This window comes from Burkholderia sp. Nafp2/4-1b (assembly GCF_003635165.1).
Taxonomy (GTDB): Bacteria; Pseudomonadota; Gammaproteobacteria; order Burkholderiales; family Burkholderiaceae; genus Burkholderia.
Genome location: NZ_ML058605.1, coordinates 295,894 through 407,368 on the forward strand (window position 1 = coordinate 295,894; position 111,475 = coordinate 407,368).

Annotated in this window: 102 protein-coding genes, 1 tRNA gene, 1 other RNA gene, 2 pseudogenes and 1 riboswitch (1 of these 107 cut by a window edge); of the genes and pseudogenes, 52 read left to right on the forward strand and 54 right to left on the reverse strand. The window is 67.9% G+C overall.

What is annotated here, in order from left to right; all coding sequences use genetic code 11:
- Nucleotides 1-99 precede the first annotated feature (99 nt).
- Nucleotides 100-1,002, reverse strand: a complete 903-nt coding sequence (locus C7H84_RS15410; protein WP_121859579.1) for a LysR substrate-binding domain-containing protein — start codon at nucleotides 1,000-1,002, stop codon at nucleotides 100-102.
- Nucleotides 1,003-1,107: 105 nt separating this feature from the next.
- Between C7H84_RS15410 and C7H84_RS15415 the strand changes: the two genes are divergently transcribed.
- The gene (locus C7H84_RS15415) at nucleotides 1,108-2,016 is read left to right on the forward strand and encodes an alpha/beta hydrolase (protein ID WP_121859580.1); all 909 of its coding nucleotides are present in this window, start codon (nucleotides 1,108-1,110) and stop codon (nucleotides 2,014-2,016) included.
- Nucleotides 2,017-2,056: 40 nt separating this feature from the next.
- Here C7H84_RS15415 and C7H84_RS36375 read toward each other — a convergent pair whose 3' ends face one another.
- The 4 genes from C7H84_RS36375 to C7H84_RS15430 form a co-directional block, all read right to left on the reverse strand.
- Complete coding sequence (locus C7H84_RS36375) at nucleotides 2,057-2,224, reverse strand: hypothetical protein (protein WP_162999287.1); 168 nt, start codon at nucleotides 2,222-2,224, stop codon at nucleotides 2,057-2,059.
- Between the two features lie 179 nt (nucleotides 2,225-2,403).
- Nucleotides 2,404-2,488: transfer RNA gene (locus tag C7H84_RS15420), tRNA-Leu, on the reverse strand.
- A 104-nt stretch (nucleotides 2,489-2,592) separates the two neighbouring features.
- On the reverse strand, nucleotides 2,593-3,750 hold the full coding sequence (locus C7H84_RS15425; protein ID WP_121859581.1) for an ABC transporter substrate-binding protein: 1,158 nt from the start codon (nucleotides 3,748-3,750) through the stop codon (nucleotides 2,593-2,595).
- A gap of 70 nt (nucleotides 3,751-3,820) precedes the next feature.
- Complete coding sequence (locus tag C7H84_RS15430) at nucleotides 3,821-4,762, reverse strand: CysB family HTH-type transcriptional regulator (protein ID WP_121859582.1); 942 nt, start codon at nucleotides 4,760-4,762, stop codon at nucleotides 3,821-3,823.
- A 217-nt stretch (nucleotides 4,763-4,979) separates the two neighbouring features.
- Between C7H84_RS15430 and C7H84_RS15435 the strand changes: the two genes are divergently transcribed.
- The 6 genes from C7H84_RS15435 (at nucleotide 4,980) to cobA (ending at nucleotide 11,176) form a co-directional block, all read left to right on the forward strand.
- Nucleotides 4,980-6,659 carry a nitrite/sulfite reductase gene (locus tag C7H84_RS15435; protein WP_121859583.1) on the forward strand — a complete coding sequence of 560 codons (1,680 nt, stop codon included), beginning with the start codon at nucleotides 4,980-4,982 and terminating at the stop codon, nucleotides 6,657-6,659.
- A gap of 25 nt (nucleotides 6,660-6,684) precedes the next feature.
- Nucleotides 6,685-7,227, forward strand: coding sequence for a DUF934 domain-containing protein (locus tag C7H84_RS15440; RefSeq protein WP_121859584.1), 543 nt, complete (start codon nucleotides 6,685-6,687; stop codon nucleotides 7,225-7,227).
- Nucleotides 7,224-7,976, forward strand: coding sequence for a phosphoadenylyl-sulfate reductase (locus C7H84_RS15445; RefSeq protein ID WP_121859585.1), 753 nt, complete (start codon nucleotides 7,224-7,226; stop codon nucleotides 7,974-7,976). The genes C7H84_RS15440 and C7H84_RS15445 overlap by 4 nt, the downstream gene beginning before the upstream one ends.
- Before the next feature lie 75 nt (nucleotides 7,977-8,051).
- Nucleotides 8,052-9,014 carry a sulfate adenylyltransferase subunit CysD gene (gene cysD, locus C7H84_RS15450; protein WP_121859586.1) on the forward strand — a complete coding sequence of 321 codons (963 nt, stop codon included), beginning with the start codon at nucleotides 8,052-8,054 and terminating at the stop codon, nucleotides 9,012-9,014.
- A gap of 22 nt (nucleotides 9,015-9,036) precedes the next feature.
- Nucleotides 9,037-10,353 carry a sulfate adenylyltransferase subunit 1 gene (locus C7H84_RS15455; RefSeq protein ID WP_121859587.1) on the forward strand — a complete coding sequence of 439 codons (1,317 nt, stop codon included), beginning with the start codon at nucleotides 9,037-9,039 and terminating at the stop codon, nucleotides 10,351-10,353.
- 73 nt (nucleotides 10,354-10,426) lie between these two features.
- Nucleotides 10,427-11,176 (forward strand): uroporphyrinogen-III C-methyltransferase, encoded by a 750-nt coding sequence (gene cobA / locus C7H84_RS15460; RefSeq protein ID WP_121859588.1) that lies wholly within the window; start codon nucleotides 10,427-10,429, stop codon nucleotides 11,174-11,176.
- Between the two features lie 146 nt (nucleotides 11,177-11,322).
- Here the strand turns inward: cobA and C7H84_RS15465 are convergent, their stop codons facing one another.
- From C7H84_RS15465 to lptF, 3 genes are read right to left on the reverse strand one after another with little or no spacing between them, the layout of a single operon-like run.
- Nucleotides 11,323-11,706 carry a CbiX/SirB N-terminal domain-containing protein gene (locus C7H84_RS15465; protein WP_121859589.1) on the reverse strand — a complete coding sequence of 128 codons (384 nt, stop codon included), beginning with the start codon at nucleotides 11,704-11,706 and terminating at the stop codon, nucleotides 11,323-11,325.
- Between the two features lie 25 nt (nucleotides 11,707-11,731).
- Nucleotides 11,732-12,880 (reverse strand): LPS export ABC transporter permease LptG, encoded by a 1,149-nt coding sequence (lptG, locus tag C7H84_RS15470; protein WP_121859590.1) that lies wholly within the window; start codon nucleotides 12,878-12,880, stop codon nucleotides 11,732-11,734.
- A gap of 3 nt (nucleotides 12,881-12,883) precedes the next feature.
- Nucleotides 12,884-13,975: an LPS export ABC transporter permease LptF gene (gene lptF, locus C7H84_RS15475; RefSeq protein WP_121859591.1), complete on the reverse strand. Its 1,092-nt coding sequence runs from the start codon at nucleotides 13,973-13,975 to the stop codon at nucleotides 12,884-12,886.
- Nucleotides 13,976-14,097: 122 nt separating this feature from the next.
- On the opposite strand from lptF, the gene C7H84_RS15480 reads away from it, so the two are divergent.
- From C7H84_RS15480 to C7H84_RS15490, 3 genes are read left to right on the forward strand one after another with little or no spacing between them, the layout of a single operon-like run.
- Nucleotides 14,098-15,609, forward strand: a complete 1,512-nt coding sequence (locus C7H84_RS15480; RefSeq protein ID WP_121859592.1) for a leucyl aminopeptidase — start codon at nucleotides 14,098-14,100, stop codon at nucleotides 15,607-15,609.
- Nucleotides 15,610-15,643: 34 nt separating this feature from the next.
- The gene (locus tag C7H84_RS15485; protein WP_059603821.1) at nucleotides 15,644-16,060 is read left to right on the forward strand and encodes a DNA polymerase III subunit chi; all 417 of its coding nucleotides are present in this window, start codon (nucleotides 15,644-15,646) and stop codon (nucleotides 16,058-16,060) included.
- 25 nt (nucleotides 16,061-16,085) lie between these two features.
- Nucleotides 16,086-16,829, forward strand: coding sequence for a DUF2486 family protein (locus tag C7H84_RS15490; protein ID WP_121859593.1), 744 nt, complete (start codon nucleotides 16,086-16,088; stop codon nucleotides 16,827-16,829).
- Nucleotides 16,830-16,925: 96 nt separating this feature from the next.
- Here the strand turns inward: C7H84_RS15490 and C7H84_RS15495 are convergent, their stop codons facing one another.
- Nucleotides 16,926-17,258, reverse strand: a complete 333-nt coding sequence (locus C7H84_RS15495; RefSeq protein WP_121859682.1) for a c-type cytochrome — start codon at nucleotides 17,256-17,258, stop codon at nucleotides 16,926-16,928.
- Between the two features lie 124 nt (nucleotides 17,259-17,382).
- Entirely contained in the window at nucleotides 17,383-19,056 is a 1,674-nt protein-coding gene (ilvD, locus tag C7H84_RS15500) for a dihydroxy-acid dehydratase (RefSeq protein WP_121859594.1), read from the reverse strand.
- 136 nt (nucleotides 19,057-19,192) lie between these two features.
- Here ilvD and C7H84_RS15505 point away from each other — a divergent pair, with 136 nt between their 5' ends.
- Nucleotides 19,193-20,110 (forward strand): LysR substrate-binding domain-containing protein, encoded by a 918-nt coding sequence (locus C7H84_RS15505; protein ID WP_121859595.1) that lies wholly within the window; start codon nucleotides 19,193-19,195, stop codon nucleotides 20,108-20,110.
- A 124-nt stretch (nucleotides 20,111-20,234) separates the two neighbouring features.
- Nucleotides 20,235-21,125 (forward strand): prolipoprotein diacylglyceryl transferase, encoded by an 891-nt coding sequence (lgt, locus tag C7H84_RS15510; protein ID WP_121859596.1) that lies wholly within the window; start codon nucleotides 20,235-20,237, stop codon nucleotides 21,123-21,125.
- 133 nt (nucleotides 21,126-21,258) lie between these two features.
- Here lgt and C7H84_RS15515 read toward each other — a convergent pair whose 3' ends face one another.
- The 5 genes from C7H84_RS15515 to C7H84_RS15535 all read right to left on the reverse strand — a co-directional run bounded on the left by C7H84_RS15515 (nucleotide 21,259) and on the right by C7H84_RS15535 (nucleotide 23,698).
- On the reverse strand, nucleotides 21,259-21,999 hold the full coding sequence (locus C7H84_RS15515; protein ID WP_121859597.1) for an SIMPL domain-containing protein: 741 nt from the start codon (nucleotides 21,997-21,999) through the stop codon (nucleotides 21,259-21,261).
- A gap of 244 nt (nucleotides 22,000-22,243) precedes the next feature.
- Nucleotides 22,244-22,705, reverse strand: a complete 462-nt coding sequence (locus C7H84_RS15520; protein WP_121859598.1) for an EVE domain-containing protein — start codon at nucleotides 22,703-22,705, stop codon at nucleotides 22,244-22,246.
- A gap of 69 nt (nucleotides 22,706-22,774) precedes the next feature.
- Nucleotides 22,775-22,956, reverse strand: a non-coding RNA gene (gene ssrS, locus C7H84_RS15525) — 6S RNA.
- 80 nt (nucleotides 22,957-23,036) lie between these two features.
- Entirely contained in the window at nucleotides 23,037-23,351 is a 315-nt protein-coding gene (locus C7H84_RS15530; RefSeq protein WP_011885730.1) for a cell division protein ZapA, read from the reverse strand.
- The gene (locus tag C7H84_RS15535; RefSeq protein ID WP_121859599.1) at nucleotides 23,348-23,698 is read right to left on the reverse strand and encodes an ATPase; all 351 of its coding nucleotides are present in this window, start codon (nucleotides 23,696-23,698) and stop codon (nucleotides 23,348-23,350) included. Before C7H84_RS15535 ends, C7H84_RS15530 begins: the two co-directional genes overlap by 4 nt.
- Before the next feature lie 165 nt (nucleotides 23,699-23,863).
- Nucleotides 23,864-24,116: riboswitch (cobalamin riboswitch) on the forward strand.
- 533 nt (nucleotides 24,117-24,649) lie between these two features.
- Here C7H84_RS15535 and C7H84_RS15540 point away from each other — a divergent pair.
- The 5 genes from C7H84_RS15540 to cobC are packed head-to-tail and all read left to right on the forward strand — an operon-like array spanning nucleotide 24,650 to nucleotide 28,912.
- Nucleotides 24,650-25,651, forward strand: a complete 1,002-nt coding sequence (locus tag C7H84_RS15540; RefSeq protein ID WP_121859683.1) for an iron ABC transporter permease — start codon at nucleotides 24,650-24,652, stop codon at nucleotides 25,649-25,651.
- Complete coding sequence (locus C7H84_RS15545) at nucleotides 25,648-26,460, forward strand: ABC transporter ATP-binding protein (RefSeq protein WP_121859600.1); 813 nt, start codon at nucleotides 25,648-25,650, stop codon at nucleotides 26,458-26,460. Before C7H84_RS15540 ends, C7H84_RS15545 begins: the two co-directional genes overlap by 4 nt.
- 52 nt (nucleotides 26,461-26,512) lie before the next feature.
- Nucleotides 26,513-27,577: a nicotinate-nucleotide--dimethylbenzimidazole phosphoribosyltransferase gene (gene cobT / locus C7H84_RS15550; protein ID WP_121859601.1), complete on the forward strand. Its 1,065-nt coding sequence runs from the start codon at nucleotides 26,513-26,515 to the stop codon at nucleotides 27,575-27,577.
- Complete coding sequence (locus C7H84_RS15555; protein ID WP_121859602.1) at nucleotides 27,567-28,343, forward strand: adenosylcobinamide-GDP ribazoletransferase; 777 nt, start codon at nucleotides 27,567-27,569, stop codon at nucleotides 28,341-28,343. The genes cobT and C7H84_RS15555 overlap by 11 nt, the downstream gene beginning before the upstream one ends.
- The gene (cobC, locus tag C7H84_RS15560; protein WP_121859603.1) at nucleotides 28,328-28,912 is read left to right on the forward strand and encodes an alpha-ribazole phosphatase; all 585 of its coding nucleotides are present in this window, start codon (nucleotides 28,328-28,330) and stop codon (nucleotides 28,910-28,912) included. The genes C7H84_RS15555 and cobC overlap by 16 nt, the downstream gene beginning before the upstream one ends.
- A gap of 225 nt (nucleotides 28,913-29,137) precedes the next feature.
- Here cobC and C7H84_RS15565 read toward each other — a convergent pair whose 3' ends face one another.
- The 4 genes from C7H84_RS15565 to cobU are packed head-to-tail and all read right to left on the reverse strand — an operon-like array spanning nucleotide 29,138 to nucleotide 32,571.
- Nucleotides 29,138-30,055 carry a cobalamin-binding protein gene (locus tag C7H84_RS15565; RefSeq protein ID WP_121859604.1) on the reverse strand — a complete coding sequence of 306 codons (918 nt, stop codon included), beginning with the start codon at nucleotides 30,053-30,055 and terminating at the stop codon, nucleotides 29,138-29,140.
- On the reverse strand, nucleotides 30,052-31,071 hold the full coding sequence (gene cobD, locus C7H84_RS15570; protein WP_121859605.1) for a threonine-phosphate decarboxylase CobD: 1,020 nt from the start codon (nucleotides 31,069-31,071) through the stop codon (nucleotides 30,052-30,054). Before cobD ends, C7H84_RS15565 begins: the two co-directional genes overlap by 4 nt.
- 1 nt (nucleotide 31,072) lies before the next feature.
- Nucleotides 31,073-32,017, reverse strand: a complete 945-nt coding sequence (gene cbiB, locus C7H84_RS15575; protein ID WP_121859606.1) for an adenosylcobinamide-phosphate synthase CbiB — start codon at nucleotides 32,015-32,017, stop codon at nucleotides 31,073-31,075.
- Nucleotides 32,011-32,571 (reverse strand): bifunctional adenosylcobinamide kinase/adenosylcobinamide-phosphate guanylyltransferase, encoded by a 561-nt coding sequence (gene cobU, locus C7H84_RS15580; RefSeq protein ID WP_121859607.1) that lies wholly within the window; start codon nucleotides 32,569-32,571, stop codon nucleotides 32,011-32,013. Before cobU ends, cbiB begins: the two co-directional genes overlap by 7 nt.
- 73 nt (nucleotides 32,572-32,644) lie before the next feature.
- On the opposite strand from cobU, the gene C7H84_RS15585 reads away from it, so the two are divergent.
- The 4 genes from C7H84_RS15585 to C7H84_RS15595 all read left to right on the forward strand — a co-directional run bounded on the left by C7H84_RS15585 (nucleotide 32,645) and on the right by C7H84_RS15595 (nucleotide 35,743).
- Nucleotides 32,645-34,147: a cobyric acid synthase gene (locus C7H84_RS15585; RefSeq protein WP_121859608.1), complete on the forward strand. Its 1,503-nt coding sequence runs from the start codon at nucleotides 32,645-32,647 to the stop codon at nucleotides 34,145-34,147.
- 90 nt (nucleotides 34,148-34,237) lie between these two features.
- Nucleotides 34,238-34,378 (forward strand): hypothetical protein, encoded by a 141-nt coding sequence (locus C7H84_RS36380; RefSeq protein ID WP_162999288.1) that lies wholly within the window; start codon nucleotides 34,238-34,240, stop codon nucleotides 34,376-34,378.
- 164 nt (nucleotides 34,379-34,542) lie between these two features.
- Nucleotides 34,543-34,956, forward strand: coding sequence for a DoxX family protein (locus tag C7H84_RS15590; RefSeq protein ID WP_121859609.1), 414 nt, complete (start codon nucleotides 34,543-34,545; stop codon nucleotides 34,954-34,956).
- A gap of 127 nt (nucleotides 34,957-35,083) precedes the next feature.
- Nucleotides 35,084-35,743 carry a ParA family protein gene (locus C7H84_RS15595; protein WP_121859684.1) on the forward strand — a complete coding sequence of 220 codons (660 nt, stop codon included), beginning with the start codon at nucleotides 35,084-35,086 and terminating at the stop codon, nucleotides 35,741-35,743.
- A 203-nt stretch (nucleotides 35,744-35,946) separates the two neighbouring features.
- Here C7H84_RS15595 and panD read toward each other — a convergent pair whose 3' ends face one another.
- The 4 genes from panD to C7H84_RS15615 all read right to left on the reverse strand — a co-directional run bounded on the left by panD (nucleotide 35,947) and on the right by C7H84_RS15615 (nucleotide 38,554).
- Nucleotides 35,947-36,336, reverse strand: coding sequence for an aspartate 1-decarboxylase (panD, locus tag C7H84_RS15600; protein WP_121859610.1), 390 nt, complete (start codon nucleotides 36,334-36,336; stop codon nucleotides 35,947-35,949).
- A gap of 42 nt (nucleotides 36,337-36,378) precedes the next feature.
- A complete protein-coding gene (panC, locus tag C7H84_RS15605) occupies nucleotides 36,379-37,218 on the reverse strand; it encodes a pantoate--beta-alanine ligase (RefSeq protein ID WP_121859611.1) in 840 nt (279 codons plus the stop codon).
- A gap of 270 nt (nucleotides 37,219-37,488) precedes the next feature.
- Entirely contained in the window at nucleotides 37,489-38,361 is an 873-nt protein-coding gene (locus C7H84_RS15610; protein ID WP_096502211.1) for a ScpA family protein, read from the reverse strand.
- 4 nt (nucleotides 38,362-38,365) lie between these two features.
- Nucleotides 38,366-38,554, reverse strand: coding sequence for a DUF3460 family protein (locus C7H84_RS15615; protein ID WP_044849219.1), 189 nt, complete (start codon nucleotides 38,552-38,554; stop codon nucleotides 38,366-38,368).
- Between the two features lie 263 nt (nucleotides 38,555-38,817).
- On the opposite strand from C7H84_RS15615, the gene C7H84_RS15620 reads away from it, so the two are divergent.
- Nucleotides 38,818-40,635 (forward strand): autotransporter assembly complex family protein, encoded by a 1,818-nt coding sequence (locus tag C7H84_RS15620; RefSeq protein WP_121859612.1) that lies wholly within the window; start codon nucleotides 38,818-38,820, stop codon nucleotides 40,633-40,635.
- Nucleotides 40,636-40,663: 28 nt separating this feature from the next.
- The gene (locus C7H84_RS15625) at nucleotides 40,664-44,758 is read left to right on the forward strand and encodes a translocation/assembly module TamB domain-containing protein (RefSeq protein ID WP_121859613.1); all 4,095 of its coding nucleotides are present in this window, start codon (nucleotides 40,664-40,666) and stop codon (nucleotides 44,756-44,758) included.
- 80 nt (nucleotides 44,759-44,838) lie between these two features.
- On the opposite strand, the gene metG is transcribed toward C7H84_RS15625, so the two are convergent.
- A complete protein-coding gene (gene metG, locus C7H84_RS15630; RefSeq protein ID WP_121859614.1) occupies nucleotides 44,839-47,001 on the reverse strand; it encodes a methionine--tRNA ligase in 2,163 nt (720 codons plus the stop codon).
- Nucleotides 47,002-47,375: 374 nt separating this feature from the next.
- Nucleotides 47,376-48,017: an OmpA family protein gene (locus tag C7H84_RS15640; protein WP_121859615.1), complete on the reverse strand. Its 642-nt coding sequence runs from the start codon at nucleotides 48,015-48,017 to the stop codon at nucleotides 47,376-47,378.
- A gap of 354 nt (nucleotides 48,018-48,371) precedes the next feature.
- On the opposite strand from C7H84_RS15640, the gene apbC reads away from it, so the two are divergent.
- From apbC to C7H84_RS15665, 5 genes are all read left to right on the forward strand, one after another.
- A complete protein-coding gene (gene apbC, locus C7H84_RS15645) occupies nucleotides 48,372-49,463 on the forward strand; it encodes an iron-sulfur cluster carrier protein ApbC (protein WP_121859616.1) in 1,092 nt (363 codons plus the stop codon).
- Nucleotides 49,464-49,596: 133 nt separating this feature from the next.
- Entirely contained in the window at nucleotides 49,597-50,133 is a 537-nt protein-coding gene (sodC, locus tag C7H84_RS15650) for a superoxide dismutase [Cu-Zn] (protein WP_121859617.1), read from the forward strand.
- A gap of 196 nt (nucleotides 50,134-50,329) precedes the next feature.
- Nucleotides 50,330-50,899 carry a dCTP deaminase gene (gene dcd, locus C7H84_RS15655; protein ID WP_006398615.1) on the forward strand — a complete coding sequence of 190 codons (570 nt, stop codon included), beginning with the start codon at nucleotides 50,330-50,332 and terminating at the stop codon, nucleotides 50,897-50,899.
- An 81-nt stretch (nucleotides 50,900-50,980) separates the two neighbouring features.
- Nucleotides 50,981-53,260, forward strand: coding sequence for an arginine/lysine/ornithine decarboxylase (locus tag C7H84_RS15660; protein ID WP_121859618.1), 2,280 nt, complete (start codon nucleotides 50,981-50,983; stop codon nucleotides 53,258-53,260).
- On the forward strand, nucleotides 53,260-54,105 hold the full coding sequence (locus tag C7H84_RS15665) for a lysozyme inhibitor LprI family protein (RefSeq protein ID WP_121859619.1): 846 nt from the start codon (nucleotides 53,260-53,262) through the stop codon (nucleotides 54,103-54,105). The genes C7H84_RS15660 and C7H84_RS15665 overlap by 1 nt, the downstream gene beginning before the upstream one ends.
- 88 nt (nucleotides 54,106-54,193) lie before the next feature.
- Here C7H84_RS15665 and C7H84_RS15670 read toward each other — a convergent pair whose 3' ends face one another.
- The 5 genes from C7H84_RS15670 to C7H84_RS15690 form a co-directional block, all read right to left on the reverse strand.
- On the reverse strand, nucleotides 54,194-54,877 hold the full coding sequence (locus C7H84_RS15670) for an HAD family phosphatase (protein ID WP_121859620.1): 684 nt from the start codon (nucleotides 54,875-54,877) through the stop codon (nucleotides 54,194-54,196).
- 103 nt (nucleotides 54,878-54,980) lie between these two features.
- Nucleotides 54,981-56,390, reverse strand: a complete 1,410-nt coding sequence (argH, locus tag C7H84_RS15675) for an argininosuccinate lyase (protein WP_121859621.1) — start codon at nucleotides 56,388-56,390, stop codon at nucleotides 54,981-54,983.
- Nucleotides 56,391-56,503: 113 nt separating this feature from the next.
- Nucleotides 56,504-58,732, reverse strand: a complete 2,229-nt coding sequence (locus C7H84_RS15680; protein ID WP_240462032.1) for a fimbria/pilus outer membrane usher protein — start codon at nucleotides 58,730-58,732, stop codon at nucleotides 56,504-56,506.
- Nucleotides 58,733-58,951: 219 nt separating this feature from the next.
- The gene (locus tag C7H84_RS15685; RefSeq protein WP_121859623.1) at nucleotides 58,952-59,665 is read right to left on the reverse strand and encodes a fimbria/pilus periplasmic chaperone; all 714 of its coding nucleotides are present in this window, start codon (nucleotides 59,663-59,665) and stop codon (nucleotides 58,952-58,954) included.
- 6 nt (nucleotides 59,666-59,671) lie between these two features.
- On the reverse strand, nucleotides 59,672-60,208 hold the full coding sequence (locus C7H84_RS15690; RefSeq protein WP_121859624.1) for a spore coat U domain-containing protein: 537 nt from the start codon (nucleotides 60,206-60,208) through the stop codon (nucleotides 59,672-59,674).
- Between the two features lie 298 nt (nucleotides 60,209-60,506).
- Between C7H84_RS15690 and C7H84_RS15695 the strand changes: the two genes are divergently transcribed.
- The gene (locus C7H84_RS15695) at nucleotides 60,507-61,502 is read left to right on the forward strand and encodes a spore coat protein U domain-containing protein (RefSeq protein ID WP_121859625.1); all 996 of its coding nucleotides are present in this window, start codon (nucleotides 60,507-60,509) and stop codon (nucleotides 61,500-61,502) included.
- A gap of 18 nt (nucleotides 61,503-61,520) precedes the next feature.
- On the opposite strand, the gene C7H84_RS15700 is transcribed toward C7H84_RS15695, so the two are convergent.
- Nucleotides 61,521-62,330, reverse strand: coding sequence for a helix-turn-helix transcriptional regulator (locus tag C7H84_RS15700; RefSeq protein ID WP_121859626.1), 810 nt, complete (start codon nucleotides 62,328-62,330; stop codon nucleotides 61,521-61,523).
- A gap of 224 nt (nucleotides 62,331-62,554) precedes the next feature.
- Here C7H84_RS15700 and C7H84_RS15705 point away from each other — a divergent pair, with 224 nt between their 5' ends.
- Nucleotides 62,555-63,307 carry a class I SAM-dependent methyltransferase gene (locus tag C7H84_RS15705; protein WP_121859627.1) on the forward strand — a complete coding sequence of 251 codons (753 nt, stop codon included), beginning with the start codon at nucleotides 62,555-62,557 and terminating at the stop codon, nucleotides 63,305-63,307.
- A 157-nt stretch (nucleotides 63,308-63,464) separates the two neighbouring features.
- Here C7H84_RS15705 and ppc read toward each other — a convergent pair whose 3' ends face one another.
- A complete protein-coding gene (gene ppc, locus C7H84_RS15710; protein ID WP_121859628.1) occupies nucleotides 63,465-66,518 on the reverse strand; it encodes a phosphoenolpyruvate carboxylase in 3,054 nt (1,017 codons plus the stop codon).
- A gap of 217 nt (nucleotides 66,519-66,735) precedes the next feature.
- Between ppc and hemC the strand changes: the two genes are divergently transcribed.
- Genes hemC through C7H84_RS15725 form a run of 3 tightly spaced genes read left to right on the forward strand, consistent with a single transcriptional unit; the run spans nucleotide 66,736 to nucleotide 70,903 of the window.
- A complete protein-coding gene (hemC, locus tag C7H84_RS15715; RefSeq protein ID WP_121859629.1) occupies nucleotides 66,736-67,737 on the forward strand; it encodes a hydroxymethylbilane synthase in 1,002 nt (333 codons plus the stop codon).
- Complete coding sequence (hemDX, locus tag C7H84_RS15720) at nucleotides 67,737-69,713, forward strand: fused uroporphyrinogen-III synthase HemD/membrane protein HemX (RefSeq protein WP_121859630.1); 1,977 nt, start codon at nucleotides 67,737-67,739, stop codon at nucleotides 69,711-69,713. The genes hemC and hemDX overlap by 1 nt, the downstream gene beginning before the upstream one ends.
- Nucleotides 69,714-69,715: 2 nt before the next feature.
- Nucleotides 69,716-70,903: a heme biosynthesis protein HemY gene (locus C7H84_RS15725; protein ID WP_121859631.1), complete on the forward strand. Its 1,188-nt coding sequence runs from the start codon at nucleotides 69,716-69,718 to the stop codon at nucleotides 70,901-70,903.
- A gap of 205 nt (nucleotides 70,904-71,108) precedes the next feature.
- On the opposite strand, the gene C7H84_RS15730 is transcribed toward C7H84_RS15725, so the two are convergent.
- From C7H84_RS15730 to C7H84_RS15740, 3 genes are all read right to left on the reverse strand, one after another.
- Nucleotides 71,109-72,413: an MFS transporter gene (locus C7H84_RS15730; RefSeq protein ID WP_121859632.1), complete on the reverse strand. Its 1,305-nt coding sequence runs from the start codon at nucleotides 72,411-72,413 to the stop codon at nucleotides 71,109-71,111.
- Nucleotides 72,414-72,568: 155 nt separating this feature from the next.
- Nucleotides 72,569-73,327: an SDR family oxidoreductase gene (locus C7H84_RS15735; RefSeq protein WP_121859633.1), complete on the reverse strand. Its 759-nt coding sequence runs from the start codon at nucleotides 73,325-73,327 to the stop codon at nucleotides 72,569-72,571.
- Between the two features lie 75 nt (nucleotides 73,328-73,402).
- Nucleotides 73,403-74,821 (reverse strand): aldehyde dehydrogenase family protein, encoded by a 1,419-nt coding sequence (locus C7H84_RS15740; RefSeq protein ID WP_121859634.1) that lies wholly within the window; start codon nucleotides 74,819-74,821, stop codon nucleotides 73,403-73,405.
- Nucleotides 74,822-75,158: 337 nt separating this feature from the next.
- On the opposite strand from C7H84_RS15740, the gene ppa reads away from it, so the two are divergent.
- Nucleotides 75,159-75,686, forward strand: coding sequence for an inorganic diphosphatase (ppa, locus tag C7H84_RS15745; protein ID WP_121859635.1), 528 nt, complete (start codon nucleotides 75,159-75,161; stop codon nucleotides 75,684-75,686).
- 56 nt (nucleotides 75,687-75,742) lie between these two features.
- Here ppa and C7H84_RS15750 read toward each other — a convergent pair whose 3' ends face one another.
- Together C7H84_RS15750 and C7H84_RS15755 are read right to left on the reverse strand one after the other, a co-directional pair.
- Nucleotides 75,743-76,648, reverse strand: coding sequence for a GIY-YIG nuclease family protein (locus C7H84_RS15750; RefSeq protein ID WP_121859636.1), 906 nt, complete (start codon nucleotides 76,646-76,648; stop codon nucleotides 75,743-75,745).
- Nucleotides 76,649-76,727: 79 nt separating this feature from the next.
- Nucleotides 76,728-77,909, reverse strand: a complete 1,182-nt coding sequence (locus tag C7H84_RS15755) for a GNAT family N-acetyltransferase (RefSeq protein WP_121859637.1) — start codon at nucleotides 77,907-77,909, stop codon at nucleotides 76,728-76,730.
- 108 nt (nucleotides 77,910-78,017) lie between these two features.
- Here C7H84_RS15755 and C7H84_RS15760 point away from each other — a divergent pair, with 108 nt between their 5' ends.
- Complete coding sequence (locus tag C7H84_RS15760; protein ID WP_121859638.1) at nucleotides 78,018-79,733, forward strand: NAD+ synthase; 1,716 nt, start codon at nucleotides 78,018-78,020, stop codon at nucleotides 79,731-79,733.
- A gap of 103 nt (nucleotides 79,734-79,836) precedes the next feature.
- Nucleotides 79,837-80,175, forward strand: coding sequence for a P-II family nitrogen regulator (locus tag C7H84_RS15765; RefSeq protein WP_006398637.1), 339 nt, complete (start codon nucleotides 79,837-79,839; stop codon nucleotides 80,173-80,175).
- Nucleotides 80,176-80,381: 206 nt separating this feature from the next.
- On the opposite strand, the gene C7H84_RS15770 is transcribed toward C7H84_RS15765, so the two are convergent.
- Nucleotides 80,382-81,461, reverse strand: a complete 1,080-nt coding sequence (locus tag C7H84_RS15770) for a porin (protein ID WP_121859639.1) — start codon at nucleotides 81,459-81,461, stop codon at nucleotides 80,382-80,384.
- A gap of 581 nt (nucleotides 81,462-82,042) precedes the next feature.
- Complete coding sequence (locus C7H84_RS15775; protein WP_121859685.1) at nucleotides 82,043-82,975, reverse strand: LysR family transcriptional regulator; 933 nt, start codon at nucleotides 82,973-82,975, stop codon at nucleotides 82,043-82,045.
- 153 nt (nucleotides 82,976-83,128) lie between these two features.
- Between C7H84_RS15775 and C7H84_RS15780 the strand changes: the two genes are divergently transcribed.
- Nucleotides 83,129-83,626, forward strand: a complete 498-nt coding sequence (locus tag C7H84_RS15780) for a GNAT family N-acetyltransferase (RefSeq protein ID WP_121859640.1) — start codon at nucleotides 83,129-83,131, stop codon at nucleotides 83,624-83,626.
- Nucleotides 83,627-83,684: 58 nt separating this feature from the next.
- On the opposite strand, the gene C7H84_RS15785 is transcribed toward C7H84_RS15780, so the two are convergent.
- The 4 genes from C7H84_RS15785 to C7H84_RS15800 form a co-directional block, all read right to left on the reverse strand.
- Nucleotides 83,685-84,464: an ABC transporter ATP-binding protein gene (locus C7H84_RS15785; protein ID WP_121859641.1), complete on the reverse strand. Its 780-nt coding sequence runs from the start codon at nucleotides 84,462-84,464 to the stop codon at nucleotides 83,685-83,687.
- Nucleotides 84,465-84,482: 18 nt separating this feature from the next.
- Entirely contained in the window at nucleotides 84,483-85,196 is a 714-nt protein-coding gene (locus C7H84_RS15790) for an ABC transporter permease (protein WP_121859642.1), read from the reverse strand.
- A complete protein-coding gene (hisQ, locus tag C7H84_RS15795; RefSeq protein ID WP_121859643.1) occupies nucleotides 85,193-85,882 on the reverse strand; it encodes a histidine ABC transporter permease HisQ in 690 nt (229 codons plus the stop codon). Before hisQ ends, C7H84_RS15790 begins: the two co-directional genes overlap by 4 nt.
- A gap of 240 nt (nucleotides 85,883-86,122) precedes the next feature.
- On the reverse strand, nucleotides 86,123-86,899 hold the full coding sequence (locus C7H84_RS15800) for an ABC transporter substrate-binding protein (protein ID WP_121859686.1): 777 nt from the start codon (nucleotides 86,897-86,899) through the stop codon (nucleotides 86,123-86,125).
- Between the two features lie 369 nt (nucleotides 86,900-87,268).
- Between C7H84_RS15800 and C7H84_RS15805 the strand changes: the two are divergent.
- Nucleotides 87,269-87,430, forward strand: a pseudogene (locus tag C7H84_RS15805) (pirin family protein); the annotation flags it as partial.
- A 70-nt stretch (nucleotides 87,431-87,500) separates the two neighbouring features.
- Here the strand turns inward: C7H84_RS15805 and C7H84_RS15810 are convergent.
- Nucleotides 87,501-88,052: a periplasmic heavy metal sensor gene (locus C7H84_RS15810; protein ID WP_121859644.1), complete on the reverse strand. Its 552-nt coding sequence runs from the start codon at nucleotides 88,050-88,052 to the stop codon at nucleotides 87,501-87,503.
- A 226-nt stretch (nucleotides 88,053-88,278) separates the two neighbouring features.
- Between C7H84_RS15810 and C7H84_RS15815 the strand changes: the two genes are divergently transcribed.
- Nucleotides 88,279-89,004, forward strand: coding sequence for a response regulator (locus C7H84_RS15815; protein WP_006493394.1), 726 nt, complete (start codon nucleotides 88,279-88,281; stop codon nucleotides 89,002-89,004).
- On the forward strand, nucleotides 88,988-90,304 hold the full coding sequence (locus C7H84_RS15820) for an ATP-binding protein (RefSeq protein ID WP_121859645.1): 1,317 nt from the start codon (nucleotides 88,988-88,990) through the stop codon (nucleotides 90,302-90,304). Before C7H84_RS15815 ends, C7H84_RS15820 begins: the two co-directional genes overlap by 17 nt.
- A 40-nt stretch (nucleotides 90,305-90,344) precedes the next feature.
- On the opposite strand, the gene C7H84_RS15825 is transcribed toward C7H84_RS15820, so the two are convergent.
- Entirely contained in the window at nucleotides 90,345-90,611 is a 267-nt protein-coding gene (locus C7H84_RS15825; RefSeq protein ID WP_027786765.1) for a hypothetical protein, read from the reverse strand.
- Nucleotides 90,612-91,100: 489 nt separating this feature from the next.
- Between C7H84_RS15825 and C7H84_RS15830 the strand changes: the two genes are divergently transcribed.
- Together C7H84_RS15830 and C7H84_RS15835 are read left to right on the forward strand one after the other, a co-directional pair.
- Nucleotides 91,101-92,858 carry an ABC transporter permease subunit gene (locus C7H84_RS15830; protein ID WP_121859646.1) on the forward strand — a complete coding sequence of 586 codons (1,758 nt, stop codon included), beginning with the start codon at nucleotides 91,101-91,103 and terminating at the stop codon, nucleotides 92,856-92,858.
- A 22-nt stretch (nucleotides 92,859-92,880) separates the two neighbouring features.
- Complete coding sequence (locus C7H84_RS15835) at nucleotides 92,881-94,218, forward strand: nitrate/sulfonate/bicarbonate ABC transporter ATP-binding protein (RefSeq protein ID WP_121859647.1); 1,338 nt, start codon at nucleotides 92,881-92,883, stop codon at nucleotides 94,216-94,218.
- 73 nt (nucleotides 94,219-94,291) lie between these two features.
- Here the strand turns inward: C7H84_RS15835 and C7H84_RS15840 are convergent, their stop codons facing one another.
- Together C7H84_RS15840 and C7H84_RS15845 are read right to left on the reverse strand one after the other, a co-directional pair.
- Nucleotides 94,292-94,786 (reverse strand): hypothetical protein, encoded by a 495-nt coding sequence (locus C7H84_RS15840; protein ID WP_121859648.1) that lies wholly within the window; start codon nucleotides 94,784-94,786, stop codon nucleotides 94,292-94,294.
- The gene (locus C7H84_RS15845; protein ID WP_121859649.1) at nucleotides 94,783-95,334 is read right to left on the reverse strand and encodes a hypothetical protein; all 552 of its coding nucleotides are present in this window, start codon (nucleotides 95,332-95,334) and stop codon (nucleotides 94,783-94,785) included. Before C7H84_RS15845 ends, C7H84_RS15840 begins: the two co-directional genes overlap by 4 nt.
- Nucleotides 95,335-95,619: 285 nt before the next feature.
- Between C7H84_RS15845 and C7H84_RS15850 the strand changes: the two genes are divergently transcribed.
- On the forward strand, nucleotides 95,620-95,817 hold the full coding sequence (locus tag C7H84_RS15850; protein ID WP_121859650.1) for a hypothetical protein: 198 nt from the start codon (nucleotides 95,620-95,622) through the stop codon (nucleotides 95,815-95,817).
- A 150-nt stretch (nucleotides 95,818-95,967) separates the two neighbouring features.
- Complete coding sequence (gene otsA / locus C7H84_RS15855; RefSeq protein WP_121859651.1) at nucleotides 95,968-97,389, forward strand: alpha,alpha-trehalose-phosphate synthase (UDP-forming); 1,422 nt, start codon at nucleotides 95,968-95,970, stop codon at nucleotides 97,387-97,389.
- 44 nt (nucleotides 97,390-97,433) lie between these two features.
- Here otsA and C7H84_RS15860 read toward each other — a convergent pair whose 3' ends face one another.
- Entirely contained in the window at nucleotides 97,434-98,801 is a 1,368-nt protein-coding gene (locus tag C7H84_RS15860; protein ID WP_121859652.1) for an MFS transporter, read from the reverse strand.
- Between the two features lie 205 nt (nucleotides 98,802-99,006).
- Entirely contained in the window at nucleotides 99,007-99,387 is a 381-nt protein-coding gene (locus tag C7H84_RS15865) for a DUF5594 family protein (RefSeq protein WP_121859653.1), read from the reverse strand.
- Nucleotides 99,388-99,504: 117 nt separating this feature from the next.
- Between C7H84_RS15865 and C7H84_RS15870 the strand changes: the two genes are divergently transcribed.
- Nucleotides 99,505-99,906 carry a hypothetical protein gene (locus C7H84_RS15870; RefSeq protein ID WP_043189675.1) on the forward strand — a complete coding sequence of 134 codons (402 nt, stop codon included), beginning with the start codon at nucleotides 99,505-99,507 and terminating at the stop codon, nucleotides 99,904-99,906.
- 206 nt (nucleotides 99,907-100,112) lie between these two features.
- Here C7H84_RS15870 and C7H84_RS15875 read toward each other — a convergent pair whose 3' ends face one another.
- On the reverse strand, nucleotides 100,113-100,439 hold the full coding sequence (locus C7H84_RS15875; RefSeq protein WP_121859654.1) for a hypothetical protein: 327 nt from the start codon (nucleotides 100,437-100,439) through the stop codon (nucleotides 100,113-100,115).
- A 144-nt stretch (nucleotides 100,440-100,583) separates the two neighbouring features.
- Here C7H84_RS15875 and eco point away from each other — a divergent pair, with 144 nt between their 5' ends.
- Entirely contained in the window at nucleotides 100,584-101,084 is a 501-nt protein-coding gene (eco, locus tag C7H84_RS15880; RefSeq protein ID WP_121859655.1) for a serine protease inhibitor ecotin, read from the forward strand.
- Between the two features lie 71 nt (nucleotides 101,085-101,155).
- Here eco and C7H84_RS15885 read toward each other — a convergent pair whose 3' ends face one another.
- Nucleotides 101,156-103,159: a protein-L-isoaspartate(D-aspartate) O-methyltransferase gene (locus tag C7H84_RS15885; protein WP_121859656.1), complete on the reverse strand. Its 2,004-nt coding sequence runs from the start codon at nucleotides 103,157-103,159 to the stop codon at nucleotides 101,156-101,158.
- A 146-nt stretch (nucleotides 103,160-103,305) separates the two neighbouring features.
- Between C7H84_RS15885 and C7H84_RS15890 the strand changes: the two genes are divergently transcribed.
- Nucleotides 103,306-104,076 carry an SDR family NAD(P)-dependent oxidoreductase gene (locus tag C7H84_RS15890; RefSeq protein WP_121859657.1) on the forward strand — a complete coding sequence of 257 codons (771 nt, stop codon included), beginning with the start codon at nucleotides 103,306-103,308 and terminating at the stop codon, nucleotides 104,074-104,076.
- Between the two features lie 860 nt (nucleotides 104,077-104,936).
- Here the strand turns inward: C7H84_RS15890 and C7H84_RS15895 are convergent.
- Both C7H84_RS15895 and C7H84_RS15900 read right to left on the reverse strand, forming a co-directional pair.
- Nucleotides 104,937-105,587, reverse strand: coding sequence for a DUF3800 domain-containing protein (locus C7H84_RS15895; RefSeq protein ID WP_121859658.1), 651 nt, complete (start codon nucleotides 105,585-105,587; stop codon nucleotides 104,937-104,939).
- A gap of 470 nt (nucleotides 105,588-106,057) precedes the next feature.
- On the reverse strand, nucleotides 106,058-106,282 hold the full coding sequence (locus C7H84_RS15900) for a BrnT family toxin (RefSeq protein ID WP_205611427.1): 225 nt from the start codon (nucleotides 106,280-106,282) through the stop codon (nucleotides 106,058-106,060).
- A gap of 508 nt (nucleotides 106,283-106,790) precedes the next feature.
- Here C7H84_RS15900 and C7H84_RS15905 point away from each other — a divergent pair.
- From C7H84_RS15905 to C7H84_RS15910, 3 genes are read left to right on the forward strand one after another with little or no spacing between them, the layout of a single operon-like run.
- Entirely contained in the window at nucleotides 106,791-107,171 is a 381-nt protein-coding gene (locus C7H84_RS15905) for a hypothetical protein (protein ID WP_121859659.1), read from the forward strand.
- Between the two features lie 17 nt (nucleotides 107,172-107,188).
- Entirely contained in the window at nucleotides 107,189-107,611 is a 423-nt protein-coding gene (locus C7H84_RS37170) for a PriCT-2 domain-containing protein (RefSeq protein ID WP_240462033.1), read from the forward strand.
- Nucleotides 107,580-108,380, forward strand: coding sequence for a toprim domain-containing protein (locus C7H84_RS15910; RefSeq protein WP_240462034.1), 801 nt, complete (start codon nucleotides 107,580-107,582; stop codon nucleotides 108,378-108,380). The genes C7H84_RS37170 and C7H84_RS15910 overlap by 32 nt, the downstream gene beginning before the upstream one ends.
- Nucleotides 108,381-109,800: 1,420 nt before the next feature.
- Here the strand turns inward: C7H84_RS15910 and C7H84_RS15915 are convergent.
- A pseudogene (locus tag C7H84_RS15915) lies at nucleotides 109,801-110,781 on the reverse strand (carbohydrate-binding protein); the annotation flags it as partial.
- Between the two features lie 52 nt (nucleotides 110,782-110,833).
- On the opposite strand from C7H84_RS15915, the gene C7H84_RS15920 reads away from it, so the two are divergent.
- Both C7H84_RS15920 and tnpB read left to right on the forward strand, forming a co-directional pair.
- Nucleotides 110,834-111,268: a transposase gene (locus C7H84_RS15920; protein ID WP_205611428.1), complete on the forward strand. Its 435-nt coding sequence runs from the start codon at nucleotides 110,834-110,836 to the stop codon at nucleotides 111,266-111,268.
- Nucleotides 111,265-111,475 carry the 5' portion of an IS66 family insertion sequence element accessory protein TnpB gene (gene tnpB / locus C7H84_RS15925; protein WP_121859660.1) on the forward strand. Its footprint extends 134 nt past the window's final position, so 211 of the gene's 345 nt are visible here — the first part of the coding sequence; the start codon lies at nucleotides 111,265-111,267; its stop codon lies beyond the right edge, outside the window. Before C7H84_RS15920 ends, tnpB begins: the two co-directional genes overlap by 4 nt.

Sequence of the window (111,475 nt, forward strand, 5' to 3'; positions counted from 1 at the left end):
ACGACCGACACGACCGACACGCGCGCTGCGCGTGCAGATGCGGGCCACAATCGGCGGCGCGCAGCAAAGTCAGGACAGGCGCGCCCGGCGCGTGCGCGTTCAGCCGGCCTGCGCGGCGAACTGCCGTGCGCGCCCGGTGGCCCGCACCGCATCGATCAGCGCGGCGCCGGCGCCGGCGCCGTCGGGCTTCGCCGCGAACGCGTAAAAGCGCGCGGCCGGCAACGCGGGCAGCCCGTCATCCGGCCCGCACGCGCGCAAACCGTCGCACAACTGGCTGCGCGCGAGCGCCGTGACCGCGAAGCCGGCGCGCGCGGCCGCCATGCAGCCAGCCATGCTGCCGCTTTCGAACTGCACGCGAAACGGCCGCAGCGCGGCGGCGAGCGCGGACACCGCGGCTTCCCGATACACGCACGGCTCCGGAAACAGCGCGAGCGGCACATCGCCGTCGGCGTCGAGCGTGGCATCCGCCGCGAACGCCCACACGAGCGGCTCCTCCCACAGCAGTTCGCCCGGCGTGTCGACCGGCCGGCATTGCTTGCCGAACACGACGTCGAGCCGGCCCAGCGCTTGCTCCCGCAGCAGCGACGCGGTGATGCCGACCTTCAGCTCGATCGACGTGCACGGATGGCTGTCGCGAAACGTGCGCAGCACCTGCGGCAGCCACGTGCCCGCGAAATCCTCCGACGCGCCGACACGCAGCCGGCCGTGCGCGGGCGCGCCGCGCAGCCGCGCACGCACTTCGCGCTCCAGGTCGACGATGTTGCGTGCGTATGCATACAGCGTGTCGCCGGCCGGCGTGAGCGCGACACGGCGCGTCGTGCGCGCGAGCAGCACCGTGCCGGCCGCCCGCTCGAGCCGCTTGATGTGGCCGCTGACCGCGGACGGCGTCAGCGCGAGGCGCTCGGCGGCCGGCGCGAAGCCGCGGCTGTCGACGACTTCGAGAAAGGTGCGCAACAGCGCGATGTCGAGCGCGGTGGACGCGGGATCGGCGAGCGGTTCCATCGGTTGATTCAACGCAATATTCGAAGAATGATTCATGATACTCCGCGAATCGTGATGAGAGGCGGTTCTACCATCGACCGTCAGACTGATCCACCGGAGCACACGATGACCGCTTATCGTTTTGCGACGACCGCGTCGCTCGACGTCGCCTATCTCGAATGGAACCCGCGCGGCGAACGCGTGGCCGTGCTGCTGCACGGGTGGCCGGACAGTCCGGTCGGCTGGGAAGCCGTGGCGCAAGTGCTGGTCCTGCACGGCTATCGCGTGCTCGCGCCCGCGCTGCGCGGTTTCGTGCCGACCCGGTTTCGCGATCCCGCCGTGCCGCGCAGCGGCCAGCTCGCGGCGCTCGGGCGCGATGTGCTCGACTTCATTGACGTGCTCGGCCTCAACGGCTCCAACGGCGTCGAGCGACCGGTGCTGGTCGGGCACGACTGGGGCGCTCGCGCGGCCGCGAACGCATGCGGGCTGCGCGAGGGCGTCGCGTCGCACCTGGTGATGCTGTCGGTCGGCTACGGCACCAACGATCCCGGCCAGCCGCTGTCGCTGCAGCAGGCGCGCAACTATTGGTATCACTGGTTCATGGCGACGCCGCGCGGCGAGCAAGCACTGCGCGACGATCGCCGTGCGTTCGCGCGCCTGATGTGGGACACATGGTCGCCGCCGGGCTGGTATCGGGAAGCGGAATTCGACGCGGCTGCGGAGGCGTTCGACGGACCGGACTGGATCGACGTCGTGCTGCATTCGTACCGGCAGCGCTGGGGGTTCGCGGCCGGCGCGCCCGATTATGCGGACGACGACGCGCGGTTGAACCCGGCGCCGGTGCTGTCGGTCCCGACGCTCGTGCTGCATGGCGGCGCCGATACCTGCAATCACCCGGACGGTTCCGCCGGGCGCGAGCGGTTCTTCACGGCGCGCTATGCGCGGCAGGTGATGGACGGCGTCGGGCACTTCCCGCAGCGCGAGGCGCCGGCGGAGGTCGCGCACGCGATCCTGCAGTTCTGCGGACAAGGCTGAACGCGCGGCGCGCATGCTGGCGCGAAGCCGGCCGAACCGATCATTCGGTTCGGTGTGGAACGTTGTCCGGGAACGGGTAGGGCGCATGCGGCCCGGGCCAGTCGGGCACGGGCGGCGCCCGCAGCAGGTCGCATCCGCCCAGCATGATCGTCAGCAGCGCGGCGAGCACGCCGCGGCAGAGCCGGCCTGAAATGACGCGCGTGGACATGGGCGCCCTCCGTACCTGCTGGTCCTGTTGCTTGGACCAACGGGAGAAGGCGTGCGTTGCGGGTCTGCATTGCGTATTCGATGTACCGCCGATGCACGGCCGGAGCCGGAAACAAAAAACCCGCGAAGCAGCGAGCTTGCGCGGGTTTCGACAGTGCAGCGCATGACGCTGCGAAATTCTGGTGCCCAGGGCCGGAATCGAACCGGCACGCCTTGCGGCGGGGGATTTTGAGTCCCCTGCGTCTACCAATTTCACCACCTGGGCTTTGATGCTGGCCGCGCATGCGATTGTGCGGATTGTGCGCGGCGAAACGCGGATTATGGCGGAAAACGGGCCACCGGGCAAGCTATCCGGCGACCGTCGTCCCGTTACTGGCTCAGGTACACGAACTGACCATGCTTGACGATCCCCATCACGCTCGCGCGCTGGTCGAGCCCCACGTGATCCTTGTCGCTGGTATTGACGACACCGTTCGGCACGACGAGCTCGTGCGCGCGTTCGAGTTCGTGCCGCAGCGCCGCGCGGAAAGCCGGCGTGCCGGGCTGCGCGGCCTTCAGCGCGCGGCCGACCGCGTCCGCGAGGCGCGGGTACACGCCGGCCGCGTCGCCCGCGAACTGCGTGACGGTGCCGGCGCCGTATTTCGCCTCGTAGGCGTCGACGAAAGCGAGCGCGGCCTTGCGGGCCGGATGGTCGGCCGGCAGCGTGCGCGCGACGACCACCGGCTGGGTGGGGAACAGCGTCCCGTCGACGTCCTTGCCGCCGAGCTTGATGAATTCCGGCGTCGCGATCCCATGCGTCTGGTAGATCGCGCCCTTGTAGCCGCGCTCGATCAGCGTGCGCTGCGGCAGCACGGCCGGCGTGCCCGAGCCGGCGATCAGGATCGCGTCGGGCTTGGCCGCGATCAGCTTCAGCGCCTGGCCGGTGACGCTCGCGTCGGTGCGGTTGAAGCGCTCGGTCGCGATCACGCGGATCTTGCGCACTTCAGCGAAGCGCGTGAACTCGTTCAGCCAGCTGTCGCCGTAGCTGTCCGCGAAGCCGATGAAGCCGACCGTCTTCACGCCGTGGTTGGCCATGTAGCGCGTCATCACGTCGGCCATCGCGCGGTCGCTCTGCGCCATCTTGAACGCCCAGGTCCGCGCGCCTTCCTGCGGCTCGACGATCGCGCCGGAGCCGACCAGCGTGATCATCGGCGTCTGGGCGGCGGCCACCGCGTCGAGCGCCGCGAGCGCGGCCGGCGTGATGTTCGGCCCGACCACGACGTCGACGTGATCCTCGTCGACCAGCTTGCGGATGTTGCGCACGGCGGTGCCCGGGTCGGACGCGTCGTCGAGCACCGTCACCTGCACCGGCTGTCCGGCGATCGTCTTCGGCCACATCAGCATCGCGTTCTTGCTGGTGATGCCGATCACGGCGGCCGGGCCGGTCGACGACAGGTCGACGCCAACCTTCAGGTCGGCATGCGCGGCCGTGCAGCCGAGCACGAGGGCGGCACCGGCGGCGCGGCGCAACAAGGCGGGAAGCGTCATGCGGGAATCTCCATTTCCGTCGGGCAACAAAAAGGGGCGCAATGTGCGCCCCTGTGTTTATACCTGTCCGTCAAAGCTCGTACGATTCGGATTCGCCCTTGAGCGCCTGCTCGATCAGCTTGCGGTTCAGCGTCGGCGACAGCAGCTCGACGAGCGTATACACATAGCTGCGCAGATACGCGCCCTGCTTGAGCGCGACGCGCGTCACATTGCTGCCGAACAGGTGCCCGACGGGAATCAGCCGCAGGTTGCGGTCGCGCTCCGGGTTGAACGCGATGTCGGCCATGATCCCGACGCCGAGGCCGAGCTCGACATAGGTCTTGATCACATCGGCGTCGATCGCCTCGAGCACGATGTCCGGCGACAGCCCGCGCAGCGCGAACGCATGGTTGATCTTCTTGCGGCCGGCGAACGCGCCTTCGTAGGTGATCAGCGGGAACTGCGCGAGATCGTCCAGCGTGACCGGCTTGCGCTCGAGGAGCGGGTGATCGGCCGGCACGACGGCCGCGTGATGCCACTGGAAGCACGGCAGCGACACGAGCTCCTTGTAGTCGGAGATCGCCTCGGTCGCGATCGCGAGATCGGCCTGGTCGTGGATCACCATCTCGGCCACCTGCGTCGGGCTGCCTTGCAGGATCGACAGGTGCACCTTCGGGAAGCGCTTCTTGAACTCGGCGATCGCGGCCGGCAGCGAGTAGCGGGCCTGCGTGTGGGTCGCGGCGATCGTCAGGTTGCCCTGATCCTGCGCCGCGTAATCCTTTCCGACCCTTTTCAGGCTTTCGACTTCCTGCAAGATCCGCTCGACCGACGCGAGGATGATCCTGCCCGGCTCGGTGAGCGAGCGCACGCGCTTGCCGTGGCGCGTGAAGATCTCCACGCCGAGCTCGTCCTCGAGCTCGATGATCGCCTTCGATACCCCTGGTTGCGACGTGTACAGCGCCTTGGCGGCCTCGGTGAGGTTGAAATTCTGCCGGACGGCCTCGCGCACGAAGCGAAATTGGTGCAGGTTCATTTATAACCCTTCCGCATATCAACAGAATTTTTTAGTCGTTTGAAATATAAGGCGAGTTTATTACGATTCACCGGAGTTTTTCAAATATGGATATCTGTTTTCGTCATTAGCAATCCAGCCGGGCAGCGGAAGGCCTGCGATGGCGGCGGAACGGAGATTCGGGCGCGACGTGGCTAGGACGTCGCGCGGTCACCACGAAAACCCCTGGGGTCCCCGAATGTATCAGTACGACCAATACGACCAGACGATCGTCGACGAGCGTGTCGCGCAGTACCGCGATCAGGTGCGCCGCCGGCTGTCGGGCGAGTTGAGCGAAGACGAATTCCGGCCGCTGCGTCTGCAGAACGGCCTGTACATGCAGCGCCACGCGTACATGCACCGCATCGCGATTCCGTACGGCAACCTGCGCAGCGACCAGCTCCGGATGCTGGCCCGCATCGCCCGCGAACACGACCGCGGCTACGGCCACTTCTCCACCCGCTCGAACATCCAGTTCAACTGGATCGAGCTGGAAGACACGCCCGAGATCCTCGCGAAGCTGGCGTCGGTGCAGATGCACGGCATTCAGACGTCGGGCAACTGCATCCGCAACATCACGGCCGACCAGTTCGCCGGCGTCGCGCAGGACGAAGAGATCGATCCGCGCCCGTGGGCCGAGATCCTGCGCCAGTGGTCGACGTTCCATCCCGAATTCGCGTGGCTGCCGCGCAAGTTCAAGGTCGCGGTGTCGGGCTCGAAGCATGACCGCGCGGCCGTGCAGATCCACGACCTCGGCGTGTACCTGAAGAAGAACGCGCAGGGCGAGGTGGTCGCGAGCATCCTCGCGGGCGGCGGCCTCGGCCGCACGCCGATCGTCGGCGCGGTGATCAAGGAAGACCTGCCGTGGCAGCACCTGCTCACGTACTGCGAAGCCGTGCTGCGCGTGTACAACCGCTACGGCCGCCGCGACAACCTGTACAAGGCGCGGATCAAGATCCTCGTGAAGGCGCTGTCGCCGGCGAAGTTCGCGCAGCAGGTCGAGGAAGAGTGGCAGCACCTGAAGGACGGCCCGTCGACGCTCACGCAGGCCGAGCTCGACCGCGTGTCGCAATACTTCAAGCCGCCCGTCTACGAAAAGCTGCCCGACACCGACGCATCGTTCGAACAGCACCTGCTCGAGAACAAGGCGTTCGCGCGCTGGGTCGAGCGCAACGTCGCGCCGCACAAGGTGGCGGGCTATGCGGCCGTCACCCTGTCGCTGAAGGATCACCGCGTGGCCCCGGGCGACGCGACCGACGCGCAGATGGATCTGGTGGCCGACTGGGCCGACGCGTACTCGCTGGGCGAGCTGCGCGTGTCGCACGAGCAGAACCTGATTCTCGCGAACGTGCAGAAGCGCGACCTGTTCGCGTTGTGGGAGAAGGCGAAGGCGGCCGGTTTCGCGACGCCGAACGTCGGCCTCCTGACCGACATCATCGCGTGCCCGGGCGGCGACTTCTGCTCGCTCGCGAACGCGAAGTCGATCCCGATCGCGCTGGCGATCCAGCAGCGTTTCGACGATCTGGACTACGTGTACGACCTCGGCGACCTGTCGCTGAATATTTCCGGTTGCATGAACTCGTGCGGTCACCATCACGTCGGCAACATCGGCATCCTCGGCGTCGACAAGGACGGTTCCGAGTGGTACCAGGTGTCGCTCGGCGGCGAGCAGGGCACGGGCCGCAACGGCGCGCGCCTCGGCCGCGTGATCGGGCCGTCGTTCGCGGCGGAAGAGGTGCCGGACGTGATCGCGAAGCTGATCGACACGTTCGTCGACGCGCGCATCGACGGCGAGCGCTTCATCGACACGTACGACCGTATCGGCATCGCCCCGTTCAAGGAGCGCGTGTATGCGGCGCGCCAGGCAGTGAACGCGTAACCAACCGGGTAGAAGGAATTTGCAGATGGCTTCGATTATCAAGAACCGCGCAGTGATCGACGACGCATGGCAGGTCGTGCGCGCGGCGGAAGACGGTGCGCTGCCCGCGGTCGCCGCATTGCCGGCCGGCAAGGTGCTGGTGCCGTTCGCGCTGTGGCAGGCCGAGCGCGCCGCGCTCGTCGCCGCGAAGACGAAGGACGAACTCGGCGTGTGGCTCGCGCCGGACAGCGAGCCGGCCGATCTCGTGGCCGATTTCGGCGCGATTTCGCTGATCGCGGTGGATTTCCCGCGCTTCGCGGACGGCCGCGGCTACAGCATCGCGCGCCTGCTGCGCGAGCGCCACGGCTGGACCGGCGAGCTGCGCGCGATCGGCGACGTGCTGCGCGACCAGCTGCTGTACATGTCGCGTTGCGGCTTCGACGCGTACGCGGTGCGCGCCGACAAGGACATCCACGACGCGCTGAATGCGTTCACGGAATTCACGCAGCGTTACCAGGGCGCATTCGACGAGCCGGCACCGCTGTTCCGCCGCCGCGAGGCCGCGGCCGACACCAAGGTGGGCGCATGAGCACCGCGACTGCCACCGCACTGACGCCGGAACTCGCCGCGAAGATCGAGCGCCTCGACGCGCTGCTCGCGCAGATCGGCGCGCGCCACGAGAAGGTGAAGTTCGCGAGCAGCCTTGCCGCGGAAGACATGCTGCTCACGCACGCGATCCTGTCGAAGGGCGCGTCGATCGGCATCTTCTCGCTGAACACCGGCCGCCTGCACGCGGAAACGCTGGGCATGATCGACCGGGTGCGCGAGCGCTACGGCTACGAGATCGAGCAGTTCCACCCGCAGCAGGACGCGGTCGACCAGTACGTTGCCGAGCACGGCCTGAACGCGTTCTACGAAAGCGTCGAGCTGCGCAAGTCGTGCTGCCACATCCGCAAGGTCGAGCCGCTGAACCGCGCGCTGGCCGACGTCGGCGCGTGGGTCACGGGCCAGCGCCGCGAACAGTCGGTCACGCGTGCGGAGCTGCACGAGGAAGAACAGGACGAAGCGCGCGGGATCGCGAAGTACAACCCGCTCGCCGACTGGACGGAAGCTGACGTGTGGGCGTACCTGAAGGCGTTCGACGTGCCGGTCAACCCGCTGCATGCGCGCGGCTACCCGAGCATCGGTTGCGAGCCCTGTACGCGCGCGATCCGTCCGGGCGAAGACAGCCGGGCGGGCCGCTGGTGGTGGGAGTCGCGCGACACGAAGGAATGCGGGCTGCACATCACGACGATCACGCCGATTCCCGCGAATGCCGAAGCCGGCGCCGCGAACTGAAAGCCGACAAGAAACTGAATATTGCGCCGCCTGCGACAGCGGGCGGCACGAACCCAGAAGAGAAGGACTGAAATCATGAGCACGACGCTCGAGCAATCCGCCTTTGCCCCGCCCACCGGTGCCGACAACCGCATGGGCCACCTCGACTGGCTCGAAGCCGAGTCGATCCACATCCTGCGCGAGCTGGTCGCCGAGTGCAGCAAGCCGGCGCTGTTGTTCTCGGGCGGCAAGGATTCGGTCGTCGTGCTGCACCTCGCCCTGAAGGCATTCGGCCTCGGCGCGAACCGCAAGACGACGCTGCCGTTCCCGCTCGTGCACATCGACACGGGCCACAACTACGAGGAAGTGATCGACTTCCGCGATCGCCGTGCGCAAGAGCTCGGCGCCGAGCTGGTGGTCGGCCACGTCGAGGATTCGATCAAGCGCGGCACGGTCGTGCTGCGCCGCGAAACCGATTCGCGCAACGCCGCGCAGGCCGTCACGCTGCTCGAGACGATCGAACAGCACGGCTACACGGCGCTGATCGGCGGCGCGCGCCGCGACGAAGAGAAGGCGCGTGCGAAGGAGCGGATCTTCTCGTTCCGCGACGAATTCGGCCAGTGGGATCCGAAGGCGCAGCGCCCGGAACTGTGGAGCCTGTTCAACGCACGCCTGCACAACGGCGAACACCTGCGCGTGTTCCCGATCTCGAACTGGACCGAACTCGACGTGTGGCAGTACATCGCCCGCGAGAACCTCGAACTGCCGTCGATATACTACGCGCACCAGCGCGAGATCGTGCGCCGCAACGGGCTGCTCGTGCCGGTCACGCCGCTCACGCCGATGCGTGACGGCGAGACGAGCGAGATCGCGCAGGTGCGCTTCCGCACCGTCGGCGACATCAGCTGCACGTGCCCGGTCGCGAGCGACGCGGACGACGTCGAGAAGATCATCGCCGAGACGGCGGTGACCGAGATCACCGAACGCGGCGCGACCCGGATGGACGACCAGGCATCCGAAGCCGCGATGGAACAGCGCAAGAAGCAAGGTTATTTCTGAAGCACACGAGGACATTCACATCATGAGCATCATCGAGAACACCGAAGACCTCGGCGTGTTGCGTTTCATCACCGCGGGCAGCGTCGACGACGGCAAGAGCACGCTGATCGGCCGCCTGCTGTACGACAGCAAGGCCGTGCTGTCCGACCAGCTGTCCGCGCTGTCGCGCGCGAAGAACAAGCGCACCGTCGGCGACGAGATCGACCTCGCGCTGCTGACGGACGGCCTCGAAGCCGAGCGCGAGCAGGGCATCACGATCGACGTCGCGTACCGCTATTTCGCGACCGCGAAGCGCAAGTTCATCATCGCCGACACGCCGGGCCACGAGCAGTACACGCGCAACATGGTGACGGGCGCGTCGACCGCGCACGCGGCAATCGTGCTGATCGACGCGACGCGCATCACGGTCGAGAACGGCGTCGTGCAACTGCTGCCGCAGACCAAGCGCCACAGCGCGATCGTGAAGCTGCTCGCGCTGCAGCACGTGATCGTCGCGATCAACAAGATGGACCTCGTCGACTACAGCGAAGCGCGCTTCAACGAGATCCGCGACGCGTACGTCGCGCTCGCGAAGCAGCTCGGCCTGAAGGACGTGCGTTTCGTGCCGGTGTCGGCGCTGAAGGGCGACAACATCGTCGGCGCGAGCGAACGCATGCCGTGGTACGCGGGCGAGCCGCTGCTCGACGTGCTCGAATCGCTGCCGGTCGAGACGCAGGCGCATGACGCACTGCGCTTCCCGGTGCAGTGGGTCGCGCGCCAGGACGGCAGCTCGGCCGACGACTTCCGCGGCTACATGGGCCGGATCGAGTCGGGCGAGGTGAAGGTCGGCGACGAGATCATCGTGCTGCCGTCGAACCGCACCGCGACGGTCGCCGAGATCATCGCGCCGGTGCCGGGCGGCACCGCGGCTGTCCCGCATGCATTCGCGGGCCAGACGGTGACGATTCGTCTCGCGGAAGACGTCGACGTGTCGCGCGGCGACATGTTCGTCACGACCGCCGAGCCGGTCGAGCCGGCGAAGAAGCTCGAGGCGGACCTGTGCTGGTTCGACGAGACGCCGCTGTCGCCGCAGCGCAAGTACCTGCTGAAGCAGACCACCAGCACGGTGTTCGCGAAGATCGGCGCGGTCAAGGAAGTGCTCGACGTGCATACGCTGTCGCACGCGACCGACCGCCAGGAACTGAAGATGAACGACATCGGCCGCGTCGCGCTGACGCTGCAGAAGCCGATCGTCTGCGATACCTACGATGCGCATCCGGGCACGGGCGCGTTCGTGCTGATCGACGAGGCGACGCACCACACGGTCGCCGCCGGCATGATCCGCGCATTCTCGGCGTAACACGGGCGTTCCGCGCCGCCTCCTGGCGGCGCGGGCCAGCCGCAGCGGTAGCAGGACAAGCGAAGCGACAAACATGAGCAAGGTGTATCTGATCGGAGCAGGGCCGGGAGCCGCGGACCTCATCACGGTGCGCGGCATGCGACTGCTCGAGCAAGCCGACGTCGTGCTGCACGACGCGCTCGTCGAGCCGGCGATGCTCGACTACGCGCCGAACGCGCGCAAGATCGCGGTCGGCAAGCGCTGCGGGCAGCGTTCGACCGCGCAGCACTTCATCAACAAGCAGATCGTCGACGCGGCGCGCGAGCATGCGTGCGTCGTGCGGCTGAAGGGCGGCGACCCGATGCTGTTCGGTCGCGCCGAAGAGGAAATGCGCGCGCTGGAAGCGGCCGGCATCGACTACGAGGTCGTGCCGGGCATCACCGCGGCACTGGCCGGCGCGGCGACGCTGAAGCGCTCGCTGACGTTGCGCGGCGTGTCGCGCAGCGTCGCGTTCGCGACGCACAGCCGCGCACCGGGCAGCGACGAGATTCGCGAGGCTGCGCGCGCCGATTCGATCGTCTACTACATGGGCCGCGACAGCGCGCCCGGCATCGCGCAGGAACTGATCGACGCGGGCCGTGCGCCGGCGACGCCGGTCGCGATCGTCGAGGCGTGCAGCACCGCGCGCGAACGCACGCTGACGCTCACGCTCGCGCAGATGGCGGCGGGCGACGCGCAGGCGTGGCTCTCCCCGGCCGAACCGAGCCTGCTGATGATCGGCGACGCGTTCGCCGAGCGCGCGCCGATCGCGAAAGAGGGCGATGCGATGCGCAATGCCGCTTGAGGCTTGCACGCGGCAGGCGACGTAGCGATAGCCGCAAGACTGCCGCCGGTTGGTGGGCAAAAAAAAAGCGCTGGCTTCCGAAGCCGGCGCTTTTTTGTTTGGGCTCGCTGCTTGCCGCTGCGGGCCGCCGCGGGCCGCGGATTCGCCTACGCGTCGCGACCGAGCTGGTCGATGCAGTAGCGCGCGATGGCGTCGAGCACGCCGTCGTCTTCGCCGACGGCCGTCGCACAACGGATCTCGATGCCAGGATGTGCGGCGCGGCACGCGTCGACGAGCTGGGGCAGGTCGCGACGGACATGGCCGCCCTGGCCGAAGAACACCGGCACCACGGTGATCCGCGTGCAGCCGGCCGCGACCTGCGCGGCGACGGCTGCGTCGAGCGACGGCGTCATCAGTTCGAGGAATGCGAGCGACACGTGCGGTGCCGACTCATCGGTGCCGCGCAGCCGTGCGGCCAGCCGTTCGAACGGTTCGGCCCAGCGAGGATCGCGTGCGCCGTGGCCGAACAGGACGATGCCGTGCGAACTCATGTCGAAGCCTCCGTCGTGACGGCGCTCAGTGCCGGTCGACCCATTTGAGCGCGAACAGGCCGAGCGCGAGATAGATGAGGCCCGGCGTCGCCGCGGTCAGCGGCGCGGGCCACGTGTTCAGCGTGCCGATGTGCGAGAACAGCGTGTTGAGCAGCTGGAAGCTCATGCCGAGCATGATGCCGCCGAACACCTTCACGCCGACCACGCCGGCGCGCGTATGCAGGTACGCGAACGGCAGCGACAGCACGAGCATCACGAACACCGCGAACGGGTAGAGCAGTTTGCGCCACAGTGCGATGTCGTAGCGCTGCGTGTCCTGCTGATTCTCGCGCAAGTGCTGGATGTAGCGGAACAGGTTGACGAGCGACATGCGCTCCGGCGACACGAGCAGCACCGACAGGATCTGCGGCGTCAGGTCCGAGCGCAGCCGGTATTCGGGCAGCGTCACTTGCTGCGAGCGGTACACGGGGTTCAGCGCGTCGGCCGGTGCGCCGCTGATCGGCTTGATCGGCGTCAGTTCGGTTTCCGTGACGCCCTTGAGCAGCCAGTGGCCCGGCGGCTCGTAGCGGCCCGTCTGCGCGATCCGCACGTTCTGCAGCTGGAATTTCGAGTCGAATTCGTAGATGCGCACGTTGCTGATCGTCGAATCGGGCGACAGGCTGCCGACGTTGACGAAGCGCGTGACCTGCTCACCGTTCTCGCGCGCCGCGAGCGTGTCCTTCACCCACACGCCCGACTGGAAGTTCGACGACACCGACGCGCCGAGCGCCTGCAGCCGCACGCGCTCGGACAATTGATCGGCGTACGGGCCGACGAATTCGCCGATCAGGTAGGTGATGATCACGAGCGGAATGCCGATCTTCAGCAGCGAGCGCAGCGCCTGGTTGGTCGCGAGGCCGGACACGCGGAAGATCGTGAATTCCGAGTTCGCGGCCATCTGCGCGAACACGTAGATCGCGCTGATCAGCGCGGCGACCGGAATGATCTCGTAGAAGCGCGACGGCGTTTGCAGCGCGACGCGCAGCACCGCGTAGCCGAACTTGTAGTTGCCGTGCCCGACCGAGTTCAGTTCGCTGATCAGATCGAAGAAGAAGAACAGGCCCGAGAACGCGAACAGGATGAAGACGAACGTGACGTAGATCTGCCGCGCGAAATATTTTTCATAGAGCCGCATCGATCATGCTCCCGAGCGGCCGAACAGCGCGCGTGTAAACAGCGGACGATTGCGCACGCGCAACCAGAAGATGAACGCGACGATCAGCGCGACGACCACGTGCAGGCCCACGAGACCGACGCCGAACGACATCTTGCCCTGCTCGATCTGCGCCTGCACAACGTTCAGCAGGTTCGAATACGTGAGGTAGATCAGCACGGCCATCACGAGGTTGATCGTGCGGCTGCGGCGCGGGTTCTGGTACGACAGCGGGATGCCGAGCACCAGCAGGTTGATCGCGATCAGCGGCAGCCCCGCGCGCCACGCGAATTCCGCGAGGTTGTCGCGGGTCGGGTTGCGCAGCAGGTCGGGCGTCGACGTGCTGCTGGTGGTCGGCACGTTGGTGACCGGGGTGCTCGTGATCTTCACGCCGTAGCGCTGGAACTCCATGATCTTGAAGTTCGGCTGGCCGGGCGTGCCGTCGTAGCGGCGGCCGTCTTCCAGCACGACGAAGCGATCGCCGTCGCGGGTTTCCGTGTGCCCCGTGTGCGACACGACGACGTTGACCTTGCCGTTCTCGGTCGACGTGACGAACACGTTCTGCACCTTGCTCTGGTCGGGCGACATCTTCTCGATGAAGAACACGCGATGGTTCGACGCCGATTCGCGGAACTGGCCGGGCGCGAGCAGCGAGATCTCGTCGCGCTGCTGGAAGCGTGCCTTGATCAGCTTGCTCTGCTGGTTCGACCACGGCCAGCCGACGAACGCGAAGAACGCGATCAGCAGGATGATGGGCGTCGCGAACACGCCGATCGGCTTGATCAGGCGCGTGAGGCTCACGCCCGACGCGAGCCAGACCACCATTTCGGAGTCCCGGTACCACCGGGTCAGCACGAACAGGATCGACACGAACAGCGTGACGACGAGCATCACGGCGAGATAGCCGATCACGGTCAGGCCGATCAGCACGAGCACGTCCCGTGGATCGATTTCGCCGGACGCGGCATAGCCGACGATGCGGATCATCATCGTCGTGAGCATGATCGTGAGCAGCACCATGAACACGGCGCCAGCCGTATACGCAAGCTCGCGCTGGAGGGAGCGTTCGAAGATCATTCTTGATGAGAAGAGGGCGGGAGGCTGCGCACGCGTGGTGGAGCGCTCGCGCCGCCACGGGAAAAATAGCGGATAATTGCGGCTTTCATCCTTAGCCCAGATTTTATCCGAGGACAAGCGCGATGGACTTTAGCATAAAAGGCTGTGATTGGAGCAAAGGCGAGGCCAAGGGGTTCCTGACCGGGAAGTCCGACTGCATCGTGCTCGGCATCTTCGAGGCGCAGACCCTCTCGGGCGCGGCGCTCGACATCGACACGGCCACCAAGGGGCTGATCTCGCGCGTGGTGAAGGCCGGCGACATGGACGGCAAGCGCGGCAAGACGCTGTTCCTGCACGAAGTATCCGGCATCGGCGCATCGCGCGTGCTGCTCGTCGGCCTCGGCAAGCAGGATGCTTTCAATCAGAAAGCCTACAACGACGCAGTGACGGCCGCGTGGCGCGCGCTGCTGGCGACCAAGGTCGTCCAGGTCACGTTCTCGCTCGCGCAGCTGCCGGTCGACGAGCGCGGCTCCGACTGGGGCGTGCGTGCGGCGATCCTCGCGCTGCGCAACGAGACCTACCGCTTCACGCAGATGAAGAGCAAGCCGGAACCGGCGTCGCACACGCTCAAGCGTGTCGTGTTCAGCGTCGAGCCGGCCGATGAGAAGGCCGCGAAGCTGGCGATCAAGCAGGCCGTCGCGCTGGCGAACGGGATGGACCTCACGCGCGATCTGGGCAACCTGCCCGGCAACGTGTGCACGCCGACCTATCTGGGCAACACCGCGAAGAAGATCGCGAAGGATTGGGGTCTGAAGGCCGAGGTGCTCGGCCTGAAGCAGATCCAGGCGCTGAAGATGGGCTCGTTCCTGTCGGTCGCGCGTGCGTCGGTCGAGCCGCCGCAGTTCATCGTGCTGCACTACCAGGGCGCCGCCGCGAAGGCCGCGCCGATCGTGCTGGTCGGCAAGGGCATCACGTTCGACACGGGCGGCATCTCGCTGAAGCCGGGCGAGGGCATGGACGAGATGAAGTACGACATGTGCGGTGCCGGCTCGGTGCTCGGCACGATGCGTGCGGTCGCCGAAATGGCCCTGAAGATCAACGTCGTCGCGATCGTGCCGACCTGCGAGAACATGCCGGGCGGCAACGCGACGAAGCCGGGCGACATCGTCACCAGCATGAAGGGCCTGACGATCGAGGTGCTGAACACCGACGCCGAAGGCCGCTTGATCCTGTGCGACGCGCTCACCTATGCGGAGCGCTTCAAGCCGGCCGCGGTGATCGACGTGGCGACGCTGACGGGCGCCTGCGTGATCGCGCTCGGTGCGCACAACAGCGGCCTGTTCTCGAAGGACGATGCGCTCGCGGGCGAACTGCTCGACGCATCGCGCGAAGCGAACGATCCGGCATGGCGCATGCCGCTCGACGACGAATACCAGGATCAGCTGAAGTCGAATTTCGCGGATATCGCGAATATCGGCGGGCGTCCGGCCGGTGCCGTGACGGCAGCATGCTTCCTGTCGCGCTTCACCGAGAGCTACCCGTGGGCGCACCTGGACATCGCCGGCACGGCGTGGAAGGGCGGCGCTGCGAAGGGTGCGACAGGCCGTCCGGTGCCGCTGCTCGCGCAGTTCCTGATCGACCGCGCCGGCCAGTGATGGCGGGTCTCACGACGATGCGGGTACGCGGGCAATGACACGAATCGATTTCCACTCGAACGTCGGCGATTCGCTCGCGTACGCGTGCCGGCTGCTGCGCAAGGCCTACCAGGCCGGGCAGCCGGTCGTCGTGCTCGCGGAGCCCGCGCGCCTGCGCGCGCTCGACGAGCAGCTCTGGACGTTCTCGCCGCTCGACTTCATTCCGCACTGCGGCGTCGACAGCGCGCACGCGGCCGGCACGCCGATCGTGCTGACCGCCGACCTCGACCAGGCGCCGCATCACCATGTGCTGCTGAACCTCGGCGCGGCCGTGCCCGCGCAGTTCGCCCGCTTCGAGCGCCTGCTCGAAGTGGTCGGCAATGCGCCGGACGAGCTGGCCGCGGGCCGCGACCGCTACCGTTTTTATCGCGATCGCGGCTACGCGCTGAACAACTACAAGCAGGGCAGCTAGCCGAAACCGTCGACGGAGCATTCCCGTGACACAACCCGAATCCCCTTCGATCCCGACGCTGACCGACGTGCTGGTGCCGGGCAAGCCGGTGCCCGCGCGTTCGTCCGCCACCGATGCGCCGCCGCGCGACGATGCCGCCATTCCGGTGCTGACCGACGTGGTTGTGCCGGGCGAGCCGGCGGCTCCGCCCGCTATATCCGAACACGCAGGACTCGACCCTGAATTCGTCGTCGTCGAACCGGTGCCGACGCCGGATGTCCCGACCGTCGACCTGCCGGCCGACAGCGACGCGCCGGCCGAACCCGGTGCCGCCGACCACGTCGTCGCCGGGGAATCGGCCGCGATGCAGCCGCCGCTGCGATCCGCGCTCGGCGCCGACGATGCGCCGCCGCCCGGCGTGGTCACGGCGTCGCGCGAGACCGATGAAGTGGCGCTGCTTCAAGCGGTCGCGCCGGTTGTCGATGGGCTGGCAACCGATCATCTCGCCGGCGCATTGCGACCGGATACGCATGCAGCCGCCGCGCTGACGCCGGCGGACGCGCAGCATATCGCCGAGCGTCTGCGCAATCGACTGACGAATTACCTGACCGGCGAAGGGCGCGAGGCCATCGAAGCGCGCTGCCGCGACGCGCTGCACGACCATACGGCGTGGCTCGTCGGGCAGATCACGCGCGAAGTCGCGCTGGCGCTCGAAACGGAAGTGATGGACTGGGTGCGCGACGCGGTCGACGAAGAGATCGCCCGCCGTCGGACCGGTCATTCAGGCTGAACCGCGGGCGCGGTTCCGGTCAGCGTCGCTGACGATCGCCGACCCGGCGTTAGGGAGGAGTGCGGCAAGCGCGGTGCGCGCCCGCTGCGGGGTTCGTCAATGCAGCGACAGCACCCACTGCGCGAGCGTGTGCGCCTCGACGCTCGTCAGCTGCGTATTGGCGGGCATCGGCACGCTGCCCCACACCCCGACACTGCCTTTCACGATCGATTGCGCGAGGTAATCGCCGGCGTCGGCGCGTGGCGCGTACTTGCCGGCGATGTCGTGGAACGACGGGCCCATCAGCGGCTTGCCGACCGCGTGGCAGGCCATGCAGTTCTTGCGCTGTGCGAGCGCGAGCCCGTCGCCGGCCGGGTCGGCGGCATGAGCCGCCGCCGCGCTGCCGGTCAGCAGCGCGACGAGCAGCGCGCGCGATATCGTCTGTTTCATGCGGTTCTCCGCCGGCGGGACGGCCGGCTTCACGATCCGCGCATTATAAAAGCAAAGGGAAAGCGCGTTTTGCGCGTTTCCCCGACGGCCGCCCGCAACGGGGTCGCATGCCCCGCGCGCCGCATCAGCCGGTGACGGCACCCTGGTTCGCCGGACGCGCGAGGGCCGCGAACTTGGCGAGCACGCCGCGCGTGTAGCGCGGCGCCGGCTGCTTCCATGCGGCGCGCCGGCGCGCGAGCTCCGCATCGTCGACGTTCAGCTGCAGCACCAGCCGGTGCGCATCGATCGTGATCGAGTCGCCTTCGTGCACGAGTGCGATCGTGCCGCCGACGAACGCCTCCGGCGCGACGTGGCCGACCACCATCCCCCAGGTGCCGCCCGAGAAGCGGCCGTCGGTGATGAAGCCGACCGATTCGCCGAGCCCCTTGCCGATGATCGCCGACGTCGGCGCGAGCATTTCCGGCATGCCTGGGCCGCCCTGCGGGCCGAGATAGCGCAGCACCAGCACGTCGCCGGCGCGGATCCTGTCGCCGAGGATCGCGTCCATCGCGCTTTGCTCGTCGTCGAACACGCGCGCCGGGCCGGTGATCACCGGATTCTTCAGGCCGGTGATCTTCGCGACCGCGCCGTCTTCCGCGAGATTGCCCTTCAGGATCGCGAGATGGCCTTCCTTGTACAGCGCGCGATCGATCGGGAAGATCACCTTCTGATCCGCGCGCGGCACGCCCGGCACGTCCTTCAGTTCCTCGGCGATCGTGCGGCCGGTGATCGTCATGCAGTCGCCGTGCAGCAGCCCCGCGTCGAGCAGGATCCGCAGCACCTGCGGGATGCCGCCGGCCTGGTGCAGGTCGGTCGCGACGTACTGGCCCGACGGCTTCAGGTCGCAGATCACCGGCACGCGCTTGCGGATGCGCTCGAAGTCGTCGATCGTCCAGTCGACCTCGGCCGCGTGCGCGATCGCCAGATAGTGCAGCACCGCGTTGGTCGAGCCGCCGGTCGCCATGATCAGCGACACCGCGTTCTCGATCGATTCCTTGGTGATGATGTCGCGCGGCTTCAGGTCGCGCTTCACGGCCTCGACCAGCACACGCGCGGATGCGGCGGCCGAGTCGACCTTCTCCTGATCGGGGTTCGCCATCGTCGACGAGTACAGCAGCGACATGCCGAGCGCCTCGAACGACGAGCTCATCGTGTTCGCTGTGTACATCCCGCCGCACGACCCCGACGTCGGGCACGCGTTCTTCTCGACCCCTTCGAAATCCTCCTGCGACATCCGGCCCGCGGTGAACTCGCCGACCGCCTCGAACGACGACACGATCGTCAGGTCGCGGCCCTTCCAGTGACCGGGGCGGATCGTGCCGCCGTACACGTAGATGCCCGGCACGTTCAGGCGCGCGAGCGCGATCATCCCGCCCGGCATGTTCTTGTCGCAGCCGCCGACCACCACCACGCCGTCCATCCACTGGCCCTGCACGCAAGTCTCGATGCAATCGGCGATGACTTCGCGCGACACCAGCGAATACTTCATCCCTTCGGTACCCATCGACATGCCGTCCGAGATCGTCGGCGTGCCGAAGATCTGCGGGTTCGCGTCGGCCGCCTTCACCGCCGCGACGGCCGCGTCCGACAGCCGCTGCAGGCCCGAGTTGCACGGCGTGATCGTCGAGTGGCCGTTCGCGATGCCGATCATCGGCTTGTCGAAATCGTCCTTCTGGTAGCCGAGGGCGTAATACATCGAGCGATTCGGCGAACGGGCCACGCCTTGCGTGATGTTTTTAGAGCGGCGGTTGTACGACATGGGGAGCTCCATCGTTGTTTTGGCGGCGCCGGCGCGAACGGTGCGCCGGGTGGGTCGATCAAGAATGGAGTTTTGATTATGGAATGTCCAATATATTATTTGTCGCTTATTAAGACGTTTTGCGAATCAGAGAAGCATGGCCGATCCGACGCCCGACCTGCGCCAATGGCGCTATTTCGTGACCGTTGCCGACGAGCGCCATTTCGGCCGTGCGGCCGAGCGCCTGTCAATGACGCAGCCGCCGCTGTCGCAGGCGATCCGCGCGCTCGAGGACGCGCTCGGCGTCGCGCTGTTCGTGCGTACCAAGCGCTCGGTCGCGCTGACCGCGGTCGGCGCGGCGCTGCTGCCGGACGTGCGCCGGCTGCTCGCGTCGGCCGATGCGCTGCCGCCGCTCGCGCGGCGGCTGGCGCGCGGCGAAGCCGGGTCGCTGTCGCTCGCGTTCGTGTCGACTGCCGATTACGGGCTGCTGCCGTCGCTGCTGCGTGCGTTCGGCGCGCGCTATCCGCAGGTGCGGCTGCAGCTCGCGGAGGCGACGAGCGACGTGCAGATCGACGAACTCGTCGCCGGCCGCATCGACGCGGGGCTCGTGATTCCGCCGGTGCCGCCGCGCCACGCGGCGGGGCTGTCGTATCTGCCGGTGGTGCGCGAGCCGCTGGTGGTCGCGATGCCGGCGAGCGCGGCGCCGGACGCGCCGGAAGACGAACCCGTGCACCTCGCCGACCTGGCCGCGTTGCCGCTCGTGATCTTCCCGCGTCGTCTGGCGCCCGGCTTTTATGACATCATTACGGGCTGCTACGGCGCGGCGGGGGAAACCCCGCGCATCGGCCAGGAGGCGATCCAGATGCAGACGATCGTCAGCCTCGTGTCGGCCGGCATGGGTGTCGCACTGGTGCCGCAGTCGTTGCGTAACCTGCGGCGCACCGGCGTCGTCTACCGGCCGCTCGCCGGCAATGCGCCGGTCGTCGAGACGGGCCTCGTGTGGCGCACGGGCGACGTCAGCCCCGTGCTCGCCGGCTTCATCGACGTCGTGCGCGCGCACGGTGTCGCCGCGTAAGGCGAGCGACCGCGCGAATCACGGCGTGAACGACAGCGCGAACGATGGCGCGCCGGCGCCGTCCAATGCGCGGTGCGGCGCAGTGCGAGCGCCGTACCGCATTCGAAAACTTCATCGCTAATCCATGATCATTCACCCGAATTTCGACCCCGTAGCGATCCATCTCGGGCCGCTGGCCGTGCGCTGGTACGGCCTCATGTATCTCGTCGCCTTCATCTCGGCGATCGTCGTGGGCCGGCTCCGCCTGAAGCTGCCGCATGTCGCGGCGCAGGGCTGGACCGCGAAGGACATCGACGACATGATGTTCTACGGCGTGCTCGGCACCGTGCTCGGCGGCAGGCTCGGCTACGTGCTGTTCTACAAGGCCGACTTCTACTTCTCGCATCCGCTCGACGTGTTCAAGGTGTGGGAAGGCGGGATGTCGTTCCACGGCGGCTTCCTCGGCGTGACGCTCGCCATGGTGCTGTTCGCGTGGCAGCGCAAGCGTCACTGGCTGCAGGTCACCGATTTCGTCGCGCCGATGGTGCCGGCGGGGCTCGCGGCCGGCCGGCTCGGCAACTTCATCAACGGCGAGCTGTGGGGCCGCGTGACCGATCCGAATTCGCCGTGGGCGATGCTGTTCCCGGGCGCGATGCGCGACGACGCGGCATGGCTGCCGAAGCATCCGGCGCTCGTCGAGCAATGGCATCTGGCCGATGTGTTCATGCAGTACCAGATGCTGCCGCGCCATCCTTCGCAGCTCTATGAAATCGCGCTCGAAGGCATTGCGCTGTTCTTCGTGCTGTTCTTCTTCTCGCGCAAGCCGCGGCCGATGGGCGCGGTGTCCGCGCTGTTCCTGATCGGCTACGGGCTCGCCCGCTTCACCGTCGAATTCGCGCGCGAACCGGACGACTTCCTCGGGCTGCTCGCACTCGGCCTGTCGATGGGGCAGTGGCTGTCGCTGCCGATGATCCTCGCCGGCATCGCGCTGATGGTGTGGGCGTATCGTCGCCGTGCGGCGAACGCGATGGCGTAATGCGATGGCGTAATGCTGTTGCGTGATGCGCGTCGTGCGGTGTGACGCACGACGCGCGATCGCAAACGAGAAACGCCGGCCCAAGGGCCGGCGTTTTCGTATCTGCCGCGCGTAATGCGTCGCGCGATGCGCGTTACTTCATCTGCACCGAACCGTTGACCGTGACCGACACGGTCGCCTTGCCGCCCTCGACCGAGATCGGCGCGCTCATCTTCGCGCTGTCCATCGGGGCCGCGGCCATGGCCATCATGCGCGGGTACGGCTGCACGTTGCGCCCGCCGCCGACGTTCACGTCGCGTATCGAATAGCTGCCGTAGCCGAACGCCTTCGCGGCTTCGTCCGCGCGTGCGCGGAACGACTTGATCGCCTCGGTCGTGAGCTTCTGCTCGGCCGCGCGCTGCGCTTCCGGCGACAGCGAGAACTCGACGTTCGCGACCTGCATCTGGTTCGACAGCTGACCCGCGAGCTTCGACGCCGCCGCGAAATCGCGCGACTCGAGCACGACTTCGGTACGGCCGCGCCATGCGGAGATTTTCCCGTCGCGATCGGTGCTCGGATACACGGAGAACGCACCGGTGTGCGCGGTGACGCCCGACACGCCCTTCGCCTGCGCGAGCGCCGCGTCGGCGCGCTGGTTCAGCGCGGACGTCAGGCTGCCCGGATCCTTCGCCTGCTGTTCGTAGAACAGCGTGATGTGGATGATGTCCTGCGGCACGTCGGCGCTGGCCTGCGACGACAGCGACAGCACGCCGGCCGGCTCCGGGAAGTGCGGGTTCGCGGTTTGCGCGTATGCGGCCGGCGACGCGAGCGTCAGCGCGACGGGGACGGCGGCGGCAAGGGCGAGCGACAGCGCGAGTGCGGATTTCTTGGTCATTGTTGGACTCCTTGTGCGAGGGCGCGCACGCGGATCACGCGTGCGCGACGCGGGCGTGCCGCGCGACGAAAAAACAACCGTCGACCGATCGGCCGACAGCGGTTGCTTAGGCCGCGCGAACGCGCCGCGAGTTCCGTGGCGGTGGCGCGTGTTGACCGGATTTGACCTTTGGCGTGCGCACGCTGCGTGCGCCTACTGCGTGTGCCTACTGCGTGCGCCTACTGCGTGCGCCTACTGCGTGCGCCTACTTCATCAGCTTTTCGGTGATGAAACGCCATTCGGCGCGCGTGACGGGTGTGATCGACAGCCGGTTGCCGCGTGCGAGCACGCGCATGTCGGCGAGTTCGTCGTGTTCGCGCAGCGCGGCGAGCGGCACGAGCGGCGACTTTTTCACGAAGCGCACGTCGACGAGCAGCCAGCGCGGCGCTTCCCGCGTCGACTTCGGATCGTAATAGGGGCTTTTCGGATCGAACTGGGTGGGGTCGGGGTAGGGCGTCGACGAGACTTCGGCGAGGCCCGCGATGCCCGGCTCGGGGCAACTCGAGTGATAGAACAGCACGCCGTCGCCGATCTTCATCGTGTCGCGCATGAAATTGCGCGCCTGATAATTGCGCACGCCGGTCCACGGCAGCGAGTGCTGCGGCGCGTGCGCGAGATCGTCGATGCTTGCTTCGTCCGGTTCGGACTTCATCAGCCAGTATTGCATGGATCGTAATCGACGCAGAAGGGGCTGCTGCAAAAGGAAACGGCATCGGGAGTTCCCGATGCCGTTGAATAGGCCCCCGCCTTGGCCGCTAGGCCGGCATCCTGAACCTGAGGTTCAGAATTGGTCGCAGTTAGCAGCACTTCGGGTACATCAGACAGAGTGACGCGCGCGCCCGTGCTACAAATTTCCGCAACCGTGCACATGGCATTGGTTCAAGGAATATATGACCTTGGCGAACCAGGCAGGGAAGCTGACTGAACTGTGTTTCGTTGCGCCAATTTGACCACCGTTGATCGCCGAGATCAAGGGGAATCGACACATCGATCAAACGTTACTGCGTCTCGTGCTGTGCGAGCACCGCGCCGAGCTGTTCGTTCATCTGGTGCATTGTACGACGGATTTCTTCCGCCGGAAATGCTTCACCGTGCCGCACGCTCGTTTGCAACCGCAGCAATTCGGACGCGAGCGACAGCGCGGCCATGACCGCGATGCGATCGGTGCCGCGCACCGAGCTGTTCGCGCGGATTTTCGACATTTCCGCGTCGACGCGCGCGACGGCCTCGAGCAATGCCGCTTCGGTTTCGGCCGAGCAGGCGAGCCGATACGGCTGGCCGAGAATCGACACTTCGATCTGCTTGGTGCTCATGCATGTTCTCCGTGGCTGGCCGCGTCGTCGCTATCCGTGCGCGCCTGCGCATCCAGCAGATCGAGCTGGTTGTCGGCTTGCTCGGTACTCTTCGTGCGCGGCAGCTTTTCGAGAATCGCGTTCAGTTTGACCTGGGCGTCGTCGATCTTTGCCGACAGGGTGTCGCGCTCGGCCGCGAGCGCATTGCGTTCGTCGCGCAGCTGCGCGAGTTCCGCGCGGACTGTGTCCGCTTCCGCGCGCATTTGCGCGACCTGCTCCTCGAGCGCGAGCCGTTCCGAGTGATAGCGCTTGTTCAGCGAGATCAGACGGCCAATATTTTGAGATAAGGTTTCGAGTTCGTTGAGCATCTGCTGCGTCCTCTAAAGACCCAGCATTTTAGCGCGGAATAACGCGCATTCCGACATCTGTAACGTTTCCAGTCGTAACACCCCGGCTTCTTGTCGCGAATATGCGCGTCCGGCATGCGTTGCGCATGCGTTTCGACGGTTTCTTGACGCTCGCGCGGCCCGCTCCTAAACTGGCGCCGCCTCGGTGCTCGCGCGCGTGTCGCGCGGTTAAACGGGAAGCAGGGCGCGTGCTCCGCCTGGAGATCGCCAACCTGCGCTGCCCCCGCAACGGTAAGCGGCCGCGTCGGATGACGCAGGCCGGCTCGGGCGCGTTTCGCGTGCAGGTTCGCACGCGGGCGCGGGCCACTGCGCGATATGCGCGGGAAGGCGAGCCGGTACGCCGCCAGCCCGGATACCGGCCGAGGCGAGGAGCCAGGGCGGCTTCATGACGCGTGGCCTGCGGGGAAGCGGGGCGCGCAGTGCTTCACGGGACCTTCTTCGATGCTGACCCCAATCGTGCGCAGCGCCCGGTGCATGCCGCCGCGTGCCGGTCGCTGCCGCCGCGCGCACTGCTGCCGCTTCGTGCGTACCGGCGCCGACGCACGCCGTCGCGGCGCTCGGATTTGCTGCGGTGTGTGTCGGCGCAGGGTCGGCACTGGAAGCCGCGCTTGCCGCGCCGATCGTACTGGACGATCGCGCACGCGCGGCGCCGATCGACCCGATGCGGCGGCTTCCTCTATATTGCGCAGAACGCCGGTCGCGCGACACTGCATCCCGGCGGAAATGGAATCGTCGATCCTTGCCGCGCGATCACATCGCCGCGTCACGGTTCCCCCGTGCGCCTTCAACAACCTGCTCAACGAGGATGACGAGCTTGCGTATGCCTACCACACGCCGTTGCGCGACGCCGGTGCTGCGTCCGGCCGGCGGCGAGCCGAAGCGTCCCGCGTCATGCACGACGTCGTGCACGGCATGAGCGCCGCGCGCGCCGCGGCGATCTGGGCCATGCTCGCGGCCGTGGTCGCGTTGCTGTTCGTCGCGTCGCTGTCGATCGGCAGCGTGCCGATGTCGCCGTGGCAGGCGCTCGCGTCGCTCGTGCCGCACGGCGGCGGCGACGCGCTGTTCGCCGACATCGTGCGCACGCTGCGGCTGCCGCGTGCGCTGGCCGGCTTCGCATGCGGTGCGCTGCTCGCGCTGGCGGGTGCGTTGCTCCAGGTGCTGCTGCGCAATCCGCTCGCGGAACCGTATGTGCTCGGCGTGTCCGGCGGTGCGGCCGGCTTCGCGCTCGTCGCGATGATCGCGGGCGCCGCGTGGTGGCTCGTCGATGCGTCCGCGTTCGCCGGCGCGCTGGTGTCGGTTGCGCTCGTGCTGGGCTTGGCGCGCCGCGAGCTGGGGCGCGGTGATGCGCGCAACGCTTCGCCGCGGCTGCTGCTCACCGGCGTCGTGATCGCGGCCGGGTGGGGCGCGCTCGTCACGCTGCTGCTGTCGCTCGCACCCGAAGCGCGGCTGCGCGGCATCATCTTCTGGCTGACGGGCGACCTGAACGGTGTGACTGCGCCGTGGTTCGCGTGGGGCGCGCTGTTGCTGGCCGCCTGCGTCGCGTTACCGGCCGCGCCGCAACTCAACGTGCTGCTGCGCGGCGACGCGACCGCGCTCGCGCTCGGCGTGCCGGTCGCGCGACTGCGCGTGCGGATCTACCTCGTCGCGTCGCTGGCTGCCGCGGCCGCGGTGACGACGGCCGGCACGATCGGCTTCGTCGGCCTCGTCGTGCCGCACGCGCTGCGGCTCGCGTTCGGCAACGACCAGCGCATGCTGCTGCCGGCCGCGATGCTCGCGGGCGGCGGCGGCGTGATGGCGGCCGACCTGCTCGCGCGCACCGCGATCGCCCCTGCGCAATTGCCGGTCGGCGTGATGACGGCGTTGGTCGGCGTGCCGGTGTTCCTGTGGATGTTGCTGAGGAGACCGATGCGATGACGCACGCCGCACCGCACACCGCCGACGACATCCGCTATGCGGCAGTCGATCTGACGCTGAAGGCCGGCGAACGCACGCTGCTCGACGGCTTCACGCACGCGTTCCGGCCGGGCGAGATCTGGTGCGTCGCGGGGCCGAACGGCGCCGGCAAGACGACGCTGCTCGCGACGCTTGCGGGCCTGCAGCAGCCGGCCGGCGGCCACGTCGAGATCGACGGCCGGCCGCTCGCCGCGTGGCCGCCCGAACACCTCGCGCGGCGCCGCGCGCTGATGCCGCAGCAACTGCACGACGCGTTCAGCGCGACGGTATTCGACACGGTGCTGCTCAACCGCTTTCCATATCTCGGCGGCTGGGGCTGGGAGCGCGACGGCGACCGCGCGGCCGCGCGCGACGCACTCGCGACGTTCGGGCTGAGCACGCTCGCGTCGCGCGACGTGCTGTCGCTGTCGGGCGGCGAGCGGCAGCGCGTCGCGCTGGCCGCGACGCTGTGCCAGGACGCGCCGCTGATGCTGCTCGACGAGCCGCTCGCGCATCTCGACCTGCATCACCAGATCGACGCGCTGACCGCGCTCGCCGCATGGCTCGATGCGGGCCCGCGCACGGTGCTGTTCTCGTGTCACGACCTGAATCTCGCGCGGCGTTTCGCGACGCACGCGCTGCTGCTCGACGGCCGCGGCCACGCATGGGCGGGCCCGGTGCACGACGTGCTGACGCCGGCGCGCGCGAGCGACGCGTTCGGCTATCCGCTCGTGCTGATCCGCGAGAACGGCCGCGACGCGCTGCTGCCCGCGTGGCCCGAGCGGCGATGAACCTTCTTCTTTCGATGTGCGGCAGCGGCCGCGCCAACGAGGCAACCTTCCGATGACGAACCCGACCGTCCACACTGACTTCCCGCCCGCGATCGCGCCGCTCGACGACGCACTGCGCAAGCGCCTGCAGCACGTGATCGATCACAAGACCAAGCCGCCCGGCAGCCTCGGCCAGCTCGAGGCGCTCGCGCTGCAGCTCGGCCTGATCCAGCGCACCGAGCGGCCGCACGTGAAGCGTCCGGTGACGATCGTATTCGCCGGCGACCACGGGATCGCTGCCGAGGGTGTGAGCCCGTATCCGCAGGCCGTCACCGCGCAGATGGTCGCGAACTTCCTCGCCGGCGGCGCCGCGATCAATGCGTTCTCGGGCGTCGCGCAGAGCGTGCTCGAGATCGTCGATGCGGGCGTCGCGTCGCCGCTGCCGGTGTCCGACCGGCTCGTGTCGCTGCCGGTCGCGCGCGGCACGCGCAACTTCGCGGCCGAACCGGCGATGACGCACGACGAAGCGAAGACGGCGCTTGCCGCCGGCGCGGCGCGCGTGCGCCTGCATGCGTCGCTCGGCACGAACGTGATCGGCTTCGGCGAAATGGGGATCGCGAACACATCGTCGGCCGCGTGCCTGATGAGCCGCCTGCTCGACGTGCCGATCGACGCATGCGTCGGCCGCGGCACGGGCCTCGACGACCAGGGGCTCGCGCACAAGCGCGCGGTGCTCGGCCGCGCGCTGGTGCGGCATTCGCATGCGATCGCGCCGCTCGACGTGCTCGCGACGTTCGGCGGTTTCGAGATCGCGATGATGACGGGCGCGTACCTGGCGGCGGCGAGCGAGCGGATGACGATCCTCGTCGACGGTTTCATCGCGACGGCCGCGCTGCTCGTCGCCGAGCGGATCGCGCCCGGCGTGCGTGACTACTGCGTGTTCTCGCATACGTCGCACGAGGCCGGGCACCGCCGCATGCTCGAGCATTTCGGCGCGAAGCCGCTGCTCGCGCTCGACCTGCGGCTCGGCGAAGGCACGGGCGCCGCGCTCGCGCTGCCGCTGGTGCGCGCGGCCGCGGCGTTCCTCACCGAGATGGCGAGCTTCGAATCCGCAGGCGTCGACAATCGTGACGCCTGAGCGCGCGCGCGGCCTGGGCGCGGAACTGCGTTACTTCTTCGTCGCGCTCGGCTATTTCACGCGCGTGCCGGTACCGCGCGCGATCGGCTATGAGGCCGGCGATCTCGACCAGGCCGCGCGCTATTTTCCGCTGGTCGGCGCGTGCATCGGCGCGTGGGGCGCGCTCGTCTATCTGGCGGCGCTGCGCGTGCTGCCCGCGTCGATCGCGGTCGGCCTGTCGATGGCCGCGACGCTGCTCGCGACCGGTGCGTTCCACGAGGATGGCCTCGCCGACAGCTGCGATGCATTCGGCGGTGGCTACGCGCGCGACGACGTGCTGCGCATCATGCACGACTCGCGGATCGGCACGTTCGGCGCGGTCGCGCTCGTGATCGCGCTCGGCCTGAAATGGCAGGCGCTCGCCGCCATGCCGCCGCTGCGCGCCGCGTGGACGATGATCGCCGCGCATGCGGCAAGCCGCGCGGCGGCCGTGAGCCTGCTGATCTCGCTCGACTACGTTCGGCCGGAAGGCAAGGCGAAACCGGTCGCGCAACGCATGGGTGCGCGTTCGGCCTGCGTCGCTGCTATCTTCGGGCTGCCGTGGCTGTTCTGGCCGGACTGGCGCGCGGGCCTCGCGGCGTTCGTCGCGCTCGCGCTCGTGCGCGCATGGGCCGCCCGCTATTTCGTGAAGCGGATCGGTGGTTATACGGGCGACTGTCTCGGCTTTGCGCAGCAGGTGAGTGAACTGGCGATCTATCTCGTGGTGCTCGGATGGATCTCGTCCTGATTCGTCATCCTGCCGTCGCTGTGGAGCCGGGCGTCTGCTACGGCTGCAGCGACGTGCCGCTCGCCGTACCGGCGGACACGGGCGCGCAGCATGTGCGCGAGCGTCTCGCGACGCTCGGGGCGCCGTTGCCCGAGCAAATCTGGACGAGCCCGCTGACGCGCTGCGCCGCGATCGCCGAACGGCTCGCGCTCGCGTTCGACGTGCCGCTGCGGCGCGACGCGGGCTGGCAGGAAATGGACTTCGGCGCGTGGGAACTGCAGCGCTGGGACGATATCGATCGCGCGGCGCTCGATGCGTGGGCGGCCGACCTGTTGCATGCATGCGCGCATGGCGGCGAGAGCGTTGCGCAATTCGCGGAGCGCGTGGCGCGCGTGGCCGATGCGCTCGCGCAGTGCGACGCGCCTCAATGGGTACTCACGCATGCAGGCGTGATCCGTGTGCTCGCATCGCATGCGTTGCGCGTGCCGCTCGATACGCTGCTGTCGCGACCGGTGCCGACAGGCGGCGTCGTTTGGTTGCGTAGCGATGAGGCGGCGCGCACGTGGGAAGTCGTTCACTGGGACGAGTAGGCGCACGCGCGCCGATCGGACGTGGGGAAGGGCGCCGAGACCCGAACTCAGCGAGGGGCGCCGAGTCCCGAACTCAGCGAGGGGCGCCGAGTCCCGAACTCAGCGGGGGCGCCGAGACCCGAACTCAGCGGGGGGCGCCGAGTTCCGACCTCAGCGAGGGTATCGAGTCTCGCACTCAGCGAAGGTGCCGAGTCCCGACCTCGGCGAGGGTGCCGAGTCCCGAACTCAGCGCGCCGGCCGCCGTGCCCGCGCGGCGTCGAGATCCTCGCACAGCGCGGCGGCGCCCTGCGCGATGCGTGGCGACGGCCGCGTCAGCAGGTCGCCGTCGATCGCGAACAGGTTGTTGCGGGCCACCGCCGTCAGCGCGGGCCATGCCCGCCAGCGCGCGAGGCTCGGCAACGGCGCGTCCGAGCGTGTCGCGCCGGCACTCGTCGTCACGATCGCTTCGGGATTCGCCGCGAGCACGGCCTCGTCGGTGACGGTCGGCGCGAGCGGCTTCAGCGCGGCGAACACGTTGCGGCCGCCGCACAGCGCGATGACCTCGTTGAACAGGTGCGCGCCGTTGAGGGTCGTCAGCGGCCGGTCCCATACCTGGAAGAACATCGTGACGGGCGGCCGTGCCGCATAGCGTGCGCGCAGCGCCGCGATATCGCGCGAGAACGACGTCGCGGTCGCAGCGGCGACGGGCTCGGTGCCGAGCAGCGTGCCGAGCCGGCGCAGCGACGTTGCCACGTCGTCGAGATGCGTCGGTTCGCTGAAGAACAGCGGAATGTGCAGCGCACGCAGCGCGTCGGTTTGCCGCTCGGCATTGCCATGCCGCCAGACGATGATCAGGTCGGGCTTCAGCGCGGCGATCCGCTCGAGGTCGAGCGCCTTGTTGTCGCCCACGCGCGGTACGGCCTGCGCGGCGGGCGGATAGTCGCTGTACGCGACCGTGCCGACCAGCTTCGCGCCGCCGCCGGCCGCGTAGACGAGTTCGGTCGCATGCGGCGCGAGACTGATCACCCGTTGCGCCGGTGCGGGCAGCGTCACGGTATTGCCCGCATCGTCGCGGGCCGTGACGTCGGCGTGCGCGAAGGGCACATGCGCGAGCGCGACGCTCATCGCGAGCGGCGTCACGCGGCGAAGCGCGCGAGCGTTCATGCGGATTTCCGCTGCAGCATCGGCACGCATTGCGCGAGCGCGTCGGCGAGGCGCCGCCATTCGGCTTCGGTGCCGGGCAGGCCCACGCGCGTGCTCGACGGTTGCGGGAAATGCCGCGTCCAGATTCCATGCGCGGCGAGCGCTGCATGCAGCGCGGCGGCGCGCGGATCGTCGGTCCAGCTGAAGAGCGGTGTCGCGCGCACCGCGAAGCCGTGCGTGCGCAGCAGCGCGGCGAGTCGTTCGCCATCGGCCGCGAGCCGCTCGCGCGCGGCGGCTTGCCATGCGCGATCGGCGAACGCGGCGGCGACCGCGTGACGCGCGGGGCCGCTGACGGTCCACGCGCCCAGCGTGTCGCGCAGCGCGGCGATCAACTCGGGACGCGCGAGCACGAAGCCCGCACGGATGCCGGCCAGCCCGAAGAATTTCCCGACCGAACGCAGCACGACGAGCCCAGGGCGATCGGTGCAGCGCGAGAGCGACTGCGCGGCGCCCGTATCCGCGAACGCCTCGTCGACGATCAGCGTGCCGCCGCGCGCCGCCAGCTGTGCATGCCAGCCGAGCAGCCGTTCGGTCGGTACGCCCTCGGCCGTCGGATTATTCGGATTCCCGACGATGACGTGGCGCAGCGTCGCCGGCAACACGTCGGTGCCGATGTCGAGCCGGACGACGCGATGGCCGTGGTGCGCGAACGCCGGCGCGTACTCGCCGTACGCGAGCGCCGCGACGCCCGCGTCGCCCGCCGGCAGCAGCGCGGGCAACGCGCGGATGGCGGCCTGGCTGCCGGCAACCGGCAGCACGTGCGCGGCATCGGGTGCGTCGTAGTGACCGGCCGCGCACGCGGCGAGCGCGTCGCCGTCGTCGGGCAGCCGGCGCCATGCGTCGGCCGGGACCGGCGGCACCGGATAGCCGACCGGATTGATGCCGGTCGACAGGTCGAGCCACGCGTCGTACGGAATGCCGTGGCGGCGCGCGGCTTCGTGCAAATTGCCGCCGTGCGGAATGCAAGCGTCGAACATGTCAGACATGATGGGTAGCGAGAATGACGGCGCCGCTCGCGACGAGCAGCGCGAGCCACAGCGCGAGCGTGCGCGTGACGAGCGACAGCGCGGCGACCACATGCACGGCCGTCGCGGGCGCGCCGGTGCCGAGCGTGGGACGGTCTTCGAGCGCGCCGTGATAGATGGCCGGGCCGCCGAGCTGCACGTTCAGGCTGCCGGCGCCGGCGGCCATCACGGGGCCCGCATTCGGGCTGTCCCAGTGGCGTGCCTGCGTGCGCCAGCAGCGCCACGCGGCGGCCGTGTCGCCGAGCAGCGCGTAGCTCGCGGCGGTGAGGCGCGCGGGAATCCAGTTGAACGCGTCGTCGATGCGGGCGGCGGCCCAGCCGAAGGTCAGGAAGCGCGGCGTGCGGTAGCCCCACATCGCGTCGAGCGTGTTCGCGAGCCGGAACAGCAGCGCGCCGGGGCCGCCCGCGACGACGAACCAGAACAGCGCGCCGAAGATCGCATCGTTGCCGTTCTCGAGCGCCGATTCGACGGCCGCACGCGACAGCGCGCCTTCGTCGGCTTCGCTCGTGTCGCGCGACACGATCCGCGCGGTCAGCGCGCGGGCGGCATCGAGATCGTGCCGCAGCAGCGCGGCGGCGATCGGCGCGACGTGGTCGGCGAGGCTCTTCGCGCCGAGGGCAAACCACAGCAGCGCGACGTGCAGTGCGGCCGCGAGCGGCCACGGCAGCACGGCGGCGAGCCACGCGGCGACGGCCACCGGCGGCACCACGGCCGCGGCCCATGCGGCGACGCCGATCGCGCGGCCGCGCCGGCCCGTGTTCAGCGCGCCTTCGATGCGCGCGGCGAGCCGGCCGAACGCGACGAGCGGATGCCAGCCGGCCGGTTCGCCGACGATGCGATCGACGAGCGCGGCCGCGACCGCGAGCATCGCGACGATCGGCAGCGACAGCATCAGCATGACGACGCTCCGCCCTTGATGTCGAGCGGCAATCCGGCGACCAGTAGCGTGACGCGCGTCGCGAGCGCCGCAATGCGCTGGTTCAGACGCCCGAGCTCGTCGACGTAGCGGCGCGTGACCGACCCGAGCGGCACGACACCGAGCCCGATTTCGTTGCTGACGACGATCACCTTCGCGCGTGCGCCGCGCAACGCGTGCTCGAGCTGCTCGACCTGCGCCGCATACTGCGCGTCGTTGAGCGGGTCGCCGACGAGCGGACACAGCAGGTTGGTGAGCCACAGCGTCAGGCAGTCGACGAGCAGGCATGCGTGCGGATCGTCGAGCCGCGCGAGCGTGCCGGCGAGGTCGACGGGCGCATCGGCGAAGCCCCAGTCGGCCGGCCGGCGCGCGCGGTGATGCGCGATGCGCTGCTCGAACTCGGCATCGGCGGCGGTCGACGTCGCGGTCGCAATATAGGTGACGGGACGGCCGCTGTCGGCGGCGAGGCGCTCGGCGTGCGCGCTCTTGCCCGAGCGGGCGCCGCCGAGGACGAAGGTGAGGTCGTGCGGAATCATCGCGTGATTGTAACGGCGCGCGGGTGGCGACGCGGGCGATAATGCGGCCTTTGCCTTGCCACGACCGCACACGATGAACGCACCCGAACCGCCGCCGCGCGGCACGTTGATGATCCAGGGCACGACGTCCGACGCGGGCAAGAGCACGCTCGTCGCGGGCCTGTGCCGCCTCGCGCGCCGCGCGGGCGCGCGCGTCGCGCCGTTCAAGCCGCAGAACATGGCGCTGAACAGCGCGGTGACGGCCGATGGCGGCGAGATCGGCCGCGCGCAGGCGCTGCAGGCGCTCGCCGCGGGCGTCGAGCCGCATACCGATTTCAACCCCGTGCTCTTGAAGCCGACGAGCGATCGCGGCGCGCAGGTGATCATCCACGGCAAGGCGCGCATGAACCTCGATGCCCGGGCGTACCACGACTACAAGCCGGTCGCGTTCGACGCGGTGCTCGAGTCGTACGCGCGGCTGCGCGCCGGCTACGACACGGTGCTCGTCGAAGGCGCGGGCAGCCCGGCCGAGATCAACCTGCGCGACGGCGACATCGCGAACATGGGCTTCGCCGAACGCGTCGACTGCCCGGTAGTGCTGGTGGCCGACATCGATCGCGGCGGCGTGTTCGCGCACCTGGTCGGCACGCTCGCGTGCCTGTCGGACAGCGAGCGCGCGCGGGTGCGCGGTTTCGTCATCAACCGCTTTCGCGGCGACCTCAAGCTGCTGGAGCCGGGCCTCGACTGGCTGCGCGCGCAGACGGGCAAGCCGGTGTTCGGCGTGCTGCCGTACCTGCACGGGCTGCTGCTCGACGCCGAGGACATGCTGCCGTCGCAGGCGCGCAGCGCCGCCGCGCGCGGCGACGCCGGCGTGCTGCGCGTGGTGGTGCCCGCGCTGCCGCGGATCAGCAACCACACCGATTTCGATCCGCTGCGCGCGCATCCGCAGGTCGAATTCACGTACTGGAAGAGCGGCCCGGTGCCGGACGCCGACCTGCTGATCCTGCCCGGCTCGAAGAGCGTGCAGCGCGATCTCGCGTGGCTGCGCGACGCGGGCTGGGACGCAGTGATCCGCCGGCACCTGCGCTATGGCGGCAAGGTGATCGGCATCTGCGGCGGGATGCAGATGCTCGGCCGCACGCTCGACGATCCGCTCGGCCTCGAAGGCGCGCCGGGCAGCGTGCCGGGGCTCGGGCTGCTCGAGTTCGACACGACGCTGCAGCCGGACAAGACGCTGAAGAACGTGACGGGCCATCTGGCCCTGCCGGGCGCGGCTGCCATCCACGGCTACGAGATCCACATGGGCGACACGCGCGGGCCGGCGCTCGCGGCGCCCGCGCTGGAACTGGCCGCGCCTGACGCGCCGGGCGGCGTGCGCACCGACGGCGCGGTGTCGGCCGACGGGCAGATCCTCGCGACCTACGTGCACGGGCTGTTCGACGCGCCCGACGCGTGCGCGGCGCTGCTCGCGTGGGCGGGGCTCGACGGCGCCGAACGCATCGACTACCCGGCGCTGCGCGAGGCGTCGCTGGAGCGGCTCGCCGATTCGTTCGCCGCGCATCTCGACCTGCGCGCGCTGTACGCCGAGTTCCGCTGATCGCCCGCCGTTGGCGCGACCGGCCTGGCATTTTGCGGCGGATCGCGTACAACACAGGGTGGGCGGAGGTCCGCCCGAAGGAGCGTGACGATGAAGGCTCGATGGTGGTTGAGCGTGCTGCTCGCGGCGCTGCTGGGCGCGTCGGCGGTGGCGCATGCATGCGATTCGTATGCGCCGGGCGGCAGCCCGGCCGGCTCGGGCGATGCCGCACAAGGCAAGAGCGGCGGCTGACGGGCGTATCGGATCTGCGATGCCGGGGCATGATCGATCATGCCCTTTTTTGCGGTCCGATTCGTTCCTTCCAGGAATCAGTTAAAGCCTGAGCGCGTGTTTATTGGCCGAATCGATTCGAATAGAGTGCGATCCATTCCCATCCACTCACGAAGGAATTCGCCATGAACCCCAACCGCCTGAACGATCTCGGCGCGACGCTGCTGCGTGTCGCGCTCGGTGTGCTGTATCTCGCGCACGTCGCGCAGAAGGTATTCGTCTTCACATTGCCCGGCACCGCGCAGTTCTTCGCGTCGATCGGCCTGCCCGGCTGGCTCGCGTACGTGACGGCCTTCGTCGAGCTGGCCGGCGGCCTCGCGCTGCTGGCGGGCTTCCGCGTGCGCGTCGCCGCGCTCGTGCTGCTGCCGTTCATGCTCGGCGCGGTGGCCGCGCATCTGCCGAACGGCTGGGGCTTCGCGTCGCCGCATGGCGGTTGGGAATACCCGGCGTTCTGGGCCGTCACGCTCGCCGTGCAGGCGCTGCTGGGCGGCGGCGCGTTCACGCTGGGCAGCCCGCGCGCCGCGCCGCGCGCCGCATAAAAGGAGGTAGCCATCGGCGCAACCCGTTCCGGTGAAACCCCGTTTGCCGATATCATCGCTCCCTGTATCCGCAATCGAGCGGCGCGTGCCACGCGGCACGCGCCGCGCGGCTTTTTCGGGGGAATTCATGACGGTCATCGTGGTGGCGAATCCGAAGGGTGGCGTAGGCAAGAGCACGCTGTCCACCAATCTTGCCGGCTATTTCGCGGCGCAGGGCGCGTGGGTCGCGCTCGCCGATCTGGACCGGCAGCAGTCCGCGCATGCGTGGCTCGACCTGCGCCCGGCCGGCCTGCCGGCGATCGAAGCGTGGGAGCTCGATCCCGACGCGCCGTCGAAGCCGCCGCGCGGCCTCGAATATGCGGTGATCGACACACCGGCCGGCCTGCACGGCAACCGGCTCAACGTCGCGCTGCAGCTTGCCGACAAGGTGATCGTGCCGCTGCAGCCGTCGATGTTCGATATTCTCGCGACCCAGCAGTTTCTGGAGCGCCTCGCTGGCGAGAAGGCCGTGCGCAAGGGCAGTGTCGAGGTGGGGATCGTCGGGATGCGGGTCGACGCGCGCACGCGCTCGTCCGACCAGCTGCATCGTTTCGTCGAAGGGCTCGGGCTGCCGGTGCTCGGCTACGTGCGCGACACGCAGAACTACGTGCAGATCGCCGCGCACGGCCTGACGCTGTGGGACGTCGCGAAGAGCCGCGTCGACAAGGATCTCGAACAGTGGCGGCCGATCGTCGAATGGGCCGAGCGTCGCGCGCCGAAGGCGGAGAAGGTCGCGAAGGCGTCCTGACGCGCGCGCCGGCCGAGCCGCAGACGGCGAGCGCGCGACGAATTCCGTCAAAGACGAAGGGCCTGATCCGACATCGTGCCGGATCAGGCCCTTCGTTCCTACACCGGCCGTGCGGCTGCGCGGCTGCCCCCGCCACGGCGCGCGACGCGCGACGCGCCGCGGCAGCGATCCGGCGTGTCACCCCGCGCCGGCCGCCGCGTGGATCAGGTCCAGTTCTGCGTCGGCACGTGATCGCGGTGGCCCTTGATCTTGTTGTTGCCTTCGTCGATGAACACGAGCTTCGGCTTCCAGCCGGCCTGCAGCTCGGCTTCGTCGACCATCGCGAAGGCCGCGATGATCACGAGGTCGCCCAGTTGCGCGCGGCGCGCGGCCGAGCCGTTCAGCGAAATCATCCCGCTGCCGCGCTCGCCCTTGATCGCATACGTCGAGAAGCGCTCGCCGTTGTTGATGTTCCAGATGTCGATCCGTTCGTTTTCGATGAGGCCGGCCGCTTCGAGCAGGTCTTCGTCGATCGCGCACGAGCCTTCGTAATGCAGCTCGCAGTGCGTGACGGCCGCGCGATGGATCTTCGATTTGAGCATATGGCGCTGCATGGGTATCTCCGTGATGCGTGAGAGGCGAGGGCGGGCGGCCCGTCAGATTTCGAGGTTGTCGATCAGGCGCGTCGCGCCGAGCTTCGCGGCCGCCAGCACGACGAGCGGCTCGCCGGCTTCGAGTTCGGCGGCGCTCGGCGCGATCAGGTTCGCGCGGCGGCGGATCGCGATGTAGTCGGGCACCCAGCCGCGCTCGGCCAGATGCGTGTGCGCGCGCTGCTCGAGCTTGCCGAGGTCGCGCTCGCCGCCGAGCACGCTGTCGCGCACGCGCTGCAGCGTTTTCGCCAGTTCGGGCGCTTCCTTGCGCTCGTCGGTCGTCAGGTAGCGGTTGCGCGACGACAGCGCGAGGCCGTCCTCGTCGCGCACGGTCTCGGCCGCGATGATCTCGACCGGCAGCGCGAGCTGCTGGCACATCCGGCGCACGATCATCAGCTGCTGGTAGTCCTTCTTGCCGAACACGGCGACGCGCGGCTGCACGCACGACATCAGCTTCGTGACGACCGTGCACACGCCGGCGAAGAAGCCGGGGCGGAACTCGCCCTCGAGGATCCCGCCGAGGTCGTCCGGCGGCAGCACGCGATACTCCTGCGGCTCCGGATACATGTCGCGCTCGGTCGGCGCGAACAGCACGTAGACGTTTTCCTTTTGCAGCTTGTCGATGTCGTCCTGCAGCGTGCGCGGGTATTTGTCGAAATCCTCGTTCGGGCCGAACTGCAGCCGGTTGACGAAGATGCTCGCCACGACCGGGTCGCCGTGCTGGCGCGCGAGACGCATCAGCGACAGGTGACCTTCGTGCAGGTTGCCCATCGTCGGCACGAACGCCGTGCGGTTCTGTCCGCGCAACTGGTCGCGCAGTTCCTGGATCGAGCTGATGACTTTCATGATCGGGTAGCGGGTTCCTCGCGCAGGCGCGCGTTGGCGCCGCAACAGCGGCGTCGGGGTCGAAGCGGAGAACGCCGGCGCGCGGGCGGCGCATCGGGCGTCGGCGGATTGTAGAGGATTTGGCCGCCGGACGCATCGAAAAAAGAACGGTCGTTCACTTATTGAGCGGACGTGCCGCTGGCAGCCCGCGCGGCGCGGGGCCGGCGGCGCGATGCGGTGAATGACGGTGAGTTGCGGTGTGTGGACGTAATGCCGCCGCGGGGGCGCGCCTTACGCGGGCAGGTACGCGAGGCGCACGTAGATCGGCGCGAACGGCTCGGGCTGGGTGATCTCGACGAGCGATTCGCGCGCGAGTTCGAGCATCGCGATGAAGTTCACGACGACGACCGGCACGCCGCGCGACGTGTCGAACAGGTCGGCGAACTCCATGAAACGCGCGTTCTGCAGCTTGCGCAGGATCAGGCTCATGTGTTCGCGCACCGACAGCTCCTCGCGGGAGATCTTGTGGTGCTGGACGAGCTTCGCGCGCTTGAGCACGTCGGCCCACGCGGCGCGCAGGTCGTCGGAGTCGACGTCCGGAAAGCGCGGCGTGATGCTCTGCTCGATGTAGACCTCCGCGCGCAGGAAGTCGCGGCCGAGCTGCGGCAGCTGGTCGAGGCGCTGCGCGGCGAGCTTCATCTGCTCGTATTCGAGCAGGCGGCGCACGAGTTCCGCGCGCGGATCCTCGGCTTCCTCGCCGGTATCGGCCTTCTTGACCGGCAGCAGCATCCGCGACTTGATCTCGATCAGCATCGCGGCCATCAGCAGGTATTCGGCCGCCAGCTCGAGGTTCGACGTGCGGATCTGGTCGACGTAACCCAGATACTGCGCGGTGACCTGCGCCATCGGGATGTCGAGCACGTTGAAGTTCTGCTTGCGGATCAGGTACAGCAGCAGGTCGAGCGGGCCTTCGAACGTCTCGAGGAACACCTCGAGCGCGTCGGGCGGGATGTAGAGATCCTGCGGCAGCTTGAAGAGCGGCTCGCCGTACAGGCGTGCAAACGCCGCGACACCGTCGACCGTGTCGGGCGTCGAATCGGCGCCCGCGGGCGCGGCGATCGCGTCGTCCTGCCGGGCGGCGCTGGCCTCGTCGGCGGCGCTCACGTCGTCAGAAGTTCTGGTAATAGACGTAGGACGTTTGCTTCACGCGCGATTCCTGCTGCTCGGCGCGCTCGTCGAGGTCGATCGGCTGCTTGTCCCACAGCAGGGAACGGCCCTTGCGCTGCTCTTCTTCGAGCGTCGGCTTCTGTTGCTTGAGCTGGTTCAGGAATTGCGTGACGTCGGACTGGTACGGCATGGCTTGGCTTTCCGTTTCGGGCGGCGCACGATGCGCCGGATTCGCGATGGCGGGATTTTACCGCATCGCGGGGAACAGCCGGCGGCAATCGCGCGTCGAATCCGCTGGTCGGCGCGTGCGGCGCGGCCGGCCGGGGTCACCCGCATCGTTGCGCGCAAGCGTCACGCACGCGCCAAAGCGGTGTCCGCGCGGGCAGGCCCGCCGCCCTGTGGTCAAATACAGGGTTTTCCACGAAACCAAGACAACCGAGGGCGAGGTCATATTTGGCGGGTCAGGCGAACCAGCAAGCACCAACGGCGCATGAAGCGAGGGCCCGTCATCCCGGCCGCCGCGCGCGGCGCGGCGCGCGTGCGGCGGCGCGGGCCGCCGTCGTGGGCTGCCTCGCCGCGTTCGTCGCGCTGCCGGCCTACGCGAAGTACGACGTCGACATCGACGCGCCGCGCTCGATCCGCAAGCTCCTGAAGGCTCATCTCGACATCGCGCGCTTCGCGAAGCGCGACGACATCAGCGACGACCAGTTCGACTTCCTCGTGACCGCCACGCCGCAGCAGGTGCGCGACCTGACCGCGACGGCCGGCTATTTCTCGCCGATCGTGCGCACCGACGTGCGCACCCGCGACGGCCGGCGCGACGTGCGTGTGGCGGTCGACCCGGGGCCGCAGACCGTCGTGTCGACGGTCGACCTGACGTTCAAGGGCCCCGTCGACACCGAGGATCCGAAGCAGGAAGCCGCGACCCGCTTCGCGTTCTCGCTGAAGCCGGGCGACCCGTTCACGCAGTCCGACTGGGATGGCGCGAAGGGCGCGGCGCTCAGGCAACTGCAGTCGCGCCGCTATCTCGGCGCGAAGATCACGTCGTCGGAGGCGCGCATCGATCCGCGCACGCAGCGCGCGACGCTGGCCGTCACGTTCGACAGCGGCCCGACGTTTACGATCGGCAAGGTCGATGTCGACGGCGTGCGCCGCTATCCGGAGAAGATCGTCACGAACGTCAATCCGCTGTCGGAAGGCGAGATCTACGACGCGCGGCGGATTACCGAACTGCAACGGCAGCTGCAGAACACGCCGTACTACGCGAGCGTCGCGATCGACGTCGGCGACGATACGTCGAAGCCCGAGCTCACGCCCGTGCACGTGAAGGTCAGCGAGTTTCCGTACAACAGCATTCGGGGCGGCGTCGGCTATGCGACCGACACCGGCCCGCATGTGCAGGGCTCGTACACGTACCTCAATACGTTCGGCGCCGCCTGGCCGCTCACCGTGTCGGGCCGGGTCGACCAGATCCAGCAGTACGGGCAGGTCCAGCTGTCGATGCCGCCCGGCGCAAGAGGGTGGACCAACAGCGTGCTCGCGTCGTACACGAATACCAACGTGTCGGACACGCGCATCTACAGCGCGCGGGTCGGCGTGCAGCGCACGCGCACCGGTCAGTTCATCGACTATGCGTATTCGCTGATGTACTACCAGGATCGGCTCGACCAGAACAGCGCGGGCCCGACCACGAGCCGCGCGCTGGTGCCGCAGTGGGCATGGACCCGCCGCAACGTCGACGATCCGCTGTTCCCGCGCTCCGGCAACCTGATCCACGCGGAAGCCGGCTTCGCGATCAAGGGCGTGCTGACCGACCAGACCTTCATCCGCGGGTACGCGCGCGGCCAGCAGTACGTGCCGATCGGCCGGCGCGACCTGTTCGTGTTCCGCGCGGAGCTGGGCGGCGTGTTCACGAGCGGCAGCTCCAACGGCGTGCCGGCCTCGCTGCTGTTCCGCGCGGGCGGCTCGAACTCGGTGCGCGGCTACGGCTACCAGAGCATCGGCAACAACGTCGACGGCTCCGTGCTGCCGACCAAGTACCTGATGACCGGCACCGCCGAATACCAGCACTGGTTCAACCACGACTGGGGCGCCGCGACGTTCTTCGACATCGGCACCGCGACCGATGCGTGGGGCGAGCGCGTGTTCTATCCGGGCGTCGGCATCGGCGCGCGCTGGCGCAGCCCCGTCGGCCCGATCAACGTCGACGTCGCATACGGGCTGCGCAACCACAGCGTGCGCCCGTACCTGACGCTCGGCATCGCTTTCTGACCTTGTTGCCCGACCCACGACGAATCGCATGACGAAGGACCCGAACGACACGCCGCCGCCCGACGCTCCGGACTCGCCCGAACGCACGCCCGACGTGCCGCCGCGCGCGGCGCGGCGCGGGCGCGCGGGCCGGATCGTCGCATGGACCCTCGCGACGGTCGTGCTGCTCGCGGTGCTGGCGGTCGGGCTCGTGCTGGCCGCCGCGACGAGCGAGCGCGGCACGCGGCTCGCGTGGCAGACGGCGGTGCGCGTGCTGGGCGGGCGGCTCACGGGCACGCTGGAAGGCGGCGCGCTCGCGACCGGCGTGCGGCTGCGCGGTTTCGCGTGGACGAGCCCCGGCGGCGCCGGCACCGAAGTGCGGATCGACCGGCTCGACGGCCGCTGGGCGCTGACGCGCGCGCCGTGGCGGCTGTCGGTCGCGTATCTGCGCGCGGGCACGATCGACGTGCGCATCGCGCCGGGGCCGTCGAAGCCGGCCACGGCGCCGCAGGACCTGAGCCTGCCGCTGCAACTGCGGATCGACGACCTGCGCGTCGATCACCTGGCGATCCACGAAGGCGCGTCGACGACGCAGCTCGACCATCTCGCGCTGAACGGCCGCAGCGACGGCCGCCACCACGAACTCGCGCTCGACAGCGTCGACACGCCGTACGGCGCGCTGACCGCGCGCGCGAAGCTCGACGGCGTGAAGCCGTTCGCGCTGACGGGCACCGCGACCTACGTCGGCAAGCTTGCCGACGAACCGGTCAATGCGAGCGCGAACGTGTCGGGGTCGCTCGAAGCGCTCGTCGCCGACGTCTCCGCGAGCGGGATGAAGCTGAACGGGCGCGCGCACGTCGAGGCCGCGCCGTTCGGCGCGGTGCCGCTCACGCGCGCATCGCTCGTGTTCGATCACGTGAACCCGCAGGCGCTGTCGCCCGGCGCGCCGGCCGCCGATCTCGCGGTGCGTGCGGAGTTGGCGCCCGTCACCGCGCCGGCCGGCGCCACACCGGCGAAGGGCTTTGCCGTGACCGGCCCGGTGTCGATCGTCAATGCGAAACCCGGCACGCTTGGCGAGCATCTGCTGCCGGTCGTCGACGCGCATGCGACCGTGAACCTCGACGCGCACGCGCAGCGGATCGACGGCCTCGCGCTCAAGCTGATCCGCGACGGCAGCGTGGCCGGCAGCGGCACGCTGACCGGCGGCAAGGGGCGCTTCGACCTGAAGGTCGCGAACCTCGACCTCAATGCGTTCGTCGCCGAATTGCGGCCGATGCGTCTGGGCGGTCCGCTTGGCGTGACGCTCGCCGGCGACGTGACGACCGTCGACTTCGACCTGAACGATCCGAAGCTCGCGCTCGGCGCGCGTGCGAAGGTCGCGCTGACGCACGAGCAGACGGTGCTGTCCGACGCGCGCGTGACGGCGGGCAAGGGCCGCATCGACCTGACCGGCGTGTTCCGTCACGATGCGCATTCGAGCTACGACGCGAAGGCGACGCTGACCGCGTTCGATCCGCTGCTGCTCGCTGCGATGGGCGGCGCGCCGAATGCAGGTAGCGGCAAGCCGACCGCGCAGGGAACTGCAAAGGGTGCTGCGAAAGCGGCTCCAAAGCCGGTGAAGACCGCGGCCAAGGCGCCGGCCAAGCACGGCGAGACGCGCGTGTCGGGCACGCTGACGGCCTCGGGCGCATTCGCGCCGCAGCTGTCGACGAAGGCGACCTTCAAGCTCGGCGACAGCCTCTACGACGGCGTGCCGCTGACGGGCGCCGGCGTCGTGCAGCTCGTCGGCACGCGGATCCTGCCGAGCAACGCGACGCTGTCGATCGCGGGCAACCATGTCGATCTGCGCGGCAGTTTCGGCGCGCCGGGCGACCGGCTGCGCTTCGTCGTCGACGCGCCGGAGCTCGAGCGGCTCGGCTTCGGCATGCAGGGGCTCGTGCAGGCGCAGGGCGACCTGACCGGCAGCTTCGCGCATCCGAACGTGACGGCCACCTACAAGGCCCAGCACGTCGTGATCGGCTCGAACCGGATCGGCGTCGCGCAGGGCCGCGCCGACATCCGCGACGGCGCCAACGGCGCGCTCGTGTTCACGGCCGATGCCACCGACGTCGCGCTCGGCTCGCTGCAGTTGAAATCGCTGCGCGCGAACCTCGACGGCACGCGCGCGAAACACACGCTCGACGCGTCGGCGCTCGGGATGGCCGGCGGCCGCGTGATCGACCTGACGCTCGCGGCGAACGGCGGCGTGGTCGAGAGCCGCGACGGGATGCGCTGGGACGGCACCGTCACGCGTCTCGCGAACCGCGGCACGCCGTCGGTCGCGCTGCAGTCGCCGCTCGCGGTGTCGGCCGGCGCCGGCCGCGTGACGCTCGGCGCGACGCGGCTCACGCTCGAAGGCGCGGCGATCGACCTGAAGTCGTTCGTGTTCGATCACGGCCAGATGCGCTCGGCCGGCACCGTGCGCGATGCATCGGTCGCGCGGTTCCTCGAGGTCCGCCAGGCGCTCACGGGCCAGCGGCCGCCGGTGCGTACCGACGTCGTGCTCGATGCCGACTGGGACTTCTCGCTCGGCGCGAACGCGACCGGCTACGTGCAGGTGAAGCGGCGCGGCGGCGACGTGACGATCGAGACCGGGCGCGGGATCGCGTCGCTCGGATTGACCGACCTGTCCGCGCGCGCGAGCTTCGTGCCCGGCAATCGGCTCAACGTGGTGGCGCTCGCGAAGGCGAACCGGGTCGGCAAGCTCGACGCGAACGTGACCGTGCCGTTCGCGCTGCGCGACGGCGTGTTCGGCGTCGTCGACGACGGCCCGCTGTCGGGCCGCATCGACGCCGACATCCCGTCGCTGAAGGCGACCGGCAACCTGTTCGGGCCGAGCTACCTGCTCGGCGGGCGCGCGGCGCTGAACCTGACGATCGCGGGCACGCCGGTCAAGCCGAACGTGTCCGGGATGCTGACGGGCGACGACCTGTCGGCGACGCTCGTCGACCAGGGCGTGCAGCTGAAGGACGGCATCGTGCGCGTGAAGCTCGCGGAGAACCTCGTCGAATTCCAGCAGGTCGAGTTCCGCGGCGGCGACGGCACGCTGCGCGCGATCGGTCGCGTGCGGCTCGACGGCGAGGCGCCGGACCTGACCGCGAGCATCGTCGCGGACAAGCTCGAGCTGTTCGCGGCACCGGACCGCAAGCTGTCGCTGACGGGCAAGGCGACCGTCGCGAACGACGGACCGCGCGGCGCGCTGTCGATCGACGGCAAGTTCGTCGTCGATCGCGCGCTGTTCGACCTGCCCGAGCAATCGGCGCCGCATCTGTCCGACGACGTCGTGATCGTGCGCCCGGACGGCACGGTGCGCGGCGACGTGCAGACGGGTACCGCGGCCGCGAAGCCGCAGAAGGTCGCCGACAAGCCGGCGCCGTCGCTCGCGCCGCGCGCGAACATCGACATCGGCCTCGGCAACGACTTCCGCTTCAAGGGCCACGGCGCGGATCTCGGGCTGCGCGGCACGATCACCGTGATGAGCGCGCCGGGCGTGCCGCTGCGCGCGATCGGCAACGTGCGGGTGACGGAAGGGTCGACGTATACGTCGTTCGGCCGTAAGCTCGCGGTCGAGAACGGCTTCTTCACGTTCAACGGCCCGGTGTCGAATCCGGGCATCAACATCCTCGCGATGCGGCGCAACCAGGAGGTCGAGGCCGGCGTGCAGGTCACCGGCACGATCCAGTCGGCGACAGTCAAGCTCGTGTCCGAGCCGAACGTGACCGACAACGAGAAGCTGTCATGGCTGCTGTTCGGCCACGGCACCGACCAGGGCAACAACGTCGGCCAGCAGAACGCGATGACGGCCGCACTCGCGCTGCTCGGCAGCGCCACCGGCAAGCGCGTCGCGCAGAGCATCGGTCTCGACGAATTCTCGATCGGCCGCAGCGACGTCGGCCTGACGGATTCGCAGGTCGTGCAGATTTCGAAGGCGATCAACGAGCGCTTCGTGCTCGGCTACGAGCAAGGGCTGCAATCGGCCAGCAACGCGTTCAAGGCGACGATCAACCTGACGCGCTTCTGGTCGGTGTCCGCGTATGGCGGCACGTTCCAGGGTGTCGACCTCAACTACACGCGGCGTTTCGATCGCTGGTTCAGCCAGCGGTGACGGTGACGCGCCGCCGCGCGACGTAAAAAAGCCCCGCACGACGTGCGGGGCTTCTTTGTGCAGGCAGCGGCGGGCGCGGCTTACTTCACGCGCATGCCCGGCTTCGCGCCGCTGTGCGGCTCGAGGATGTAGAGGCCCGGTTCAGCCTTCTCGTCCGTCGCCGACGCGGCGAGCACCATCCCTTCGGACAGCCCGAACTTCATCTTGCGCGGCGCGAGGTTCGCGACCATCACCGTCAGCTTGCCGACGAGCTGCTCGGGCTGGTACGCGGACTTGATGCCCGAGAACACGTTGCGGGTCTTTTCCTCGCCGATGTCGAGCGTGAGCTGCAGCAGCTTGTCCGAGCCTTCGACGGCCTGGCACGCGACGATCTTCGCGATGCGCAGGTCGACCTTCGCGAAATCGTCGATCGAGATCGGGCCGTCGTCCGCACCGTTCGCGGCGGGCGCCTTCGCGTTCGCCTTGGCGTTCTTCGCCTCCTTCGCGGCGTTGGCGGCGCTCGCCCCTGCGGCAGCGGCGCCGGCGGCTTCAGCCTGCAGCGAGTCGCGGTTCGCGGCGAGCAGCGCGTCGATCTGCTTCGCATCGACCCGCGTCATCAGGTGCTGGTACGCCTTGATCGGCTGCGCCGACGACAGCGGCGTCGCGGCATCGGCCCACGCGAGCGGGGCGATCCCGAAGAACGCCTCGACCGCTTCGGCCACGCGCGGCATCACCGGCTTCAGCGCGAGCGACAGCAGGCGGAATGCCTCGAGGCTCACGCTGCAGCTTTCGTGCAGCGCGACCGCGTTGGCCGGATCCTTCGCGAGTTCCCACGGCTTCGCGCCGTCGACGTACGCGTTCACTTCGTCCGCGAGCTCCATCGTCTGGCGCAGCGCACGGCTGTATTCGCGCGCTTCGTAGTGCGCGGCGATCGCCGGAATCGCGTCGCGCAGCTTCGCGACGAGCGGGTGGTTCATCGCGCTGTCCTGCACGCGGCCGTCGAAACGCTTGATCAGGAAGCCGGCCGCGCGGCTCGCGATGTTCACGTACTTGCCGACGAGGTCGCTGTTCACGCGCGCCTGGAAGTCTTCGAGGTTCAGGTCGAGGTCTTCCATCGTCGCGTTCAGCTTCGCGGCGAAGTAGTAGCGCAGCCATTCGGGGTTCAGGCCCGTGTCGATGTAGCTCTGCGCGGTGATGAACGTGCCGCGCGACTTCGACATCTTCGCGCCGTCGACCGTCAGGAAGCCGTGCGCGAACACGTTGGTCGGCGTGCGATGGCCCGAGAACTCGAGCATCGCCGGCCAGAACAGCGTGTGGAAATACAGGATGTCCTTGCCGATGAAGTGGTACTGCTCGGCGGTCGAGCCCGAGCGGATCCACGCGTCGAAATCGATGCCCTTGCGATCGCACAGGTTCTTGAAGCTCGCGTAGTAGCCGACCGGCGCGTCGAGCCACACGTAGAAGTACTTGCCGGGCGCTCCCGGGATCTCGAAGCCGAAATACGGCGCGTCGCGCGAGATGTCCCAGTCGGCGAGCTTGGCTTCGCCGGCGTCGCCGAGCCATTCGCGCATCTTGTTGGTCGCTTCGGGCTGCGCGAGGCCGGCCACCCATTCGCGCAGGAACGACTCGCAGCGCGGGTCGGACAGGCGGAAGAAGTGGTGCGTCGACTTCTTGCGCACCGGCGTCGCGCCGGACACCACCGAGTACGGGTTCAGCAGTTCGGTCGGCAGGTAGGTCGAGCCGCACACTTCGCAGTTGTCGCCGTACTGGTCCTTCGCGTGGCACTTCGGGCATTCGCCCTTGATGAAGCGGTCCGGCAGGAACATTTCCTTGACAGGATCGTACGCCTGCTCGATCTCGCGCTCGGCGATCAGGCCGTTTTCCTTCAGCGCGAGGTAGATCTTCTCGCTCAGCACGCGGTTCTCTTCCGAGTCGGTCGAGTAGAAGTTGTCGAACGACACGCCGAAGCTGTCGAAGTCGCGCTTGTGCTCGGTCCACACGCGCTCGATCAGCTGCTTCGGCGTGACGCCTTCCTTCTCCGCGCGCAGCATGACCGGCGTGCCGTGCGTGTCGTCGGCGCCGATGTAGTAGACCTCATGGCCGTGCATTCGCAGCGTCCGCACCCAGATGTCGGTCTGGATGTACTCGACCAGGTGGCCGATGTGGATCTGGCCGTTGGCGTAGGGGAGTGCGGACGTAACGAGGATCTGGCGGCTGCCTTGCGGCGCCGCGGCCTGCACGGAAGTGAGGTCGGATGCGGACATAGGGTCTGTAGAAGAACGGCGGAAACGACGGAAACTGCGATTCTAGCAGGGGCGCGGGCCGGTCAGTCGGGGCGGGCGCCGGGAAGCGGGCACCGGGATGGGCGCGGCCGCCGGGGCGGCGTGCCGGATGGCCCGATGCTGCGGCGCAGCACGCAAATTTCGGGCAAAAAAAACCGGGGCGGATATCGGCCCCGGAGCAACAACGACAAGAGGAGAATGGTGACGCGCCGGCAGCGCCAGCCGCGTACCGTAAAGACAGACCACAGGCCGCCACAGAAGTTCGAAAATTTTTTCGATTCGTTACAGATCCCGCTGAAAGCCTTGTGCGACGGGGCTGTGCGCCAGCCGCAGCCCCGCTCCTCTCGCGGCGATGCTTACTGCTGCGCTGCGCGCAGGTAGATCTCGACGCGGCGGTTTTGTGCGCGGCCGGCTTCCGTCGCGTTGTCCGCGATCGGGTTCGACGGGCCCATGCCCTGTGCCGCCAGACGGCTGCCGGCGACGCCGCGCTGCACGAGCGCGTTCACGACGCTCTGCGCGCGGTTCTGCGACAGCGTCTGGTTCAGCTGCTGCGAACCCGTGCTGTCCGTGTAGCCGACGACCGAGGCCGTCACTTGCGGGTTCTGGTTCAGCGTCGTCGCCAGGTCGTTCAGCAGCGGCGTGAAGGCCGGCGTGATCGCGTACTGGTTGGTCGCGAACGTCACCGAGCTCGGCACGTTCAGCTTCAGCGAGCCGTCCGGCTGCTCGGTCACTTGCGTGCCCGTCTTCGCTGCCGACGGCGCGAGCTTGTTCTTGATCGCCTGCCAGTTGTAACCCGTCACGCCGCCGACCAGCGCGCCGACGCCCGCGCCAATCGCCGCGCCCTTGCCGCCACCGGCCAGTGCGCCGATGCCCGCGCCCAGCGCCGCACCCGTGCCGGTTCCGACGGCCGCGTTGTTGCCTTGCTGCGTGGCGCAACCTGCCAGCAGTGCGCCGGCGAGTGCGAAGACGGACAGGCGAGTCGCGATTTTCATGTTCATCTTGAATTCCTCTCTTGGTTTGAACGAGTCGACAACAATGACAAACAACAGTTACGGCTCCCAACACGGGCTGCCCGAAAAAGGACGGCACGCCCGTGCTCGCGGCAGCCGCCGAGGCGGCCGCATGCCCTGCTCGCCAGCGTGGCTGTTCCGGACAGGGTGACGCGTCAGCCTCTACAATATAGGCGGTTGGCGGCCGATTTGGCCCCATAGCATGCCGCACGCGAAGATTGCGCCGCCGCGCGCGTTCGCGCAATGGCGTGCAACAGATTCTTTCACTTTTCCCGATTTTCGCAGCGCTATTTGATATTTTTTGACGTTTGCGCGAGAGAAAAACGTTTTCACGGAGTTTCGATGAGCATTGACCGGGCACAAGTCGACACCGCGCTGGCGGCTGTCGTCGACCCCAACACCGGCCGCCCGTACGCGGCCAACAAGGGCGTGCGCAACGTCGCGATCGACGGCGACGCCGTGTCGGTCGACGTGGTGCTCGGCTATCCGGCGCGCAGCCAGCACGGCGACGTGCGCGCGCGCATCGCCGATGCGCTGAAGGCCGTGCCGGGCGTGCGCGACGCACGCGTCGCGGTGTCGCAGGACATCGTCGCGCACACGGTGCAGCGCGGCGTGAAGCTGCTGCCGAACGTGAAGAACATCGTCGCGGTGGCGTCGGGCAAGGGCGGCGTCGGCAAGAGCACCACGGCCGTGAACCTCGCGCTCGCGCTCGCCGCGGAAGGCGCGTCGGTCGGCATTCTCGACGCCGACATCTACGGCCCGTCGCTGCCGACCATGCTCGGCATTCACGGCCAGCGCCCCGAGTCGCCCGACAACCAGTCGATGAACCCGCTGGTCGGCCACGGGCTGCAGGCGAACTCGATCGGTTTCCTGATCGAGGAAGACAACCCGATGGTGTGGCGCGGCCCGATGGCGACCTCGGCGCTCGAGCAGCTGCTGCGCCAGACGAACTGGCGCGAGCTCGACTACCTGATCGTCGACATGCCGCCGGGCACCGGCGACATCCAGCTCACGCTCGCGCAGCGCGTGCCGGTGACGGGCGCCGTGATCGTCACGACGCCGCAGGACATCGCGCTGCTCGACGCGAAGAAGGGCCTCAAGATGTTCGAGAAAGTCGGGATTCCGATCCTCGGTATCGTCGAGAACATGAGCATCCACATCTGCTCGAACTGCGGCCACGAAGAGCACATCTTCGGCGCGGGCGGGGCCGAGCGGATGGCGCAGGATTACGGCGTGAACGTGCTCGGCAGCCTGCCGCTCGACATCGCGATCCGCGAGCGCGCCGACAGCGGCACGCCGACGGTCGCGGCGGATCCGGACGGCGCGCTGGCGCGGCGCTACCGCGACATCGCGCGCGGGGTTGCGCTGGCGATTGCCGAGCGCGCACGCGACATGACGTCGAAGTTCCCGTCGATCGTTGTTCAAAATACGTAAAACCCTTGCGGGGCGGGGCCTCACGCTGTTTACCGCGCCGCGAGGCGCGGTATCATGGCGACTTTTCCCGGGTCCCTTTACCCGCCCGGCATGACCGCCGTGTCGAACGGCCGCCAGCCGGCATGAGGATCGAATGAACCAACGACATCACGGCGTGCGCGCCGGCCGCGTGCAGCGCGCGCTGCTGGCCGGCGCCGCGCTGGGCCTTCTGGCCGGCTGTACCTCTTTTTCCTCGTCGCACGAAAAGCGCGCCGATGCGCAACTGCAGCCGACCGTCGGCTCGCAGACGCGCGGCGCGGTGACGTTCGTCGAACGCCCGGACGGCGTCCAGGTCACGTACAACCTGGTCGGCCTGCCGCCGAACAGCGATCACGCGCTGCAGGTGCACGAACGCGGCGACTGCAACGCGGGCGACGGCTCGAGCGCCGGCCAGGTGTTCGCGCCGGCCGCCGACCGGCTGCGCGCCGGCGCGCGCGTCGCCGGCGATCTCGGCAACATCCATGCGGATGCGAATGGCGTCGCGGCCGGTTTCATCGTCGCGCCCGATCTGGCCCTCGATGGTGTGCGTTCTGCGCTGAACCGCGCGGCGCTGGTGCACCGCGAGCCCAGCGATCCGGCGTTTGCGCAGCATGGCGCGGGCGCCGCGCTGGCCTGCGGCGTGATCCGTTGACGGCCGCCGCGTGCGCGAGCCGATGATCGCGTAAAATGTGCGGCTTTCCGGGTCGCCGCTTCGCCGGTATGGCCCCCACCGACTGTCACGCAGCGTTTCCAGGCGCCCTGATAATGAAACGACCCCAACGCTCACTTCGTTCGCTGTCCCCCGAGGGGACGGCCCGCCTCCTTGGGACGGCCCGGCGGAGGCAGGCATGAGCATCAAGTCCGACAAGTGGATTCGGCGCATGGCCGAAGAACACAAGATGATCGAGCCGTTCGTGCCCGATCAGGTTCGCGCGTCCGAGGACGGTCGCAGGATCGTCAGCTACGGCACGTCGAGCTACGGCTACGACATCCGCTGCGCGGACGAATTCAAGATCTTCACGAACATCAACTCGACGATCGTCGATCCGAAGAACTTCGACGAGGGTTCGTTTGTCGATTTCAAGGGCGACGTGTGCATCATCCCGCCGAACTCGTTCGCGCTGGCCCGCACCGTCGAATATTTCCGCATCCCGCGCACCGTGCTGACCGTCTGCCTCGGCAAGTCGACCTACGCGCGCTGCGGGATCATCGTCAACGTGACGCCGTTCGAACCCGAGTGGGAAGGCTACGTCACGCTGGAATTCTCGAATACCACGCCGCTGCCCGCGAAGATCTACGCGAACGAAGGTGTCGCGCAGGTGCTGTTCTTCGAAAGCGACGAAGTGTGCGACGTGTCGTACGCCGATCGCGGCGGCAAGTATCAGGGTCAGCGCGGTGTCACGCTGCCGAAAACCTGATCTGGTTGCATAACGTCTCACCAGTTTCCGGGTGACCGCTGCGCGTGACGCGCCGCGGTCGTTCTTTTTGGAGAATCGCCCATGAAGTTTCGTTTCCCCGTCGTCATCATCGACGAAGATTTCCGCTCCGAGAACATCTCGGGCTCCGGCATCCGGGCGTTGGCCGAAGCGATCGAGAAGGAGGGCGTCGAAGTCCTCGGCCTCACGAGCTACGGCGATCTGACGTCGTTCGCGCAGCAGTCCAGCCGCGCGTCCTGCTTCATCCTGTCGATCGACGACGACGAACTCATGCTCGGCGAAACGGGCGCTGACGGCGAACTGCCCGAACTGGCGACCGCGATCATCGAGCTGCGCGCGTTCGTCACCGAAGTGCGCCGCCGCAACGCGGACATCCCGATCTTCCTGTACGGCGAGACGCGCACGTCGCGGCATTTGCCGAACGACATCCTGCGCGAACTGCACGGCTTCATCCACATGTTCGAGGACACGCCGGAGTTCGTCGCGCGCCACATCATCCGCGAGGCGAAGGTCTATCTCGACTCGCTCGCGCCGCCGTTCTTCAAGGAGCTGGTGAAGTACGCGGACGAAGGCTCGTACTCGTGGCACTGCCCGGGCCACTCGGGCGGCGTCGCGTTCCTGAAGAACCCGCTCGGCCAGATGTTCCACCAGTTCTTCGGCGAGAACATGCTGCGCGCGGACGTGTGCAACGCCGTCGACGAACTCGGCCAGCTGCTCGATCACACGGGCCCGGTCGCGGCGTCCGAGCGCAACGCGGCGCGCATCTTCAGCGCGGACCATCTGTTCTTCGTGACCAACGGCACGTCGACGTCGAACAAGATCGTCTGGCACGCGACGGTCGCCCCGGGCGACATCGTGCTGGTCGACCGCAACTGCCACAAGTCGATCCTGCACGCGATCACGATGACGGGCGCGATTCCGGTGTTCCTCACGCCGACGCGCAACCACTTCGGCATCATCGGGCCGATCCCGCGCGACGAATTCAAGCCGGAGAACATCCGCAAGAAGATCGAGGCGAACCCGTTCGCGCGCGAGGCGATGCGCCAGAACCCGGACATGAAGCCGCGCATCCTGACGATCACGCAAAGCACGTACGACGGCGTCGTCTACAACGTCGAGATGATCAAGGACCTGCTCGGCGACCTGCTCGACACGCTGCACTTCGACGAAGCATGGCTGCCGCACGCGACGTTCCACGACTTCTACCGCGACATGCACGCTATCGGCGACGGCCGTCCGCGCACGGGCGCGCTCGTGTTCGCGACGCACTCGACGCACAAGCTGCTCGCGGGCATCTCGCAGGCATCGCAGATCGTCGTGCAGGATTCGGAGAACCGCACGTTCGACAAGCACCGCTTCAACGAGGCGTACCTGATGCACACGTCGACGAGCCCGCAGTACGCGATCATCGCGTCGTGCGACGTCGCGGCCGCGATGATGGAGCCGCCGGGCGGCACCGCGCTCGTCGAGGAATCGATCGCCGAGGCGATCGACTTCCGCCGCGCGATGCGCAAGGTCGACGCCGAGTACGGCGACGACTGGTTCTTCAGCGTGTGGGGCCCGGACGAACTGTCGGAAGAAGGCATCGGCTCGCGCGACGACTGGATGCTGAAGCCGAACGACCACTGGCACGGCTTCGGCCCGCTGGCGGAAGGCTTCAACATGCTCGACCCGATCAAGGCGACGATCATCACGCCGGGGCTCGACGTCGACGGCGAATTCGGCGAGACGGGCATTCCGGCCGCGATCGTCACGAAGTACCTGGCCGAGCACGGGATCATCGTCGAGAAGACCGGCCTGTACTCGTTCTTCATCATGTTCACGATCGGCATCACGAAGGGCCGCTGGAACTCGATGGTGACCGAGCTGCAGCAGTTCAAGGACGACTACGACAACAACCAGCCGCTGTGGCGCGTGCTGCCGGAATTCGTCGCGCAGCATCCGCGCTACGAGCGCGTCGGCCTGCGCGACCTGTGCACGCAGATCCACGACGTGTACCGTGCGAACGACATCGCGCGCCTGACGACGGAGATGTACCTGTCGGACATGGAGCCGGCGATGAAGCCGTCGGACGCGTTCGCGAAGCTCGCGCACCGCAAGATCGACCGCGTGCCGCTCGACGAGCTCGAAGGCCGCGTGACGAGCATCCTGCTCACGCCGTACCCGCCGGGCATTCCGCTGCTGATCCCGGGCGAGCGCTTCAACAAGACGATCGTGAACTACCTGCGGTTCGCGCGCGACTTCAACGAACGCTTCCCGGGCTTCCATACGGACATCCACGGCCTCGTCGCGGAAGAAGTGAACGGTCGCGTCGAGTACTTCGTCGACTGCGTGCGCGACTGATGGCGGCGCAGGGACGAAACCGGACGATGCGCGCGGCGCTGGCCGCGCTCGCCGTCTGGGCCGCGTGGTCGGCAGGGCCGGCGGGGTGGAATGCCGCGCATGCGGAAGTGGCGGCGGCCGATCCGATCGACGTCGCGATGCGGCAGTGTCTCGCGCGGCGCGACCGGTCGTCGCCGGCCGGCCAGATCCAGTGCATGGGCGAAGCGCAGCAGCAGTGGCAGACGGTGATGGACAGCGCGTACCGGCGCCTGTCGAATGATGCGCCGGCCGACGCGAAGCGCGGCTGGCAGGACAGCCAGCGCTACTGGGACACGTGGCGCAAGGATGAGCTTCTGCTGCTGAAGGCCGTGTACGACACGACGCGCGGCACCGCATACACGATGGCGAGCGCCGACATGCAGCTGCAGCCGGTGCGCGATCGCGCGCTCGCGCTGCGCGCGGCGGCCGATCGTTATGCGCCGCCGCCCGCGGCGTTGCCGGTCGCGGCCACGAGCGGCACGCAGGGAGGTGCCGAAGGCGGCGCGACCGTGGCGCCGGGCGCCGCGGTGGCAGCCGGCGTCAAGCCCGCGAACGCCGTGCCACGCGATCCGGCGATCCGCCGCGTGCGGCCGTGCGGGCAGGACGCCGCTTGCGAGCACGCGCTGTTCGATCTGAACCGCTATTACCAGAAGCTGCGTCGCAAGATGCCCGCGCATTCGGCCGCGACGCTCGTGCGCGCGCAGCGCGCGTGGGTTGCGTTCCGCGATTCGACGGCGCCGCTCGTCGGCGAGGACGGGCGCGTCGACCTGATCGGCGCGCGCATCGCGACGATGAAGCGGCTGTCGGAGACGGCCGGGAACCAGTAACGTTTGCGATGGCGCCGGTCATCCGGCGCGGCAACGCAAACGGGCACCCTCGGGTGCCCGTTCGCATGTGGGGTGCGCGGCGCGGCGCTTACGCGGGCTGCTGCGTGTTGAGGCGGCCGAACCACGCCGGCACGAGCGTGACCGCATCGTCGAGCGAGGCGAGCACGTGCAGGCTGAGCGCGACGATCTCGGGCGTCGGCGCCTTCAGGTCGGGCACGGTGACGACTGCCGCGCCGGCGCCGGCGGCGGACTGCGCGCCGAAGTCGCTGTCCTCGAACGCGACGCACGCGTGCGCCGGCACGCCGAGGCGTTCGGCCGCGAGCCGGTAGACGGCCGGGTCGGGCTTGCCGCGCGCGACTTCGTCGCCGCCGGCGATCGCGTGGAAGAACGGCAGCACGCCGACCGCGTCGAGCCGCGCCCGGATCACGTCGCGCGCGGACGACGACGCGACCGCGCACGGAATGCCGGCCTGCGCGAGCGTCTCGAGCAGCGCAAGCGCGCCGGATTTCAGCGGGAACTTCGGATGCGGTTCGGGCGCGGCGAGTTGTTCGCGCACGCGGATGCGCACAGCGTCGAACGTGTCGGCGTTGCCGATCAGGCGCGCGAGAATCACCTGGCCTTCGGCGAACGAGCGGCCGACGATCTGCAGGTAGTCGATCTCGGTCAGCGTGACGCCGTGGGCGTTCGACACGTCGATCCACGTGTTCATGATGGTCCGCTCGGAATCGACGAGCAGGCCGTCCATGTCGAAGAGCGCGGCGGAGAAGGTCATCGGCGGTGTCCGGAAAGCGGGGAAATCGGGTAACGCGACGGGCGGCCCAGCGGCCGCCCGAACGAAAAACGGACGCCGAAGGCGTCCGTCCGTGACGAAAGGCTTACTTGCCGAGCGCGGCGCGAGCGGCCTTGACCGCCGCACGCACCTGATCCGGCGCGGTGCCGCCCGGGTGATTGCGGCTCGCGACCGACCCTTCGAGCGTCAGGTAACTGAACACGTCGTCGCCGATCAGGTGCGCGACGTTCGGCAGTTCCTGTTTCATCTCGTCGAGCGTGAGATCGGCAAGGTCGATCCCGCGGTCGTCGCAGATCTTCACCGCGTGCGCGACGGCTTCGTGCGCGTCGCGGAACGGCAGCCCGCGCTTCACGAGGTAGTCGGCGAGGTCGGTGGCCGTCGAGAAGCCCTGCAGCGCGGCGGCGCGCATCGCGTCCGGCTTCACGGTGATGCCCGCGACCATCTCGGCGAAGATCCGCAGCGTGTCGGCGACGGTGTCGACCGTGTCGAACAGCGGTTCCTTGTCTTCCTGGTTGTCCTTGTTGTACGCGAGCGGCTGGCCCTTCATCAGCGTGAGGAGCGCCATCAGGTGACCGTTCACGCGGCCCGTCTTGCCGCGCGCGAGCTCGGGCACGTCCGGGTTCTTCTTCTGCGGCATGATCGAGCTGCCGGTGCAGAAGCGGTCGGCGATGTCGATGAAGCCCACGCGCGGGCTCATCCACAGCACGAGTTCTTCGGAGAAGCGCGACACGTGCGTCATCACGAGTGCCGACGCCGCGGTGAATTCGATCGCGAAGTCGCGATCCGACACCGCGTCGAGCGAGTTCGCGCAGATGCCGTCGAAGCCGAGCGTCTTCGCGACCGCGTGGCGGTCGATCGGATAGCTGGTGCCGGCGAGCGCGGCCGCGCCGAGCGGCAGGCGGTTCACCCGGGTGCGGCAGTCGCGCATGCGTTCCGCGTCGCGTGTGAACATCTCGACGTACGCGAGCAGGTGATGGCCGAACGTGACCGGCTGCGCGACCTGCAGGTGCGTGAAGCCCGGCATGATCGTGTCGGCGTTCGTCTCCGCGAGGTCGATCAGCGCGCCGCGCAGGTCGTTCAGCAGGCCGCCGATGCGGTCGATCTCGCCGCGCAGCCACAGACGGATGTCGGTCGCGACCTGGTCGTTGCGTGAGCGGCCCGTATGCAGGCGCTTGCCGGCGTCGCCGATCAGCGCGGTCAGGCGCGCCTCGATGTTCAGGTGGACGTCCTCGAGATCCAGCTGCCATTCGAATTCGCCGCGCTCGATCTCGCCCTTGATCTGCGTCATCCCGCGCTCGATCGCGGCGAGGTCGTCGGCGCTGATGATCTTCTGCGCCGCGAGCATGCTCGCGTGCGCGAGCGAGCCGGCGATGTCGACGAGCGCGAGGCGCTTGTCGAAAAACACCGACGACGTGTAGCGCTTGACCAGCTCCGACATCGGTTCCGAGAAGCGGGCCGACCAGGCCTCGCCCTTTTTGTGCAGTTGGGACGTCATGGCGATTCTTCGAAGGGGAGTTTGGGCGGCCGTGCGCCGCCGAGGGAATCCCGCGATTCTAACATTCGCGGGGCCGGCGGCCGGCGCGCGCGTCGGCGGGGAACCGGCGCGGCCTACCGCGGGCGGCAGGTCAGCGGCCCGATCCGCGGCAGCGTGCCGTCGTCCGGCCGCCGGTACGCGAACGCGACCTCGCAGGCGCGTTCGCCGCCGGAAATCTCGAGGTGATTGTCCGCGCCGAGGCCGTCGACGAAGGTCAGGCCGTCGTAGCCGACGATCGTGCGCTGGCCGCTTTCGACGTGGCGAACCTCGAGCCCGGCCGGCAGCGGCGTGCCGTCCGGCGCGCGCAGCGCGATCGACGCGGCGCTGTAGCGTGTCACGGCGAAGTGTGCGAGCACGCCCGAGCGCGCCTGCGGCACGACGTCGAGCGTCGTGTCGGCGATGCGGGCGTCGGCGGGCAGCGCGGTGCCGTCGATCGCGACGCGATTGCTCTGGTACGCATTCAGGTCCGGGACGAGCAGGTAACCGGCCCGGTCGGTCTCGCCGATCAGCCGGTTCTGGTGCAGCACGGGCACGCGCCCGGTGTCGGTCGAGACGAGCGCGAAGCCGTCGTCGACCCGGCGGGCGGTCATCAGCCGGCCGTCCATCAGCACGAGCGCGCCCGTGACGTCGACCGACGCGTTGCCGCGCCCGTCGAACGATTGCGCGAGCAGCGTGACCTGGCCGGCGCGGCCGAGATACTGCAACTGCCCCTGCGCGTAGCGCATGCCCGCGTTGGCGCCCGCCTGTACGTTCCAGCCCACGCCGCCGCCGTAGTCGGGCGGCCGCGACGCGTTCAGCGTGTAGGTCGAGTCGCCGTTCTGCCGCCCGGCGTTCGCCGAGACCGACGTGGTGCCGCCGAGCCCGACGCTCAGGCTCACGAAGAAGCCGCGCGTATCGCGTTGCCGGAAATCCTGGAAGCCGCTGAAGGCGATCGACGTGAGCCCGCCGAGATTGACCAGGTACGCGATCGAGCCGATCCGCGACGCGGCGATGCCCGGATACTTGAGGCCGAGATAGCTGAACGACAGCGTCTGCGCGCGCAGGAACGGGAACGACACCGTGATGCGGTCGGTGGCCCGCGAGACCGGCACGCCTGCGCGGCTGCCGAGGTCGCCGTAGTCGCCGAAGACCCGCAGCGTCTGCGCATCGATCGAGAAGCGCGGCGTCACGTACTGGTAGCCGACGCCGGCCTGCACGCCCGTGCGGCCCGGCGCGCTGAGCGCCAGCGACGCGTTTGCCACGCCGCGTTCGCCGAGCCGCGCGAGCGCAGCGGCGCCGGCGTTGTAGACGCCGGCCGTCGCTTCCGCGTGCGCCTCGACGGTCAGCCGCTCGCTGATGCCGTAGCGCAGCGAGCCGCTTGCGGCCGGCGTGCGCGCGTAGTGGAACGAATCGTCGCCGTACGCGCGACGCAGGAAGCCGGCTTCCGCCGAATAGCTGGCGAGGCCGGGCGCGAGCAGGCGCGGATCGACGTACAGCGGAATGGTCGTCGCGATCGAGCGGCCGAGCGCGTCGCGCGTGACGACCGTTGCGTTGCCCGCGCCGGTGATCCCGGGCACGCTGTTGATCACGAAGGGCCCGCTCGGCAGGTCGCCGCTGAACTGGCGCACGTTGTTCACGTACAGGTCGACCGAAGTCGGCACGACCGCGCTGCCGGACAGCGCCGGCACCGGAAACGTGACGAGGTCGGGGCGCAGGCCGAAATTGCTGCGCCACTGCACGCCGCCGAGGCGCAGCGAGCGGGTCCATGACAACGACGACGAAATCGTGTCGCCGATCTGGGTCGTCGTGAGCGTGCCGGGGTTCGAGTGGCTCCACGACGTGTCGTAGCGCACATAGCGCCGGCGCTCGTCGTACAGGTACGCGATGCCCGTGCTGCTGAATACGCCGGCCGGATCGAAATAGCGCGCCTCGCTCCAGACCGCGAGCGGCGCATGCGGGATGGTTTGCGCGTAGGCGTCGTAGTTCAGCACGAAGCCGCGCCCGGACGTGGCCGGCGGCGCGGCGGCGAGCGCGCGCGTGTCGAACGTGTGCGGGATGCGCAGCGCGTCGGGCACGCTCAGGTCGACCGTCTGCCGACCCGCGTCGTAGTCGTAGCGCAGCCCCGCGAGCGTATCGAGCGCGACGAGGGCGTTCGACGGCTCGCGCGTACGGTTGCCGGTCGCGATGCCCAGGTCGTTCAGGTCGGCGGATGCTGCGTACAGCCGCCCGTCGATTTGCTGAAAGCGCGCGATGCGGTGGGTCGGCGCGCCGTTGAGCGACACGTCGAGAAACAGCGTGCCGGCCGCGGGCGCGGGCCCGGACATGGGCTCAGAAGCGGGCGCAGAAGTTTGCGCAGAAGTTTGCGCAGGCGGGGGCGTGGCTGTCGCTGGCACCGTCTGCGCGCGTGCGCTGCCCGCGTGCAGCGCCAGCGCAATGGCCAATGCCAATGCCGCGGCGGGCCGGGCGGCGCGCGCGGGGCACGCAGCCCGGAGGGCCGTGCTCGTCGTCGGAACGGGCAACGTCGTACGATCCTCCGGCGTGGATCAGGGCGGTGTCAGCCGGGCGTCGACCGGCTGCGCGTTGACGGTCGCCTGGATCCTGACGAGTGCCGCCGCGTCCGCATTCAGCTTCAGCGGCCAGCGGCGCGTGCTGCCGGCGAGCGCGTAGCCGAGCAGGCCGCCCGTGACGTCATGCACGGTGCCGCGCGCGTCGACGAGCCGCACCGCGGAAATCTGCGCGCGCCGTCCGCCCCGGTTGTCGACCGCGAGCCGCATGCCGGACGCGTCGCGCTCGACGCGCCAGTCGAGGCGCGGCGATGCCTGCGCGCCCTCGGGCTGGATGCAGACGGGCACGGAATAGCGCAGCCGGATCGTGACGCCGTTCTCGACCGGCGTGCCGGGCGCGGGCAGTTCGTCGATCAGCACGCGATAGCACTCTTCGGCGGCCGGTGTGCCACGCCCCGTGCGCACGAGCCGGATCAACTGCTCGGCGTTCGCGCCGATCCGCAGCATAGGCGGCGACGCGGCGAGCGTATCGGTCGGCGTCATCACGTCGTCGCCGTGTTCCTGCGTCCAGCGATACGCGCGGACCTGGCCGTAGATCGGCTGCCCGCCCGAATTGCTGAGCGTCATGGTCGCGGCGGACGCCGACGGCGGCAGCTCGATCGTCACGGGCATGATCTGCAGCGTGGCGGCACATGCGGCCGCGGAAGCCAATGCGAGGCACAGCGCGCTCAACGCGCGCGGGATCGATGCCACGGCGCGTCAGAAGTAGACGGTAGCGGTGACGGCGGCCTGGTAGGTGTCGGGCTTCGGCGTCGCTTGCGCGGGCACCTGGCCGTACACGTTCAGCACTTGCGCCGAGCCGGTGCCGGTGCCGCCGACCGTGTCGGTGCCCTGGGTGTTGCCCCAGATCGTCGAGTGGCCCGCGTCCTGGTAGAGCTGGTAGCCGACCGTGGTGCTGGTATTTCCGCTCGTGGTACCGCTCATCAGCCGGCTGGCGACCGTTGAGCCGCTGACCCCGCCGGCGTCGAGTCCGACGTTGTACGGCGTCGAGTTCGAGCAGGTGACGGAGACCGTGGTCTGCTGGTTGAGCGCGGACGCGAGCACGCCGGACGTGCCGAATGCAAGCGGGTTCGCGGCGATCGTGCAGTTCGCCTGGATCGTGAGCGTGACGTTGAATTGCGCGGTGGCCGTGCCGTTCAAATAGACTGCGGCAAGGGTGACGGGCTGCAGCGCGGGCGCGAATGCGAAAGCGGCCGCGAGCATGGCTGAAATAACACGACGTCGGGAATCGTTCATTATGATTATCTCCTGCCGTTCAAGGGGTCGCCCGGCCGCGGAGTGCCCGCCGCGTGGTCTTTCGCCGGTCGCCGTTACCGCTCTGTCGCTGGTGGAAGACTACTCCACGGGTTCGGTCGCGCGCAATGGAGAAAACGCCGACGCGGCGTGCGTTGTCCGGGGTTCCGGACGGATTTCCATCGGTGTGTTTGACATGGATCAAGTAACAGTGCGAACGATCGATGCGCGGACGGATACGATGAGGGCGCGGCCCGGGCCGCGAACCCGGTCGGGCAGACGAGTCTTTTCGGGGAAATGCATGGCGGATGACGGATTCGACCTGGCGCGCCGCTGGCTGCGCGCGCTCGCGTACCTGCTGCTGGCCGCGCTGCTCGGCATGCCGTGGATGCCGGCTCGCGCGGACACCTGTTCGGTGACGCCGCCGGTGCCGAGCTTCGGCTCGGTCAGCCCGATCACGCAGCAAGCCTATACGACGACCAGCACGATGACCGTGAGTTGCACGTGGGACGTGCTGAGCCTGAACACCGGTGTGCTCGTGTGCGTGAACCTCGGCGGCACGAGCCCGCGTTACCTGGCGAACGGGACGAACCAGATGCAGTACGACCTGTATCAGGACGCGGGCTATTCGCAGCCATGGGGTGCCGTCGGCACCGGCACGACGCCGATCTCCGTGTCGTTGACGAAGCCGGTGCTCGGCACATCGGCGAGTACCAATGTGACCATCTACGGCCGCATTGCGTCGAACCAGCCGGCCGTGCCGACCGTGAACAATGCGAGCACGATCTATACGCAGAGCTTCAGCGGCAACCAGGCTGCCTACAGCTTCAGCTTTTCGCTGCTCGGCGTGCTGCCGACACCGTGCGCGTCGCAGTCGACGGCCGGCACGATGACGGTTACCTCGACCGCCACCGTCATCAACAACTGCATCATCAGCGCGACCGGCGTGGCGTTTCCGCCGGCGGGCGTGCTGGCGTCCGCGCTGACCGCGAACGGCTCGATCAGTGCGCGATGCACGAACGGCGATGCATTCCAGATTGCGTTGAACGGCGGCGCGAGCGGCAGTGTCGCCGCGCGCACGATGCTGCGCACGGGCGGCGGCTCGGTCAGCTATCAGCTCTATCAGGACAGCGGCTTCACGACGCCGTGGGGCGACGGCAGCGGCGGCACGTCGATGGCGACCGGAACCGGGAGCGGGTTCGCGCAGGCCATCGCGATATACGGGCGCGTCCCCGCGCAGGCGACGCCGGCGCCCGGCAACTACAGCGACACCATCACCGCAACGATCAGCTTCTGAGTCAGCTTCTGAGCTGCGTCAGTCGCGCACCAGCACCACGAGCTTCAGATCCTCGCGATGTGCGGGTTTCAGCGTGATCTGCTGGTACACGACGCGGCCGTCGGCCTGATGGTCGAATTCGCGCAGGCCGCCTTCGCGCTCGAACACGTCCTGCGACGCCCAGTATTGCGCGAACGCGTCGCTGCCGGCCATCAGCGCGTCGATCAGCGCGCGGGTCGGCGCATCGGCGAGGTGGCGGATCGAATCGGCGCGGAATTCGGCTGCAAGCCGCCGCGCGCGGGTTTCCCAGTCGACGATCAGCGTGCGCGCGGCGGGGGCCATGAACGTGAAGCGCAGCAGGTTGCGATCGTGCTCGCCGTCGAGCCAGCCGGTGAAGAGTGCGGCGGCCGGCGCGTTCCAGGCGAGCGCATTCCATTGGCGGTCGAGCACGTACGCGGGCGTCGCGATCGCGGCGACGGTCGCCGCGAGTGTTGGCGGCAGGTCGCCGGCCGCGACGTCGGGCTCGGTCGGGTCGCGCTGCGCGGCCAGCTCGAACAGGTACGCGCGCTCCGCCTTCGACAACTGCAGCGCGACCGCGATCCGCGCGAGCGCGTCGGCCGATGCCGACACCGGGCGGCCCTGCTCGATCCACGTGTACCAGGTCGGGCTGACGCCGCACAGCTGCGCGACTTCCTCGCGCCGCAGCCCCGGCGTGCGGCGCCGCGGGCCGGGCGGCAGGCCGACGGCCTGTGGCGACAGCCGTTCGCGATGCGCGCGGATGAATTCGCCGAGCGCGCGGGCGGGTGTGGCGTCGAGCGGTGGGGTCGGGGCGGAGGACGGCTGGCTCATGCGGAAACGGCGGAAGCGACTGAAACGGCGAAAAAGGGCGCGGGATGCGCGACGAAGATCGGGAAGCGATCAGGCAACGCTCGGCCAACGATTGCCCGACGATCAGGCAGGTGTAACAAATACCAGAATAACTGCTTAACTTGTACTGGTACAAGCGCGGCCCTATTGTAGCGATTCGCGCGCTGGCAGGCAGCGGGCGCCTCACTAAAAAGAAGGAGCGAACGATGAAACACCACGACCAGGTCGCCGACGCATTCGGCACGATGGCCGCCGCCTACCTGACGAGCACGGTCCACGCGACGGGCGCCGACCTGCAGGCGCTGGCCGACGCGATGCGCGCGGCGCCCGAAGCGGCGGTGCTCGATCTCGGCTGCGGCGCCGGCCACGCGAGCTTCGCGGTCGCGCCGCACGTGCGCGACGTGGTCGCCTACGATCTCGCCGCGCCGATGCTCGCGACCGTCGAGGCCGCCGCGCGCGAGCGCGGGCTCGCGAACATCCGCACGCAGCAGGGCCCGGCCGAGCGGCTGCCGTTCGACGCGGGCACGTTCGACTGGGTGGTGAGCCGGATGAGCGCGCACCACTGGCACGACGTGCGCGCGGCGCTCGCCGAAGTGCGGCGCGTGCTGAAGCCGGGCGGCCGCGTGCTGATGATCGACATCGCGGGCAACGACCATCCGCTGCTCGATACGTATTTGCAGGCGGCCGAGGTGCTGCGCGATGCGTCGCACGTGCGTGACTACCGTGCCGACGAATGGCTCGCGATGTTCCGCGACGCCGGGTTCGACGCGCACGTGCAGAGCCGCTGGCGCCTGCCGATCGACTTCGATACGTGGGTCGAGCGGATCCGCACGCCGGCCGACAGCGTCGCGGGCATCCATGCGCTGTGGGCGCATGCGCCCGACGAGGTGCGCGGCTACTACGCGGTGCAGCCGGACGGCTCGTTCGAGCACGATGCGCTGCTGATCGACGCGCATTGAGCGGAGCGTGCGTGCGCGGCGGCCCGCGTGCCGTCGTGCCGTCGTGCAACTCCATGCGAACATGAAAAAAGCCGCGCTACGCTGGGTTGCGTAGCGCGGCTTTCGTGTCGCGAGGCGAGCGCGGCGCGCGGCCGTACTGCTCCGCGCCGCGCACGGATCAGCCCGTGTTGCGCAGGCCGGCCGCGATCCCGTTGATGGTCAGGTGAATCCCGCGGCGCAGCCGCGCGTTCGTGTCGCCCGCACGGTGACGCTTGATCAGCTCGACCTGCAGGTGATTCAGCGGATCGAGATACGGGAAGCGGTTCTTGATCGAGCGCGCGAGCAGCGGGTTGGTCGCGAGGCGGCCTTCCTGCCCGGTGATTTCCGCGAGCGCCTGCGACGTGCGCTCCCATTCCGCGACGATCCGCTCGAACACGTGCTTGCGCAGCTTGCGGTCGGGGACCAGCTGCGCGTAGCGCGACGCGACCGCGAGATCGGTCTTCGCGAGCACCATGTCCATGTTCGACAGCAAGGTCGCGAAGAACGGCCAGGTCTTGCCCATCTTCTTGAGCAGCGTCACGCGCTTCGTGCGCTCGGCTGCATCCTGCGCGCCGTCGAGATACGCGCTCACCGCGCTGCCGAAGCCGTACCAGCCCGTCAGCAGCAGCCGGCACTGCCCCCACGAGAAGCCCCACGGAATCGCGCGCAGATCCTCGATCTTGCGGTTCTTCGGATCCTGCAGCTTGCGCGAGGCCGGGCGGCTGCCGATGTTCAGCTCGGCGATCTCGGTGATCGGCGTCGACGCGAAGAAGTAGTCGGTGAAGCCGGGCGTTTCATAGACGAGCGCGCGATACGACGCCATCGCCGCGTCGGACAGCGTCTGCATCGCGGCTTCGAACGCCGGCAGCTGCGCGGGCGCGTTCGACTGCGGCAGCAGCGACGCTTCGAGCGTCGCGGCGACCACCGTCTCCAGGTTGCGCCGCCCGATCTCCGGGTTCGCGAACTTGCTCGCGATCACTTCGCCCTGTTCGGTCAGGCGGATCTGGCCGTTCACGGTGCCCGGCGGCTGCGACAGGATCGCCTGGTAGGTCGGGCCGCCCCCGCGGCCGACCGTGCCGCCGCGGCCGTGGAACAGGCGCAGCGTGATCTTGCGGTCGCGGAACAGGTCGACGAGCGCGAGTTCCGCGCGATACAGCTCCCAGTTCGACGTCAGGAAGCCGCCGTCCTTGTTGCTGTCCGAGTAGCCGAGCATCACTTCCTGCTCGGCGCCCTGGTGTGCGATCAGCGTGTCGACGCCCGGCAGTGCGAAGTATTCGCGCATGATGCGCGCGGCGTCGCGCAGGTCGGGGATCGTCTCGAACAGCGGGATCACCATCAGGCCGCTCTTCGCGTTGCTGCCGAGCGTGCCTTCGAGCAGGCCCGTTTCCTTCTGCAGCAGCAGCACCTCGACGAGGTCGCTGACGGTTTCCGTGTGCGAGATGATGTAGTTGCGCACCGCGCGCGCGCCGAACTGCGCGCGCACGTCGCGGGCCTTCTCGAACACGCCGAGCTCGCTCTGCGCGAGCGCCGAGTATTCGAGATAAGGCGAGCGCAGCGGACGCGGATCGGCGAGCGCGGCGAGCAGCACGCGCAGCTTGTCTTCCTCGGCGAGCGCCGCGTAGTCGGCTTCGACGCCGGCGCGCGCGAACAGCTCGGCGACCACGGCTTCGTGGACGTCGGAGCTCTGGCGCAGGTCGATGCTCGCGAGGTGGAAGCCGAACACTTCGGCCGCGCGCACGAGCGGCGCGAGACGCGGCGCGGCGAGCGACGTGCCGTGGTGTTCGTCGAGCGACGCGGTCAGCACCTTGAGATCGGCGACGAAGGCTTCGGAGTCCGCATACGGAATCGCGCGCACGGGCGGCGCGCCGCGGCCCGCGCTGCGCACCGGCACCGTGCCTTCGCCGAGCCGCACGCGCGCGCTCGCGGCGAGCCGCGTGTAGATGCCGATCAGCGCACGGCGATACGGTTCGTCGACGCGGTGCGGTGACTGGTCGGGCGACGCGGCCGCGAGCGCCTTCACCGCGTCGTTCGCGCCGACCAGCAGGTTCGACACCGACAGCTCGGCGCCGAGCTTGTGCACCTGTTCCAGATAGTGTTCCAGGATCACCGCGGACTGGCGGGTGATCGCTTCGTCGAGCGTCGCGGCGGTCACGTTCGGATTGCCGTCGCGGTCGCCGCCGATCCAGCTGCCCATCTGGAAGAACGCCGGCACGCGCGCGGACAGGCCGTGCTCGGCGAGCGCGGCCTCGATGTCGCCGTACAGCGCGGGCAGCTCGTCGAGGAACGTCGCGCGGTAGTACGACAGCGCGTTCTCGATCTCGTCGCCGACCGTCAGGCGCGCGTCGCGCAGCATGCGCGTCTGCCACAGCGCGGTCACGCGCGCGCGCAGCATCGCTTCGTTGTACTGGCGCTCGCGCGCGGTCAGCTCCTGGTCGCGTTCGGCGAGCAGGCGCGCGATGTCGTGCTGCGCGTCGAGGATGCTCTTGCGCTGCACTTCGGTCGGGTGCGCGGTCAGTACCGGCACGATCAGCGCATCGTCGAAGAAGCGCTGCAGCAGGCGCTTGGACGCGTTGCCGGTCGCCTTCAGCTGATCGAGCGCGTACGCGACGGTGCCCGGCTGCGGCGCGGAGCCGGCCAGTGCGTGGATGCGGCGGCGGCGGTTGTGGTGGCGGTCTTCCGCGATGTTCGCGAGGTGCGAGAAATAGCTGAACGCGCGCACGACGCTCACCGTCTGCTCCGGCGTCAGCTTGCGCAGCTTCTTCTCCAGCGTTTGCGCGGCTTCGCTGTCGTCCTCGCGACGAAACTTCACCGCCGTCTGGCGAATCGTCTCGACGACGTCGAACACGGTGTCGCCTTCCTGTTCGCGCACCACGTCGCCGAGCAGGCGGCCGAGGAAGCGGATGTCCTCGAACAGCGGGCCGTCCTTGTCCTCGCGCGCGCGCGCGCCGGGCTTCGCCGCGCCGGCCGTGCGGGCGGCGGGGCCGCCGGGCTTGGTCGCGGGTTTGATCGCGGTGTCGACCGTGGCGTTGATCGTGGTGTTGATCGCGCGTTTTGTCTGACGTATCGGGTCTTTCGGTTTCGTTGCCGGTTTCGCACGGCCGTTCGCGGCGGTGGCGATGGTGCCCGTCTGGGCGTCGGGGGAGGGCAGGGCAGCATTGCGGCGCGCCGTGCGCGCCGATCCGGAAGACTTCACGATGGGTTTCCTTGGGAAAGCTCGAGTCAAAAGGGACTGCGGGAACTGCGGAAACTACGGGAACAGCGGTCAAGCATCCAGCTACGTGCGGCACATCCGCGCATCGGTATCGCCGCCCGCGCGAAAGCGCGGCGGGCGCAGGCTCCGGGCCCGGGCGGGCAGGGGCGTGCGTGCTACCATTGTTCGATCTTCCATCCCGTCCTTCGATGTTCCAGCAATGAATTCCGAGACTATTTCGGCCGGGCCGCGGTCGGCACAAGCCCCCGTGACGCTGACGATCGCTTCGCGCGAAAGCCGCCTGGCGATGTGGCAAGCCGAACATGTGCGTGATGCGCTGCGCAAATTATATCCAGCTTGTGACGTGAAAATCCTCGGGATGACGACCCGGGGCGATCAGATTCTCGACCGTACGCTGTCGAAGGTCGGCGGCAAGGGCCTGTTCGTCAAGGAGCTGGAGAACGCGCTGGCCGACGGCCGCGCCGACCTCGCCGTGCATTCGCTGAAGGACGTGCCGATGGCGCTGCCCGACGGCTTCGCGCTCACCGCGATCATGGAGCGCGAGGATCCGCGCGACGCGTTCGTGTCGAACGACTACGCATCGCTCGACGCGCTGCCGGCCGGTGCCGTCGTCGGCACGTCGAGCCTGCGGCGCGAGGCGATGCTGCGCGCGCGTTATCCGCATCTCGACGTGCTGCCGCTGCGCGGCAACCTCGACACGCGCCTGTCGAAGCTCGATCGCGGCGATTACGCGGCGATCATCCTCGCGGCCGCGGGGCTGAAGCGCCTCGGCCTCGAAGCGCGAATCCGTGCACTGATCGACGTCGAGGACAGCCCGCCGGCCGCCGGCCAGGGCGCGCTCGGCATCGAAATCGCCGCGCATCGCACCGACGTCGCCGGCTGGCTCGCACCGCTGCACGACCCGCAGACCGCGCTCGCGGTCGAGGCCGAGCGGATGGTGTCGCGCGCGCTCGGCGGCAGCTGCGAAGTGCCGCTCGCCGCGCATGCGGTGTGGCGCGCGGGCGAGCTGTACCTGACGGGCCGCGTGTCGACGACCGACGGCCAGCGCGTGCTGACCGCCGAGGAGTGCGGCGCGGTCGTGACCGTTGCCGACGCGCTCGCGCTCGGCCGCGCGGTGGCCGACGAACTCGAGGCGCAGGGCGCGCTCGACATCGTCAACGCATTGCTCGCCGCCTCGCAGGCCGGCAAGGGCGACGCCTGATGGCGGGCGGCGCGCGCGCGTTCACCGCCGTCCTGACGCGTCCGGACGGCCAGTCGGACGCGCTGGCGGCGCAACTGGCCGAGGCCGGCTGCGACGTCCTCGAATTCCCGCTGATCGACATCGCGCCGCTCGACGATCCGGCGCCGCTCGATGCCGCATTCGCGGCGCTCGCCGATTACGCCTTGGTGATCTTCGTGTCGCCGAACGCGATCGACCGCGCACTCGCTCAGTACGGTGCGATCTGGCCGAACGCGCTGCCGGTCGGCGTGGTCGGCCCCGGCAGCGTCGCGGCGCTCGAGCGTCACGGCATCGTGGCGCCCGCGTATCGCGTGATCGCGCCGCAGGCACCGGCCGACGGCGGCGTCCCCCATTACGATTCGGAAAGCCTGTTCGCGAGCATCGAAGCCGCGTTCGGCGGCGCGCAGGCGCTGGCGGGCAAGCGCGTGCTGATCGTGCGCGGCGACGGCGGGCGCGAATGGCTCGCCGAGCGGCTGCGCGAAGCCGGCGCCGACGTCACGCTCGTCGCCGCTTACCGGCGCGTCGTGCCCGAGCCGCGGGTCAGCGCATGGGAGCGCGTGCACGCGCTGCTTGCCGGTGCGCCGCATGCATGGCTCGTCACGAGTTCGGAAGGCGTGCGCAATCTGCACGAACTCGCGCGCACCCATCTGAACGACGCCGAGATCGCCGCGCTGAAGCATGCGCCGCTCGTGACGCCGCATCCGCGCATCGAGCAGACCGCGCGCGCATTGGGTTTTGATAGGATTACGCTGACCGGCGCGGGCGATGAGCGCATCGTCCGCGCGTTTCGAACGATGGCCGACGAGGCCGTCCAACCGGCGACAGCCGCACCGGTGACTAAACGCATGACAGATACCAACGATTCCAAAAGCGTCGCTTCCCAGCCGGCCGCTGCATCCGCACCGCCGTCGAGTCCCCCTTATGTCGCGTCCGAACCGCGTGCGCGCCGCGGCAGCAGCGCGGCCCTGTGGTTCGTCGTCGTCGTGCTCGGCTGCGCGGCGGGCGTCGGCGGCTACGCGCTGAACCGCAAGGTCGACCGGCTCGGCGATTCGTTCGTCGCGCGGCAGAAGGCGCTCGATGCGCAAACCGCCGAAACGCGCATGAAGACCGAGCAGGCGCTCGCGAGCACGCACCAGGTCGACACGCAGCTCGCGCAGCTCGACGGCAAGCTCGCCGACGCGCAAAGCGCGCAGCAGGCGCTGCAGCAGCAGTACCAGGACCTGTCGCGCAACCGCGACGCATGGATGCTCGAGGAAATCGACCAGATGCTGTCGAGCGCGAGCCAGCAACTGCAGCTCACCGGCAACACGCAACTCGCGCTGATCGCGCTGCAGAATGCCGACGCGCGCCTCGCGACGTCGCAGAGCGCGCAGGCCGTCACGGTGCGCAAGGCGCTCGCACAGGACATCGAGAAGCTGAAGGCCGCGCCGTCGGCCGACCTCACGGGCCTCGCGATCAAGCTCGACGACGCGATCGCGAAGATCGACGCGCTGCCGCTGTCGGGCGAGGCGATCGTCCCGCACGCGGCGCCGAAGGCCGCGCCGGCCGCTGCGGCGTCGTCGGCCGCGGCCACGGCCGGCGAGCCGCGCTGGAAGGTGTGGTGGCATGACTTCTCGGCCGGCCTCGGCCAGCAGCTGAAGGGCCTCGTGCAGGTGCGCCGCATCGACAATGCCGACGCCATGCTCGCGTCGCCCGACCAGGGCTACTTCGTGCGCGAGAACGTGAAGCTGCGCCTGCTCACCGCGCGGCTGTCGCTGCTCGCGCGCAACGACGGCGCGATGAAGGGCGACCTGCACGCCGCGCAGGCGTCGCTCGGCAAGTATTTCGACCAGGCATCGAAGGACACGCAGTCCGTCGAGGATCTGCTCAAGCAGGTCGACAGCGCGTCGCTGACGGTTGCGGTGCCGAACCTGAACACGAGCCTGAACGCCGTTCAGCAGTTCAAGAGCCGGGGGTAACGATGACGCTTCGAGGAATCGTCTGGCTCGCGATCCTGTTCGCGATCGCCGCGGCACTCGCCACCGTCGGCCGCTTCGACGCGGGGCAGGTGCTGCTCGTCTATCCGCCGTACCGGGTCGACGTGTCACTGAACCTGTTCGTGATCGCCGTCGTCGTGCTGTTCATCGTCGTGTACGCGCTGCTGCGCATCGTGCGCAACATCTGGCGCATGCCGCAGCGCGTTGCCGCGTATCGTGCGCGCTCGCGCAACGAGAAGGCGGCGGCGTCGCTGCGCGACGCGATCGCGAACCTGTACGCGGGCCGCTTCTCGCGCGCCGAGAAGGCCGCGCGCGATGCGCTGGCGGTCGATGCGAACCAGGGTGCCGCGAGTCTCGTCGCGGCCACCGCCGCACACCGGATGCACGAGTACACGCGCCGCGACGACTGGCTGTCGAAGGTCGACGCGCCCGAATGGCAGGACGCGCGGCTGCTTGCCGCGGCCGACATGCGTGCGGACGCGCGCGATGCCGACGGCGCGCTCGCCGCGCTGGCCGACCTGCAGGCGGGCGGCAAGCGCATCCATGCGCAGCAGGTCGCGCTGCGTGCGCAGCAGCAGTTGAAGAACTGGGCCGAGGTGCTGAAGCTCGCGAAGGCGCTTGAGAAGCGCGAGGCGCTGCATCCGGCCGCGGCCGTGCGGCTGCGCCAGCAGGCGGCGGAAAACCTGCTGCGCGAACGCCGGCACGACCCGGACGCGCTGCTCGAGGTATGGCAATCGCTGTCGCCGCTCGAGCGCCAGTCGCCGCGTCTCGCCGATCTCGCGGCCGACCTGCTGGTGTCGCTCGAGCGTCGTACCGAAGCGCGCCGGATCGTCGAGGAGGCGCTCGCGCACAACTGGGATGCGCGTCTGCTGCGCCGCTATCCGGACACGGCCGGCGGCGATGCGCTGCCGCTGATCCAGAAGGCCGAAGGGTGGAAGAAGGATCATCCGGAGGATGCCGACCTGCTGTTCGCGCTCGGCCGTCTGTGCCAGCAGCAGCAGCTGTGGGGCAAGGCGCAGTCGTTCCTGGAAGCCGCGCTGAAGCAGGCCGACAACGAGGCGCTGAAGGTGCGCGCGCACCGTGCGCTCGCCCGCCTGTTCGAGCAGCTCGGCGAAACCGACAAGGCGGCGAAGCACTACCGCGAAAGCGCGCTCGCGATCACCGTGGTCTGACGCGAACGCGAACGCGAACGCGGCCATCCGCCGCACGCGAAAATGCCCCGAACGGCGGACGGCCTTCGGGGCATTTTTCATCCGGCGCCGCGTTGCCGGCCGGCCCGGCTGGGCTACGCGCCGAGCCGCAGCAGTGGGCCGTCCCGGCTCGCGACGAACCGCACTGATTTGCGCCAACAGCACGCGCGCACGAGTGCGCGCCGCGTCACTTGTCGACGAGCCGCTTCGGCACCGACAGCGCAAGCAGCCCGCCGAGCACGAGGAAGCCGGCGAGCATGTACATGCCTGCGTCGTTGGCGCCCGTGGCCTGCTTGAGCCAGCCCATCAGGTACGGGCTCAGGAAGCCGGCGAGGTTGCCGATCGAGTTGATCATCGCGATGCCGGCCGCGGCCGCCGCGCCGCCGAGGAACGCGGTCGGCAGGCTCCAGAACAGCGGCAGCGTCGTCAGGATGCCCATCGTCGCGAGCGTGAGGCCGAGCATCGCGAGCGCCGTCTGGTGCGCCCAGATTACCGACAGCACGAGCCCGATCGCGCCGATCGCGGCCGGAATCGCGAGGTGCCAGCGTCGTTCGCGGCGCTTGTCGGCGCTGTGCGCGATCAGGATCATCGCGACGACCGCCGCCGCATACGGAATCGCCGACAGCAGGCCGATCATGACCGTGTCGATCACGCCGGTCGCCTTGATGATCGTCGGCAGCCAGAAGCCGACGCCGTACAGCCCCATCACGAACGAGAAGTAGATCAGCGCCATCAGCCACACGCGCGGGCTCGACATCACCGCGCCGAGCGACAGGTCTTCCTTGGTCGCTTCTTCGGCGTCGACGTTGCGGGCGAGCAGCGCCTTTTCGTCGTCGGTCAGCCATTTCGCTTTGGTGATGCGATCGTCGAGCGCGAAGAACACGAGCACGCCGGCCAGCACGGACGGGATCCCTTCGAGCAGGAACAGCCATTGCCAGCCGTGCCAGCCGCTCACGCCGTTGAACGCCTTCAGGATGAAGCCCGAGATCGGGCCGCCGATCACGCCGGACAGCGCGACGGCCGTCATGAAGAACGTCGTCATCCGGCCGCGGCGGTGCGCGGGATACCAGTAGGTGAGGTACAGGATCACGCCGGGGAAGAAACCGGCTTCGGCGACGCCGAGCAGGAAGCGCATCACGTAGAACATCGCGGGCGTCGTGACGAACATCGTCAGGATCGAGATCACGCCCCAGGTCGCCATGATGCGTGCGATCCACACGCGCGCGCCGACCTTGTGCAGGATGATGTTGCTCGGGACCTCGAACAGAAAATAGCCGAAGAAGAAGATCCCGGCGCCGAGCCCGTAGACGGTGTCGCTGAGATTCAGGTCGCTCGCCATCTGCAGCTTCGCGAAGCCGACGTTCACGCGGTCGAGATACGCGACCACGTAGCACAGCAGCAGAAGCGGCGTGAGCCGCCACGACACCTTGCGGTAGGTTGCTTCCTCGAATGCGCCGGGCGAGCCCGGCAGCGACTGCGTCGATGATGCCATGTTGTCTCCTGTCCTTTCTTGTGATGGGCCGGAGCCGGCGCGACGCGCCCGATCCGGGGTCTTGCGAAAGCCATGCCGACGAATACCCGTGAATGCCGGTGCGGCGATGCGGCGTCGCCCGTCGCCGCCGGCGCAACGCAATTGCGGCCGTGCGGCTAGATGCAGCGCCCGCCGTCGACCTCGAGGCAGACGCCCGTGATGAACTCGGCTTCGTCGGACGCGAGATACAGGGCCGCGTTCGCGATGTCCTGCGGCGTCGAGAAGCGGCCGAGCGGAATCGTCGCGAGGAACCGGCCGCGATTCTCCGGCGTGTCTTCGCAGCCCATGAACTCGGTCATCAGGGCCGTCTCGCCGAGCACCGGGTTGATGCAGTTCACGCGGATCCGGTCGGCGCCGAGCTCGGCCGCGAGCGACTTGCTCGCGGTGATCATCGCGCCCTTCGTGCTGTTGTACCAGACGAGGCCCGGGCGCGGCCGCACGCCGGCCGTCGACGCGACGTTCACGAACACGCCGCCGCCCTGCGCGCGAAAGTACGGGACGAAGGTCTGCACGCTCCAGAACAGGCTCTTCATGTTGACCGCGTATACGCGGTCGAACTCGGCTTCCGTCACGTCGAGCACCGGCTTGTTGCGGTGCGTGGTGCCGGCGTTGTTCACGACGATCTGCACCGCATGGAAATCGTCGAGCGCGGCCTGCTGCAGCGCGCGCCAGTCGGCGTCCCGCGACACGTCGCCGGCGACCGCGATCGCCTTGCCGCCCGCCAGCGCGATCTCGCTCGCGACGCGCTCGGCCGCCGCACCGTTCAGGTCGTTGACGACGACGTTCGCGCCTTCGCGCGCATAGGTCTTCGCGATGCCTTCGCCGAAGCCCGAACCGCCGCCCGTGACGATGGCCGTCTTGCCGCTCAACCGCATGGTGTGTCTCCTGGGTTGGAAGAGTGCAGGGTGTTGCGCCGCACGGCCGGCCGCTGCCGGCCGGGTTCATCCGGATCAGCCGTGGCGGATCGCGATCGTCTTCAGTGCGGTAAAGCCGTACAGCGCCTCGAAGCCTTTCTCGCGGCCGTGACCTGAGTGGCCGACGCCGCCGCCCGCGCCGTAGTTGTTGATGAACACCTGGCCTGCCCGCAGGCGCCGCGCGAGACGCAGCTGGCGTGCGCCGTCGCGCGTCCAGATGCCGGCGACGAGGCCGTATGGCGTGCCGTTCGCGAGCGCGACCGCTTCGTCCTCATCGACGAAACGCATCGCCGCGAGCACCGGGCCGAACACTTCCTCCTGCGCAAGCCGGTGCGATGCCGGCACGTCGCGCAGCAGCGCGGGCGCCTGGTAGAAGCCGCTTTCGGGCGCGTCGGCGACGACCTGGCCGTGCCCGGCCATCGGAATGCCGTCGTGTTGCGCGTCGGACAGGAAATCCCACACGCGCTGCTGCTGTTTTGCGTTGATCAGCGGGCCGCAGTCGAGATCCGCGCGGCTCGGGCCGACCCGCAGCCCGTTGAACGCGGTGGCGAGCCGTTCGACGAGCGGCTCGTACACCGCGCGCTCGATCAGCACGCGGCTGCCGGCCGAGCAGGTCTGCCCGCCGTTCTGCACGATCGCCGCCACGAGCACGGGCAGCGCGGCTTCGAGATCGGCGTCGGCGAACACGATCTGCGGCGACTTGCCGCCGAGCTCGAGCGTGACGGGCACGTGGTTCTCGGCGGCCATCTGCGTGACCAGCTTGCCGGTGGCCGGTGAGCCCGTGAACGAGATGTGGTCGATGTCGGGGTGGCGCGCGAGCGCGGCGCCCGCTTCATGGCCATAACCGGTGACGATGTTGAGCGCGCCGGCCGGCAGCCCGGCTTCGATCGCGAGTTCGGCCACGCGCAGCACCGACAGGCACGCGTCCTCGGCCGGTTTCACGACGCATGCGTTGCCGGCCGCGAGCGCCGCGCCGACGCTGCGCCCGAAGATCTGCATCGGGTAGTTCCACGGCACGATGTGGCCGGTGACGCCGTGCGGCTCGCGCACCGTCAGCACCGTGTAGCCGGCCTGATAGGGGAGCGTTTCGCCGTGCAGCTTGTCGGCGGCGCCTGCGTAGAACTCGAAGTAGCGGGCGAGCGCGGCGGCGTCGGCGCGTGCCTGCTTCAGCGGCTTGCCGGTGTCGCGGGCCTCGATCGTCGCGAGTTCCTCGAGATGATCGGCGACGCGTGCGGAAAGCCGCATCAGCACGCGGCCGCGCTCGGCGGCGCTCGCTGCGCCCCACGGGCCCGCGAATGCGTCGCGGGCCGCGGCGACCGCGCGCTCGATGTCCGGCGCCGTGCCGCGCGCGATCGTCGCGAACGGCTGGCCGTCGGATGGGTCGACGACCGGAATCGTCTCCAGTTGGGCGGGCAGCGTCCATTCGCCCGCGATGAAGTGCTTCGCTTCTTCCATGCTTGCTCCTGTCGACCCGAGTTAGCGCTTCAGCGCTTACTCGGGTCCCATGGCGTGGTTGGATGGAGTTAGCGCTTCAGCGCTTGTTCCATCCCCACGGCGGTCGACCCGAGTTGGCGCGGAAGCGCCAACTCAGGCCCCTTGCTTCGCAGCCGGCGTACGTCGCCGCCGCGGGTTCGGTGCCCCGACATCCGGAACGATTATCGCGCCGATCGTCATCCGGATGCCACCGGTCGATTGGCTATAATGGCGCATTCCCTGCGGGGACGCCCGCGGCGGTGCAACGGTCGCGGCGCCCTGTCCCGAATTCCCATCCCATCGACCAACAGAGAGCGCTATGAGCTTCAATCATGTTCCGGCCGGCAAGGACCTGCCGCACGATTTCAACGTGATCATCGAGATCCCCGCGCAAAGCGATCCGGTGAAGTACGAGGCGGACAAGGAGCTGGGTCTCCTCGTCGTCGACCGCTTCATCGGTACCGGCATGCGCTACCCGGTGAACTACGGCTACATCCCGCAGACGCTGTCGGGCGACGGCGATCCGGTCGACGTGCTGGTGATCACGCCGTTCCCGCTGCTGGCCGGCTCGATCGTGCGTTCGCGCGTGCTCGGCATGCTGCAGATGACCGACGAATCGGGCGTCGACGCGAAGCTCGTCGCGGTGCCGCACGACAAGATCTGCCCGATGACGGCGAACCTGAAGTCGATCGACGACGTGCCCGAGTACCTGAAGGATCAGATCAAGCACTTCTTCGAGCAATACAAGGCACTCGAGAAGGGCAAGTGGGTGAAGGTCGAAGGCTGGGCCGGCATCGATGCCGCGCACAAGGAAATCACCGACGGCGTCGCGAACTACAAGAAGTAAGCCGGCTGGCCGGCCTCGCGGCCGGTTCGTTCGGAGCGCAAACCGCGCGTGTCTCCTCAGGAGGCCGCGCGGTTTTGTTTTGCGCGCGGCTTTGTGCGCGATTTGGCGGGTGCGGAGGCGTTCTTTCGGGTGCGGGCGGGCGCGGGCAGGGCGGCGACGGTTGGTACGGTCGGTACCTTCGGTACGGTCTTCGTCCGTGTCGTGCGCGTTGCGCGTCGCGCTGCGGCGACGGGGGCTGCTTGGGCTTCGGCGGCTTCCGTGACCGCCTTCGTTGCCGATGCACGGCTGCGCACCGGTGCGGCGCCCTCCGGCTTCTTCGCGCCGGACTTGCCGCCGGCCGCCGGCGTTTTCCGTATCGGCGCGGACTTCGTGGCCGGTTTGCCCTGTTTGGGGGGCGTGCTGCGCGACGAGGACTTCGTTGCTTCGGCAGCGTCTCCGCTCTTCGCGCGCTTGCCGCCAGCCGCGGCCTTCGTTTTCCTGGCAGTCTGCTCGTCCGGCCCGCGTTTCGTGGCCTTGGCGGACCTGCGCGCCTTCCCGTCATTGCCGGCCTTCGCCGCATTCTTGACGGGGCGGTCCGTGTCGGCCGCAGTTGTGCCGATGTCGGCGGCCTGCACGTCCTTCTGCGCCTTCTTCCGCCCGCGCACGCCAGCCTTCAACCCGTCCGCGTCGACGCTCCCTTCGATCGACATGCCGGCCGGCAACACGGATTCCAGCGTCCGGATCCCGGCCGCCAACTCGCGCTTCTGCGCGGGCGTGAGCCGCTTCACCCAGTACTCGACGCGCGACGCGATCGACCGGTCGGGCAGCGGGAACGACGCGAGCAGCGTGCGCGGCTTGCGCGAGCGCGTATAGCGTGCGCCCTTGCCGGCCGCGTGCTGGTCGTAGCGCGCGGCGACGTCGTTCGTGATGCCCGTGTAGACGCTGTCGTCGGCGCACTCGAGCAGATACAGAAACCAGGACATGGAAAGGCGGCGGGATGCGAAGCCGACAGTGTCTCAGAATTGGCGCGTGCCGCCGCGCGTGCTGCGATTCGCGACGCGCTTACGCGCCGCCGTGCCGGAACGGATCGTGTTCGCGCAACTCGTCGACGTACGCGTGGATCTGCTGGGTTTCGCGTTCGAGAAAGTGCGCGACCGCATCGGCGAACGCCGGATGCGCGAGCCAGTGCGCGGAATGCGTGACGGTCGGCAGGAAGCCGCGCGCGAGCTTGTGCTCGCCCTGCGCGCCGCCCTCGAACGTATCGAGCCCGGCCTCGATGCAGAACTCGAGCAACTGGTAGTACGCCGTTTCGAAATGCAGGCAGGGCACGTGCTCGAGCGCACCCCAGTAGCGGCCGTACAGGGTGCCGCTGCTGCCGTTCGCGCCGCGCCGGTAGACGGCGAGCGAGCTCGCGATCGGCTTGCCGTCGGCTTCAGCGATGACGAGCAGCAGGTTCTCCGGCATCGTCGCGCCGATCGCGCGGAAGAAGTCGAGGTTCAGGTACGGGCTCGAATAGTGCTCGCGGTAGGTCTGCCGGTAGCAGCGCGAGAAGAAGCGCCAGTCGGCATCGGTGATCTGGTCGCCGGCGAGCCGCCGGAACGTGATGCCCGCGTCGCGCACCTTGCGCCGCTCCGCGCGGATGTTCTTGCGCTTCTTCTGCTCGAGCGTGCCGAGGAAGTCGTCGAAGTCGCGATAGCCGTCGTTGAGCCAGTGAAACTGCACGCCTTCGCGCAGCATCATCCCCATCGACTCGAGCAGCCGCGCTTCGTCGCCGGTCGGGAACAGCACGTGCAGCGACGACACGTCGCTCTGCTCGGCGAACGCGAGCAGCGTGGCCGCGAGCCGGCGGCGTGCGTCGTCGTCGGCCGCGAGCAGGCGCGTGCCCTGCACGGGCGTGAACGGCACCGCGCACAGCAGCTTCGGGTAGTACGACAGGTTGTTGCGCTGGTAAGCGTCGGCCCAGGCCCAGTCGAACACGTATTCGCCGTACGAATGCTGCTTCGCATAGACGGGCGCGGCGGCCGCGAGCCGGCCCGTGCGCGCATCGGTCAGCGTGACGAAGTGCGGCGACCAGCCGGTGTCGTCGACCGCGCAGCGCGCGACGTGCAGCGCGTCGAGGAATTCGTGGCGCAGGAACGGCGTTGGCTGCGCGTCGCGCTCAAGCAGCGCGTTCCATTCGTCCGCCGGTACTTCGGCGGGGGACGACAGGATGCCCGTGCGATAATCGATGCGTTCGTGTTTCAAGCGTGAATCCGTACTGTTGGAGCCGCCGGATGCGTGCCGCCGTGGCCTGTATCCGAGGCGTTTTCGTCAGCCGTTCAGGGCGCGCCGCCGGGTTGCGCCGATCCCGTCATGAAGACCCGACTCGCTCTCGCCCAGATCAACGTCACCGTCGGCGATTTCGCCGGCAACGTCGCGCGGATCGTCGCGGCCGCCCGCGCCGCGCACAACGATGGTGCGCAACTGATGGTCGCACCCGAACTCGCGCTGTCCGGCTATCCGCCGGAAGACCTGCTGCTGCGGCCCGCGTTCTATGCGGCCGCAGCGGCCGCGCTCGACACGCTCGCCGAAGCGCTGCGCGCGTTCGACGGGCTCGCGGTGCTGGTCGGTCATCCACTGCGCGGCGCTGGCGCCGATCCCGACGATGCGCGCGCGTCAGCGGTCGATGGTAATGCAAACCGCCCGATCGAGCGCGGCGTGCCGCCGTCCGACACCTACAACGCGGTGTCGCTGATCGTCGGCGGCGAGATCGTCGGCACCTACCGCAAGCAGGATCTGCCGAACGCCGACGTGTTCGACGAGAAGCGCTATTTCGCGACCGACGCCCGGCCGCTCGTGTTCGAGCTGAACGGCGTGAAATTCGGCGTGATCATCTGCGAGGACGCGTGGCATGCGTCGGCCGCGCAGATCGCGAAGGCCGCCGGCGCGCAGGTGCTGCTGATCCCGAACGGTTCGCCGTACCACATGAACAAGGAAGCGCTGCGCATCGACATCCTGCGCGCGCGGATCCGCGAAACCGGCTTGCCGATGGTGTACGTGAACCTCGTCGGCGGGCAGGACGAGCTCGTGTTCGACGGCGGCTCGTTCGTGCTCGATGCGCAGGGCGCGCTCGTCGCGAAGATGCCGCAGTTCGACGAAGGGCATGCGATCGTCGAATTCGACGGGGCGCGACCGCTGCCCGGCGCGATCGCGCCCGAGCTGTCGGTCGACGCGCAGGTCTATCGCGCGCTCGTGACCGGCGTGCGCGACTACATCGGCAAGAACGGCTTTCCCGGCGCGCTGATCGGGCTGTCGGGCGGCGTCGATTCGGCGCTGGTGCTGGCCGTCGCCTGCGACGCGCTCGGCCCCGAGCGCGTGCGCGCGGTGATGATGCCGTCGCGCTACACGGCCGACATCTCGACCACCGACGCGGCGGAGATGGCGCGGCGCGTCGGCGTGCGCTACGACGAGATCGCGATCGCGCCGATGTTCGACGCGTTCCGCGCGGCGCTCGCGGTCGAATTCGCGGGCCGCGCGGAGGATGCGACGGAGGAGAACATCCAGGCGCGCATCCGCGGCACGCTGCTGATGGCGCTGTCGAACAAGTTCGGCTCGATCGTGCTGACGACCGGCAACAAGAGCGAGATGGCGGTCGGCTACTGCACGCTGTACGGCGACATGGCCGGCGGCTTCGCGGTGATCAAGGACATCGCGAAAACGCTGGTCTACCGGCTGTGCCGCTATCGCAACGCGACCGCCGACTACGGCCCGCGCGACGTGATCCCCGAGCGGATCCTGACGCGCGCGCCGTCGGCCGAGCTGCGCGAGAACCAGACCGACCAGGACAGCCTGCCGCCGTACGACGTGCTCGACGCGATCATGCGGATGTACATGGAGGAGGACCGGCCGCTCGCGGAGATCGTCGCGGCCGGGTATGCCCAGGCCGACGTCGAGCGCGTGACGCGGCTCATCAAGGTCAACGAATACAAGCGCCGCCAGGCGCCGATCGGCATTCGCGTCACGCATCGCGCGTTCGGGCGCGACTGGCGCTATCCGATCACGTCACGCTTTACCGAGCGGGTCGACTGAGCCGTGTCGGGCCGTACGCGAGGGGCCGGCTTACGGCTTACACTTACGGCTTGAAATCGGCATCGCGATTTTTCATCCAAACGAGCATCGAGGGACAACCATCATGAAACGCATTACCGCCATCATCAAGCCGTTCAAGCTGGACGAAGTCCGCGAAGCGCTCGCCGAAGTCGGCCTCACCGGGCTGACCGTGACGGAAGTGAAGGGCTTCGGCCGTCAGAAGGGGCACACCGAGCTGTATCGCGGCGCCGAATACGTCGTCGACTTCCTGCCGAAGATGAAGATCGAGGTGGTCGTCGCGGAAGCGCAGGTCGACCAGGTGATCGACGCGGTGATCGGCGCGGCGCGCACGGGCAAGATCGGCGACGGCAAGATCTTCGTGTCGGACGTCGAGCGCGTGATCCGCATCCGCACCGGCGAAGAGAACGAAGCGGCGGTCTGAGCGCCGCTTCCGGCTGATTCGGCTCGAATTCGGCTGATTCGGCCGATTCCCCGCATCCGGCGCATTCGGCCGAACGAGCCGCGGGCCGCACGAAGGCGGCCCGCCAATAAAAAACGGTGCGGATACCCGGATGGGTACCGCACCGATACGCGCCTCTCGCAGCAGCGTGGAAAGTGTTGTCGAATCGTTCTTTGGACGGCGCCTGATCAGAACAGGTGCTGGATGCCGGCGTAGACGCCCGTCTGGCTGCCGCCCGGATGCGGGTTGCCGGTCGACACGGCGGTGCCTGCACCGTTCGCGTTCAGGCCGAAGTTGGCCGTCGAGCTGTTGCGCACCGTCGCGACCTGCAGGTCGAACAGCGTGCGCTTCGAGATGTTGTACGAACCGCCGACCGTGTAGATGTTCGCGTTGCCGCCGCCGTGGTTCGCATTCACGTGGTACACGGCCGCGATCAGCGCTGCCGCCGGCGTTGCCTGCCACGTCACGCCGCCCCAGACCTGCTGGGTGCCGGTGATGCCGTTGTTGACGGCCGGGCCGCCGCTGCCGTCCGCGTGCGACGACTGATAAGCCGCCTGCAGCTTGAACTGGCCGAGGAACACGTTCACGCCGGCGAAGTATTCACGCGAGTAGTTGAACACGTCCGAGAAGCGGCCGTTGCTGTCGCGCGTTTCGTCGTAGATGCCGCGCAACTGGAACAGCGAGTTCGTGTACGTGACCTGCGCACCGGCTGCACGACCCGGCTGGCCGGCCGTCGTGTTGCCGTTGAAGCTGGTCGAGTTCGAGAACGCGAACTGGCCGTAGAAGTCGAGGCCGTAGAACGACGGCGACTGGTACGACACGTTGTTGCTGGTCTTGTTCCAGTTGCGGCCGCGCACGAGCGACGCCGACGACCAGCTCGACTGGCCCAGCGGATCGAAGTCCCACACGCCGTTCGCGATCGCGAGTTCGCGACCCAGCAGCAGCGTACCGTAGCGGTCGTTCGAGATACCGACGGTCGCGAAACGATCCCAGATCGAGCCGCTGAAGCCGCCCGTCATCGTGTTGAACGCGCCTTCGAGGTGGAACAGGACCTTGTTGCCGCCACCGATGTCCTCGCTACCCTTCAAGCCCCACAGGCTCGTGCCCCAGTCGCCGCTTTCCGCGCGCACTTGGTGGCCATTCTGCAGGCCGTTGAGGTACTCGAGGCCGGCATCCAGGCGACCATACAGCGTCACGCTGCTCTGCGCGTGCGCCGTAACCACCCCAGCAGCCATCAGCGCGGCCGCGACCAAAGCTTTCTTCATCATCTCCTCCATACCCTGTCAAAAAGTCAACCCAGACTGCACGAGATGCCCGGCGCGGCGAGCGTCGGGCAAAAGCGAAAAGCGGGATAACCAGGGAGACCTCGTGCAAGGCCGGTAAGCGCGGCACGCGGGCAAGCGGACGGAAAAACCGTTGAGCGGTCCCGCGCAGCCGGGTCGGCTTGCGGGGTCTCCTTGTTGTGTCGTGAAGCTAAACTACATTTCACGAACTTCGTTTTGCTACTTTGGTTACTAATTTAGCAAAAATACAATTTTGTGGCGATGGAAATCGTTGTTTGACTAACACGTGTCGCCAATTTGCCATGCAACACAGTACAAAGCGGGTGCCCACGCGCTGGTCGATCCCAGGAAAACCCTTGCCAGAGAAGGGAGACACGGAAGCGGCGGGGATGGGTCAAGGATTGCCACTATTGACGTTCGCGGAGCGCCGGCGTAGGCGTTTCGGGCGCGCAATTGGTAAGTATTTCGTAATAAATTGACGGTGCTTCGTCATCACCTGACGCTGCCGCAAACGCATGCCTGAAATGCGTTTCCGCCCGTCGTCGTCGTGGTCCGCAGTGCCCGGCTCAGGCGGACCCCTGCGCCGGCCGCGCGTCGAGCAGCTGAGCGCGCAACCACTTGTGCGCATCGTTGCGCGCGTGCTTCACGTGCGAATAGACCTTCACCGTATAGCGGGGGATCTCGAACGGCGCAGGGAAGAGGCGGATCGGCGCCGCATGGCGCAGCGCCTGCGCGGCACGGTTCGGCACCGTCATCAGCAGCGCCGACTCCGCGATCACGAACGGTGCGGCCAGCACGCTCGGCAACTGCACGGCGACCTGCCGCGCGAGGCCGAGCCGGTCGAGCACGTAGTCGACCACGCCGCGCGACTCGTTCCACGGCGTGACCACCACGTGGCGCGCGGCCAGATACCGGTCGAGCGTCAGCCGCCGGCGGATGTCGGGATGCGCGGCGCTCGCGATCACCACGTAGTCGTCCGAGAACCAGTCGAAATCCTCGATGCCGGGCACGTCGGCGGCCGATTCCTCGTGATAGCCGAGGGCGAAATCGATGCGGCCGGCCGCGAGCTCGTCGATCGCGATCTTGCGGTCGGAGTGGACGACGCGGATCCGCAGCCGCGGCGCGACCTGCTCGATGCGCGCGAGCAGCGCCGGCAGCACGGCGAACGCCATGTAGTCGCTCGCGGCGAACACGAACGTGCGGTCGCTTAGCGCCGGATCGAAGCGGCGCGCGCGGGCGAGCCCCTTCGACATCGTGTCGAGCGCGTCGCCGGCCCACGCGGCGATGTCGTCCGCGCGCACGGTCGGCTGCATCTCGTTGCCGAGGCGCACGAACAGCGCATCGCCGATCGCGTCGCGCAGCCGTGCCAGTGCGTGACTGAGCGCGGACGGGCTCATCGCCAGCTCGTGCGCGGCCGCGGCGACCGAGCGGTGGCGGTACAGCGCGTCGAATGCGAGCAGCAGGTTCAGGTCGAGACGGCGCAACTCGGGATGCATCATGTTCATGTCCGGATGAAGAAACTGCACTTCCTGCAGTTGTGCCGTGAACGTAGCATGTCGATCAGAGCGGCGTCACGCGTCACGCCTCATGCGCAGTTGCGCGGCCGGCCGCGCATTCCGTTTTCAGTTCGGGCCGAAGGAGGGCTCCCTGTCGTGCAAATCGATATCCGTCCCGCGACCGTCGCCGACGTGCCGCAAATCCTGCGTTTCATCACCGAGCTGGCCGTCTACGAGAAGGCCGAGCATGAAGTGGTCGCGACGCCCGCGTCGCTCGAGCACAGCCTGTTCGACGCAGGCTCGCCGGCGCGCGCGCTGATCTGCGAGGTCGACGGCGAGCCGGCCGGCTTTGCCGTGTATTTCTTCTCGTATTCGACGTGGCTTGGCCGCCAGGGGCTGTATCTCGAGGATCTGTACGTGTCGCCGCGCTTTCGCGGCGCGGGCGCCGGGCTGCGGCTGCTGAAGGCGCTCGCGCGCATCGCCGTGGACACCGGCTGCGGGCGTTTCGAATGGAGCGTGCTCGACTGGAACGAGCCGGCGATCCGCTTCTACGAAAGCGTGGGCGCCGCGCCGCAAAGCGAATGGGTCCGCTATCGGCTCGCGGGCGAAGCGCTGCGCGCGTTCGCCGACGGCGCGCCGGTGGACGCCGCGTAAACGGAAAACGGGCGCCGCCTGGCGCCCGCCTGGTGCAAGCACGACGCCGTCGTGCGCGTTACTTGAGGCTGCCCGACAGAAACGCGCGCAGGCGCTCGCTCTTCGGATTCACCAGCACCTCGGACGGCACGCCTTCTTCCTCGACGCGCCCCTGGTGCAGGAACATCACGTGATTCGACACGTTGCGCGCGAAGCCCATCTCGTGCGTGACGACGATCATCGTGCGGCCTTCCTCGGCGAGCTTCTGCATCACCTTCAGCACTTCGCCGACGAGCTCCGGATCGAGTGCCGACGTCGGCTCGTCGAACAGCATCACGTCGGGATGCATCGCGAGCGCACGCGCAATCGCGACACGCTGCTGCTGGCCGCCCGACAGATGCGACGGGTACTGCTTCTCGACGCGCGGCGCGAGGCCGACCTTCTCGAGATATTCACGCGCGCGATCCTCGGCTTCCTTCTTCGGGATGCCGAGCACGTTGACGGGCGCTTCCATCACGTTCTCGAGCACGTTCATGTGCGACCAGAGGTTGAAGTGCTGGAACACCATCGACAGCTTGGTGCGCACGCGCTGCAGTTGCTTCGCATCGGCCGCGCGCAGCGCGCCCGTCTTGTCCTTCGTGGTGCGCACTTCCTCGCCGTCGACGACGATGCGGCCGGCGTTCGGCTGCTCGAGGAAGTTGATACAGCGCAGCATCGTGCTCTTGCCGGAACCGGACGAGCCGATCACGCTGATCACGTCGCCCGAGTTCGCCTTCAGCGACACGCCCTTGAGCACCTCGTTGTCGCCGTACCGCTTGTGGAGATCGTCGACGAACAGCTTCTGAGTCTGGGAATTCATGAATAGTCCTGCGAAAACTTACTTGCCTTGCGGGCGCAGATACGCGAGCCAGCGACGCTCGGCCTGGCGGAACAGCCACACGAGCGTGAACGAGATCACGAGATAGAGCAGGGCGGCGATGCCGAATGCGTGGAACGACATGTAGGTCGCCGAGTTCACGTCGCGCGCGATCTTCAGGATGTCCGGCACGGTCGCGGTGAAGGCCACCGTCGTCGCATGCAGCATCAGGATCACTTCGTTGCTGTACAGCGGCAGCGCGCGGCGCAGCGCCGACGGCAGGATCACGCGGCGATACATCGTGAAGGTGGACATCCCGTACGCGCGCGCAGCCTCGATCTCGCCGTACGACGTCGCCTTGATCGCACCCGCGAAGATCTCGGTGGTGTACGCGCAGGTGTTCAGCGTGAACGCGAGCAGCGTGCAGTGCATCCCGTCGCGGAAGAACGCGTCGAGCAGCGGCGTGCCGCGCACGGCCTGCAGGCTGTAGAGGCCGGTGTAGCAAAGCAGCAGCTGCACGTAGAGGGGCGTGCCGCGAAACACGTACGTATAGAGCCACACGGCGCTCGACAGCCATTTCTTCTTCGATACGCGGGCCACCGCGAGCGGCACCGACAGGCAGAAGCCGAGGCCGATCGACACGACCAGCAGCCACAGCGTGATGGCAACGCCGGTGATCCGGAAGCCGTCGGTGTAGAGGTAGTTGCGCCAGTATTCTTGGATGAGTTCGATCATAGGTCAGCCTTGCGGACACCGGTCGAGTAGCGCTTTTCGAGCCACATCAGCACGAAGTTCGAGATCGTCGTGATGGCGAGGTAAACGGCACCGGCGATCAGCGTGAAGAAGAAGAACCGCAGCGTGCCCTTGCCGGCGTCCTGCGACGCCTTCACGACATCGGCCAGGCCGATGATCGACACGAGCGCGGTCGACTTCACGAGCACCTGCCAGTTGTTGCCGATGCCCGGCAGCGCGAAGCGCATCATCTGCGGGAACATGATCCGCGCGAACACCTGCCAGCTGGTCATCCCGTACGCGCTGCCGGCTTCGAGCTGGCCGCGCGGCACCGACAGGAACGCACCGCGGAAGGTCTCGGTGAAGTACGCGCCGTAGATGAAGCCGAGCACGAGCACGCCGGCGAGGAACGGGTCGATGTCGATCTGGTCCCAGCCGAGCGCGTCGGTCGCCATGTTCAGCCAGATCTGCAGGCTGTAGAACAGCAGCAGCATCAGCACGAGATCGGGTACGCCGCGGATCAGCGTCGTGTAGACGGTGCCGACGCCGTTCGTGAAGCGGTTGCGCGACAGCTTCGCACCCGCGCCGAGCAAGCCCAGCAGGAACGACAGCGCGAGCGAAAGCACCGCCAGTTTGACGGTTTGCCAGGTGCCTGCGAGGATCAGCGGGCCGTAGCCTTGTAGAAACATATGTGGTCCCTGGTGTGGTCCCTGGGGTGTCCCCGAAGGCGCACGCGGTGCGCCGCGAAAGACCCGTTCGCCCAAGCTGCGCGGAACGCCCCGTACGTATCATGACCGTCCGCCCCGGCAACGGTGCCGGGCCAGCCCGTCGCGCGAGCGGCGGGGGAGGGGGGGGGCGGCGCGTGGTTGACTGCCTGTACTGCCGGACGCGGGGCCGCCCCCGCATCCGCTTGCCGCCATTGTCGGCGCTCAGCGCGCCGAGTAGACGCTGAACGAGAAATACTTGTGCGACAGCCGGTCGTACGTGCCGTCCTTGTGCATGTCGGCCAGCGCCTTGTTGATCTTGAGCTTCAGGTCCGTGTCGTCCTTGCGCAGGCCGATCGCGGTGCCGTCGCCGATCGTCTTCGGATCCTTCACTTCCGGCCCGGCGAAGGCGAAACCCTTGCCGCGCGGCGTGCGCAGGAAGCCGTAGTCGGCCTGCAGCTCATCCTGCAGCGTCGCGTCGAGGCGGCCCGAGCCGAGATCGGCATAGACCTGGTCCTGGTTCTGGTAAGGCACGATCGTCACGCCCTGCGGTTCCCAGTACGCCTTCGCATAGGATTCCTGCGTCGAGCCCTGCTCGACACCGACGCGCTTGCCCTTCAGCGATGCGACCGTCGGCAGCAGCGGCGAGCCGGCCTTCGCGATCATCCGCGCGGGCGCGTCGTACACCTTGTCGGAGAAGTCGATCTGTTCGCGGCGCTTGTCCGTGACGGTCAGCGACGACACGATCACGTCGTACTTCTTCGCCTTCAGCGCGGGGATGATCCCGTCGAGATCCTGCGAGACCCACACGCATTTCACGTTGATCCGCTTGCAGATTTCCTTGGTGAGATCGACGTCGAAACCGACGATCTCGCCGCTCGGCGCGGTCGACTCGAACGGCGGGTAGCTGGCATCGACACCGATTCGCACGGTCTTCCACTCTTTCGCGAAGGCGCTGCCCGCCACGAGGGCGAGGGCGGCGCACAGGGCGGCCTTCTTCATTTGCATGCTTTTGTCGCTCACTTCCGGGGGGCGCTCGCGGCCGGTCGGGCCGGGCGCCGCGGCGTATTCTAGACGGCCAAAATTCGTGTTTCGGCGCGCTGGCAACGGCGCCCGCCGGACGGGCGAACGCCAAAAGGGCGGTATTTTACCCGAACGCGATACCCGGAAAACGGCAATCCGGCGCGACCGATCGATTCCTCGAACCGGCCGTTGCGACAATCGTGGTATTCGCAACGAGTATTGCGTTGATTGGATTCGTCGATGCAACGATGCGGTGCGCCGGCGCTGGCGCCGGATTGTGGCGCGCGTGGAGCGCCCCTACAGTACAGGTAAACCCGAAGAACTAAAATCTGCCTGCCGGAGTTCGATGTGGCGTCCGGACGGCGCACCTACGTGCACGTGGCGCGCGGCGACGTGGAGGTCAACGGCCACGCGCTGGCCGCAGGCGACGGCGCGCGGATCGCCGGGGTGGATGCGGTCGCGTTCGCGCGCGGCCGGGCGGCCGAGGTGCTGCTGTTCGACGTCGCCTGAAATGAAACAGGGGACGCGGGCCAGGCGCCCGCGTCCCCTCCGATGCCGCCCGGTGAGGCGGCCTGCCGGCTTACTGCGCCGGCGCCGACGCGGCCTTGGCCGCGCGGTGCTGCTGCCAGCGTTCCTTCATCTTCTCGTGACGCTGCTCCATCTGCGCGAATTGCTGCTTCAGCGCGGTACTGACCGTCGTCTTCTGCTGGTCGTTCAGCCCGTTGTAGAACGCGAGCCACGCGGCCGAGCTCTGCTCGCGCAACTGCGCGTTCTGCTGCTCGGCCTGCTGGCGGGCGGCGTGCATCGCGCTCAGGTCGAGGATCGGCTGGTTCTGCTGGGCCTTGAACTGCTCGCGCATCTGCTCGTGGCTCTTGCGCATCGCTTCATGGTTCTGCTTCATCGTGTTGACGGCAGTCTGCCATTGCTGTTCCTGCGACGCGTTCAGCTTGAGCTGGTCGTGCAGTTTGATGATCGCGCCGAACGGGCCGCCTTCATGGCCGCCGTGCATGTGATGCATGCCCGGGCCGCCCGGCGGCGGCATGTCGTTGGGTTGCGCGGCATGCGCGGTGCCGAATGCGAGAGCGAGCACGGTGGCGGCCGCAATGGCCACGCGGGATGTCTTCTTATACATTTCAGAAACTCCTTGAATCGAGAGGGTCCGGCGATGCGGTGCGCGGGGTGGCCCATGTGCCGCATCCGGTAAGACGCAGGTTAGCGGGGCGTCCCCGGGCGGGTGTTACGCGGGATGGCGGCCCGATTACGGTGCATTACAGTTCCCTTGCGCGGTAACCCGCAGTAACCCTTTCGTTCCTTTGTTTCGTTCTTCGACTCCGCCCTCGCGCGGTAAACTTCGAGCCATGACTACCCAGATCCTCATCGTCGACGACGACCAAGAACTCCGAGACCTGCTGCGCGACTATCTCGTGCGCCAGGGGATGGAAGTGTCCGTGCTGCACGACGCGGCGACGCTCGAGAAGCGCCTCGAGCGCGAGCGGCCCGACCTGATCGTGCTGGACCTGATGATGCCGGGCGTCGACGGCCTGACCGCGCTGCGCCAGCTGCGCGCGGCCGGCGACGACATCCCCGTGATCATGCTGACGGCGCGCGCGGACGACGTCGACCGCATCGTCGGGCTCGAACTCGGCGCGGACGACTACCTCGGCAAGCCGTTCAACCCGCGCGAGCTGCTCGCGCGCGTGCAGGCCGTGCTGCGCCGCCGCCGCGCGACGCCGTCGGCGGCGGCACCCGAACAGCGCGAGCCGTTCGCGTTCGGCCGCTTCCTGCTCGACTTCCAGGCGCGCACGCTGTCGGTCGACGGCAAGCCGGCCACGTTGTCGAGCAGCGAATTCGCGCTGCTGAAGATTTTCGTGAACCACGCGCTGCGCACGCTCACGCGCGAGCGGCTGCTCGAGCTGCTGCACGGGCCCGAGTACGACGGCACCGACCGCGGCATCGACGTCCAGGTGTGGCGCCTGCGCCGCATCCTCGAAACGGATCCGTCGACGCCGCGCTTCATCCAGACGGTGCGCGGGCGCGGCTACGTGTTCGTGCCCGACGGCGAGGCCCATGCGCAAACCCATTGATTCACTGTTCGGGCGGCTGGCGCTGCTGGTCGTCGGCGTGCTGCTCCTGTCGCACTTCGCGTGGTTCTTCGCGATGCGCCTGGAGCGTAACCAGATGCAGACGCGTTATGCGGTCGAGGAGGCCGCGTTCCTCGTCGACGCGGTGCGCCAGCACGTCGAGCGCACGCCGGACCAGCCGCTGCCGTCGCGCGTGCGGCTCGTGGCGCCCGGCAGCCCGGACGTGCCGAAGGACGACGCTTCGAAGCTGCCGGCGCCGCTCAAGCGCTTCCGCGACGACGTGAGCGAGCGGATGCCGGCCGGTACCCAGGTCGAGATCGGCGCGCCGGGCCATCCGCCGGTGCTGTGGGTCAAGGAGCCGACCGATCGCAACTGGATCGTGGTGCCGGTGCAGCCGCTGCGCCCGCCGCGCTCGCTCGACCGGATGCTGCTGTGGCTCGGCACGATTTTCTCGGCCGGCGTGATCGCCGCGCTGTTCGCGGCGTGGCAGCTGCAGCAGCCGCTGCGCTCGCTGGCGCGCGCGGTCGCGCGCTTCGGCCGCGGCCAGCCGGTGCCGCCGCTGCGCGAGCGCGGCCCGCGCGAGCTGCGCCAGCTCACGCACGGCTTCAATCAGATGGTGGAACAGGTATCGCAGGCCGAAAGCGATCGCGCGGTGATGCTGGCCGGCGTCGCGCACGACCTGCGCACGCCGCTCGCGCGGATGCGCCTGCGCGCCGAAATGATGGACGACGCGCGGCTGCGCGACGGCGTGGTGCGCGATGTCGACTCGATGTCGCACATCGTCGACCAGTTCCTCGTGTTCGCGCACGGCGGCGCCGATCGCAGCGAGCCGGTGCCGGTCGACCAGACCTGCGAGCGGATCGCGCGCAGCTATCGGGCGGTCGCGCCGAACGCACCGGCGGTCCAGACGCATCTGGCCGCCGACGCAGGCTTCCGCCTGCCGACCGCGACCCTCGACCGGATCCTGTCGAACCTGCTGGACAATGCGCACGCGTACGGCGCGCCGCCCGTGCTCGTCGAGACGGCGCGTACGCCGACGGGTTATGTGCTGGCGGTCAGCGACAGCGGCGGCGGGATTGCGCCGCGCGATCTGGCGGCCGCGACGCGGCCGTTCGTGCGGCTCGACCCGGCGCGCGGCGGGAACGGCCACAGCGGGCTGGGGCTCGCGATCGTCGAGCGGCTCGTGCTGAGGCTGGGCGGGGCGTGCGAGATCGGCAACCGTCCCGAGGGCGGCCTGCGCGTCGCGATGACGTTCCCGTTCGACGTGGTGCCGAAGGACGAACCGCACGCACAGGCCGCGTAAGCGGCGGAGGCGGCGCCTGCCGGGCAGGCGCCGCGCGGCGTCACTCGCCGAACAGCGTGCCGAGCGTCTCGGCGGCGTTGCTGTCGATGGTGTTGTAGGTCACGCTCGTGGCCTCGAAGATATAGACGGTCGTATAGCGGCCGAGGCGCTCCAGGATTTCCTCCTGCAGCGATTCCGGCACGACGTTCATGTTCAGGTACCACGCCGTCGACGACAGTCGGGTCTGGAACGACCCGTATTCCTGCATCAGCTCGTAGAACGCATCGGCGTCCTGATCGCGGCAGACGATCACCAAATTTCCTGCCATTCCCTTCCTCCCGCTGGTCGGTCAATCCCCGTGGACGGCCTGTCGGCAGACCCGAGGGGCTAGCCCCGATCATACCCGCTTCGCCGCGATCGCCCGCTGACGTCCGGCATGGTTTGCGCGCGTGTGGCCGCTGGCGGGTTCCCGGCCGGCCCGGATCACGGCATAATTCGGGGCCTGCATGCCGGCCGGCCGACTGCGGCCGGGCTGCGCCGCACCGCGCGTTCGCCGGCGCGCCGGGCACGCTCCGTGCACCGCCCGCGTCCCGCGGCGCCGCGCCGGCCCCGAACGGTTGAACCTGAAATACAGGTTGGTGTAGTGTCGTGCCGTCGCGGCCTGCCGCGCCGCAGCGCAGCTTGCACGCACGGCGCCCGCGCCGGCGTGACATCGTGAATCAATCGAATTACCGCGTCGAATTACCGCGCCCGAGCGCTTTGCCATGAATCAACATCGTCTGCCGGCTTCGTTCGGCCTTACCGGGGAGGGCGCCTGATGGACGTCGGATTCTTCAATCCGAACCGGACCGCCAACGCGTCCGCGTGGCGCGTCCTGCCGAACCGGTGGGACTTCATCGCGTTCCCGCTGATCATCTGCCTGATCGCGATGGCGGTCGTCGGGTTTCATGAAACGATGGCGCCGATCGGGACCCTTCAGACCCAGAAGATCTCGCTCGATCCGTCGAACCTGCCCGAATACGCGCTGCGCACCACGCTGCGGATGCTCGCCGCGATGGTCGCGTCGCTCGTGTTTACGCTCGTCTACGGCACGCTCGCGGCCAAAAGCCGGCGCGCGGGGATGGTGCTGATCCCGATCCTCGACATCCTGCAGTCGGTGCCGGTGCTCGGCTTCATCTCGTTTACGGTCACGTTCTTCCTCGCATTGTTCCCGAGCCGCGTGCTCGGCGCCGAGCTCGCGGCGATCTTCGCGATCTTCACGAGCCAGGCGTGGAACATGACGTTCAGCTTCTACCAGTCGCTGCGCACGGTGCCGCGCGATCTGGACGAGGTGTCGCGCGGCTTTCACCTGACGTCGTGGCAGCGCTTCTGGAAGCTCGAGGTGCCGTTCTCGATGCCGGGCCTGATCTGGAACATGATGATGTCGATGTCGGGCGGCTGGTTCTTCGTCGTCGCGTCGGAGGCGATCACCGTCGGCAACCAGACGATCACGCTGCCGGGGATCGGCGCGTATCTCGCGCAGGCGATCTCGGACAAGAACTTCGTCGCGATCGGCTGGGTGATCCTCACGATGACGGTCGTGATCCTCGCGTACGACCAGTTCCTGTTCCGCCCGCTGATCGCATGGGCCGACAAGTTCCGGATGGAGAACACCGCGTCGGGCGATGCGCCGCAATCGTGGCTGCTCGACCTCGTGCGCCGCACGCGCCTGATCCATCAGCTGCTCGTGCCGGCCGGCTGGTTCTTCGCGAAGGCCGCGCGGATTCCGCTGCGCCTGCCGCTGTCGGGTGCGATGCGCTTCGCGCTGCCGAAAGTCGAGAAGAAGGCGTCGCGCACGGTCGACATCGCGTGGGCGGCCCTCGTGCTGCTCGGCACCGCGTATATCGTGTGGCGCGTCGTCAGCTTCGTGTCGACCGGCGTCACGATGGGCGAGGTCGGTCACGTGATCGTGCTCGGCCTCATCACGCTGGTGCGCGTGGTCGTGCTGATCGCGATCGCGTCGGTGATCTGGGTGCCGGTCGGCGTGTGGATCGGGCTGCGCCCGAAGCTCGCCGAGAAGCTGCAGCCGGTCGCGCAGTTCCTCGCCGCGTTCCCGGCGAACCTGCTGTTCCCGGTGTTCGTGATCGTGATCGCGCGCTTCCACCTGAACCCGGATATCTGGCTGTCGCCGCTGATCGTGCTCGGCACGCAGTGGTATATCCTGTTCAACGTGATCGCCGGCGCGACGTCCTATCCGAACGACTATCGCGAAGCGGCGACGAACTTCCGGATCCGCGGCTGGCAGTGGTGGCGCCAGGCGATCCTGCCCGGCATCTTCCCGTACTACGTGACCGGCGCGATCACCGCTTCGGGCGGCGCATGGAACGCGAGCATCGTGTCGGAAGCGGTGCAGTGGGGCACGACCAGGATCGAGGCGCACGGCCTCGGCGCATACATCGCGCAGACCACCGCCGCCGGCGACTTTCCGAAGATCATCCTGGGCATCGCCGTGATGTCCCTGTTCGTTACCCTGTTCAACCGCCTGCTGTGGCGCCCGCTGTATGCCTTCGCCGAAGCGAAGCTGCGGCTCGACTGAGACCGATCGAGAGCGAAACGCGATGCACAATCCGAATGCTGTAAACGCCCCCATCCAGACGTCCCAGCCCCCGCGTCCCGGCGAAGAAATCCTGCGCGTCGATCACGTTTGCCGCGGCTTCAACAAGACGCAGGGCGAACTGCTCGTGCTCGACGACGCGAACCTGTCGCTGCGCGAAGGCGAGATCGTCGGGCTGCTCGGCCGTTCCGGGTCGGGGAAATCGACGCTGCTGCGGATCATCGCCGGGCTGATCGAGCCGACCGGCGGTGAAGTGACCTATCTCGGCAAGCCGCTGAACGGCCCGGCCGAAGGCGTCGCGATGGTGTTCCAGACCTTCGCGCTGTTCCCGTGGCTGACCGTGCTGCAGAACGTCGAAGCCGGGCTGGAAGCGCTTGGCGTCGGCGCACGCGAGCGGCGCGAACGTGCGCTCGCCGCGATCGACCTGATCGGTCTCGACGGTTTCGAGAACGCGTATCCGCGCGAGCTGTCGGGCGGGATGCGGCAGCGCGTCGGCTTCGCGCGTGCGCTCGTGGTCGATCCGACGATCCTGCTGATGGACGAGCCTTTTTCGGCGCTCGACGTGCTGACCGCCGAAACGCTGCGTACCGACCTGCTGGACCTGTGGACGCAGGGCCGGATGCCGATCAAGTCGGTGCTGATCGTCACGCACAACATCGAGGAAGCGGTGTTCATGTGCGACCGGATTCTGGTGCTGTCGTCGAACCCGGGCCGCGTGATCGCTGAAATCAAGGTGCCGTTCAAGCACCCGCGCAACCGTCTCGACCCGGCGTTCCGCAAGCTGGTCGACGACATCTACGCGAAGATGACCGCGCGCCAGACCGGCGAGGCGACGAAGAAGGGGCTGGAGCTCGGCAGCTGGCTGCCGCAGGTGTCGACCAACCTGATGGCCGGCCTGATCGAGACGCTCGCGATGGCGCCGTACCATGGCCGCGCGGACATGCCGGAAATCGCGCGCACGCTGCATCTGGAAGTGGACGATCTGTTCCCGATCGCCGAAGTGCTGCAGTACCTCGGTTTCGCGGACGTGCGCGAAGGCGACGTGTTCCTGACGCCGCCGGGGCGCGTGTTCGCCGAATTCGGCACGCAGGAACGCAAGCTGATGTTCGCCGATCACCTGCTCAAGCACGTGCCGCTCGCCGCGCGGATCAAGAAGGTGCTGAACGAACGCCCGGGCCATCGCGCGCCGCGCGTGCGCTTCGAGCAGGAGCTGGAGGATTTTCTGTCGGACGGCGCGGCCGAGGAAACGCTCGACGCGGTGATCGACTGGGGCCGTTACGGCGAGATCTTCTCGTACAACGACCAGACCGAAATCTTCAGTCTCGAGGACGTCGAGTCCTGAGCCGCCGGGCCGGGCCGTGCGGCCCGGCATCCGTATGCGATGCGCATGTCGTCGCGCGCCGCGCAGCGCATCGTTACTGCAGGTTGCCCCACCGATCGACGGCCGGCTCCGCCGCCGCCCACTTCCAGTGCGTGCCTTGCTGGCACGCACTCGCGAAATACCAGTCGGCCTTGTCGCCGTCCTTCACCGAGAACGCGAATTCCTTGCACAGCGCAAGCGCCGTCGCATACGCGCGCGCCACGCGCACCTCGCCTTCGCCGTTTTCCAGCGGCAGCGTGTTCTTCACCTTCCACGGCTTCACTTCGCCGACGGCCAGGCTGCCGGCCACCTTCGCGATCGCGTCCTGCTGGTTCTGATGGAGCTGCTTCATCGTGCGTTTGACGGCCTCGTCGGTCGCCGCCTGCACCGCGATGCCGACCCCGACGCCAACGGCCGGGTTCGCGGTGACGAGGCCCGTTGCCGCGCCGGCAAGGGCGCCGCTTGCCGCGCCGACCGACCCGCAGCCCGACAACGCGGCGCTGGCCGCGCACAACGCGCCGATCGCCGCGATACGGAGCGCGACGCTCATTGCAGCGCGCCCCAGCGTTCGGTCGCCGGCTCCGCCGACGCCCATTTCCACGTCGGGCCGTCGCGACAGATCGTGGCGACGTAGAACGCCGACTGCCCGGCCTTGTCGCCCTTCGCCGGCGTGTCGACCGCGAACACGATTTCCTTGCAGTCGAGCGGGCCGACGCTGATCATCCGGCTGACCGTCACGCGGCCCTGTTCGTCCTCTTCGATCGGGAACGAGTGGTGCGTCGACCACGGCGCGACGCCGCCGACGTCGAGCGGGCCGGCCGCCTTCGCGATCTGTTCCTGCGTGTAGCGGTGCGCGACGCGCTGCGTGTACTGGACGCCCGCGCGCGCGCCGGCCACGGCGCCGAGGCCGATGCCCGTCGCGGCGGCAGCGTTGTTGGTGACCTTGGAGGCGAGCGCGGCGCCCGCGATACCGGCGCCGGCAGTCGCGCCTTCGCTGTACAGCGAGTTGCAGCCGGACAGCAGTGCGGCCGTGGCGAGCGCGGCCAGCGCGATGCGCGCCGGCATGGCCCGACGCGGCGATTCGAAACGAATGTTCATCCCTGAGTGCAAGTCCTGTCTGGGTGAGCGGCGACGCATGCGCGCCCCCTTGCCGCGTCATTGTTTCGCAATCGTCAGAACAACACTGCAAAGCTTTGACAAATCGGGGGCGGAGGCTCGCGCGTACGCGCGGCGCTATTGTCGAACAGATGGTTCGGCAGGGGTCGAAACGTTACAAATTGAAGGTAATTGTTACCTTGAAATGCAAGGAAGCGACCTAGACTGTTTTGTTATGGAATGTTTCTACGACGGCTCCGAGCCGCGCTGCTTATGAAACACCCTGCCATGCGTCGTCCGAAACGGTTTTCGCCCCGGCCGCCCGAGGCGGGCGCCGAGCGCTCGCGTCCGCAGACCGACACGCCGGCCGCACCGCCAGCCGGCGCGCCCAACGAGACGCCGTCCGACGGCGATCACAACCAAGGCGGCGCACGCCCCGAAGGGCTCGACTATCAACGCGACCTCGGCCAGGAGCAGGACGCTTGATCCCGTCGCCGCTGCATTCCGCTGCCGCATTTCATTGCGCTCTTTGTTGCATCGCTCACATCTGAATCGCCGCGCGGCCGCCTTCGGGCCGCCGCGCCCGTCTTGGCGCGCGTCGCGCGTCATCCAATCGAATCGAGGAGGGGAAGCCGCATGAGCAGATTGATCGTGGTATCGAATCGTGTCGCCGCCGGCGAGGACACGCGCCCGAGCGCCGGAGGCCTCGCGGTCGGCGTGATGGACGCGCTGAAGGACACCGGGGGCATGTGGTTCGGCTGGAACGGCGAGATCGTCGGGACGCCTGACACCGCACCCGCGATCCAGCGGGACGGCAACGTCACGTACGCGACGGTCGGGCTCACCCGGCGCGACTACGATCAGTACTACCGCGGCTTCTCGAACGCGACGCTGTGGCCGGTGTTCCACTACCGCAGCGACCTCGCGCGCTTCGACCGGCAGGAGTACGCGGGCTATCTGCGCGTGAACGCGATGCTCGCGAAGCAGCTCGCCGCGCTGCTGAAGCCCGACGACCTGATCTGGGTGCACGACTATCATCTGCTGCCGTTCGCGCATTGCCTGCGCGAGCTCGGCGTGAAGAATCCGATCGGGTTCTTCCTGCACATTCCGTTTCCGTCGCCCGACCTGCTGCGCGTCGTGCCGCCGCACGAGGAACTCGTGAAGTTCATGTGCGCGTACGACATCGCGGGCTTCCAGACCGACGCCGACAAGCAGGCGTTCACCGACTACATCGAGCGGCGCGGGATCGGCGCGGCCAGCGACGACGGGATGCTGCATGCGCACGGCCGTGTCGTGAAGGTCGCCGCCTATCCGATCGGCGTGCATCCGGATGCGATCGCCGAAGCGGCCGTCCAGTACGGCTCGCGCAAGCCGGTGAAGATGCTGCGCGACGCGCTCGACGGCCGCAAGCTCGTGATGAGCGTCGACCGCCTCGACTATTCGAAGGGGCTGGTCGAACGCTTCCAGTCGTTCGAGCGGATGCTCGCCAACGCGCCGGGTTGGCAGGGGCGCGTGTCGCTCGTGCAGATCGCGCCGCCGACGCGCTCCGACGTGCAGACCTACCAGCGCATTCGCGAAACGCTCGAAGGCGAGGCCGGCCGCATCAACGGCCGCTTCTCGCAGCTCGACTGGACGCCGATCCAGTACCTGAACCGCAAGTACGAGCGCAATCTGCTGATGGCGTTCTTCCGGATGTCGCAGGTCGGCTACGTGACGCCGCTGCGCGACGGGATGAACCTCGTCGCGAAGGAATACGTCGCGTCGCAGGACCCGGCCGATCCGGGCGTGCTCGTGCTGTCCGAGTTCGCGGGTGCGGCCGCCGAGCTGACCGGGGCGCTGCTCGTCAATCCGTACGACCTGTCGCAGATGGCGGACGCGCTCGAGCGCGCGCTGTCGATGCCGCTCGCCGAGCGGCAGGCGCGCCATGAAGAGAACCTCGCGCGACTGCGCGGGAACGACCTGTCGGTCTGGCGCGACACGTTCGTCGCCGACCTGCGCAGCGTCGCGGCGGCCGCGTCGGTCACGCAGCGCGCGGGTCGGCGCGCCGCGCATGTCTGAGCGCGTGGAGGCGGGCGGCGGTGTGGTGGCGGCGGGTCGCGGTATCAGGTTGCCGTGTCAGGCCGCGGCGATGCGATCCGAAGCATGCTGACCACCGCGGCAACGGCCGCGAACACCGTGGCGACGTAGAGCGCGATCGTCGGCCCGCGATCGGGCGCCAGCCCGAAAATCAGCGCGACGAGCGCGGCACCGAGCGTCTGGCCGGTCAGCCGCGCGGTGCTCAGCATGCCGCCCGCGCCGCCGCTGCGCTCGCGCGGCGCCGACGACAGCATCGCCCGGTTGTTCGGCGACTGGAACAGCCCGAAACCCGCGCCGCACAGCGCCATCCGCCACACGATGTCGACGGTGCCCGGATGCGCGCCGATCGTCGCGAGCGACAGCAGCCCGGCCGCGAACAGCGCGAGCCCGATCCCGCCGAGGATGCCGGCCGAGTAACGATCCGCCAGCACGCCGGCGAGCGGCGCGGCGAACACGATCACGAGCGGCCACGGCGTCATGTACAGGCCGGTCTCGACCTGCGAGAAGCCGAGCGAATGCTGCAGCCAGAACGGCAGCGCGACGAACGCGAGCATCTGCGACGTGAACGACGCGACCGACGTGCAGATCGACAGCGCGAACATCGGGATGCGCATCAGGTCGACCGGCAGCAGCGGGGCCGGCTGCGACAACTGCCGCTTCACGAAGAAATAGCCGACGCCGAACGCGACGGCCAGCTCGATCGCGACGTACGCGTGGCTTTCGCCGTGGCCGAGCCCGTCGACGGCCATGATCAGCAGGCCGAACACGCACGCGTTCATCAGTGCGCTCGGGATGTCGTACGGCGCATCGTGCAGCGGGTTCGCCGGCAGCGCACGGATGCTGCCGAACACCGCGGCGATGCCGATCGGCACGTTGACCGCGAACAGCCACGGCCACGACGCGAACGACAGGATCGCCGACGCAACCGTCGGGCCGATCGCCGACGACAGCGCGACCACCATCGCGTTGATCGACAGGCCGCGTCCGAGCATCGACGACGGGTAGATCATCCGCACGAGCGCCGCGTTGACGCTCATGATGCCGGCCGCGCCGAATCCCTGGATCACGCGCATTACTGCGAGCATCGGCAGGGAGCCGGCCAGTGCGCAGCCGAGCGACGCCGCGGTGAAGAGCGCAAGCCCGGCAATGTAGACGCGGCGATAGCCGACGCGCTCGCCGAGCGACGCAAGCGGCAGCAGCGTGATCGTGACCGCGAGCTGGTACGCGTTGACGATCCAGATCGATGCGGCGTCGGATGCATGCAGGTCGCGTGCGATCGTCGGCAGCGCGACGTTCGCGATGGCGCCGTCGAGCACGGCGAGCGTGATGCCCAGTGCGACGCAGACGATCGCCCAGTAGCGTTGCGGAAGCGGCAGGCCGGTATCGGCGTTCATGACGGCAGCGGAAGCGTGGTTGTGCGCGCACCCGGATGTCGGTTGCGTGCGCAACCATGCCGACGGGTGGAGGCGGCGGTGAATGGTCCGGCCGGCATCGCGGTGCCGGCGCGGGACCGGTCGAGTGTATCACCGGGCCGCATTACGCGACGCCGGTGCAATCGACCGCTGGCCGCTGGCCGCAGGCCACAGCCGGCGCGTGCTTTCAGCCTTCGAAGTCGAGGCCGCCCAGCCGCACGAGCGGCTCGGCCTGCGTGCGGGATGCAAGATCGATGTCGCGCGCGCCTTGCCATGCGCCCAGTTTTCTCGGCAGCGCGCTCAGGTAGTGCTCGAACCGTGCGGGGCCGTCGGGTTCCATCAGCCGTTCGATTTCGTCGGTGTCCCAGGTCAGCTCGAGATTCAGCGGATGCACGAAGCCGCTCACATGCTCGTGCGGTGCGCTGCGGATTCGCACGCGCGTCGGTTGGCCGTGCCCGCCGTACGGGACGACGTCGGCCTGCACGTGTTCGGCGAAGAAGCCGGCGATCGCCTGCGCGATGCGCGGCGCGAACTCGGTATCGAAACGGCGGGCGGTTTCGGGCTGCATGAAGGCGTCTCCTGTGGGCCGAAAATCGTAGCACGGCCATGCCGCGTTTCGGTGGGCGCGATACCCGTAATGGCGCGTTACCACTTGCTGCATCTATTACGGCCGCGGGCAGCCACAATGCATCGCATCCAGTACCACTTCGCGTGGGAGTCCATCATGAAAAAGATTGCCGCAGTATGTGTTCTCGCCGGTTCGCTCGCCGTGGCAGGGCCCGCGTCCGCGCATGGCCGCGACGGGGGCGCCGTCATCGGCGCGCTGATCGGCGGTGCCGTGCTCGGCGCAATCGTGACGTCCGCGATGAATCCGCCCGTCGCCTACCAGGCGCCCGTGTATCAGGCACCGGCCTATCAGCCGCCGACCTACTACCAGGCGCCCGCGTATCAGCAGCCGGCTTATCCGACCTACCAGCAGGCGCAGTACCAGGACGACGGCCCGAACTATTGCTACGACCGCTATCAGCGCGCGTACGTGTGCGGCGCGCCGGTGTCGGGCGGCTATGCGCAGCCGGCCGGCTGGTAAGCGGTGAGTGACGCGTGAGTGATCCGATTCGGTGCCGCGTGGCCGGCGCCGATCGAACATACGGTTCGCCGGACGGCACGACAAAATGACAACGGCCCTCGCACGATGCGAGGGCCGTTGTCATTCTGGGGGCGCCGGTTTTTGCGCGCGGTGCAGAGACCGTGCAGTCGCGGGCGGATACAAACGGTTGCAATTGCGGCCGTGGATCAGTGCTCGCGACCTCCGCCGTCGCCGTGGCCGCGCCCCTCGTTCCAGTCGCTGCGGCGTCCGCCGCCGCGTCCCCAGCCGCCGCGATCGCCACGATCGCCGTGATCCCAGCGGCGGTAGTCGCGATGGCCGCGGTCCCAGTCCCGACCGCCTCCGCCGCCCCAGATGTTCACGGTGCCGTACACGGGCGCGGCCCCGTAGGCGGGCCCGTACGCATAGCCGGGATCGGAATAGTAGGGCTGTCCGTAGCCGTATCCGGCGTCCGGCGCGACGACGCAACCGGCAAGCAGCGTGGCGACGCCGGCGGCAGCAATGAGCTTCAGCATGATGTTCTCCGTTGGTTGCCGTACAAATACCGCGCGCGGGGCCGGCCCACTGTTTGCAATTGTGTCGTGAAATTACAGCTTCGAAAGGTCCGGCGACGGAAGTGTTAGCATCCGGGGCCTATTTTGTTTTTCAGGAGCACATCGATGAAATTCGCGATCCGGGCCGTCCTGGCCGCCTTTTGCGTGACGACCGCTGCAACCTGCGCGGCCGGGCCCGCATCGGCGCCCGCCGTGCCGGCCGAGTCGATCAAGATGTTCCCGCAGCCCACCGCCGGCCAGCAGCGCGCGGTGATCGCGCTGCCCGCGCTCGAGAACGAAGGCGACGCGCGCGTCGAACTGATGATCGGCAAGACGCTGCAGACCGACTGCAACCAGCAATGGTTCGGCGGCGAACTGACCGCGGAGGACGTGAAGGGCTGGGGTTACATGTACTATCGGCTCACCGACGTGAAGGGGCCGGCATCGACGCTCATGGCCTGCCCGGGCCAGGCGCCGCAGCAGCGGTTCGTGCAGGTGCGCGGCGACGGCCAGCTGCTGCGCTACAACAGCCGCCTGCCGCTCGTCGTGTACGTGCCGGACGGTTTCGACGTGCGCTACCGCGTGTGGCATGCGTCGAAGGACGTGCAGCACGCCGTGACGCAGTAACGCGCCGGCGCGGCCGGGCCGGTCCGCGGCCCGAGCAATGCCTTTCTACAATCGCGTTTTCCAATCTGCCGTCACAAACCGAACGGATACAGTTCGACCGGGCGTTCGGTCGCGGTGGTCGACAGCGGGCTGATCGCGTGCGTTTCGTCGAACCACACATAGCCGTCGAACTGTTCGGGGAGTGTCGCTTCCGCATAGTGGCTATGACGTTCCGTGTCGGGGCGGTAGATCACGCCGATGAAGCGCTCCAGTTGCGGCTCGCGCAGCCGTTCGGCGAGTGCGCGGTTGACGTCGGACCTTAGGTCCGCAAAGCAGCGGCGCTCGCCGGCGCGGTGAAACGCGCGTTCGTAGCTGTCGTCGCGCGACGGCCGAACGCGCATGATCTCGAGCGGGGCGCCCCAGTCCGTTGCCGCCGCGACCGTCCCTTCGTGCGTGCCGAATCCGATCAGCGCGACGTCATCGCCGAAGCGTTCGCGGCAAAGCTGCCCGACATTCAGTTCGCCGCCGACGATGCCCATCTCCGTCGCGGCCGCGTTGCCGATATGCGAGTTGTGCGCCCACACCACGGCGCGGCTGTTGCCGCCTTTTGCCGCGAGCAGGTTTTCCAGCGTCTCGAACATATGCGTATCGCGCAGGTTCCAGCTGTGCGCCGCGCTTCGGTACATCGTCCGGTAATAGCGCTCGGCCGACGCGACCAGCCGCGCATTCTGCGTCGCATCGAACAGCAGGTCGTCGCCGTCGGCGCGCGCGATGCGCTCGCGCAGCAGGTCCTGCAACTGCGCGATCACGGCATCCTCGCAGTCCGCGAAGCCTGCCGACATCGCCGCGCGGCCGTAGACGAGCGGATCCTTCTGCCACGGCGTGAGACAGCCGTAGCGCTCGCGCGCGACGCGCGCGGCGTCGGGATCCGTGCGGTCGAGATAGTCGAGCACCGCATCGACCGACGCGGACAGGCTGTACATGTCCAGGCCATGAAACCCGCAGCGCGCGGCTTCCGGCACGCCGCCGTTGTGTGCGCGCAGCCACTGCACGAACGTCGCGAACTCCTCGTTGCGCCACATCCACGTCGGGAAACGCTGGAACGGCGTCGCCGAATCGCGCCGCTCGTCCGGCGCGAGCGTCGCGTAGCGGTGCAGGATCGCCGCATCCGGCCAGTCCGCCTCGACCGCGACGATGTTGAAGCCATGCCGTTCGACGAGCCGTTTCGTGATCGCGGCGCGCGCACGGTAGAACTCGGACGTGCCGTGGCTGCATTCGCCGAGCAGCACGATACGCTTGCTCCCGAGGTGATCGAACGCATTCGCGAAGTCCGGATCGTCGGGGTCGGGTAACGATCGCACGCTGCGTGCGATCAGATCTTCGAGCGGCATCGCGGATGTCGCGATGGACGCGGGAGCGGGTACCGGTATTGCAGTGTCATCGTCCGGCGCGGACCAGCCCGCGTCGCCGATCAGCGGGACGAAACGGACGCCGCCGAGATCCTCCTGTTCGAACTGCGCCGGCCCGGTTCGCGTGATCCGTACCAGGCGCTGCCGGTCGCGCTCCGTGCCGATCGGCATCACGATGCGCCCGCCGATCGCCAGCTGTTCGCGCCACGCGGGCGGGACGGCCGGGCCGCCGGCTGCCGCGATGATCGCGTCGAACGGCGCTTGGGCCGGCCAGCCGAGCGTGCCGTCCGCGTGGTGCACGTCCACGTTGCGGTAGCCGTTTTCCGCGAGCGTGCGCCGCGCCGTGGTCGCGAGCGACGCGCGGCGCTCGATGCTGTCGACGTGCGCGGCGAGGCGCGCCGCGACGGCCGCCGCGTATCCGGAGCCGGTGCCGACGTCCAGCACGCGATCGTTCGGCGCCAGCCGCGCCGCGTCCAGCATCTGCGCAACGATGATCGGCTGCGAGATCGTCTGTCCGTCGGCGAGCGGCAGCGGCGTGTCGCTGTACGCGAATTCCGCGAGATCCGCCGGCACGAACAAATGGCGCGGCACCGTGCGCATCGCATCGAGCACGCGCGGATCGCGCACGCCGCGCGACGCGATCTGCCGCTCCACCATTTGCTGTCGCGCTTCTTCAAATGGGTCCATGGTCGATTACCTGTGTGCGTGTTTCCCTGGCGCAGCATCGTGCGTGCCGCGGCAGGGAACGTGGAATGCGACGCTTCGGGACATCGGACTTCGGCGCGCGGCCGTGCGTCGTCACCGTGAACAGCCTCAAGCGGAGGGACAGATTTATGAAACTGCAAGGCATTCGCGCGCTCGTCACGGGCGCGGACTCCGGAATCGGTCAGGCAATCGCGACGCTGTTCGCGCAGGAAGGCGCGGACGTCGCGATCGTCTATCACACGGACCACGACGGCGCGCAGGAAACCGTGCGGCGTATCGAGGCGCTCGGCCGGCGCGCATGCGCGATTCAGGGCGATGTGTCGGATCCGCAGTCGGTTGCCGCATTTTTTCGCGACGCGACGAGTGCGCTCGGCGGGCTTGAAGTGCTGGTGAATGATGCGGGTGTCGGGGCGCCCGGCGTCGCCGTGGCCGATCTCGAGGACGAGCAGATCGACATCGTGCTGCGGACCGACCTGCTCGGGCCGTTCTATTGCTGCCGCGCATTCGTCCGGCTACGACGCGCGGCCGGTGGTGGCGGGCGCATCGTCAATATCTCGTCGGTCGCGCAACATCTGCCGACGCCGGAGAGCGCGCCGTACGGGATGGCGAAGGCCGGTCTTGGCTCGCTCACTCGGAGTCTTTCGCGCGAAGTCGCCGAGGACAAGATCAACGTCAACAACATCGCGCCGGGGCTTATTGATACGCCGATGACGCAAGATCGCCTCAACGATCCGCAGGCGCGGGACAAGTCGATGCAGGTGATTCCGTGGCATCGGCCCGGGCAGCCGGAGGAAATCGCGCGTGTGGCGCTGTTTCTTGCGTCGGATGATGGGGATTACGTGACCGGGCAGACGTGGACGATCGACGGCGGGCTCACGATGCAATGGGGCGGTGCGTGAGTGGGGGCTGACGTGCGGTGCGCGGGCGTCGTCAAGCGGGTAGGTCGTCGTTGCGGCGCGGCTGCGGCTTGCCGGCGGGCGTTGCGGCCGGGGCGTGTTCGGTCAAACGGGGGTGTCGGCCAGGAGACGCAGAACCGATGTCGTGGGCGATGGAACTGGCGCGGCGGCGGCGCGGACGAGGCGGGTATGGAGACGCTCGACTGGTCCCCCGACAGAATTCATATTGCTTTTCTCTGTGTACCGTTCAGGCAAGGTTGCTCGGTAGATACCAACAAAAATACCAACAGATGTGTCGGCGTAGGCTCAATCAGTCGAATGCCGGTGGTGTGCTGGACGCTGCGGTGCCGCCGGAAGCAAAAATATTTGGAGATTTGGAGATAATCAATCATTTCCTCCTGTCAGCCTTATCGGGTAAGCCTCGGGCTATCTCCAAGTTTGTCTCCAAAACACTCATTTTCTTGGAGATAACATTGGAGACAGGCGGTCGAGCGTACACTGTATCCCTTGGCTATTTCGCCGGCCCTCCGCAGTCTGGAACGATTCGCGCTAAGAAACTCCCCCCGCCGCCCCCTCCTCGGGCACGCTTGACGTTGCGAGGACTGCCTAGTGCCCTGATTCGCAGGGTCGCAAACGCGGGCAGGGCGGGCTCTCAGGATCTGCACCTTGGCCAAACCACTTATCCGGCTGTCCGAATTTGCGAGGCCACCTCTATACGGTAGGGAGTGGAAGGGGAGTTGACCGAAATGAATTGATTATTTTCGGTTGGGACGAATCGGCGCAGCCAGCCTCTTTTTGCCCGGTTGCTCGAAGATGATGAGGGGCCAGCGACGCGGAGTGCCCTCGCGCGGGCGTGGGGGTGCCTAGTAGAAGAAGAGCTGCCGCTGGCCGATGTGAGGGGCCGCGGCTCGATACGCGTCGCTACTGCCGAATTCGTAGTGTGACCAGACGATGCCCGCCATCACGTCTACGAACTGTAGGGCAAGTGAATCTTTGCTTTCCCACGGTGTGGTGTGTAGTACCGTGTCACTTGTCGATGCAAGCTCGGTGGCGAGGTAATCGTGCAAGGCGTATTTCGATTCGACTTTAATCGAGCGTGCATCAGGGATAAAGCAAACCGAGTCGTGTTGGGTCATCAGGTCAAGGAGCAGGCACTTCGCCATGTAGTTGTAGAGGCGGTTGGGGTGGTCCCGAAACGCCTTGTTTGCCCGCTCCTTCCGAACGGTGATCGACGTGAACACGATGTCGGGATTCTTCGCCTTGACGTTCGCGAGGGAGTTTGAAAAGTGAACTCGCTCCCCGCTCTTCATGGCGACGGATTTTAGTTCATTGCATGTTCCTCGGCCGCGCTTTTTGTAGAAGCCGCGTACCACCCGTTCGAGGCACGCTTCACGTCCGTCGGGAATGACGGTGGCCGCGAGCGTGAAGTAACGGCTCGAGCCGCCCCGCCCGTATGGCTGATCGAATTTCCAGCCCAGGCACCCACTTTCGTCTAGGTATATTGTTGCGCCCATAATAAAATAGCCTCCCCAAAGGGAGGCTATGAGAATTTTGCAGTACCCGGACCTGACGTACTCACAAGTACGCTTACGATTGCCGACGCGGATTTGTCGCAGGCTGCCCGGGCGTATTTAAACTGCTGCGCCGCTACGGACGTATTGTATGGGCGTTCCGACATCTAAACAAGCCCTGCTTCTATTTGGGGTCGTATCGATTGTCGCGACACGGAAAGACGTGCCCGAATACGTTACGCCAAATTGGCCGAAAAAGATCGTCAGACAAGGCGGAGAGGGTGTTCTTAGTCTCCGATAGACCCCTCCTGGGCCACGCTTGACGTTGCGAGGACTGGTTGGTGCCCTGATTCGCACGGTCGCAAACGCTGGCAGGGCGGGCTGAACGGTCGGTCTGATATCTCAGGATCTGCCCCTTTGTTGCGGGCGACAAAGTTACTTTGAGGCATCTGCATCACCGCGATTGACCTTCCTCAGGCTGATGATGCGACGGCTGTCGTCGCGATCGGTGAACACGGCGCAAAAGAGCCGGGGCCGATGTGCGCGTAACCGACGACGCGCTCTTCGCCGTGAGCATGCCGCGTGTCTGGTCGGCTCCACAGGGTTTCCCATTCAATGAAGCGAGCGTGCGAAAGCGGCACGCCGTGCTTCTCGCAGTTCGTTGCGCTCTTGCTTTCGTCGTAGGTGATCTGCTGCAATAAATCGTATGGGCAATAAATCCTTACTAAAGGCTTTTTTCGCCCACACAAAAAGGCGGTGTTGACGGACGGTTGCGTACGGCGCTATGCTGGCCGTGCGACTGAAACAACAGTCGTCGGGTGTGGAAACCCGAGTTCCATAGGCGGACGAGCCGCCGCAGTTGCGGCTATTTTTACGTCCGTACGCTTCTGCACGTCATTCTTCAATGGCGGGCCGGGCAAGGGCCAGCTTCGGCTGGGCCGGTTTCCTATGGGCCGGTTTTCCACCCCTCGCTGTCAGGCCCGCCACCCCTCATGTGGAAATGAGCGGCGGGCCTCCAACCTGACCATAGGAGGCCGCAAATGCGTGCTAACGCCCTCGCTCGTCCCGAGCACCCGCAAACTCCCCTCGCAATCATCCGTACCGCACTGCGTGAAGCTGCAGTGGCGCCGACGTATCAAGACGCACTCGACGTCACCGGAGACGCACTTCGCCGCCTGGCTGAACTGGCTTGCCAGGAGGTGCGCCATGCGTAACCGACAAGCAGATGCCGCAGGGCTGCTCGCATTCTTCACCGACCGGCTCGACCTGAAAACCCTTTCCGATGACGAGCTCGAGTTCCTGTCGTTCGCCTCCGAAAGCGCGGTCAATGACGCACTCAGTCTGCAGGAACAGGTTTCCGGCATTGCCGGCCTGATTGCACAGGATCGTGGTCAGAAAGACCCGGGATCAGGCTGCTTGCAAGGCGACAACCAGGCGGGATTGCTTTGGAAGATCGCTGGTGACGTCGAGGTGATCGCCCGCATGATGGCGATCAGTGCCGATGCTGACTGTGAGCGATTGACCCGGGCCACATCACAACCCGAGTCCGAGCAGTTTCGGCGTATTTCAAGTGCTGAGCACTCCTAATTTAAAAAAGGAGCTGCATGAGCGCATACCGAGAAACTGAACGTATTCGTGCCGCGCTGGGATTTGTTCCACCAGACTGCCGGGACACGTGGGTGCAGATGGGCATGGCTGTCAAGGCCGAGCTGGGCGAAACCGGATTCGATCTGTGGAACGACTGGTCGCGCGCAGCTGACAGCTATAGCGAAAGCGACGCCCGTACCGTATGGCGTTCGTTCAAGGGGATGGGCATCACAGCCGGGACGTTGTTCGATAAGGCCCGCACACACGGGTATGTCGACACGGCCCCGACCGAGTTGATCGATGAAGCCGAGCTCGAACGACGGCGTACTGCGCGTCAGCAGGAGGCTGAGGAAGCCGCTCGGCAACATGCCCAAGCCCAGGCGAACGCGGCCGACAAGGCCACGCAGCTTGTGGGAGAAGGCCGGCAGCGTGCATGCTGACCACGACTACGTCCGACGCAAGCAGATCAAGCCCTACGGTGCAAAGCAACTGCGCGCGCAGCTCGTGATCAAGATCCAGGGCGTGGACGGCGCGCACCACTCATCGCAATACATCCAGCCGGAGGGCAGCAAGACCTTCCAGACGGACGGGCGCATTAGCGGTTGCTTTGCTGCGGTCACCGCAGGCGTGACGCCCGGCAGTAATGTGCCGTTGTTGATCTGCGACGGTTACGCAACCGCCAGTACGCTCCATGAGGCGACCGGCCGCTCGGTCGCAGCGGCGATGAACGCGGGCAACCTGCTCAACGTTGCACGGGCGTGGCGAGAGAAGTTCCCGCACTTACAGATCGTCATCTGCGCTGACGACGACATCGGCACGGATGGGAATCCGGGCATGACCAAGGCGGTCGAGGCAGCGCGCGCAGTCGACGCACGGGTTGCTGTTCCTGACTTTGGTCAGGAGCGGCCGGCCGGCGCGTCGGACTTCAATGATCTGCACTGTCTCAGCGGATTGGATGGCGTGCGTCGCTGCATCGATAACGCGACCTCACCCGAAGCTGCTTCTCCGACCAAGGGGACCGACATACGCATGTTCCCAAGCGCCGCGCGACCGATTAATGATGCGTCCGTGGATACATCGGAGACTGACGAGCAGGCCATTGCACGCTTGCCTTTCGCCCCTAGCGTGGGTGCCGAGGGGACCGAAGAAAGGGGGGCCAACGGGGAGAAAGAATTCGAGAAGCACGAAGTCGAGGGCGAAGTACGGTGAGGCAACCGAAGACCGGCTTGCAATCCATTGGAAATCGCTTCGGTTACCTTGAAACCGTTGCCAGACAAGGGAGGTGCCTGGTGACCGAACGGGAATTCCTTCGGTCACCTCGAAACCCTTGTCAGATAAGGAAGGTGACCGGGTGACCGAAAAAAGGGGAAACCCGGGGAGAAAGAATTCGGGAAGCACGAAGTCGAAGGAGAAGTATTGTGAATGTCGACCACCTAGTGATGAAGGCGCGCGCAATGGGCGCGACCTTGATCTTCATGAACGACGGCGGATTGCGTATGGAGTGGCCAGGCGACGTCAGGGACGCGCTACGCTCTGAGATGAGATGAAGGTTCGTAAGCCAGAAGTGATCGCGTACCTGCGAGCAGTGGCTCGGACGTCGCAAGACGTACCGCTGCACTGCGTCGGAGCGCTTGTTTCGAGCGATGGCGGGCTGTATTTGCCTTGTGGACCACGCTTGACGCCGGAATTGCTCGCAGAATGGCAGCGCGAGTTACGTGACGTCGTTACCGAGCTGGCGAGACTGGGCGATGGCCGCATCGCGATTACGACCACGTCGTGATGTGCATCGGGCGCCAACTACTCAGCACACTTCGTCCCCCGACCTCGCCTACTCCAAGGAGCGACTGGCGGCAGCGCGGGCGGCAGTGGGTCGTGGCTGGAGTCCGTAGGAACCTCGCGCTGGTGGTCCTATGCATGTGCAAAGTACGGAGCCGCCCATCCGCGCAGTTTCTCTACCGTCGATCAGCGTAGGGGCGCATTTATAAAGCCGCAAATCACATGATTTCACCCCGCCGCACCGCAGTCGTTCAATATCGCTGGCACGCGATTGGGGTACTCGGAACTCCTTGATTTAAAAGCAAAGCTGAAAATCAAGCCAACGCCTATCGGCCAACGCGCAGCAATGGAGCCGGGTCGATCGCTGATGCCCTCAGATCTGAGGAGTGCTTCGTTTTCAACGAGGTATGAAGAATTTGTCGGCTCAGCAGCGGAGGCGTGCGGCCGGCGTTCCTCGTTCATCCCCCGCGTTTGCATGCCTTCGCGTAGGTAGAGCTGGCTTGCATCAGCGGCGTATCGCTCGCGCCGCGAACGACATGGCAAACTCGCCGCCTTTTGCTCGATAGCTTGCTCGAGGTGCGCAGGTCTCCGGCCGCGACAGTGCCGACGTCTATACACTCCTCACGACGGCGTACTGCTGCCACCCGCGCCCGCCGGGCTATGATGGCACTCCGCCGGGGATGCCCCGGGACGGACACATTTCGCAGCAGTGGTGGCGTGTGCTTGCGTTAGGCCCGAACGCAGAGCAAGCCGTGCCAGCACGTTGTGCGATGGCAGAAACCCCGCTCTCGGCGTACTGACCTCTGCCGTCGAACGAAACCGGCGACACTTCAAGACGCCGCCACGCGCGCTGTCACGACTTGGCCCAAACGCCGCCAGCACTCGGTGTGTCCCCCTGAGTCCACCATTTTGCACAATACTTTGCGCCCTGATACATCACACACTGGCCGCCCTGATATGCGTTCGTCGCCGACCAAGCTGGCGTGCTGCCACCAATGGCCACCCATACAGACGCCTGACCAGGCACGTCGCCCTGCGTCCACCATTGCGCCTGATACGTCGGGCCCTGGTACGTGACCGTCGCGCCGGCGTTATAGATCTGACTCGCCGACCACGGGGCACCGGACTGCGGCATACCCCCGCCGCCAGAGCTGCCGCCGTAGTTCGGATCCTGCGTTACACCCGCGCCCCATTTGCCGCCAAGGTGTTTGAAGATCGACGCGAACGCAAAGGGTTGTTGCACGATGCCCGAGCAGGTCGGCGACGTGTAGGCGGCGTTATTCGGACATGCCTGGTCGCGACCTATCGACCAGTCGCCGATGAACCCGTCACCGTTGTTGACGGCTGCATTTAGCATGCTTTGTGCATTGGCAAGCGTAAATGTCTCGCCTTGCACGTCGTTCACGCCGATCATCGGCGTGACACCGACCATCGGCGTGACACCGACCATCTGCCAGAGCTGTGCGCTTGTCTTCGTCTGGCCGGCCGATTTGAAAGCCGTGTCGAGTTGCGAGTAGAGCGCCTGTGCCGCTTTGATCGCGGCCGCGCCCATGTCGAGATTCGCAGGACCATAGTCCATCGCCATCAGGTTTACGGCGTCGAACACCGTCTTGTTTGCTATCGCAGCATCGACAATGTTGAGCCCGTCCTGCGTGAGTCCGGTTGGCATCGTCGGCAGTGTCAGCGTGACGTGCAGCGGCTTGCCTTTCGCCGCATAGGCCGACTGCAGTTGAGCGATCGCCTGGAAGTTGCGGACAACGGAGGTCGTGTCCTGCTGCGCCGAGCCTTCGATGTCGAAATCGATGTGCGTGAGGTCGTACGTGTCGATCACCGTAAGCGGCTCGTGCCGGCCGTTATAGACAGTGGCTGAGGGCGACATCAAAGTGATGTCCATCATTTCCGATCTGATGGGCACCACTTTGACACAGTCTGCAGAGAAGAAACCGGGTTCCCGTACGGGGCGCCCTAACTACCCCCGGGAGCTTCGTGATCGACTGGCCGCAGCAGCTTGCGAGCCCGGAGTATCGGTCGCAAAGCTGGCCCGGGAGAACGGCATCAACGCGAACATGCTGTTCACCTGGCGGCGGCGATATCTGGCCGATCAGCAAGCTCGATCTGCCGGACTCATTCCGGTCGTATTGCTAAGCGACACGCCAACGGAAGTCATTGCATCAAGTTCGGTAGAGCCGCAAGCGCAGGGCGCGAAGTCTGTATCACCGGTCGGCACGATCGAGATCCGGATCGGTCGTGCGGTGGTTAAAGTCGACGGCCTGGTTGATGCCGATATGCTGCGGATCGTGCTGGGTAGTCTGCGCTCATGATCTCCCTACCGACGGGCACGCGCATCTGGATCGCTGCTGGCATCACTGATATGCGATGCGGGTTCCAGGGGTTGGCAGCGAAGGTGCAAACCGCGCTTGAGGAGAATCCGCTGGGCGGCAACGTCTACATCTTCCGGGGCCGTCGGGGCGACCTGGTAAAGATTCTCTGGGCCACCGAGGATGGAATCTGGCTGCTCGCGAAGCGGC

Excerpts from the sequence above, each read along its gene's own strand:
- C7H84_RS15410 (WP_121859579.1), bottom strand. The coding sequence starts at position 1,002 with ATGGAACCGCTCGCCGATCCCGCGTCCACCGCGCTCGACATCGCGCTG.
- C7H84_RS15415 (WP_121859580.1), top strand. The coding sequence starts at position 1,108 with ATGACCGCTTATCGTTTTGCGACGACCGCGTCGCTCGACGTCGCCTAT.
- C7H84_RS36375 (WP_162999287.1), bottom strand. The coding sequence starts at position 2,224 with ATGTCCACGCGCGTCATTTCAGGCCGGCTCTGCCGCGGCGTGCTCGCC.
- C7H84_RS15425 (WP_121859581.1), bottom strand. The coding sequence starts at position 3,750 with ATGACGCTTCCCGCCTTGTTGCGCCGCGCCGCCGGTGCCGCCCTCGTG.
- C7H84_RS15430 (WP_121859582.1), bottom strand. The coding sequence starts at position 4,762 with ATGAACCTGCACCAATTTCGCTTCGTGCGCGAGGCCGTCCGGCAGAAT.
- C7H84_RS15435 (WP_121859583.1), top strand. The coding sequence starts at position 4,980 with ATGTATCAGTACGACCAATACGACCAGACGATCGTCGACGAGCGTGTC.
- C7H84_RS15440 (WP_121859584.1), top strand. The coding sequence starts at position 6,685 with ATGGCTTCGATTATCAAGAACCGCGCAGTGATCGACGACGCATGGCAG.
- C7H84_RS15445 (WP_121859585.1), top strand. The coding sequence starts at position 7,224 with ATGAGCACCGCGACTGCCACCGCACTGACGCCGGAACTCGCCGCGAAG.
- cysD (WP_121859586.1), top strand. The coding sequence starts at position 8,052 with ATGAGCACGACGCTCGAGCAATCCGCCTTTGCCCCGCCCACCGGTGCC.
- C7H84_RS15455 (WP_121859587.1), top strand. The coding sequence starts at position 9,037 with ATGAGCATCATCGAGAACACCGAAGACCTCGGCGTGTTGCGTTTCATC.
- cobA (WP_121859588.1), top strand. The coding sequence starts at position 10,427 with ATGAGCAAGGTGTATCTGATCGGAGCAGGGCCGGGAGCCGCGGACCTC.
- C7H84_RS15465 (WP_121859589.1), bottom strand. The coding sequence starts at position 11,706 with ATGAGTTCGCACGGCATCGTCCTGTTCGGCCACGGCGCACGCGATCCT.
- lptG (WP_121859590.1), bottom strand. The coding sequence starts at position 12,880 with ATGCGGCTCTATGAAAAATATTTCGCGCGGCAGATCTACGTCACGTTC.
- lptF (WP_121859591.1), bottom strand. The coding sequence starts at position 13,975 with ATGATCTTCGAACGCTCCCTCCAGCGCGAGCTTGCGTATACGGCTGGC.
- C7H84_RS15480 (WP_121859592.1), top strand. The coding sequence starts at position 14,098 with ATGGACTTTAGCATAAAAGGCTGTGATTGGAGCAAAGGCGAGGCCAAG.
- C7H84_RS15485 (WP_059603821.1), top strand. The coding sequence starts at position 15,644 with ATGACACGAATCGATTTCCACTCGAACGTCGGCGATTCGCTCGCGTAC.
- C7H84_RS15495 (WP_121859682.1), bottom strand. The coding sequence starts at position 17,258 with ATGAAACAGACGATATCGCGCGCGCTGCTCGTCGCGCTGCTGACCGGC.
- ilvD (WP_121859594.1), bottom strand. The coding sequence starts at position 19,056 with ATGTCGTACAACCGCCGCTCTAAAAACATCACGCAAGGCGTGGCCCGT.
- C7H84_RS15505 (WP_121859595.1), top strand. The coding sequence starts at position 19,193 with ATGGCCGATCCGACGCCCGACCTGCGCCAATGGCGCTATTTCGTGACC.
- lgt (WP_121859596.1), top strand. The coding sequence starts at position 20,235 with ATGATCATTCACCCGAATTTCGACCCCGTAGCGATCCATCTCGGGCCG.
- C7H84_RS15515 (WP_121859597.1), bottom strand. The coding sequence starts at position 21,999 with ATGACCAAGAAATCCGCACTCGCGCTGTCGCTCGCCCTTGCCGCCGCC.
- C7H84_RS15520 (WP_121859598.1), bottom strand. The coding sequence starts at position 22,705 with ATGCAATACTGGCTGATGAAGTCCGAACCGGACGAAGCAAGCATCGAC.
- C7H84_RS15530 (WP_011885730.1), bottom strand. The coding sequence starts at position 23,351 with ATGAGCACCAAGCAGATCGAAGTGTCGATTCTCGGCCAGCCGTATCGG.
- C7H84_RS15535 (WP_121859599.1), bottom strand. The coding sequence starts at position 23,698 with ATGCTCAACGAACTCGAAACCTTATCTCAAAATATTGGCCGTCTGATC.
- C7H84_RS15540 (WP_121859683.1), top strand. The coding sequence starts at position 24,650 with ATGAGCGCCGCGCGCGCCGCGGCGATCTGGGCCATGCTCGCGGCCGTG.
- C7H84_RS15545 (WP_121859600.1), top strand. The coding sequence starts at position 25,648 with ATGACGCACGCCGCACCGCACACCGCCGACGACATCCGCTATGCGGCA.
- cobT (WP_121859601.1), top strand. The coding sequence starts at position 26,513 with ATGACGAACCCGACCGTCCACACTGACTTCCCGCCCGCGATCGCGCCG.
- cobC (WP_121859603.1), top strand. The coding sequence starts at position 28,328 with ATGGATCTCGTCCTGATTCGTCATCCTGCCGTCGCTGTGGAGCCGGGC.
- C7H84_RS15565 (WP_121859604.1), bottom strand. The coding sequence starts at position 30,055 with ATGAACGCTCGCGCGCTTCGCCGCGTGACGCCGCTCGCGATGAGCGTC.
- cobD (WP_121859605.1), bottom strand. The coding sequence starts at position 31,071 with ATGTTCGACGCTTGCATTCCGCACGGCGGCAATTTGCACGAAGCCGCG.
- cbiB (WP_121859606.1), bottom strand. The coding sequence starts at position 32,017 with ATGCTGATGCTGTCGCTGCCGATCGTCGCGATGCTCGCGGTCGCGGCC.
- cobU (WP_121859607.1), bottom strand. The coding sequence starts at position 32,571 with ATGATTCCGCACGACCTCACCTTCGTCCTCGGCGGCGCCCGCTCGGGC.
- C7H84_RS15585 (WP_121859608.1), top strand. The coding sequence starts at position 32,645 with ATGAACGCACCCGAACCGCCGCCGCGCGGCACGTTGATGATCCAGGGC.
- C7H84_RS36380 (WP_162999288.1), top strand. The coding sequence starts at position 34,238 with ATGAAGGCTCGATGGTGGTTGAGCGTGCTGCTCGCGGCGCTGCTGGGC.
- C7H84_RS15590 (WP_121859609.1), top strand. The coding sequence starts at position 34,543 with ATGAACCCCAACCGCCTGAACGATCTCGGCGCGACGCTGCTGCGTGTC.
- C7H84_RS15595 (WP_121859684.1), top strand. The coding sequence starts at position 35,084 with ATGACGGTCATCGTGGTGGCGAATCCGAAGGGTGGCGTAGGCAAGAGC.
- panD (WP_121859610.1), bottom strand. The coding sequence starts at position 36,336 with ATGCAGCGCCATATGCTCAAATCGAAGATCCATCGCGCGGCCGTCACG.
- panC (WP_121859611.1), bottom strand. The coding sequence starts at position 37,218 with ATGAAAGTCATCAGCTCGATCCAGGAACTGCGCGACCAGTTGCGCGGA.
- C7H84_RS15615 (WP_044849219.1), bottom strand. The coding sequence starts at position 38,554 with ATGCCGTACCAGTCCGACGTCACGCAATTCCTGAACCAGCTCAAGCAA.
- C7H84_RS15625 (WP_121859613.1), top strand. The coding sequence starts at position 40,664 with ATGACGAAGGACCCGAACGACACGCCGCCGCCCGACGCTCCGGACTCG.
- metG (WP_121859614.1), bottom strand. The coding sequence starts at position 47,001 with ATGTCCGCATCCGACCTCACTTCCGTGCAGGCCGCGGCGCCGCAAGGC.
- C7H84_RS15640 (WP_121859615.1), bottom strand. The coding sequence starts at position 48,017 with ATGAACATGAAAATCGCGACTCGCCTGTCCGTCTTCGCACTCGCCGGC.
- apbC (WP_121859616.1), top strand. The coding sequence starts at position 48,372 with ATGAGCATTGACCGGGCACAAGTCGACACCGCGCTGGCGGCTGTCGTC.
- sodC (WP_121859617.1), top strand. The coding sequence starts at position 49,597 with ATGAACCAACGACATCACGGCGTGCGCGCCGGCCGCGTGCAGCGCGCG.
- dcd (WP_006398615.1), top strand. The coding sequence starts at position 50,330 with ATGAGCATCAAGTCCGACAAGTGGATTCGGCGCATGGCCGAAGAACAC.
- C7H84_RS15660 (WP_121859618.1), top strand. The coding sequence starts at position 50,981 with ATGAAGTTTCGTTTCCCCGTCGTCATCATCGACGAAGATTTCCGCTCC.
- C7H84_RS15665 (WP_121859619.1), top strand. The coding sequence starts at position 53,260 with ATGGCGGCGCAGGGACGAAACCGGACGATGCGCGCGGCGCTGGCCGCG.
- C7H84_RS15670 (WP_121859620.1), bottom strand. The coding sequence starts at position 54,877 with ATGACCTTCTCCGCCGCGCTCTTCGACATGGACGGCCTGCTCGTCGAT.
- argH (WP_121859621.1), bottom strand. The coding sequence starts at position 56,390 with ATGACGTCCCAACTGCACAAAAAGGGCGAGGCCTGGTCGGCCCGCTTC.
- C7H84_RS15680 (WP_240462032.1), bottom strand. The coding sequence starts at position 58,732 with ATGTCCGGGCCCGCGCCCGCGGCCGGCACGCTGTTTCTCGACGTGTCG.
- C7H84_RS15690 (WP_121859624.1), bottom strand. The coding sequence starts at position 60,208 with ATGAACGATTCCCGACGTCGTGTTATTTCAGCCATGCTCGCGGCCGCT.
- C7H84_RS15695 (WP_121859625.1), top strand. The coding sequence starts at position 60,507 with ATGGCGGATGACGGATTCGACCTGGCGCGCCGCTGGCTGCGCGCGCTC.
- C7H84_RS15700 (WP_121859626.1), bottom strand. The coding sequence starts at position 62,330 with ATGAGCCAGCCGTCCTCCGCCCCGACCCCACCGCTCGACGCCACACCC.
- C7H84_RS15705 (WP_121859627.1), top strand. The coding sequence starts at position 62,555 with ATGAAACACCACGACCAGGTCGCCGACGCATTCGGCACGATGGCCGCC.
- hemC (WP_121859629.1), top strand. The coding sequence starts at position 66,736 with ATGAATTCCGAGACTATTTCGGCCGGGCCGCGGTCGGCACAAGCCCCC.
- hemDX (WP_121859630.1), top strand. The coding sequence starts at position 67,737 with ATGGCGGGCGGCGCGCGCGCGTTCACCGCCGTCCTGACGCGTCCGGAC.
- C7H84_RS15725 (WP_121859631.1), top strand. The coding sequence starts at position 69,716 with ATGACGCTTCGAGGAATCGTCTGGCTCGCGATCCTGTTCGCGATCGCC.
- C7H84_RS15730 (WP_121859632.1), bottom strand. The coding sequence starts at position 72,413 with ATGGCATCATCGACGCAGTCGCTGCCGGGCTCGCCCGGCGCATTCGAG.
- C7H84_RS15735 (WP_121859633.1), bottom strand. The coding sequence starts at position 73,327 with ATGCGGTTGAGCGGCAAGACGGCCATCGTCACGGGCGGCGGTTCGGGC.
- C7H84_RS15740 (WP_121859634.1), bottom strand. The coding sequence starts at position 74,821 with ATGGAAGAAGCGAAGCACTTCATCGCGGGCGAATGGACGCTGCCCGCC.
- ppa (WP_121859635.1), top strand. The coding sequence starts at position 75,159 with ATGAGCTTCAATCATGTTCCGGCCGGCAAGGACCTGCCGCACGATTTC.
- C7H84_RS15750 (WP_121859636.1), bottom strand. The coding sequence starts at position 76,648 with ATGTCCTGGTTTCTGTATCTGCTCGAGTGCGCCGACGACAGCGTCTAC.
- C7H84_RS15760 (WP_121859638.1), top strand. The coding sequence starts at position 78,018 with ATGAAGACCCGACTCGCTCTCGCCCAGATCAACGTCACCGTCGGCGAT.
- C7H84_RS15765 (WP_006398637.1), top strand. The coding sequence starts at position 79,837 with ATGAAACGCATTACCGCCATCATCAAGCCGTTCAAGCTGGACGAAGTC.
- C7H84_RS15770 (WP_121859639.1), bottom strand. The coding sequence starts at position 81,461 with ATGATGAAGAAAGCTTTGGTCGCGGCCGCGCTGATGGCTGCTGGGGTG.
- C7H84_RS15775 (WP_121859685.1), bottom strand. The coding sequence starts at position 82,975 with ATGATGCATCCCGAGTTGCGCCGTCTCGACCTGAACCTGCTGCTCGCA.
- C7H84_RS15785 (WP_121859641.1), bottom strand. The coding sequence starts at position 84,464 with ATGAATTCCCAGACTCAGAAGCTGTTCGTCGACGATCTCCACAAGCGG.
- C7H84_RS15790 (WP_121859642.1), bottom strand. The coding sequence starts at position 85,196 with ATGATCGAACTCATCCAAGAATACTGGCGCAACTACCTCTACACCGAC.
- hisQ (WP_121859643.1), bottom strand. The coding sequence starts at position 85,882 with ATGTTTCTACAAGGCTACGGCCCGCTGATCCTCGCAGGCACCTGGCAA.
- C7H84_RS15800 (WP_121859686.1), bottom strand. The coding sequence starts at position 86,899 with ATGAAGAAGGCCGCCCTGTGCGCCGCCCTCGCCCTCGTGGCGGGCAGC.
- C7H84_RS15810 (WP_121859644.1), bottom strand. The coding sequence starts at position 88,052 with ATGTATAAGAAGACATCCCGCGTGGCCATTGCGGCCGCCACCGTGCTC.
- C7H84_RS15815 (WP_006493394.1), top strand. The coding sequence starts at position 88,279 with ATGACTACCCAGATCCTCATCGTCGACGACGACCAAGAACTCCGAGAC.
- C7H84_RS15820 (WP_121859645.1), top strand. The coding sequence starts at position 88,988 with ATGCGCAAACCCATTGATTCACTGTTCGGGCGGCTGGCGCTGCTGGTC.
- C7H84_RS15825 (WP_027786765.1), bottom strand. The coding sequence starts at position 90,611 with ATGGCAGGAAATTTGGTGATCGTCTGCCGCGATCAGGACGCCGATGCG.
- C7H84_RS15830 (WP_121859646.1), top strand. The coding sequence starts at position 91,101 with ATGGACGTCGGATTCTTCAATCCGAACCGGACCGCCAACGCGTCCGCG.
- C7H84_RS15835 (WP_121859647.1), top strand. The coding sequence starts at position 92,881 with ATGCACAATCCGAATGCTGTAAACGCCCCCATCCAGACGTCCCAGCCC.
- C7H84_RS15840 (WP_121859648.1), bottom strand. The coding sequence starts at position 94,786 with ATGAGCGTCGCGCTCCGTATCGCGGCGATCGGCGCGTTGTGCGCGGCC.
- C7H84_RS15845 (WP_121859649.1), bottom strand. The coding sequence starts at position 95,334 with ATGAACATTCGTTTCGAATCGCCGCGTCGGGCCATGCCGGCGCGCATC.
- C7H84_RS15850 (WP_121859650.1), top strand. The coding sequence starts at position 95,620 with ATGCGTCGTCCGAAACGGTTTTCGCCCCGGCCGCCCGAGGCGGGCGCC.
- otsA (WP_121859651.1), top strand. The coding sequence starts at position 95,968 with ATGAGCAGATTGATCGTGGTATCGAATCGTGTCGCCGCCGGCGAGGAC.
- C7H84_RS15860 (WP_121859652.1), bottom strand. The coding sequence starts at position 98,801 with ATGAACGCCGATACCGGCCTGCCGCTTCCGCAACGCTACTGGGCGATC.
- C7H84_RS15865 (WP_121859653.1), bottom strand. The coding sequence starts at position 99,387 with ATGCAGCCCGAAACCGCCCGCCGTTTCGATACCGAGTTCGCGCCGCGC.
- C7H84_RS15870 (WP_043189675.1), top strand. The coding sequence starts at position 99,505 with ATGCATCGCATCCAGTACCACTTCGCGTGGGAGTCCATCATGAAAAAG.
- C7H84_RS15875 (WP_121859654.1), bottom strand. The coding sequence starts at position 100,439 with ATGCTGAAGCTCATTGCTGCCGCCGGCGTCGCCACGCTGCTTGCCGGT.
- eco (WP_121859655.1), top strand. The coding sequence starts at position 100,584 with ATGAAATTCGCGATCCGGGCCGTCCTGGCCGCCTTTTGCGTGACGACC.
- C7H84_RS15885 (WP_121859656.1), bottom strand. The coding sequence starts at position 103,159 with ATGGACCCATTTGAAGAAGCGCGACAGCAAATGGTGGAGCGGCAGATC.
- C7H84_RS15890 (WP_121859657.1), top strand. The coding sequence starts at position 103,306 with ATGAAACTGCAAGGCATTCGCGCGCTCGTCACGGGCGCGGACTCCGGA.
- C7H84_RS15895 (WP_121859658.1), bottom strand. The coding sequence starts at position 105,587 with ATGGGCGCAACAATATACCTAGACGAAAGTGGGTGCCTGGGCTGGAAA.
- C7H84_RS15905 (WP_121859659.1), top strand. The coding sequence starts at position 106,791 with ATGCGTAACCGACAAGCAGATGCCGCAGGGCTGCTCGCATTCTTCACC.
- C7H84_RS37170 (WP_240462033.1), top strand. The coding sequence starts at position 107,189 with ATGAGCGCATACCGAGAAACTGAACGTATTCGTGCCGCGCTGGGATTT.
- C7H84_RS15920 (WP_205611428.1), top strand. The coding sequence starts at position 110,834 with ATGTCCATCATTTCCGATCTGATGGGCACCACTTTGACACAGTCTGCA.